The 115,343-nt window shown below is 72.3% G+C and carries 89 protein-coding genes (2 of these 89 running past the window's edge); 41 read left to right on the top strand and 48 right to left on the bottom strand.

Annotated features, from left to right (window positions below):
- From WME96_RS14655 to WME96_RS14625, 7 genes are all read right to left on the bottom strand, one after another.
- Nucleotides 1-6,086, bottom strand: the 5' portion of a protein-coding gene (locus tag WME96_RS14655; protein ID WP_437290733.1) for a tetratricopeptide repeat protein. The gene continues 5,452 nt to the left of window position 1, outside the view; the window shows 6,086 of its 11,538 coding nt (coding positions 1-6,086); it begins with the start codon at nt 6,084-6,086; its stop codon lies beyond the left edge, outside the window.
- A gap of 76 nt (nt 6,087-6,162) precedes the next feature.
- Nucleotides 6,163-7,071 (bottom strand): tetratricopeptide repeat protein, encoded by a 909-nt coding sequence (locus WME96_RS14650; protein WP_433936074.1) that lies wholly within the window; start codon nt 7,069-7,071, stop codon nt 6,163-6,165.
- Nucleotides 7,072-7,620: 549 nt separating this feature from the next.
- Nucleotides 7,621-9,657, bottom strand: a complete 2,037-nt coding sequence (locus WME96_RS14645; RefSeq protein WP_433936073.1) for an AgmX/PglI C-terminal domain-containing protein — start codon at nt 9,655-9,657, stop codon at nt 7,621-7,623.
- Nucleotides 9,658-9,746: 89 nt separating this feature from the next.
- A complete protein-coding gene (locus WME96_RS14640; protein ID WP_433936072.1) occupies nt 9,747-9,989 on the bottom strand; it encodes a hypothetical protein in 243 nt (80 codons plus the stop codon).
- A gap of 406 nt (nt 9,990-10,395) precedes the next feature.
- Nucleotides 10,396-11,865, bottom strand: coding sequence for a tetratricopeptide repeat protein (locus WME96_RS14635; RefSeq protein WP_437290732.1), 1,470 nt, complete (start codon nt 11,863-11,865; stop codon nt 10,396-10,398).
- Between the two features lie 11 nt (nt 11,866-11,876).
- The gene (locus tag WME96_RS14630) at nt 11,877-15,725 is read right to left on the bottom strand and encodes a hypothetical protein (protein ID WP_437290731.1); all 3,849 of its coding nucleotides are present in this window, start codon (nt 15,723-15,725) and stop codon (nt 11,877-11,879) included.
- Between the two features lie 91 nt (nt 15,726-15,816).
- Entirely contained in the window at nt 15,817-17,475 is a 1,659-nt protein-coding gene (locus WME96_RS14625) for a tetratricopeptide repeat protein (RefSeq protein ID WP_437290730.1), read from the bottom strand.
- Between the two features lie 633 nt (nt 17,476-18,108).
- On the opposite strand from WME96_RS14625, the gene WME96_RS14620 reads away from it, so the two are divergent.
- Both WME96_RS14620 and WME96_RS14615 read left to right on the top strand, forming a co-directional pair.
- Complete coding sequence (locus WME96_RS14620) at nt 18,109-18,963, top strand: hypothetical protein (RefSeq protein ID WP_437290729.1); 855 nt, start codon at nt 18,109-18,111, stop codon at nt 18,961-18,963.
- A 193-nt stretch (nt 18,964-19,156) separates the two neighbouring features.
- Nucleotides 19,157-19,480, top strand: coding sequence for a YraN family protein (locus WME96_RS14615; RefSeq protein WP_437290728.1), 324 nt, complete (start codon nt 19,157-19,159; stop codon nt 19,478-19,480).
- 127 nt (nt 19,481-19,607) lie between these two features.
- Here the strand turns inward: WME96_RS14615 and WME96_RS14610 are convergent, their stop codons facing one another.
- The 3 genes from WME96_RS14610 to WME96_RS14600 form a co-directional block, all read right to left on the bottom strand.
- Nucleotides 19,608-20,477: a HAMP domain-containing protein gene (locus WME96_RS14610; RefSeq protein WP_437290727.1), complete on the bottom strand. Its 870-nt coding sequence runs from the start codon at nt 20,475-20,477 to the stop codon at nt 19,608-19,610.
- Between the two features lie 76 nt (nt 20,478-20,553).
- Complete coding sequence (locus WME96_RS14605; protein WP_437290726.1) at nt 20,554-21,384, bottom strand: HEAT repeat domain-containing protein; 831 nt, start codon at nt 21,382-21,384, stop codon at nt 20,554-20,556.
- A gap of 284 nt (nt 21,385-21,668) precedes the next feature.
- Nucleotides 21,669-21,809: a hypothetical protein gene (locus tag WME96_RS14600; RefSeq protein ID WP_437290725.1), complete on the bottom strand. Its 141-nt coding sequence runs from the start codon at nt 21,807-21,809 to the stop codon at nt 21,669-21,671.
- Nucleotides 21,810-21,839: 30 nt separating this feature from the next.
- On the opposite strand from WME96_RS14600, the gene WME96_RS14595 reads away from it, so the two are divergent.
- From WME96_RS14595 to WME96_RS14555, 9 genes are all read left to right on the top strand, one after another.
- Nucleotides 21,840-23,612 carry a carboxypeptidase regulatory-like domain-containing protein gene (locus WME96_RS14595; protein WP_437290724.1) on the top strand — a complete coding sequence of 591 codons (1,773 nt, stop codon included), beginning with the start codon at nt 21,840-21,842 and terminating at the stop codon, nt 23,610-23,612.
- A gap of 137 nt (nt 23,613-23,749) precedes the next feature.
- The gene (gene ftsY, locus WME96_RS14590) at nt 23,750-25,111 is read left to right on the top strand and encodes a signal recognition particle-docking protein FtsY (RefSeq protein ID WP_437290723.1); all 1,362 of its coding nucleotides are present in this window, start codon (nt 23,750-23,752) and stop codon (nt 25,109-25,111) included.
- A gap of 424 nt (nt 25,112-25,535) precedes the next feature.
- A complete protein-coding gene (locus WME96_RS14585) occupies nt 25,536-26,465 on the top strand; it encodes an outer membrane beta-barrel domain-containing protein (protein WP_433936061.1) in 930 nt (309 codons plus the stop codon).
- Between the two features lie 140 nt (nt 26,466-26,605).
- Nucleotides 26,606-27,406 (top strand): hypothetical protein, encoded by an 801-nt coding sequence (locus WME96_RS14580; protein WP_437290722.1) that lies wholly within the window; start codon nt 26,606-26,608, stop codon nt 27,404-27,406.
- Between the two features lie 160 nt (nt 27,407-27,566).
- Entirely contained in the window at nt 27,567-28,328 is a 762-nt protein-coding gene (locus WME96_RS14575) for a HEAT repeat domain-containing protein (protein ID WP_437290721.1), read from the top strand.
- A 303-nt stretch (nt 28,329-28,631) separates the two neighbouring features.
- The gene (locus WME96_RS14570) at nt 28,632-30,230 is read left to right on the top strand and encodes a hypothetical protein (protein WP_437290720.1); all 1,599 of its coding nucleotides are present in this window, start codon (nt 28,632-28,634) and stop codon (nt 30,228-30,230) included.
- Nucleotides 30,227-31,717 carry a cytochrome c3 family protein gene (locus WME96_RS14565; protein WP_437290719.1) on the top strand — a complete coding sequence of 497 codons (1,491 nt, stop codon included), beginning with the start codon at nt 30,227-30,229 and terminating at the stop codon, nt 31,715-31,717. The genes WME96_RS14570 and WME96_RS14565 overlap by 4 nt, the downstream gene beginning before the upstream one ends.
- A 108-nt stretch (nt 31,718-31,825) precedes the next feature.
- Entirely contained in the window at nt 31,826-32,080 is a 255-nt protein-coding gene (locus WME96_RS14560) for a hypothetical protein (RefSeq protein ID WP_020735484.1), read from the top strand.
- 116 nt (nt 32,081-32,196) lie between these two features.
- On the top strand, nt 32,197-33,270 hold the full coding sequence (locus WME96_RS14555) for a hypothetical protein (protein WP_437290718.1): 1,074 nt from the start codon (nt 32,197-32,199) through the stop codon (nt 33,268-33,270).
- A gap of 27 nt (nt 33,271-33,297) precedes the next feature.
- On the opposite strand, the gene WME96_RS14550 is transcribed toward WME96_RS14555, so the two are convergent.
- Nucleotides 33,298-34,194 (bottom strand): diguanylate cyclase, encoded by an 897-nt coding sequence (locus WME96_RS14550; protein WP_061617559.1) that lies wholly within the window; start codon nt 34,192-34,194, stop codon nt 33,298-33,300.
- A 77-nt stretch (nt 34,195-34,271) separates the two neighbouring features.
- On the opposite strand from WME96_RS14550, the gene WME96_RS14545 reads away from it, so the two are divergent.
- Both WME96_RS14545 and WME96_RS14540 read left to right on the top strand, forming a co-directional pair.
- Entirely contained in the window at nt 34,272-35,060 is a 789-nt protein-coding gene (locus WME96_RS14545; protein ID WP_437290717.1) for a DUF3105 domain-containing protein, read from the top strand.
- A 42-nt stretch (nt 35,061-35,102) separates the two neighbouring features.
- Nucleotides 35,103-39,590, top strand: coding sequence for a sigma 54-interacting transcriptional regulator (locus WME96_RS14540; RefSeq protein WP_437290716.1), 4,488 nt, complete (start codon nt 35,103-35,105; stop codon nt 39,588-39,590).
- Between the two features lie 21 nt (nt 39,591-39,611).
- On the opposite strand, the gene WME96_RS14535 is transcribed toward WME96_RS14540, so the two are convergent.
- The 8 genes from WME96_RS14535 to WME96_RS14500 all read right to left on the bottom strand — a co-directional run bounded on the left by WME96_RS14535 (nt 39,612) and on the right by WME96_RS14500 (nt 47,608).
- Complete coding sequence (locus WME96_RS14535; RefSeq protein ID WP_437290715.1) at nt 39,612-40,340, bottom strand: SCO family protein; 729 nt, start codon at nt 40,338-40,340, stop codon at nt 39,612-39,614.
- A gap of 51 nt (nt 40,341-40,391) precedes the next feature.
- Complete coding sequence (cyoE, locus tag WME96_RS14530) at nt 40,392-41,393, bottom strand: heme o synthase (RefSeq protein WP_437290714.1); 1,002 nt, start codon at nt 41,391-41,393, stop codon at nt 40,392-40,394.
- A 2-nt stretch (nt 41,394-41,395) separates the two neighbouring features.
- Nucleotides 41,396-41,533, bottom strand: coding sequence for a hypothetical protein (locus WME96_RS14525; protein WP_437290713.1), 138 nt, complete (start codon nt 41,531-41,533; stop codon nt 41,396-41,398).
- Between the two features lie 248 nt (nt 41,534-41,781).
- The gene (locus WME96_RS14520) at nt 41,782-42,663 is read right to left on the bottom strand and encodes a carboxypeptidase regulatory-like domain-containing protein (RefSeq protein ID WP_437290712.1); all 882 of its coding nucleotides are present in this window, start codon (nt 42,661-42,663) and stop codon (nt 41,782-41,784) included.
- A gap of 182 nt (nt 42,664-42,845) precedes the next feature.
- Nucleotides 42,846-43,922: a hypothetical protein gene (locus WME96_RS14515; protein WP_437290711.1), complete on the bottom strand. Its 1,077-nt coding sequence runs from the start codon at nt 43,920-43,922 to the stop codon at nt 42,846-42,848.
- Between the two features lie 179 nt (nt 43,923-44,101).
- On the bottom strand, nt 44,102-44,608 hold the full coding sequence (locus WME96_RS14510; RefSeq protein ID WP_061618555.1) for a T3SS (YopN, CesT) and YbjN peptide-binding chaperone 1: 507 nt from the start codon (nt 44,606-44,608) through the stop codon (nt 44,102-44,104).
- A gap of 44 nt (nt 44,609-44,652) precedes the next feature.
- Entirely contained in the window at nt 44,653-46,416 is a 1,764-nt protein-coding gene (locus WME96_RS14505) for a hypothetical protein (protein ID WP_437290710.1), read from the bottom strand.
- Between the two features lie 346 nt (nt 46,417-46,762).
- Complete coding sequence (locus WME96_RS14500) at nt 46,763-47,608, bottom strand: SDR family NAD(P)-dependent oxidoreductase (RefSeq protein WP_437290709.1); 846 nt, start codon at nt 47,606-47,608, stop codon at nt 46,763-46,765.
- A 162-nt stretch (nt 47,609-47,770) separates the two neighbouring features.
- On the opposite strand from WME96_RS14500, the gene WME96_RS14495 reads away from it, so the two are divergent.
- Nucleotides 47,771-48,562 (top strand): DnaJ domain-containing protein, encoded by a 792-nt coding sequence (locus tag WME96_RS14495; RefSeq protein ID WP_437290708.1) that lies wholly within the window; start codon nt 47,771-47,773, stop codon nt 48,560-48,562.
- A gap of 3 nt (nt 48,563-48,565) precedes the next feature.
- Here WME96_RS14495 and WME96_RS14490 read toward each other — a convergent pair whose 3' ends face one another.
- The 3 genes from WME96_RS14490 to WME96_RS14480 form a co-directional block, all read right to left on the bottom strand.
- Nucleotides 48,566-49,300: an OAM dimerization domain-containing protein gene (locus tag WME96_RS14490; RefSeq protein ID WP_437290707.1), complete on the bottom strand. Its 735-nt coding sequence runs from the start codon at nt 49,298-49,300 to the stop codon at nt 48,566-48,568.
- A gap of 327 nt (nt 49,301-49,627) precedes the next feature.
- Nucleotides 49,628-50,119, bottom strand: coding sequence for a hypothetical protein (locus tag WME96_RS14485; RefSeq protein WP_437290706.1), 492 nt, complete (start codon nt 50,117-50,119; stop codon nt 49,628-49,630).
- Nucleotides 50,120-50,162: 43 nt separating this feature from the next.
- Nucleotides 50,163-51,707: a lysine 5,6-aminomutase subunit alpha gene (locus WME96_RS14480; protein WP_437290705.1), complete on the bottom strand. Its 1,545-nt coding sequence runs from the start codon at nt 51,705-51,707 to the stop codon at nt 50,163-50,165.
- Nucleotides 51,708-51,915: 208 nt separating this feature from the next.
- Here WME96_RS14480 and WME96_RS14475 point away from each other — a divergent pair, with 208 nt between their 5' ends.
- From WME96_RS14475 to WME96_RS14460, 4 genes are all read left to right on the top strand, one after another.
- Entirely contained in the window at nt 51,916-52,494 is a 579-nt protein-coding gene (locus WME96_RS14475) for an FxsA family protein (RefSeq protein ID WP_437290704.1), read from the top strand.
- A 499-nt stretch (nt 52,495-52,993) separates the two neighbouring features.
- On the top strand, nt 52,994-53,509 hold the full coding sequence (locus WME96_RS14470; protein WP_437290703.1) for an NUDIX hydrolase: 516 nt from the start codon (nt 52,994-52,996) through the stop codon (nt 53,507-53,509).
- Nucleotides 53,510-53,753: 244 nt separating this feature from the next.
- On the top strand, nt 53,754-54,446 hold the full coding sequence (locus WME96_RS14465; protein ID WP_437290702.1) for an oxidoreductase: 693 nt from the start codon (nt 53,754-53,756) through the stop codon (nt 54,444-54,446).
- Nucleotides 54,447-54,589: 143 nt separating this feature from the next.
- A complete protein-coding gene (locus tag WME96_RS14460; protein ID WP_437290701.1) occupies nt 54,590-56,785 on the top strand; it encodes a RecQ family ATP-dependent DNA helicase in 2,196 nt (731 codons plus the stop codon).
- Between the two features lie 139 nt (nt 56,786-56,924).
- Here the strand turns inward: WME96_RS14460 and WME96_RS14455 are convergent, their stop codons facing one another.
- The 5 genes from WME96_RS14455 to WME96_RS14435 all read right to left on the bottom strand — a co-directional run bounded on the left by WME96_RS14455 (nt 56,925) and on the right by WME96_RS14435 (nt 61,678).
- Nucleotides 56,925-57,137: a hypothetical protein gene (locus tag WME96_RS14455; RefSeq protein ID WP_061613018.1), complete on the bottom strand. Its 213-nt coding sequence runs from the start codon at nt 57,135-57,137 to the stop codon at nt 56,925-56,927.
- Nucleotides 57,138-57,520: 383 nt separating this feature from the next.
- Nucleotides 57,521-58,630 (bottom strand): tyrosine/phenylalanine carboxypeptidase domain-containing protein, encoded by a 1,110-nt coding sequence (locus WME96_RS14450; protein ID WP_437290700.1) that lies wholly within the window; start codon nt 58,628-58,630, stop codon nt 57,521-57,523.
- The gene (locus WME96_RS14445) at nt 58,608-58,793 is read right to left on the bottom strand and encodes a hypothetical protein (RefSeq protein WP_437290699.1); all 186 of its coding nucleotides are present in this window, start codon (nt 58,791-58,793) and stop codon (nt 58,608-58,610) included. Before WME96_RS14445 ends, WME96_RS14450 begins: the two co-directional genes overlap by 23 nt.
- A gap of 32 nt (nt 58,794-58,825) precedes the next feature.
- Nucleotides 58,826-60,145 carry a PhoH family protein gene (locus WME96_RS14440; RefSeq protein WP_437290698.1) on the bottom strand — a complete coding sequence of 440 codons (1,320 nt, stop codon included), beginning with the start codon at nt 60,143-60,145 and terminating at the stop codon, nt 58,826-58,828.
- A gap of 171 nt (nt 60,146-60,316) precedes the next feature.
- Nucleotides 60,317-61,678, bottom strand: a complete 1,362-nt coding sequence (locus WME96_RS14435; RefSeq protein WP_433936036.1) for a sigma-54-dependent transcriptional regulator — start codon at nt 61,676-61,678, stop codon at nt 60,317-60,319.
- 388 nt (nt 61,679-62,066) lie between these two features.
- Between WME96_RS14435 and WME96_RS14430 the strand changes: the two genes are divergently transcribed.
- The gene (locus tag WME96_RS14430) at nt 62,067-63,740 is read left to right on the top strand and encodes an aminotransferase class I/II-fold pyridoxal phosphate-dependent enzyme (RefSeq protein WP_437290697.1); all 1,674 of its coding nucleotides are present in this window, start codon (nt 62,067-62,069) and stop codon (nt 63,738-63,740) included.
- A gap of 43 nt (nt 63,741-63,783) precedes the next feature.
- Nucleotides 63,784-64,518, top strand: coding sequence for a glutathione S-transferase family protein (locus WME96_RS14425; protein WP_437290696.1), 735 nt, complete (start codon nt 63,784-63,786; stop codon nt 64,516-64,518).
- Between the two features lie 18 nt (nt 64,519-64,536).
- Here WME96_RS14425 and WME96_RS14420 read toward each other — a convergent pair whose 3' ends face one another.
- A complete protein-coding gene (locus WME96_RS14420) occupies nt 64,537-66,138 on the bottom strand; it encodes an alpha-amylase family glycosyl hydrolase (RefSeq protein WP_437290695.1) in 1,602 nt (533 codons plus the stop codon).
- A 403-nt stretch (nt 66,139-66,541) separates the two neighbouring features.
- On the opposite strand from WME96_RS14420, the gene WME96_RS14415 reads away from it, so the two are divergent.
- The 4 genes from WME96_RS14415 (at nt 66,542) to WME96_RS14400 (ending at nt 71,448) form a co-directional block, all read left to right on the top strand.
- The gene (locus WME96_RS14415) at nt 66,542-67,453 is read left to right on the top strand and encodes a hypothetical protein (protein WP_437290694.1); all 912 of its coding nucleotides are present in this window, start codon (nt 66,542-66,544) and stop codon (nt 67,451-67,453) included.
- 156 nt (nt 67,454-67,609) lie between these two features.
- Entirely contained in the window at nt 67,610-69,070 is a 1,461-nt protein-coding gene (locus WME96_RS14410) for a serpin family protein (protein ID WP_437290693.1), read from the top strand.
- A 58-nt stretch (nt 69,071-69,128) separates the two neighbouring features.
- Nucleotides 69,129-70,298 carry an acyl-CoA dehydrogenase family protein gene (locus tag WME96_RS14405; protein ID WP_437290692.1) on the top strand — a complete coding sequence of 390 codons (1,170 nt, stop codon included), beginning with the start codon at nt 69,129-69,131 and terminating at the stop codon, nt 70,296-70,298.
- 97 nt (nt 70,299-70,395) lie between these two features.
- Nucleotides 70,396-71,448: an LNS2 domain-containing protein gene (locus WME96_RS14400; protein ID WP_437290691.1), complete on the top strand. Its 1,053-nt coding sequence runs from the start codon at nt 70,396-70,398 to the stop codon at nt 71,446-71,448.
- A gap of 81 nt (nt 71,449-71,529) precedes the next feature.
- Here WME96_RS14400 and WME96_RS14395 read toward each other — a convergent pair whose 3' ends face one another.
- Complete coding sequence (locus WME96_RS14395; protein ID WP_437290690.1) at nt 71,530-72,468, bottom strand: vWA domain-containing protein; 939 nt, start codon at nt 72,466-72,468, stop codon at nt 71,530-71,532.
- Between the two features lie 619 nt (nt 72,469-73,087).
- Here WME96_RS14395 and WME96_RS14390 point away from each other — a divergent pair.
- Nucleotides 73,088-73,687 carry an HAD family hydrolase gene (locus WME96_RS14390; RefSeq protein WP_437290689.1) on the top strand — a complete coding sequence of 200 codons (600 nt, stop codon included), beginning with the start codon at nt 73,088-73,090 and terminating at the stop codon, nt 73,685-73,687.
- Between the two features lie 54 nt (nt 73,688-73,741).
- Here the strand turns inward: WME96_RS14390 and WME96_RS14385 are convergent, their stop codons facing one another.
- On the bottom strand, nt 73,742-74,410 hold the full coding sequence (locus WME96_RS14385; RefSeq protein WP_437290688.1) for a DUF2293 domain-containing protein: 669 nt from the start codon (nt 74,408-74,410) through the stop codon (nt 73,742-73,744).
- A gap of 179 nt (nt 74,411-74,589) precedes the next feature.
- Between WME96_RS14385 and WME96_RS14380 the strand changes: the two genes are divergently transcribed.
- Together WME96_RS14380 and WME96_RS14375 are read left to right on the top strand one after the other, a co-directional pair.
- Nucleotides 74,590-75,156, top strand: a complete 567-nt coding sequence (locus tag WME96_RS14380) for a class I SAM-dependent methyltransferase (RefSeq protein WP_437290687.1) — start codon at nt 74,590-74,592, stop codon at nt 75,154-75,156.
- 129 nt (nt 75,157-75,285) lie between these two features.
- Nucleotides 75,286-76,119, top strand: a complete 834-nt coding sequence (locus tag WME96_RS14375) for a fumarylacetoacetate hydrolase family protein (RefSeq protein ID WP_437290686.1) — start codon at nt 75,286-75,288, stop codon at nt 76,117-76,119.
- A gap of 382 nt (nt 76,120-76,501) precedes the next feature.
- Here WME96_RS14375 and WME96_RS14370 read toward each other — a convergent pair whose 3' ends face one another.
- The 3 genes from WME96_RS14370 to WME96_RS14360 form a co-directional block, all read right to left on the bottom strand.
- Nucleotides 76,502-77,962 carry a serine/threonine-protein kinase gene (locus WME96_RS14370; protein WP_437290685.1) on the bottom strand — a complete coding sequence of 487 codons (1,461 nt, stop codon included), beginning with the start codon at nt 77,960-77,962 and terminating at the stop codon, nt 76,502-76,504.
- A gap of 148 nt (nt 77,963-78,110) precedes the next feature.
- On the bottom strand, nt 78,111-78,974 hold the full coding sequence (locus WME96_RS14365) for a hypothetical protein (protein WP_437290684.1): 864 nt from the start codon (nt 78,972-78,974) through the stop codon (nt 78,111-78,113).
- Between the two features lie 9 nt (nt 78,975-78,983).
- On the bottom strand, nt 78,984-80,600 hold the full coding sequence (locus tag WME96_RS14360; RefSeq protein ID WP_437290683.1) for a hypothetical protein: 1,617 nt from the start codon (nt 80,598-80,600) through the stop codon (nt 78,984-78,986).
- A 282-nt stretch (nt 80,601-80,882) separates the two neighbouring features.
- On the opposite strand from WME96_RS14360, the gene argJ reads away from it, so the two are divergent.
- The 6 genes from argJ (at nt 80,883) to WME96_RS14330 (ending at nt 86,256) form a co-directional block, all read left to right on the top strand.
- On the top strand, nt 80,883-82,058 hold the full coding sequence (argJ, locus tag WME96_RS14355; protein ID WP_437290682.1) for a bifunctional glutamate N-acetyltransferase/amino-acid acetyltransferase ArgJ: 1,176 nt from the start codon (nt 80,883-80,885) through the stop codon (nt 82,056-82,058).
- 324 nt (nt 82,059-82,382) lie between these two features.
- A complete protein-coding gene (locus WME96_RS14350; protein WP_437290681.1) occupies nt 82,383-83,252 on the top strand; it encodes a hypothetical protein in 870 nt (289 codons plus the stop codon).
- 165 nt (nt 83,253-83,417) lie between these two features.
- On the top strand, nt 83,418-84,014 hold the full coding sequence (locus WME96_RS14345) for an OmpH family outer membrane protein (RefSeq protein ID WP_437290680.1): 597 nt from the start codon (nt 83,418-83,420) through the stop codon (nt 84,012-84,014).
- A gap of 38 nt (nt 84,015-84,052) precedes the next feature.
- Nucleotides 84,053-84,520 (top strand): 3-hydroxyacyl-ACP dehydratase FabZ, encoded by a 468-nt coding sequence (gene fabZ / locus WME96_RS14340; RefSeq protein ID WP_433936017.1) that lies wholly within the window; start codon nt 84,053-84,055, stop codon nt 84,518-84,520.
- 19 nt (nt 84,521-84,539) lie between these two features.
- A complete protein-coding gene (locus WME96_RS14335) occupies nt 84,540-85,118 on the top strand; it encodes a TlpA family protein disulfide reductase (protein WP_437290679.1) in 579 nt (192 codons plus the stop codon).
- A 28-nt stretch (nt 85,119-85,146) separates the two neighbouring features.
- Nucleotides 85,147-86,256, top strand: coding sequence for a dipeptide epimerase (locus WME96_RS14330; RefSeq protein ID WP_437290678.1), 1,110 nt, complete (start codon nt 85,147-85,149; stop codon nt 86,254-86,256).
- A 21-nt stretch (nt 86,257-86,277) separates the two neighbouring features.
- Here WME96_RS14330 and WME96_RS14325 read toward each other — a convergent pair whose 3' ends face one another.
- The gene (locus WME96_RS14325; RefSeq protein WP_433937763.1) at nt 86,278-86,952 is read right to left on the bottom strand and encodes a pseudouridine synthase; all 675 of its coding nucleotides are present in this window, start codon (nt 86,950-86,952) and stop codon (nt 86,278-86,280) included.
- A gap of 12 nt (nt 86,953-86,964) precedes the next feature.
- The gene (locus WME96_RS14320; RefSeq protein WP_437290677.1) at nt 86,965-88,173 is read right to left on the bottom strand and encodes a protein phosphatase 2C domain-containing protein; all 1,209 of its coding nucleotides are present in this window, start codon (nt 88,171-88,173) and stop codon (nt 86,965-86,967) included.
- 308 nt (nt 88,174-88,481) lie between these two features.
- Here WME96_RS14320 and WME96_RS14315 point away from each other — a divergent pair, with 308 nt between their 5' ends.
- Entirely contained in the window at nt 88,482-88,631 is a 150-nt protein-coding gene (locus WME96_RS14315; RefSeq protein ID WP_155799138.1) for a hypothetical protein, read from the top strand.
- A 277-nt stretch (nt 88,632-88,908) separates the two neighbouring features.
- Nucleotides 88,909-89,874 carry an FHA domain-containing protein gene (locus WME96_RS14310; protein ID WP_433936013.1) on the top strand — a complete coding sequence of 322 codons (966 nt, stop codon included), beginning with the start codon at nt 88,909-88,911 and terminating at the stop codon, nt 89,872-89,874.
- Between the two features lie 129 nt (nt 89,875-90,003).
- Here the strand turns inward: WME96_RS14310 and WME96_RS14305 are convergent, their stop codons facing one another.
- The 7 genes from WME96_RS14305 to WME96_RS14275 form a co-directional block, all read right to left on the bottom strand.
- Complete coding sequence (locus WME96_RS14305) at nt 90,004-91,143, bottom strand: acyl-CoA dehydrogenase family protein (protein ID WP_437290676.1); 1,140 nt, start codon at nt 91,141-91,143, stop codon at nt 90,004-90,006.
- 78 nt (nt 91,144-91,221) lie between these two features.
- Nucleotides 91,222-91,347 (bottom strand): hypothetical protein, encoded by a 126-nt coding sequence (locus tag WME96_RS14300; RefSeq protein WP_437290675.1) that lies wholly within the window; start codon nt 91,345-91,347, stop codon nt 91,222-91,224.
- A gap of 17 nt (nt 91,348-91,364) precedes the next feature.
- Nucleotides 91,365-91,643, bottom strand: a complete 279-nt coding sequence (locus WME96_RS14295; RefSeq protein WP_437290674.1) for a CcmD family protein — start codon at nt 91,641-91,643, stop codon at nt 91,365-91,367.
- A gap of 4 nt (nt 91,644-91,647) precedes the next feature.
- On the bottom strand, nt 91,648-92,391 hold the full coding sequence (gene ccsA, locus WME96_RS14290) for a cytochrome c biogenesis protein CcsA (protein ID WP_433936010.1): 744 nt from the start codon (nt 92,389-92,391) through the stop codon (nt 91,648-91,650).
- Between the two features lie 145 nt (nt 92,392-92,536).
- A complete protein-coding gene (locus WME96_RS14285; RefSeq protein WP_437290673.1) occupies nt 92,537-93,928 on the bottom strand; it encodes a TolC family protein in 1,392 nt (463 codons plus the stop codon).
- Between the two features lie 69 nt (nt 93,929-93,997).
- Nucleotides 93,998-95,539: a sigma-54-dependent transcriptional regulator gene (locus WME96_RS14280; RefSeq protein WP_437290672.1), complete on the bottom strand. Its 1,542-nt coding sequence runs from the start codon at nt 95,537-95,539 to the stop codon at nt 93,998-94,000.
- Between the two features lie 16 nt (nt 95,540-95,555).
- Nucleotides 95,556-96,701 (bottom strand): GGDEF domain-containing protein, encoded by a 1,146-nt coding sequence (locus WME96_RS14275; protein ID WP_437290671.1) that lies wholly within the window; start codon nt 96,699-96,701, stop codon nt 95,556-95,558.
- 119 nt (nt 96,702-96,820) lie between these two features.
- Here WME96_RS14275 and WME96_RS14270 point away from each other — a divergent pair, with 119 nt between their 5' ends.
- The gene (locus WME96_RS14270; RefSeq protein WP_437290670.1) at nt 96,821-97,792 is read left to right on the top strand and encodes a COX15/CtaA family protein; all 972 of its coding nucleotides are present in this window, start codon (nt 96,821-96,823) and stop codon (nt 97,790-97,792) included.
- A gap of 39 nt (nt 97,793-97,831) precedes the next feature.
- On the opposite strand, the gene WME96_RS14265 is transcribed toward WME96_RS14270, so the two are convergent.
- A complete protein-coding gene (locus WME96_RS14265) occupies nt 97,832-98,533 on the bottom strand; it encodes a hypothetical protein (RefSeq protein WP_437290669.1) in 702 nt (233 codons plus the stop codon).
- Nucleotides 98,534-98,593: 60 nt separating this feature from the next.
- On the opposite strand from WME96_RS14265, the gene WME96_RS14260 reads away from it, so the two are divergent.
- Nucleotides 98,594-99,169: a DUF99 family protein gene (locus WME96_RS14260; RefSeq protein WP_437290668.1), complete on the top strand. Its 576-nt coding sequence runs from the start codon at nt 98,594-98,596 to the stop codon at nt 99,167-99,169.
- A 48-nt stretch (nt 99,170-99,217) separates the two neighbouring features.
- Here the strand turns inward: WME96_RS14260 and WME96_RS14255 are convergent, their stop codons facing one another.
- On the bottom strand, nt 99,218-100,639 hold the full coding sequence (locus WME96_RS14255) for a hypothetical protein (RefSeq protein WP_437290667.1): 1,422 nt from the start codon (nt 100,637-100,639) through the stop codon (nt 99,218-99,220).
- A 267-nt stretch (nt 100,640-100,906) separates the two neighbouring features.
- Here WME96_RS14255 and WME96_RS14250 point away from each other — a divergent pair, with 267 nt between their 5' ends.
- The 4 genes from WME96_RS14250 to WME96_RS14235 all read left to right on the top strand — a co-directional run bounded on the left by WME96_RS14250 (nt 100,907) and on the right by WME96_RS14235 (nt 110,116).
- Nucleotides 100,907-101,470 (top strand): bactofilin family protein, encoded by a 564-nt coding sequence (locus WME96_RS14250; RefSeq protein ID WP_437290666.1) that lies wholly within the window; start codon nt 100,907-100,909, stop codon nt 101,468-101,470.
- Between the two features lie 168 nt (nt 101,471-101,638).
- Nucleotides 101,639-102,463: an SRPBCC family protein gene (locus WME96_RS14245; RefSeq protein WP_437290665.1), complete on the top strand. Its 825-nt coding sequence runs from the start codon at nt 101,639-101,641 to the stop codon at nt 102,461-102,463.
- A gap of 475 nt (nt 102,464-102,938) precedes the next feature.
- Nucleotides 102,939-106,091: a PD-(D/E)XK nuclease family protein gene (locus WME96_RS14240; RefSeq protein WP_437290664.1), complete on the top strand. Its 3,153-nt coding sequence runs from the start codon at nt 102,939-102,941 to the stop codon at nt 106,089-106,091.
- The gene (locus tag WME96_RS14235; RefSeq protein WP_437290663.1) at nt 106,088-110,116 is read left to right on the top strand and encodes a UvrD-helicase domain-containing protein; all 4,029 of its coding nucleotides are present in this window, start codon (nt 106,088-106,090) and stop codon (nt 110,114-110,116) included. Before WME96_RS14240 ends, WME96_RS14235 begins: the two co-directional genes overlap by 4 nt.
- Nucleotides 110,117-110,198: 82 nt before the next feature.
- Here WME96_RS14235 and WME96_RS14230 read toward each other — a convergent pair whose 3' ends face one another.
- The 4 genes from WME96_RS14230 to WME96_RS14215 form a co-directional block, all read right to left on the bottom strand.
- A complete protein-coding gene (locus WME96_RS14230; protein ID WP_437290662.1) occupies nt 110,199-110,990 on the bottom strand; it encodes an SDR family oxidoreductase in 792 nt (263 codons plus the stop codon).
- Between the two features lie 13 nt (nt 110,991-111,003).
- The gene (gene lon / locus WME96_RS14225) at nt 111,004-113,418 is read right to left on the bottom strand and encodes an endopeptidase La (protein ID WP_061619833.1); all 2,415 of its coding nucleotides are present in this window, start codon (nt 113,416-113,418) and stop codon (nt 111,004-111,006) included.
- Between the two features lie 52 nt (nt 113,419-113,470).
- Nucleotides 113,471-114,319, bottom strand: a complete 849-nt coding sequence (locus tag WME96_RS14220; protein WP_437290661.1) for a hypothetical protein — start codon at nt 114,317-114,319, stop codon at nt 113,471-113,473.
- Between the two features lie 100 nt (nt 114,320-114,419).
- A protein-coding gene (locus tag WME96_RS14215) for a hypothetical protein (protein WP_437290660.1) crosses the window boundary here: on the bottom strand, nt 114,420-115,343 show its end. The gene runs 1,041 nt beyond the window's last position; 924 of the gene's 1,965 nt are visible here — the last part of the coding sequence; its start codon lies beyond the right edge, outside the window; its stop codon occupies nt 114,420-114,422.

Below are 115,343 nucleotides of genomic sequence, written 5' to 3'. Positions count from 1 at the left end.
GCCGCGAAGAGCCCCTCGAGGGCCTCCAAGGTCGGCGTGTGCTCGGGGGCCGCGGTGAGCACCTCGCGGTACGCCGCGATGGCCGCCGGCAGGTCGTTGAGCCGGGTCTGGTGCACCACGCCGAGCCGGTACTTGAACTCGAGGATCTCGTCCGGCGACTGCGCGATCTCCGCCTCGCGCGAGAGGATCTCCACGAGGTCGCTCCACCGCTCGGTCGCGGTGAAGAGGCGGTCGAGCGACGCGATCGCGGCCTGGTTCTCCGGATCGACCTCGAGCACGCGCCGGTAGCGCGCGACGGCGCTGTCGATGTCGTCGAGCTGCGTCTCGAAGATCTGCGCGAGCCTGAGCCCGAGCTCGACGAAGCGCGACGGCTCCTCGCCGAGCCGGCCGAGCTCCGTGTCGTAGAGCGCGGCGACCTGCGGCCAGCGGTTCACCATCATCGCGAGCCGCTCGAGGTTGGAGAGCGACTCCTCGTTGCCGATGTCGCACGTCACCGCCCGCGCGTACGTCTCGAAGGCGGAGAGGTGATCGCTCAGCATCTCCTCCGAGAGACGGGCGATGCGGTGGAGCAGATCGACCTTCTCGTACGGGTCCTCGGCGACCCGGACCCGGACCTCGAGCACGCTGATCAGCTTCTGCCACTCGCCGGACGCGTCGTAGATCGGCTCGAGCACCAAGGCGGCGCCGAGCGCGTCCCGGCTGCCGTCCTTGATCTGCTCGAGCGCGCGGAGCGTCGGCTCGTGGTCCGGCATCTGCTGCAGGAGGTCACGGTAGAGCTCGATCGCGCGGGGCACGTCGTCGAGGTGCTTCTCGTAGAGCTCCGCGATCCGGTACTGGTAGCTGATGCCCTCGGCCGGGTCCGAGGTGATCTCGGCCTCGTGCTGGAGCACGCTGAGCAGCTCGAGCCAGTTCTGCGCGGTCTGGTAGAGGACGTCGAGCCGACCGAGCGCCTGGAGGTCGTCCGGATCGATCTCGAGCACCCGCTGGTAGGTGTCGATCGCGCTCGCCACGTTGCCGAGCTCGCGCTCGTACACCGCGCCGATCTGGTAGTAGATGCGCTTCTTCTCGCCCGAATCGAGGACGAGATCGGCCTTCTTCGCGTAGACCGAGAGCAGCTCCTGCCAGCGCGAGAGGCTCAGGTAGAGCTTGGTCAGCGCGTCGATCGCCCGCAGGTCCTCGGCGTCGAGCTCGAGCACCTTGCCGTAGACCGCGATGGCCGGGTCGTGCCGCTCGAGCACCTCCTCCTCGATGCTCGCCGCCTGGAACAGCGCGAGCTTCTTCTCGTTCAGGTCGTCGAGGATGTCCGCCTTCTGCTGGAGGATCTGCGACAGCTCGTTGTAGCGCTCCGACGTCCGGAACAGCCGCTCGAGCGACTCGGCCGCGTGCAGGTTGCGCGGATCGATCTCGAGCACGCGCCGGTAGTGCCCGACGGCGCTGTCCATGTCGCCGAGGTCGCTCTCGTAGATGCGCGCGCTCATCGTGTAGAGCGTGCTCGCGAGCTCCGCGTCGGTCTGCTGCGCCGCCAGCGTCTCGAAGACGCGCGCCAGGTCGGCGAAGCGACCGGTCGCGCGCGCGAGCCGATCGAGCCCCTCCTGCGTCGACTCCGAGGCCGGATCCTGGCTCAGCGCCCGGGCGTAGGTGTCGAACGCCGAGCTGAGGTCGCCGCCCGCGTCCTCGTAGAGCACGGCGATCTGGTGGAGCAGCTCGACGCGACGGGTCACGTCGTCGCTGCGGCGCACCTGCACCTCGTGCACCCCGATGAGCTTCGTGTAGTCGCCCGACTGGCGGTACAGGGGCTCGAGGATCTCCGCGATGGCGACCTCGTGCTCGGGGAGCTTGCCGAGGCGCTCGAGGGCCTCGAGCGCCTCGACGTTCGTCGGCTCGCGCTCGAGCACCTGCCGGTAGATGTCGATCGCCGAGTCGACGAGCCGCATGCGCGACTCCCGGAGCGCGGCGAGCCGGAGCATCAGCCGGATCTGCGCCTCCTCCTCGACGGCGATGCTGAGCTGCGCCTCGAGGTTGTCCGCGAGCTCCTCCCACATGCCCTGTCGGCTGAAGAGCCCGTCGAGGGCGGTCAGCGCGACCAGGCTCGTGTCGTCGATGGAGAGGACCTCGCGGTAGGCGGCGATCGCCTCCTCCGGCTGCCCGAGCCGCTGCTCGTAGACCTCGGCCATCTGCGCGTAGAGGCCCTCGCGCTCGGAGGGCTCGTGCACGAGCTCGATGCGGCGCCGGTAGACGCCGATGAGATCGCCCCAGCGCTCGGTGCGCCGGTAGAGCGCGTCCATCGCCTCGAGCGCCTCCGAGTCGGCCGGATCGATCGAGAGCACGCGGAGGTAGCCGTTCGCCGCGTCCTCGACCTTCCCGAGCCGCTCGTGGATGCTCGCGAGCCGCATCCAGTACTCGCGGCTCAGCCGGGCGTCGCTCAGCGAGTCCGCGATCTCGCTGAAGATCACGTCGAGCCGATCCCAGGCGCCCGCCTGCGCGGCGAGCGACTCGAGCTCCGCCCGGGTCTCGGCGTGCGACGGGTCGTCCTTGAGCGCCCGCGACTGCGCGTCGAACGCGCGGCCCAGGTCGTTCAGGCTCTCGGCCGCCGTCCGCGCCACCTTCCGGAGCAGCGAGACGCGCGTCGCCGTGTCGCCCTCGGCCGCCGCGAGGATCTCGAGCGCCTGGATCAGCTTCTCCCAGTCGCCGCGCCCCTCGTAGATCTCCTGCAGGATCGCCGCCGCCTCGGCCCGCAGCGACTCGTTCGAGAGCAGCGCCTCGAGCGCGAGGCGCGCCGCGTCGTTGCCCGGATCGAGGATCAGGATTTCCTTGTAGTTCTCAAGCGCTCCGGCCGCATCGTTCAGGTGCTTCTCGAGGGTGCTCCCGAGCCGGAACTTGAGGTCGATGAGCGCCTGCTCGTCGAGCGGGGAGTCGATGCGCTTGCGAAGCACGTCGACGTACGACTCCCAGTCCTGCTGCTCGCGGTAGAGCTTGTCGAGCGCCGCGAGCGCCTGCGGGTCGGTCGGCTCGTCGTCGAGCACCTGGCGGTACGTCGCGATCGCCCGCGCCGCGTCGCGCAGCTCCCCTTCGTAGAGCTCCGCGATGGCGTAGAGGATCTGCTTTCGCTCCTCGGGCTCGGTGATGATGTCGAGCTTCTTCTCGTAGATGCCGAGCAGATCGCCGAACCGGCCCGTCTCGCGGTAGAGCCGCTCAAGGGCGCTGATCGCGGCCTGGTTCTCGCCGTCCGCCTCGTACACGGCGCGGAACTGCGCGAGCGCCTCGTCGATGCGCTTCACCTCGTCGAGCAGCACGCGCCCGAGCCGGAGCCGGAGGTCGACGCCGAGCGCGATGTCCCCCTCGCCCTCGGCGCGCGAGATCGCCGTCGAGTACGCGTCGATGAGGGCGTCCCACCCCTCGGTGGCGCGCGCCGCCCGCTCGACGTCGTCGATGCACTGCTCGTCCTGCGGGGCGATCTGGAACGCCGAGAGGTAGCGCTCGAACGCGCGCTGCGGCTCCTTGAGCCGCGTCTCGTACAGCGCGGCCACCTGCCGGTAGAGGTCGAGCCGGGAGACGTCGTCCTGGTCGTGCGAGAGCTTCACCTCGATCGCGCCGGCGAGCCCCTTCGGGTTGTTCGCCTGCGTGTAGATCGGGATCAGCGCCTCGGCCGCGGCGAGGTGCGAGCCGTCGATCGAGAGCACCTTCTCGTAGGCGCGCGCCGCGCGATCGGCCTTCTGCTTCTGGTTCATCCAGAGCTCGGCGATCTTGACCAGCAGGCTGATCTTGGCGGCGTCGTCGGTCTCCTTCGCCTCCTGCGACTCGAGGACGCGGATGAACTCGTCCCACTTGCCGCTCTCGGCGTAGAACACCTCGAGGTCGTCCCAGCGCTGGAGCTGGAGGTACGCCTTCTTGAGCGCCTCCTGGGCCTTGCGGTCCTGGGGGTTCAGCGCGATGACTTCTTGCCACGCGCGGACGGCGGCCTCGTCGTCCTTGAGGCGCTCGCCGTAGAGCTGCGCGAGCTTGCTGAGGAGCGCGAGCTTCTGCGTGCTGTCGAAGGTCGTGTCGACCTGCTTCTGCAGCACCCGCGCGAACGCCTGGTAGTCCTTGTTCTTCTCGTAGAGCCCGGCCAGCGCGTTCAGCGCCTCGGGGTTCTCCGGGTCGTTCGCGAGGACCTCGTCCCAGAGCTCGATGCAGAAGTCGACCTTCTTCACGCGCTCGGACGCGAGCTTCGCGATCTCGAGGTACTTCGCGGCGCGCTCGCCGCCCTCCGGGAGCGCCGCGGCCTCGCGGCGGAGCAGCCCGATGAGCTTCTCCCAGTCGCGCCGCTTCTCGTAGCTCTGGCGGAGGAAGTCGATCGCCTGCGCGTGCTCGCCGTCGATCGCGAGGATCGCCTCGTAGCACTTCACCGCCTCGGCCGCGTTCGAGAACTTGCCCGAGTAGAGCTCGGCCGCCTTCGAGTAGTTCTCGATCTTCTCGGCGGGATCCGACACCGCCTCGGCGATCTCGATCAGCGTCTTGACGTACTCGTTGTACCGCTTGGCCTGCTCCTGCTTCTGGGCCTTGGCCTTGAGCTCCTCGACCCGGCCCGCGGCCTCCGCGGCGGGCGGCGGCGGCGCCGTCGGGCGCCGGCCGACCTCGGAGTCGGCGGGCCTGCTCTCGGCGGGCGCGCGCGCCGGCGGCGCCGGCTCTGCCGCGACCACCGACGTCCTCGCGCCGCCGTCGTCGTCCGACGAGGCGTCGGCCGGGACGTCCGCGGGCGTGCTCGCCCTGCCGCTCACGGGCGCAGGCGCGCTCACGGGCGCAGGCGCGCTCACGGGCGCAGGCGCGCTGACCGGCGCCGGCGTGCTCACCGGAGCGCGCACGCTGATCGGCGGCGGCGCGCTCACGGGGATGGGCGTGGCGTCCGCCGCGCGATCGACGGGCGCGGGCGCGGGCGCGGGCGCCGCAGCCACGGGCGCCGCAGGCGCGACGGCCACGGGCGCGGGCGCGGGCGCGGCGGCCGTGAGGCGCTCGCCGATCTGCGCCTCGAACGCGCTCACGCTCGGGTGCGTCGGGGCGACCGCCGCGAGCCGCTCGAACCAGCTCCTCGCGCGGATGAGGTTTCCGAGCTGCCGCCAGGCGACGCCGCCCGCCTGCGCGATCATGTACGGGGAGCTGCCGTTCTGGTTGGCGGCGCTCTCCGCCAGCGCCGCGACGCGCTCCCAGTTGCCTTCCTTCGTCCCCCAGAGCTCGCGCAGGTAGGCGAACGCCGCCTCGTTCGACGGGTCGTACCGGAGCGCTTCTTCCAGGAGCTTCGAGCCGATCTCGACGTTCTGGTGCCGCGTGGCCCAGCGGACGCCGAACTTGAACGCCGCCTCGCCGCGGGCCACGCCGGAGCGCGCGTCGAGGATGCGGCGCTGCGTCTCCACGATGGCCTGCGGCCGCTCCTCCTCGGCGAGCAGCCCCTCGAACATCGCCGCGGCCTGCTTGTCGGAGGGCGACACCTCGTACGCCCGCCGGAGCAGGTCCTCGAGCTGACCGCGATCGAAGCGCTTCGCGAGCCGCGCCGCGCGGAGCAGCAGCCTCTTGCGCTCGCTCGTGGTCGCGGCTGCGTCGGCCGCGTCGACCAGCTCCGTCATGTGCGCCGCCCACGACGACTGATCGACCTGCATGTCGCCGAGGCAGGCGCGCGCCTCCTCGCTCGTGCCGCCGGAGACGCCGAGCGCGCGCGCGTACGTCGCCGTCGCCCGCTCGAAATCGCCCGCGTCGCACAGGACGTCGCCGAGCTCCACGAGGAGCTCGGCGGCCGCGGTCCCCTCCGGGGCGTTCCTCAGCTCGAGCTCCAGGAGCTTCTGGACCATGTTGGTCTTGCCGAGATCCCAGTAGATGGAACGAGCCGACTCCAGCGCCTCGAGCAGCGCTGGATTCAGCTTGTACGCGTCCTGGAAGTGCTTCAGCGCCTTGACGGCCTGAAGGAACTTCTCCTCGAGCAGCCGCCCGAGCTTCAGGTGATATGCCGCCTTCCGGGTCGCGTCCCCTTCGGCCGCAATCCCCTTCTCGAGCTCCTCGACGAGCCCTTGCCAGTCATGAACCGACTCGAGATGATTGAGACGCTGCGCAAGATCCATTGATTATCGACCCTCGGCCCCGACCTTCGAACGGATTGAAACGCTCACGTGTCCCGCGCGGCGCGCGGCATCACGGCTACTGGCCACCGAGCCGCGCGACGAGCGTGTTCGCCGTCTCGCACTCGGTCTTGAAGCTCGCCGCCCTCGATCCCTTGCAGGCGCGCGTTGTGAACCCCTTGAGCATCTGGATGGCCTCCTGCTTGCGAGGCGGATCCAGGGTCGCGTACGTGCTCCCAAGACTCCAGAGGATCTGTACGGACTCGGGACCATCCGCCGGCGCGGCCGCCCGGGCGGCCTCGAGCGCAGCCACCATCTCCGCCGTCGCCCCGCGCTCCTGATAGACCGTCGCGAGCAGGCTGTGGATGCCGAAGAGGTACTTGTCTCCCGGCTTCGCGAACGACTTCGCCTCGTTGAGCACCTGCTCGGCCTCCTTCGTGTAGCCGAGGCGGGTGTAGAGGTCGGCGAGCGCCGCGTAGTAGCGGATCTCGTTCGGGTTGTGCTCGATCGCCTTGGTGAGGTTCTCGAGCGCCTTCTGCTCGTCGTCCGTCCAGAGGTAGACGTTCCCGAGCTGCGAGTAGCAGTCAGCGAAGTTGGGGTCGTTCTCGATACACTTCTGGTAGGGCTCTTTGGCCTCTTCGTAGGAGATCGTCTTCTTCTTCGCCTGCTGCTCCAGCGCCCAGCCCCGCTCGAACCAGTAATTGGCGAACTTCGGAGCGATCTGCGTGGCGCGCGCAAGCGTCGATGCGACCTTGTCCCACTCCTCCTTCTTCTTGTACGCCATGGCGAGCTTGAAGAAGATGCGGTGGTTTGTGGCGTCGAGCTTGGTCGCTTGCTCGTACTTGTTGGCCGCCCCCTCGGGATTGACGGCGACCTCCTTGTCGGCCTGATTCGCCAGGATGACGGCCTCCTGCCGATGCCGGGAGCAGCCCAGCCCCGCCGCGCTCGCCGCGACCAGCCCAACCATCAAGAATGCCCGAAGCTTCATCTCCTCACCTTTCGAATGAAACCGGCGCCGCCGGCTCCCAAGTGATCGTGGGCGTCGCGTCGCCCCTCTCCAGCATCCCGGGAGCGGTTGCGCCGCTCCGTGTCAGCAACCCGGAGCCCGCTGCGCCGCTCCGTGTCAGCAACCCGGAGTCGGCTACGCCGCTCCCTGTCCGCAACCCGGAGTCGGCTACGCCGCTCCGTCCCCGCATCCCGGAGCGAGCTGCGCCGCTCCGTGGTGTGGCACCGTCACAAGCGTCCTGAGGTGGCGCGCGTTCAACCTCGCGCGGCGTCGCGAGAATAGGCGGATGCAACCGCGGAAGTCCAGGGCTTCAGCTCCCGCTCCCGCGACGGTGTGGACGGCGTTCGGGCGCCGCCCGCCCCCTCCCCTGCGGCGCGACGCGCGACGACCTGGGCGCCCCGCCGCCCACAGCCGCGCGACGGCCACGGACGCCGAGCGCGCCCGCGGTGTCGGTCGCGTCCAGCGCTCAAATGGCGAACGCCCCGCACGGTCCGTGCAGGGCGTTCGCGGACGCCACGCTCTCAGGCGAGCTCAGCCGCCGGGGCTGAGCATGATCGGGTAGACGACAGTGACGATACCGCCCTCGGGCTGCGGGAACGACAGGCCGTAGAAGGCCCGCACCACGCAGGAGACCACGCCGTTGTCCGGCAGGTCCGAGCCGCCGTTACCCACGTTCGACACCGCGCCGTCGCGCCCGATGACGAAGCGCACCGCGACGCGGCCCTGCAGGTTCGGGTTGTTCCGGAGGCCGTTTTCGTAGCAGAGCCGGAACCGACCGAAGTTCTGGCGCACGATACGCTGGATGACCTCGGGGGGCAGACGACCGCTGACGCTCGTCGCACCCATGCGCACCTGCGGCGGCTTGGTGCGATGCGACCCGCCGAGGCGGCCGTGGCCGGAGCCGAAGCCCTGACCCGTGCCGGTGCCGGCGCCGTGGCCGATGGTCCCGATCGAGCCGAGGCCGATACCCTCGCCGCGACCGCCGCCGCCCTCGCCGATGCCGGAGAGGCCGAGGCCGCCGGCGCCGAACGAGTCGCCGATCTGGTCACCCCACATGTTGCCGCGGGCGCTCAGCGGATCGTTGCCGAGCGAGTCGTCACGACCCCACGGCGCGGTCGGGGCGTTCGGATCGCCGCCGGCGCCGGCATTGAGGAGACCGATCATGCCGAACTCCGCGGCGTCGCGCAGCGCCGCCTGACGGGCGATGTGCGGATCGGGGTTGTCGGCCGGACCCTGGACGCCGTAGCGGTTGCCGGTGGCCTTGGTGTTCGGGTTACCCATCGAACCCTCTTCACCCTTGGCGCGGGTACCGGTGCCGCCCTCCTTGTTGTCCGCCGCGTTCTCGGCGACCTGCTCGGTCTCCTTCTCCTCCATCTCCTTCTCGGCGGCGGCCGCGAGGTACTGCTGGATGAGGAACTGCTGATCCGCGGAGATCCCGTCCTCGCCCGTGTCGCCGAGCGGCGGCATGAAGAAGGCCATCGCCGCGAGCAGCCCGAGGTGCACCGCCATCGAGAGGCCGGTGTACAGCAGGCTCTGCGTGTCGAGCTGGAAGTGGCCGGCCACGACGCGGCCCGCGTTCACGGCGGACACCTGGAAGACGATGCCGTCGAGCTCGACCTTCGCCTTCGCGCCCGACGGCAGCGCCATCTGGTAGGCGCCCGAGAGCTCGGAGCACGGCTGCGCGCGTCCCTGATCGATCGCCTGCTGCACCGTCATCTTCGGGTGCCCGGGCAGCTCGATCGTCCCGGTCGCGCGGGGCAGGAGCACCACCGAGACCGAGCCGGTGCGGTCGGCGAGGACGATGGGCGCGCGCGTCGTGCCGAGCTTCTCCGACGGGATGAAGTAGTCACACTTGAAGTTCTTGCCCTCCTCCTCACCGACGTAGAAGGAGCGCGGCGGGGTGAGGTGCTCGACGTGGAGCACGGCGGCATCCCACAGGATCATGATCTCGACGGACGCCGCCGGGACCTCGACCTCCTCGCTCGGCACGTCCGGCCCGTTCTTCACGAGCGTGTACGTGTAGGAGCCCTCCGGCGCGTCCGGCGGCACCTCGTCGACGGCGGGCGCCGACTGCGCGAACGGGTTGTTGTAGGCAAACGGGTCTGCCCCCGCGGTCGCGGCGAACGGGTTCGCCGGCGCGGCGGCGGCGAACGGATTCGCCGGCGCTCCAGCGGCGAACGGGTTCGAGGGCGCCGCGGCGAACGGGTTCGCCGGCACCGGCTTCGCGGGGCCCGCCGCGGCGGCGACCGCCACCGGCTCGGCGCGCTCCAGCATGATCTTCGTCCCGCCGATCTGGAGCTGATCGCCTGGGCTGATCTTGCACTTGTTGACGCGCGCCCCGTTCACCATCGTTCCCGGCTCGTTGCCGAGATCGATGAGCGTGATGTCCTGCGGGGAGGCGACCTCGATGACCGCGTGCATGCGCGAGGCAAGCTCGTCATCGACACGCAGATGGCTCTTCGCGTCCTTGCCTACCTTGACGATATCCTGCGTGATCGTCTCCCGACGGACGAGCGCCTCGTTTTGGTAGAGCGCAAATGTGAGAGCGACCCTTTGCTTGCCTTCCATCTCCGCCAGCCTTCCCTATGCGCCCCGCGGCGCACGCCCCCAGCATCTGGGGATAAATCGACAGGGCAGGTTCCAACCTGCCCGGCACATCAGAGGTTCTCGACCGACTTGAGCATCTCCGGGACGAACGAGGTGCGGGGCCGGATCAGCGTCGTCCGGACTGGACCGGGGCGAACGCGGATGGTGGCGTCGTTGGGGCCGAACCCGCCGGCGTTCAGCGGATCGTCGGAGAACTCGTACCCGTAGCCCTCTTCCTTCTTCCCACCGCCGCCGCCCTGAGCCTCCTGCGCGAACGCCGATGAGGCGACCACGCTCATAAGAACGGCAGCCACGACTCCCGCACCCATTCGGGTCAACCCTCTCATTTCAGCCTCCTCAGAATGTTCCGACGCAGTTACAGTGCCATTGTACCGCCTATCGCGGCGGCCGGTCAACCAGCTTCGCAAGTCATCGAGGCGGCAGAGAGCACGACCCACACTCGCCTCGACACCCGATTCAACCCAAGGTTCCCGGAGCGATGCCACGAAAGTGACCAGCCCCCCTCTCCTCCGTGACGGCGAGCATGCAGCGAGCATGCGGCGAGAGAGGGGGGCTGGTCGGGCTGCCTGACGCGCTGCGGTGCGGCCCGACGCACCGGTAGAGCTCGCCCGGAATACTGCCGTATTCCTCGCTCGCTCTGCCGGGCTCGGGCCGCTCACGACGTGCGTCAGACAGGGTTCAGGACAACGCTCCTGCTGCCTACGGGGCCGGCGTGGCCCCTTCTCCGCCCTCGCCCTCGGCTCCGGCAGCGGCCTCCTGCTCGGCCTCCTTCGTCTTCATGTCAGCCTCGGCCGCCTTGCGCTCGGCCTCGGTCTGCTTGTTGAAGGCGATGATCTGGTCGATCTCTTCCATGCGCTCCTTCGACCGCTTCACCGCGTCAGCGAACTCGGCATTGGAGCCCGCCTTCTGGATGAACTGGCCGAAGAGCCCCTTCGCCGACTGGAGGGCGCCCTCGGCGGACTTGCCGCCCGACTTCGCCTTGTACTCCTGGGTGAGGATCGCCTCGTTGTAGTAGGTCTCGGCGCGCTCGGGGGCGAGCTTCTTCGCGGCGTCGAGCTCCGCGCTGGCGGCCGCCACCATGTTGTCGAAGTTCGAGTCGTCGATCTGACCGCGCAGGGCGAGCGCGAGGCCCAGGTGAGCGTCGTAGTCGTTCGGACGCATCTTCAGGGCCGCGCGGTACGCCTCCTCCGCCTGCTGGAACCCGCGGAAGCTCAGGTTCACCGCCGCGTAGTTCATCTGCGCCTCGTAGAAGGTCGGGTCGAGCTTCCTCGCCAGGTTGAACTCCTGAACGGCGCCGTTCAGGTTCGCGAGCTCGACCTGGATCATCCCCGCGGTGTTGTGGATCGGCGCGTAGTTCGGGTTCTTGCGGATGGCCTGGGAGCAGACCAGCGCGGCGAGCTCCAGCGCCTGCGTGTCGACCTTCTTCTGCTTGCTGACGTTGGTCGCGACCGCCTTGCCCGACTTCCGGCCGGCCTTCTGCTTCGCCGTCTCCAGGTAGTAGATGGCGAGCTGATTGAACGCCGGCATGAAGGCGTCGTCGACCGCCAGCGCGCTCTGGATGTACCGCTTCGCGCGCTGGAAGTCGTTCGGGCCATCGCTGTCGGCGACGTTGTTGCCGCGCTTCATGTACAGGAGCGCGAGGTGCACGAGCGCCTCGACGTTCTTGTACTGGGCGTCGACGACGGCGGCCTGCCGCATCTCGCTGATCGCCGCGTCGATGTTCCGCTCGCCCGACTCGGCCAGGTTGTAGAGCGCCACCTGGACCCGCGCGGGGTGGAACTTCGGGTTCTTCTGGAGCGCCTGCTGGAAGTACTTCTTCGCCTCCGAGTCGTTCTTGCAACGCTGGTACGCGAGCCCCGCGTTGTAGATCGCCTCGGCGAACGTCGCGTCCCCCTGCTCGTCCGCCGCGTCGAGGAAGAGCTGGGCCGTCGAGCTGCAAGTCGCCGCGCTCCAATCGCCAGCCTTGTCGTGCTGGACCATGGTGTCCATGGCGGTCTTGAACTTGTTGGCCGCCTCGACCGACACGGCGTTGCCCTTGCTGTCCGTGATCGCCTTGCCGGTCGTGGGATCCTTCGCCGCGCGCGCCGTGCCGCCGGAGCTACCGCCGCCACAACCCGTCGCGGCCAGAAGGAACACCGCGACCGCTGCCAATGAGGTGATGCTTCTCATGTTTCGCTCCATCACTTCTTGCGTCGGGTCGTGGCCCGATCGAGCGCCGAGCCTTCCTTGGAGGCGCCGGAACCCGCGGGTGCTTCGCTCTTCTTCTCGTCGCCCTCTTCCTTGCCAGCAGCCGGCTTGTCGGGGACCGTCAGCGCCTCACGGTACGGGGTCCCGTCGAGGTTCAGCGGCGCGGGACGATCGCTCAGGCCGGAGTTGACCCGCGACGGGGCGCCGCGGAATTCGTCGATGAGGTGGTACTCGGCGCCGTAGTTCTTCGACAGCCACACCTCGCAGGTGCGCGAGTAGTCGTCGAAGTACTGGTACTTCACGGACAGGTCGAGGCAGGTCTTGAACGCGCCCTTCGCCATCTGCTTCTGCGGCTCGCTCGCCTCGTCCAGGCGCGAGTAGTACTCGCCCCGGATCTCGTCGTACGAGACGTCGGTGCCCGGCACCATTCCGCGACCCTTCCACTCCTTCGGGATCGGCGCGGCGCGGAACTCGGCGACGAACTTGCCCCACATCTGACCGACGCGCGCGCCGGCGGCGATGACCCAGCGCGGCGGAGGCGTCGGCTCCAGCTTGAGGATCTTCTGGTACTCCGCGTCGGCCGCCTCGATCGCCGGGCGCTTCTTCTTCACCCAGTCGGCGACCTTGGTGTTGATGTGCTTGAGGACGTCCTCGCGGTTCCCGGCGCCCTTGTACTCGGGGAACTTGATCTTATCGACCTCCTTCCGCTTCTGCTCGGCGAAGTGGAAGTAGGCCTCGCCCACCGCGGTCAGCACCTTGCCGAGCCGGCGCAGCTTCTCCGGCTCCTCGCCGCCGATCGCGTCGAGCTTCTTCAGCGCGGCCGCCGGGTCCTTCCAGTAGCCCCGGACCTTGTTGTACTCGCCGTTCGCCGGGGTCACGCTCTTCGTCTGCAGGAGGACGCGCGCGTACATCGCGTGCGCCTGCACCTGGACGTCGAACGTCGCGTTGCGGTCGATCTGCGGCATCGCCGTCGACAGCCGCCGGCGCGCCTGATCCCAGTCCTCGCGGTCGATGTAGTGCGCGCCGATCGCGAACGCGATCTGCGCCGTCTGCGCCGGCTTCGCCTTGCCGTAGTTCTTGTTGAAGAGGTCGGCGTCCTTGATCGCCTGGTCCTCCTGGCCGAGGCCGAGCCGCAGCACGACCGAGTCCTGGAGCGCCTCCGCGGCCTTCTCCCCCTTCGGGTTCTCGCGGGCGTAACGCTCGTACCAGTTGGCCGCCTCGTCATAGACCGCGATCGCCTGGTAGTTGCCGCCGATCTCGTAGATCGACGTCTTCGCCAGCTCGGTGTTGTGGAGGTTGTACCGCGGGTCGAGCAGGATCTTGCGCGCGGCGATCGACTTGGCGATGAGGCGAGCGGCCTGGAACGCCTTCGCGGCGTTGTAGAGGACCTCCTCGCTCTTCTCGCAGGCGGGCTGCTTGGCCTCGCACGCGGCCTCGCCGTACTTCTTCCACATGTCCATGTAGGCGAGCGCGGCCTTCTCGTAGTTCTTGAGGGCCTCGACGCCGCCGGACGCGTCCGCCGCCTCGACGAGCTTCTGGGCGCGCAGGCGCTCGATGTCGCGCTGGATGCGGATCAGGATCCCGCACTGCTCGGCGTTCTCCTTCTCCTTGCCGCCCTTGCAGTAGAGGTCGATGAACTTGGGCACATCCGCGGCCATGTCGTCGTAACAAGACGGACGCGGCGGGTCCATGTTCGCGCCGAGGACGTTGAGCGACTCGAGGTAGAGCTGCGAGGCGTAGATGCCGACTTCCTTGTCGGCGTGGTTCAGCGCCACGTCGCGGAACGCGAGCGCGGCCTCCTCCCAGTGCTGCGCCTCGAAGTACGTGCGGCCACGCGCGTACTTCACCTCGACGTACTGCTCCTGCGCCTCTTTGTCGTTCGCGGCGGGCTTGATGTAGCAGACGTAGCGGTTGAAGGCGGTGATCATGCCCTTCTGGCTGTCGTTGAACTCCTTGGGCTGGAACTTCGCCTTGTCCGCCTTCTTGTCCTTCTCGCCCTTCTTGCCCGTCCCCGGGTCGGGGAGGTTGCCGGCCCCCTTCTTGTCGGAGCCGTCCTTGTGGGTCTCGGTGTAGATGTTCTGGTAGCAGAGCACCGACGCGTACGCGGCCTCGGCCGCCTGCGGGCCGTTCGGGTCCTCGGCCACGACCGAGTCGAACGCGGGGCCGCACTTGGCCCAGTCCTTCTGGAAGTACAGAAGGTCGGCCATCGCGTACTTGATCTTGAAGATGTTCGGCCAGTCCTCCTTCAGGATGCGGGGGAACTCGAACCTGGCGAACTGCTCCTGCTTGAAGTTGTTGACGACCTTGTCGTAGAGCTGCGCGGCGAGCTGCATCGTCTTCTTGTCGCCGGTGCCGCGCACGCCGCCCGAGCCCACCGCCTCGAGGTGCCAGGCCATCGCCGTCTCGGTCAGCAGGCCGGCGGTGATGTTCGAGCACTTCAGCTTGGCGTCCGCCGGATGCCCCTCGGTCTCGAACTTCTTGTGGACGTCGAGCTGGCGCCCGAGCACCTCCATGATCTGGTCCTTGTTGCCAGACTTCATGGCGAGCGTCGCCTCGGCGATGTGCCCCTGGTACACGCAGTACTTCGGGCCCCGGTCGCGGGTCATCAGGTCGGTGTAGAGCTCGATGCCCTCCTTGTAATGACCGGTGTCGAGGTAGTTCTGCCCGAGGTCGTCCATCATCTTGAACGTCTTCTCGGAGCTGCCGCTCGTGTCGCCGCTGAGCGGCCGGAGGAAGTCGTGGGACTTCCGCGGGTCGCCGGCGAGCGCGTAGACCGGGATGATGTCGCGGCGCGCCGAGACCGCGAGCTGGGCCGCGTTCGGCATCTGCTGGTACTGCTGGCCGTACTCGATCGTCTTCTTGAACTCGCTGATCGCGCGGGCGAAGTCGCCCTTGTTCCAGTAGACGTACCCGAGCTTGTAGTGGGCGTAGCCCCACACCTTGTTCTCGGGCGGCGGGTACTGGGTGACCTTGACGTACGACTGCTCGGCGAGGTCCCACTTGGACGGGTCGCCCTGCGCCTCGTTGAAGAAGAGCTCGCCGAACGCGAGGTACGCGTTCGGGATGTACTTCGAGTTCGGCCAGTTCTTGATGAGCTCGAAGTAAACCTTGCGGGCGTCCTCGAGCTGCTGCGCCTGCTCGTACTCGTAGGCGAGGTAGTAGAGGACCTCGTCCGTGCAGCCCGTGCTCTTCGCGGGGTCGGCCGCGTTGGTGCTCTGGCAGTACTTCGGGTACTGCGTCTTGAGGTTCGTGTAGTACTTGATCGCGCTCTTCCGCGCGGCGACGAGGATCTTGTCGGCCTTGGCGATCTCCGCCCGCAGGCCGGCGACCGCCTTCGGGTTCTTCCGCTTGGCCTCGTCGGCCTTGATCTGCCCCTCGGTCTTGTCGCGGAAGGCCGCCGACTCGAGCTCGACGTAGCCCTCGGCGAGGCGCCGCATCAGCTTCGGCCGATCCGGCGCGTTCTTCGGCGTCGAGGCGTACAGGCCCTCGAGGCCCTGGATCTCCGTGATCAGCAGGCTCCGCACCTTCGGGGCGAGCCGATTCCGCCGCTCGTCGCGCTGCGCCGACGCCTGTGAGGCGGTCGGGTTCGCGGGCTTCGTGAGGTCATCACGCTTCTTCAGGTTGATCCCGGTGGGGGCCGACTTGAAGCTGACCTGCGGCTTCTTGCCGGCCGACACCTGGAGCTTGCCGCCCGGACAGGCGGCGATCGCGTCCTTCGCGGGCTGCGTGATGCATGCGTCGGCCGCGGACGCGGGGCTCGCCGTGACCGCGCACGCCGCGACGGCCAACGTGCCTGCCGCCGCGCGGAGCGCATGCAGTACACTGAACTTCGACTGCTTCATCTCCATCTCCGTCCCTCCGCCACGGACCCCCGTGAGGAAGCGCTGCCTGCCCCGCGGACCAAGGCCGCGGGGCCAACCATGATGAATCGTCTCACTTGCTGCATTTCGACGTCACGACCTGCCGGTAGAAGCCCAGCTCATCGCGCCAGTACTCGCCGTCGAACGGCCAGAGCACGTGCTCGTCGTCGGGCTTGACGACGCCGTACGTGAGCGCGTCCTCCTTCGAGAGCTGCCCGCTGACGACCTGCTGATCGAGCTTGTTCCGCTCGGCCGCGGTGATGTCGATGAGGATCTTCGACGAGTCGCGGAGGTGCTCGTTGAGCTCGTCGAGGTTGCGCTGGTAGCGCTCCCGCCCGAGCGTGCCGGCGTTCCGGATCGCGAGGCTCCGCGCGAACTCGAGGGCGTCGGTCACCTCGCTGCCCACCGGGGAGTTGCGGAAGTTCGCGGGCGCCTGCTTGAACCGCGCCGCCTCCTCATCGAGCACGCGCACGTACTCCATGTTGCGGCGGAGCTGGCGATCCGAGAGCGCGTTCTCGACGATCGGGCGGACCGTCGGGGACAGGTTGGCCTTGCCGGCGCCCACGTCCTTCAGGAACTGGAAGAAGCGCTCCTCGTTCCCCTCGCCCTGGAACCGGTTCAGGATCGCCTCGAGCTCCTTCTTGATCGGCTCGTACTTCTTCTTCATCTTCGCGACGGTGATGGTCGCGTCGCCGTACTGGCAGATCGTGAACGAGACGACGGCCTTCAGGATGTCGGCCTCGGGATAGAACGAGTTCGGGAAGTAGGGCGACTCGATCGTGTGGATGTTGCCGAGGGCCTGCGGGTACAGCCCGGCCATGAAGTACGCCCAGGACTGCTCGAAGAGGCTGTCCAGCCAGTACTCGCTCGCGACGTCGACGCGGTTCCAGTACTTGACCGCCGCCGAGAGCTTCGCGGCGTCGATCGTCGGGACGTTGTTGTCGTCGAGGCGGACAGAGGCGGAGTAGTAGGTCCGCGCCATCGAGAGGAACGCGAGGTCGCGCATGCGCGCCTCGTCCTCGACGCCCTCGACACCGTCGTCGATGGCCTGGACGATCCGCTGGAACGACTTGACCGCCGGCACCGACTTGCGCAGCTGCACGTACGAGATGCCGCTGAAGAACTGGGCCTGGACGTAGTACTTGCTGTTGGGGTCGACCTTGGCGAAGAGGCTGATGGCCTCCTCGTAGTTCCGGTTCCGGTACTTGTAGCGGCCGAGCAGGTAGTTGAGCTGCCAGTAGAGGTCGCGCTGCTGGGGGTTGTTGAACCGCGCGATCTGCTCGGTCTTGTACTTGCCGACGCGCTCGATGATGTCCGCCGGCTCGGGGAGCTGCGTCGCGAGCTTGGACAGCCAGAGCAGCGTCTCGTTGAACTTCAGGTGGTTCGGCTTGTCGGCGATCTGCGAGAAGATCGCGTAGCTCGCCTGGTAGAACTGCAGCCGGTACAGCGCGATCGCGAGGTGGTACTGCGCGATCTGCCGGTTGCCCTCGTCGTCGCCCGTGTCGCCGTCGACGACCCGCTTGAGCTGCAGCGCAGCGTCGCTCCACCGCTCGCTGTCGAACAGCCGCTTGCCCTGCGCCGCCTGCTCGGTCATCTGGCCCGCGGTGACGGGGCCAGCATCCTCGTCGAGGTTGATCTCCTTGTTGGGCTTCGTGCCGCCCTTGGCGTCCGCCTTTTCAGCCGCGACGGGCTTACCCTTGCCCTGCGCATGCCCCATGGCGGGGGTGAGCAACAGGGCAGAAGCTACAAGGCAGATACTCGCCACCCGGTTCCGCATCGTCGTTCCTCGCTTTCGGCGACGTAAAGATCGTGGCCCCTTCGCCCCGTTCGCGGCTCCACACACCGGAAGCGCGCGCCGTAGACCCCCGAGGCGACTCGGTCGAGAACCAAAAAGTTCAATGAGAATCAACGGATACTTGCGTGTGGCCGGGGATGGTAGGATTGTGGCGCGCAGCTTGTCAAGCGATGCCAACGGTCGGCCCGCTCTACATTCCCGCCCTCAGACACCGGGCGCCGCGTCGAGCTTGGGGTGGCGCACTGCGTAGGAGTCGAGGGTGGAATTATAGAACCGATGCGCGCTCGCTTCCTTGAAGGGCTCGGCGCGCCGGCGCGTCACGGCGGGCCGGTGACCGGCCGCTGCCAAGGGAGCGACGGGGCGCGGGGTCGAACGGTCCGCGCGGGCGACGGCCCCCACGTCGGCGGTGGCGCGCCCCATCCGGCTGTTGACGCTCCATGCGCCCTTCGTCTAGGGTCCAACCGCTGACGTTGTGCCTTTGAGCACCTCGACTTGAGCGTTTTCTTGCCTCCCGTCCGCGCGCCTCTGCCGAGGCGATGGCGCGCACCGCCGCCGAAGGAGCACGTTCTGATGACCCGTTCCATTCTGTCCGGCCTGCTCGGCCTGCTCAGCGTCGTCGCTATGGCGAGCCTGCCCTCCGCGTGTGAAAGCGGCGGCGTGGGCGACCCGTGCCTGCCTGAAGACGAGTACGATCCGCAGTTCGCTGGCTTCAAGGTGACGGAAGAGAACATCGAATCGCGGTCCTTCCAGTGCCAGACGCGGATCTGCCTCGTGAACCACTTCCAGGGGCGCGTGAGCTGCCCGCTCGGCCAGGAGGCGCCGCCGACCTGTAACCCCGACCAGCCCGGCACGTGCGGCGATTGCCGACCGTCGGGGACCTACGCGCCCGACTGCGATCCGACGAAGGACGCCGCCGGGCAGTGCCTCAGCGGCGTGTGCGATCCGCAGGGCGCCTTCTGCAAGTGCACCAGCGCCCTGGACTGCCCGAGCGACGAATGGACCTGCGGCGCGAACGGGGTCTGCACGCTGCACATCTGCCACGACAACATCAGCGGCTGCCAGGACCCGACCAAATCCGCGGCGGAGAACCAAGGCAAGGCGTGCTGCGTGCCGGGGACCACGGATCCCGTCGCGTCGCCGGTCTGCGGCCAGTGCGCCACCGACTCGGACCGGAACGCGGAGCAGGCGGTGTACTGCTCCTGCCGGTGCGGCGTGGCCGAAGGCGAGCCGGACGACCCGAACTTCAACTTCTGCGAGTGCCCGCAGGGCTTCGAGTGCGCCGAGATCCGTCCGAACGTCGGCCTCGGGGACCCGAACATCACCGGCAAGTACTGCATCAAGCAGGGCTCGCAGTTCGTGAACGAGCAGGGCTGCGGCCAGGTGCAGGGCCGCTACAACTCGGAACAGTGCGAAGGCACGCCGTAGGCACCGGGTGACGGGCGGCCGCCCCCCGCGCAGCCCCCGACGAGCGCCGGCCGATCAGGCCGGCAGCCCCCTCCCCTCCTCAGGCGACGAATCCGATTTACACGAACGCCGGCGCGCCGCGCGCGCAGCAGCGCCGCGAGCTCCCGAGCTCGACGACGCGCGGAGGGCGCTCGGCGCGCGCGCGGAGGACGCCGTGGTCGCCTACCTCGCGGCGCAGGGGATCGAGGTGGTCGCGCGCAACGCGCGGGTCGGCCGGCTGGAGATCGACGTGATCGCGCGCGACGGCCCCGTCATCGCGATCATCGAGGTGCGGACGCGGGGCGCCGGCTCGTACGTGCGCGCGCTCGACAGCATCGACGCCGGCAAGCGCGCCCGCGTGCGGCGCGCGGGCGAGCAGCTCTGGCGCGCCCGCTTCTCGCGCGTGCGCGGCGTGGAGCGCATGCGCTTCGACGCCGCGTCGGTGACGTTCCTCCCGAACGGCGAGACGAAGATCGAGCACATCAAAGCCGCCTTTTAGCGCCGCGCGGCCGCGCTGTGGCCGTGCGAAAACGACGCGGCCAGCGGTGGCTGCTTTCGTGATTTTCGGGTTGATTTCGGGGCGATTTCGATGCTGCTGCGCGGGCGCGAGGCGCGCGCCATCACGATCAGGCGTCGAGCTGCTCTTGCATCTCGGTGCGGAGGCGCTTGAGCTGCGCGAGGCCCTCGGGATCGATCTCGCGCGAGGCCTTCTCGGCCTGCGCGTCCGCCTCGAGCTTCTCGAGGATCGCATCCATCTTGGCGATCTTGGACTGCTGGCGCGCCCGCAGATCCTCGACCATCTTCTCGAACGCCTCGAAGAAGTGCTGGAGCTCGTCGCCCTTCCGCAGCCGCTCGCGCACGACCAGCTTGCCCTCGCCGACCTGGCGGAGCAGGCGCTTCATCTTGAAGATCGGGCCGGCGATCTTGTGTGTGAAGACGATGCCCGCCACACCGACGCCGAGGACGAGCAACGAGAGGAGCGCGACGATGAGGCGGAGCAGCATCTGCTGGTTCTGCGCGACCTCGGCGGCCTGCTGCCCGAGCGCCTCGGCGCGCTGCTGCAGCATCGCCGCGTCGCGCTCGAGCCGCGCCTGCTCGTCCTTCAGCTTGCCCTCGTCGCGCTGCGCGGCCTCGCCGAAGGTCTTCGCGAGCTCGGGGTCGTCCTTGTACTCCTTCGCGATGTTCATCGCGACGACCTCGCTGACCCGGCGGCTCTGGACGAGCACCTCCTGGCCACGCTTGACGGTCTCCTGACCCTGACGGACGGTCTCTTGCCCCTGCTGCACCGCGCTGCGGCTCTGCTCGATGATCTTCGAGCTGGCGTTCCACAGGAGGACCCCGAGCGCGACGGAGAGCGCAAGGCTGATCCCCACGAGGAACCCCGTGTACTTGAGCTGGAATCTCTGATCGAGCAGGTAGTTCCGCGCGCTCCGCTGGTAGCGCGCTCTGACCTCCGGCGCGGAGGTCTGCGGGGCCGTGCTGGAAGCGTCGCTCATGGGATCCTCGAAGCTGGCTGGAGATGACAGGGGTCGTGACGCACTGAAAAAGCCAATGTCGAGCAGCGATGATGCGTCAGAGCGACGCGACGACCTTCTGGAAGGTCTCGACCGCGTTCTCGACGCACATCTTCATCAGGACGTTCTCGCTCTGGACGTCCTTCTTCGGGGTGCCGCTCTGTGTGAGCTTGGGCGCGAACTCACCCTGGAGCGACTTGGACGGATAGGTCCACATGCTGACGCGGACCACCTGGGTGAGGTTGCCGCCCTGGTACACGGCCGGCTCGACCGTGGCGAGCAGGTAGAAGCCCTTCAGCTTCTTGCCGTTCAGAATCTTCTTGCCTTGAGCCACCGTCTCGCCCTTGGGCGCGACGGCGTAGCCGGGCTTCGCGAGGATCTTCGACTGCATCGCGGCCCGGAGGAGCGGCTCGATCTCGGACTCGGGGCGGCCGCTCTTGTTCGTGATCTCGATCGCCACGTAGTACTTCGTGTCCGCGCCCGGCGGAGGCGGCGCCACCGCGCCGCCCGCGCTGCTCGCGCCGCCCGACGACAGCGTCGCGATCGACTTCTGGATCTGCGACTTGACGGCCGGCGTCTGCTCGCGACCCTCGGCCCGCTGAAGGCACGGGAGCCCCGCCGGCTTGCCGAGCCTGCCGAGCGCCGCGGCCGCCGCGACCTTGACCGACGCGTTGGCGTCCGAGAGCGCGTCGCAGAGCGGCTTCGTCGCCGCGTCGTCCCCCGACGCGCCGAGCGCCAGCGCCGCCTGCGTTCGCACGCGGTAGTCGTCGTTGGCCTTGAGCTGCTCGGCGAGATAGCTCGTGCGCTGTTCCGCGTAGAGCCTCGTGGGGATCAGCGAGAGTACGAGCGCCACAACCAGCAACACGAGCACAGGAGAGGGGCGACGCATTCCACTTCCGACGATACACGAGCGCATCGCCGCCGTGGCGATCGGATGATCGTACCTGCCCTCGAAATTCGGTGCGCACACGCTCGCACTTTTGCCTTGCATTCGCTCGCTCCTCGCTGCCGCCGAACTGAACGGTTTGACGCGCCCTGCGCGCGGGGCTTCAAGGCCATGAGCCATGGTGGAGCAGGGCAAACACGACATCACCATCCACTTATCTACTGGCACCGCCGCGCCGCGCGCGCGCCGCGTCCGCAGCGCCGGCGTCTTCGGCGTGCACCGTCCGCTCACGTCCGCTTACGTCCGCGCTCGCCCTCTCCGCGCACCACCGGGGCGAGCGCGAGGCGGGCGGGCTCGAGCTCAGCGCCGCGGCGGCGCTGCTTCTCCTTGCCCGGGCGCTGCCCGCGTGACGAATAATGCGCGATCATGACGAGGAGCTCGCCGGAGGCTTTCGGGAGATGGGCCGCTTGAGACGATGGTGGCCGGGGGTTGTCCTCGCGACGACCACGCTCGCCGCGGCGCCCCTGGCGCACGCGCAGGCGCGAGGTGCGCCGCTCCGCATCCATGTGCGGGGGAGCGCGCAGATCGACGCGGTCGCGTGGACCGAGCCCGGCGGGTTCGTCGTGCGCGGCAGCGTCGTCGACGACGCGCGGAGCGCGATCGCGCAGGCGCCGCTCTCCATCGAGGCGATCTCGAGCAGCGGCGCGCCGCTGGACCTGCCGCCGGCCGAGGGGTGCGCGGCCGACGGCGCGGCCCGCGCGCGCGAGCACCGCGCGTCGCAGGGCGGGTACGTGATCGCGACCGACGAGCGGGGCGCGTTCTGCCTGCGGGGGAGCGCGACGCTCGCGGACGCGACGCTGCGCGTCCGCTTCGCGGGAGGGAAGCTCCACGAGCCGGCCGAGGCGAAGATCCCGATCGAGGCGCACGCGGCCCCGCTCGCGCCGGTGATCCTCCGGTTCGATCCGCCGGTGGACGCCGTCGACCTCGATCGCCCCACCCTCAACGTCACCGTCGCGCTCCGGATCGAGCGCAGCGGCGCGCTCGCGGTCGGCGCGCCGTTCGAGCGCGAGCGGCTCGCCGTCGTGCTCGAGGACGAGCGCGGCGCGAAGCTCGCCGAGGCCCCGACCGGCGGCGACGGCAGGGCGCGGTTCGAGCTCGCGACGGAGAGCCTCGGCGGCGCCGGGCAGGGCGTGCTGCGCGCGCGCTTCGAGGGGACCGACGCGCTCGCGAAGGCGAGCGTCAGCCAGGGGGTCGTCCGGTACGCGCAGGTCACGCTCGCGCTCTCCCGCCCCGTCGAGCCGGCGCGCGCGGAGGACGGCGTCCCGATCGAGGTCGACGTGCGCTCGTCGCGCGGCCCGGTCGAGGGCGGCGTGGTCGAGGCGCTGCGCGCCGGCGAGCCCGTCGGCGCGGCCGCCGTCACCGCCGGCAAGGCGCGGGTCATCGCCGCGTTCACCGCCGAGCGCGAGGGCACCGAGCCGATCTCGCTCCGCTACGTGCCCGCCGCCCCGTGGTGGATCCCCGGCGCAGAGCTCGCGATCGACGTGCCCGTCACGGGCCCCGGCGTGTGGCGGCAGGTCGCGCTCGGCGCCGCCGTGCTCGCGATCGCGGGCTGGGTGCTCGGCGGCTGGCGGCGCGCCCCGAAGCGCGCGGCGGAGCGCGCCAGCGAGGAGAAGCCCGCCGCGCCGCCCGGCCGCGCGGGGGTGCGGATCATGGGGCCGATCGACGACGCGACCGGCTGGCGCGGCGTCGTCTCCGACGCCCACGACGGCGCGCCGATCGCGCAGGCGGAGCTCACGATCGTGGTGCCCGCGTTCGACGGCAGCGGCGTCGTCGCGCGCGCGGTGACCGACGACAGCGGCGAGTTCTCGATCGAGGCGCCGCACCGGAGCGACGCGAAGCTCGTCGTCCGCGCGTCGACGCACAGCAGCTACGAGCAGGCGCTCCCGCCGCCGAGCAAGCTGGGTATCGCGCTGGTCACGCGGCGCCGCGCCGTGCTCGACCGCCTCGTCCGCTGGGCGCGGCGGCAGGGCGCCCCGTTCGAAGGCCCGCCGGAGCCGACGCCCGGGCACGTGCGCCGCGCGGCGAGCAGGGCCCAGCAGCACGAGGTGGAGCTGTGGGCGACCCGCGTCGAGCACGCCGCCTTCGGCCCCGATCCCGTGGACGAGCGGGTCGAGCAGGACCTCGGCGCGTCGGAGCCGAAGCCGGGCGTCTCGCAGCTCGCTCCTCCGTGAGCCTGGCGACGCGCGGCGGCGGCCCGCCGCCGCGCTGACCTGCAGTTTCGTTGGCCGGATCGGGCGCCCCCCGCGAGCGCACGTTGACGTATGGGGAGCGTCCCATATAGTCGGCTCCCTCGCCGGAGAACGCCAACGTGGAAATCGCCCTAATTATCGTCGGCCTCGTCGTGGTGGCGGCGATCGTCTACTTCGTCACGAAGAAGGCGGCGCCACCCGAGATCGAAGCGCCCCCCGAACCGAAGAAGCTCCCGGAGAAGGCGAAGCAGCCCACCGCCAAGCCGGCTGACAGGCCGGCCGACAAGCCGCGCCCCCCGAAGGCCGCGGCGGAGGAAGAGCCTCGGGCCAAGGCGAAGGAGCCCTCGCCGCGGGAGGAGCCGCCCGTCGCGGCGCCCGTCCCGGTCGAGGTGCCCCTCGTGCCGCCCGCCGTCGAGAAGGCGGCGCCCGAGGCCGCGGCGCCCGTGGTGGACGAGGCTCCCCCCGTGGTCGAGGCGCCGGTCGTCAAGCCGGCCGCGCGGCCCGCGCGGGAGACGACGCCCCCCGGCGCGCGCAAGCGCGACATCGAGGGGCTCCGCAGGGGCCTCACCAAGGTGCGCGAGAGCGAGGGGTTCTTCGGCCGGCTCAAGGCGCTGTTCGCCGGCAAGAAGGAGATCGATCCCAACGTCGTCGAGCAGATCGAAGAGGTGCTGCTGACCTCGGACGTCGGCGTGAAGACGACAGAGCTGCTCCTCGACGAGATCCGCTCGGCGCTCAGCAGGAACGAGCTCGCCGACACGGACAAGGTCTGGGACGCGCTGCGCGAGCACGCGAAGCGGATCCTGCGCGTCGGCGCCGGCGGCGGGCTCTCGCTGAAGACGCAGCCCACCGTCGTCATGGTCGTCGGCGTCAACGGCGTGGGCAAGACGACCACGATCGGCAAGCTCGCGACGCAGCTCAAGGCCGAGGGCAAGACGGTGGTGCTCGCCGCGGGCGACACGTTCCGCGCGGCGGCGGTGCAGCAGCTCAACGTCTGGGGCAAGCGCGTCGGCTGCGAGGTCGTGCGCGGCAAGGACGGAGCGAACCCGGGCGCGGTGATCTTCGACGCGATCCAGAAGGCGAAGGACACGGGCGCCGACGTGGTGCTCGCCGACACCGCGGGCAGGCTGCACACGAAGACGAACCTCATGGAGGAGCTGGCCCGGGTCGCGCGCACGATGAACAAGGCGCTCGAGGGGGCGCCGCACGAGACGCTGCTGGTGCTCGACGCCACGAACGGACAGAACGCCATGCAGCAGGCCGCGCTCTTCAAGGAGGCGCTGCCCATCACCGGCATCGTGCTGACGAAGCTCGACGGCACCGCCAAGGGCGGCGTCATCCTCGGCATCTGCGCCGAGCACGGGCTGCCGGTCCGCTACGTCGGCATCGGCGAGCGCGCGGAGGACCTCCGCGAGTTCGAGCCCGACGAGTTCGTCGAGGCGATGCTCGGCCGCGCGAGCGGCGCCGAGGACGCCGCCGCCTGACGAGCGCGCGCCGCTCCGCGCCGCGCGAGCGATCTCTGCGTCACCTCCCAATCACTTTTCTCGACAGCTGTCCAAGAAGCGGGCGATGGTCCCGGGGGCCTCAGGCCGCCGCGCCCACGCCGCTGACCCGACAGGAGCCGCCATCGTCATGTACCCCGGTCGCACGCACATGGGCGGATCCGAGCCCGCGGTGATGTTGCAGTCCATCCGCTGGTCGGCCCGAGTCGACCGGGCGGTCCGTCTCGCGGCCCGCCACGGTCGTCCGTGGCAAAAGGATTTGGTTGTTGATCCTTTGATTTTCGGCGTGATATAGTCCGTCGGGCTTGGCGGTTGACCGAATTAATTAATAAATTCGAGTAGTTAGGAAGCTGTACTACCTGGGCGATCGATCGCTCGCATCGCACGGACTTCGGAAGGGATGGCGATGAACCAGGCTCGCGTGGGGCTTCTCGTTGCGGCTGCGCTGGTCGCGGTGCCGCTCACGGCGTCGGCTCAGCCAAAAGAGCAACCCAAGGAAATCAACCTCGACGAGCCAGAGACTCCTGCCGAGGGCACGGAGCCGGCGGAGGCGCCCGAGGCCCCGGCCGAGGGGGAAGGCGATGAGGCGGGGCTCGGGGACATCTGCAAGATCGACCCGTCGGCGTGTCCCACGATCGACTTGAACAAGGAAGCCGCGAAGGACCTCAACAACGAGACCTACGCGGTGCAGCAGATCTACGCGCTGCGCTATCATCGCTTCGAGGTGAACCCGTACTTCGGGCTGACGATGAACGACCAGTTCGTCGGTCACAACGGCCCCGGGCTCGCGATCAACTGGTACCTGACCAACGTCCTCGCGATCGGGGTCAACGGCAACTGGTACGGCGGCCTCAACACCCCGTCGGACTTCAACTTCCAGACGAGCAGGGCGGCCCGTATCGGTGAGCCGGTCACCGAGTATCAGTGGAACGCGAATGCGAACTTCACGTACGTCCCCGCGTACGGCAAGTTCGCAGGATTCAGCGACTTCATCTTCCACTACGACTTCTACGTGCTGGGCGGTGTCGGCGCGATCTCGACGCGGCCCATCGCCGTCGTCGATCCGGACAACCGCACGTTCGACTGGAAGCCGAAGCTCGCGTTCCACGTCGGCGGCGGGATCCGCATCTTCTTCAACCGCTGGTTCGCGGCGATGGCCGAGGTCAGCGACTACATCTTCTTCGACGAACTCGAGAACCCCAGCGTCGCTCAGGGTCGCGCCCAGGACAAGAGCACGTGGCTCGCCGAGGGGAACAGCTTCACCAACAACGTGCAGGCACAGGTCGGGTTCTCGGTCTTCCTGCCGTTCTCCTGGGAATACCGGCTGCCAAAGTGAGGCCTTTGGACGTGGGGACGCGCGGACGCCGAGCGCGTGACATGAGGATGATTCAGCCAAAGACGGGGACAGGCATGATGCGTCGATTCGTCCAGAGCCTCTGCACCATGGTGGCAGGGCTTACCGGCTGTGCACTTCTGATGACGGCTGCGCCCGCGGAGGCGCAGGAGATTCAGCTCACGGGCCCCCTGGCCGGTGCGCCCGCCGTGCGGAAGCTCCGGCTCCACCGCGACGGGCGGTTCGAGGTCGCTCCAGGCGCGTCGTTCACGCTGCTGGACGAGTACCGGCGGACGATCATGCCGGGGATGCGCCTCACCTACCATCTCACCGACTGGTTCGGCATCGGCGCCTGGGGCGGCTACGGGTTCCAGTACAACACCGGGCTGACGGACGAGCTCCAGCGCGTGGCGATCGACGCGCGCGACTGCACCAACCGTTCGTTCACGAAGGAGTGCCAGCTGACCCGGGTCAACCTGACGCGGGGCGACCTCACGAAGGATCAGCTCGCTCAGATCCAGTGGGTCGCGGCCCCGCAGCTCACGTTCGTGCCCTTCCGCGGCAAGCTGGCGCTGTTCGCCGAGCTCTTCGTGGACACGGACGTGAACTTCTTCGCGGGCTACGCGGCCGTCGGGGTGAAGGAGCGCAAGCAGTGCAGCGAGAACTGCGCGAACACCTTCGGGCTCGAGAGCCGCCTGGCCTTCGCGCCGACGTTCGGCCTCGGCCTGAACTTCTACCCGTCGGACTTCCTCGGCTTCGGCGCGGAGTGGCGCGCCCTGCCGTTCGCGTGGAATACTTCGGGCTTCGACAACCACGGGCTCGGCACGGACGAGGCGTTCCCCGACAACAAGGTGGACGACAAGGATCGCGAATTCCACTTCACCAGCATGGTGACCGTGAGCTTGAGTATTCAATTCCCCACCGCCATCAAGACGACGGAGTAGACGGCTGCGCCGGCTCGGCGTGACCGGGCCGGCTCGTCCGGCGCAAGCCGGGCGAGGATCGCACCTGCCGGGGCCGTAAAATCGGCCCTCGGCGGTGGATGCCGGCGGCTACGCCGGGTAGACCGGACCGCGGCGGCGGGACAGCCACCAGAGGTCAGCGTTGGGTATTTTCGATTTTCTCCGCAAGAGCAATCCCCCGGCCGGAGGCGTCTCCTCCGACAAGAAGGTGGCCGGTCTGGCCAAGGTCGTCGCGGACAAGCGGGCCCAGACGTACGACCGCCTCGACGCCATCCAGTCGCTCGCCGCGATGAAGAGCGCCGACGCGGCGGCGGCGCTCCTCCGACGCTTCACGTTCTCGATCGATCCCTCGATCACCGATCAGGAAGAGAAGGATCTGGCGTTCCGGGGGATCGTGGACGCCGGCAAGGACGCGGTGCCGGCCGTGGTCGAGTTCTGTCTCAAGGCCGAGGCGCTCACCTGGCCGCTCAAGGTCCTGCGGGAGGTGCTCGATGAGGCGGATTGCCGCGCCGAGCTCGTCCGCCTGCTCGACAGGTTCGACACCGAGTACGCGCGCAACGTCGAGCCGAAGCAGCAGCTCATCGTCGCGCTGGGCGACATCAAGGGCGACGACGTGCGGATCGCGGTGGAGCGGTTCCTCGAGGACGTCAACGAGACGGTCCGGTTCCACGCCGTGCAAACCATCTTCTCCCAGGACAACGAGGCGAGCGTGCCGGCGCTGGTGAAGATGCTGCCCGCCGAGGAGTCGGTGCGGGTGAAGAACAAGGTGGCCGAGGGCCTGATGGGCCGGGGCTGGACGGTCCCGGCCGAGCTGCGGGGCAGCGCGAACCAGGCGCTCCAGGACTCGAACGGCTTCAGCGTCGGCCCGGACGGCAAGCTCCGGAAGGGCGCCGGATACGGCTGACGCGCGCTTTTGTGACAGGGCTGCTCGTCCTGCGATCCGGTTGACAGCATCGCCGCGCGTGGACGAAACTCCGCCTCATGCTTGTTCAGCCCTCGGCGGCTGCTGAGAGCGGAGGCCGCGCACGCCGGCCCGCACCACAGGAAAGCGAGCGCAGAGTCCGTGATTGAGCACCGCTCGTCGATGGCGGAGCTCCCGTCACGACGCCCTGAGCCGCGCCCTCGCTCCGGCGGGGCGCGGCCAGCAACGCCCCCACGAAGCGCGCGGTGCGTCTCGCTGCCGCGCGCGCTGGCCGCTGCCTGCCTGTTGCCCTGCGCGCTCGCGCCGCGCGGCGCGGCCGCAGCCGACTTCGAGGTCGAGTCGACCACGGGCGTCCAGGCCTACGAGGTCGCGAGCCCCTGGGGGAACACGAACATCGAGCGGCGGCGCCTCCTGCAGACGCTGGGGCTCGCCGTCTACAACCTCCAGGGCGACTCTGCTCCAGGCGAGGCCGACTACTCGGCGACCCTGCGGCTCCGGCTCGACGCCGACTTCGGGGTGAACGGTCACCTCGAAGGCCCCTATCAGGGCGGCGAGACCGACTACAGCGTCGCGGGCGGCTCTCGCTTCATCCCGGGGCTCCAGGAGGCGCCGCTCGACCTCATGTACGCGTACTTCGAGGGCCGGAGGGTCGCCAGCGGCTGGCTCGGCTTCCGGGTCGGTCGGCAGTACGTGAGCGACGTGCTCGGCTGGTGGTCGTTCGACGGCGCGCTCTTCCGGGTGACGACGCCCTACTACGTCCAGCTCGAGGCGTACGGCGGTCTCGAGCAGCGCGGCGGACTGCCGCTCTCGACGTCGCGCTACGAGCGCCAGGGGATGTGGCGCGGCAGCCATCGCGGCTTCGGCAGCGACAAGACCCAGCCCGGCAGCGCGGCCGACTACCCGTCGTACCACGAGGCCGGCCTGGCCCCCGCCTTCGGCGTCGCGCTGGAGAGCGCCGGCCCGAGCTTCCTCCACGGCCGGCTCACGTACCGGCGCGTCTACAACCTGGGGACCACGGTCAGCCGGCAGTTCCAGGACCAGAGCGGGGCGGTCCGCACGGTCGAGGGCTCGCGCGTCTCGCAGGATCGGCTCGGGTACGCCGCCGACATCAACAAGCCGGATCTCGGCGGGATCAAGGGCGGGGTCACCTACGACTTCTACAACCAGCTCGTCGGCTCGTTCTACGGCGGCCTCGAGGTGTACGCGGGCAGCCGGGTCACGCTGGGCGCGGACGTCGACTACTTCGTTCCGACGTTCGACGCCGATTCGATCTGGAACTGGTTCACCCACGATCCCATCACCACGATCACGGGGCGGGCGGCGATCGACATCACCCGGGAGGTGGACCTCGCGGCCTGGGGCGGCACGCGGATGTGGATCGCCGAGGGGAACCCGGAGGAGTTCGGCGCCGATCAGTGCGAGCTCAAGGGGCTTCCGCGAGATTGCCTCGGGACGACGGTGCTCGATCCGTCGAGCGACAGCGATCTCGAGGACTACGCGCGCGACGAGAACAACCGCGCCGCGACGATCACGACCGACGTGCTCGCGAACCTCGCGGGCCGCTACCGCACGCGCACGACGTCGGTCGAGCTCCGCGGGATGCTGCAGACCGGGGAGCGCGGGCGGCGGACGGGGGCCGATCTCTCGGGAGAGAAGCGGCTGCACGGGCAGCGCTACGCGCTCGGAGCGCGGGTGTCGCTCTACAACTGGGAGGACCCGCTCAGGCCGGACCGGGGCGCGACGTCGTTCGGGTATGTCCTCGGGGCCGGGTATCGGCCGGGCGAGGCCGCTGACTTCAAGCTCGAGTGGGAGCACGACATGAATCGGCTGGTGGGCCAGCGCTTCCGGGTCGTCGGCCTCGTGAACCTGCGGGTGGCGCCGTGAGCGAGGATCGGATGGACGCAGGACAGGACGGCCAGCGCGTGGACGAAGGGCAGGACGGCCGGCGCGGCGCGCGGCGGAGCGAGGCGAGGTTCGTCCCCGGGTGGGTCGCGATCGTCGCGTGCCTGGGCGCGCTGGCGCTCGCGATCGTGGGCCCCGAGGCGGCCGCCCAGCCGAAGCCGTCGGCGGCGGCGGACGAGAGCGAGGAGGCCGCCGAGGACGCGGACGACGCCGAGGAGGGAACCGAGGGCGAGGCGAGCGCGAAGCCGCCGCCTGGCGGGTATACGTCGGGCCTGCACCCGATGCCCGGCGACGCGGAGGTGCCGCTGGCCTGGATGCCGCCCGGGACGAGCGCGACGCCGATCCCGAGCGACGAGATCTACCCCCCGCAGACCCTGACGATCCGCTTCAACCACAAGAAGCACGTCAAGGGGCTCCGGCAGACGTGCAAGTCGTGCCACGCGGCGGCCTACACGAGCAACGCGGTGTCGGACCGGCTGCTGCCGAGGCCCGGCGAGACCTGCGACAACTGCCACGACGTCGATCACTCCGACCTCACCCAGGTGAAGGCGGGCACGAACGAGAACGGGCAGTGCGCCTACTGCCACATCGGCGAGGACGCGGGCAACGGCGGCAAGGTGGCGCCTCTCGTGCTGCCGCACGCGAACCTCCGTTTCCCGCACCAGAAGCACGTGGACCGCAACATGAAGTGCAGCCAGTGCCACGGCCGGATCGATCGGCTCGAGCTCGCCACCCGGGAGCAACTGCCCCGCATGGCTGGCTGCTTCAGCTGCCACAACATGAGCGGCGCGGCCCAGGGCGACGCGAAGAGCGACTGCGACGTATGCCACCTGACGCGCCCCGACGGGCGGCTCGTGACCGCGTTCGCCACGGGCGATCTGCTTCCGCCCCGGTGGCTCCACAACGCGGGGCACACGCCCGACTGGCTCGAGCGGCACAAGCAGATCGCCGCGAACGACAGCGCCTTCTGCGGGACGTGCCACACGGACAACTACTGCACCGACTGCCACGACGGGAAGGTCCGTCCGCGCAACGTCCACCCGAACGACTTCCTCTCGATGCACGCGCAGGCGGCCCGACAGGACAATCCGCGCTGCGTGAGCTGCCATCAGCAGCAGACGTTCTGTGCAGACTGCCACCGCCGGACGGGCGTGGCGCGCGACGCGCCGAGCGCCACCCGGCCCGCGGGGCGCCGCTTCCATCCGCCGCCGGCGGAGTGGACCAACGCGCCGCGGAGCGCGAAGCACCACGCCTGGGAAGCCGAGCGAAACCTGAATGCGTGCGTTTCCTGCCACACCGAGCGGGACTGCGCGACCTGCCACGCGACCCGCGGAGCGTCAGGCGGGCAGGGGCTGAACCCGCATCCGCTCGGGTTCGAGAGCAAGTGCAAGACGGCGTTCTCGCGGAACCCGCGCCCGTGCCTCGTGTGCCATCAGTCGAGCGACACGTTCCTGCAGCGTTGCCAATGAAAAGTCAAAAACGGTCAGTATATTCCTTGCCCTGGCCTTCCGGCGACGGGTATAGCGAGGTGCGCGCGGCTTCCCTAACGATCGCCGCGAACGCCAAGGAGAACGGGCGTGAAGGAGCTGATCAAGTACCTGATCGACAACCTCTATCTCGATTTCCAAGGGGAAATCACGCTGGAGACAGTGCGGGGCTTCCTCCGCGAGGACGACGGACGGGAGGCGCGCCAACTTTTGTCGAAGCTCATCGAGGAGAAGGGGGTGGACGACATGCTGATCACGCTGGCCGACTGTCTCAAGGAGCACATCCAGAGCGGGGTGAACGAGAAGGTCGTGCGCGAGCAGCTCTCGCTCTACGCCGAAAGCTGAGCAGGCCCGCCCGCGCGGCGCGCCTCGCTCCCCTCCCCTTCTGCCTGCTCGCGGCCCTCCCGACGGCGGGCTGCGACGTCGGCGAGGCCTCGTACCAGCCGGTCGACGCCCCCCCTGTGCAGTTGATCGAGGCGCGGGCCACGACCAGCCTCGACCAGAACTACCAGCCCGTCCGTACCGCGCTCGACCCGACCGGCGCGACCCAGGTGCTGTCGACCGCGAGCATCGTGCTCAAGTTCGATCGCTTCCTGCTGCCGCGCTCCGTGGGCGGCGCGGCGCTCGCGGACTTCGTGTGCCTCTCGGGCGACCTGGCCGCGCAGGTCACGACGCAGGCGGACTGCCTCAACCCGATCCCGCTCGCGGCGACGTACAACCCCGTGCAGCGTGAGGTCATCCTCCGCCAGGTCGAGGGCATGCAGGGCCTCGTTCCGGGGAGCCGGTACGCGCTCACGGTCCTCAAGCCCGTCGACGACGATGCGCCGTCCGGTGTCCGCGCGTTCGACGGCGCGCCGCTCCGCGACAACGTGCGCGTCGAGTTCACCGTCGCGGCGACGAACCCGCCCCAGGCGATGCCGGAGTTCAGGATGCCGGGCGGCGACTTCTACTGCCAGCGGGACCTGGAGTGCGTGGCGGCCATGTGCCCCGACGATCCGCTGTGCGGCACCTGCGTGAAGGGGGCGGCGTATCTCCTCGCCACGTGCATAGGCTGCCACATCGAGGGGAACGCCTCGGCGGGGCTGAGCCTGAACGTGGGGGCGCCGCTGTTCAACAACGCCGCGGCGCTCCTCGAGACGGCGATCGGGCACGCCGCGCACCAGACCCAGATCGGCGAGCACGCGTACGTGGCCGAGAAGACGCCGGAGCGCTTCGGCAGGGCCATGCCGCTCATCGACCCGAACAACCCGGGGAACAGCTACCTGCTCTACAAGATCATCGTCGGGGAGAGCGCGATCGACCCCTCGTTGACCGGCGAGGCGGCCGAGCAGCTCCGCGAGGAGACCGAGCGGCTGCGCGCCGCGTTCGTCATGGGCATGCCGATGCCGCCCCCGGAGACGGGCCCCGTGTTCAGGTTCTTCCCCGAGCAGCCGGGCGATCCGACCCTCACGCCGTACGTGGACGGGATGGACATCCTCTCGGCGTGGATCCTCGCCGGCGCCGTGCCGCGCGACTGCTCCACGCCGGCCCCGTGACGGCCCCGCGACGGCGCCCGCGCGCCGTCACATCACGCGATTCCGTCCGCCCTTCTTCGCGTGGTAGAGCCGCTCGTCGGCGCGGCGGTAGAGCTCCATCGGCGAGACCGGCGCGTCCGGCGTGACGGCGGCGACGCCGAAGCTCGCGGTGACGGCGATCTCGCCCTCCTCGAAGCGGAACGGCGTGCGCTCCACGATGGCGCGCAGCTTCTCGGCGACGACGCGCGCGCTGTCGAGCGGGATCTCCGGGACCAGCAGCGCGAACTCCTCCCCGCCGACGCGCGCGAGGACGTCGTCGCGGCGGACGTTCGCGGCGGCGAGCGCGGCCATCTGGCGGAGCACCGCGTCGCCCGTGAGGTGGCCGCGCGTGTCGTTGATGCTCTTGAAGTGATCGATGTCGAACATGATGAGCGAGAGATGGCGGTGGTAGCGGCACGCCCGCGACACCTCCCGCTCGAGCGCGACCTCGAAGGAGCGCTTGTTGTGGACCTGCGTCAGCCCGTCGAAGGTCATCAGACGGTAGATCTCTTCGTGGTACGAGAGCTCGACGTTCCCACCCTGGATGAACTTGAAGATCGTCCGGCCGATCTTGACCTGGTCACCGTCCTTGAGCACGCGCTCGTCGACGGAGATGTCGTTCACGTACGTGCCGTTGGTCGAGCCGAGATCGCGGACAACGTAGCTCATCCCCGTCCACGAGATGCGCGCGTGGCGCCGGCTCACCGCCTCGTCGTCGAGCGGGATATCGGTCTGTATCGAGCGCCCGCACTCGATCGCTCCGGTGCCGAGCGCGATGCGGCGCCCGAGCTCCGTGCCGTAGATCACCACCAGGCACGCGGTGCCGGGCTCCACCGGGATCGCGGGCGGCGCGATCGAGGTACAGGTGACGAGCGTCTGCCGATGATCGTTCTCTTGCTTCGCCACGCTGGAGGACCCAAGTACACCAGAGCCGGCCTCGCAGGGCAACGCGCGTCGCGCGTCGGACATGGTAGCCTGCGGCCATGAAACGCAGCGGTTTCGCGAGGATGTATGGCGCTGTCGCGGCGGCGGCCGCCGCGGTCGCCGCCCCGTTGTCCGGGTGCGGCGAGAGCGCGCCCCCGGTCGCCCACCACGAGAGCGACGCGTCGACGCCGTCGGAGCCCGTCACCCTCTTCCCGGACGCCCCGCCGCTCCCGGGAGAGACCGAGTGCAAGGTGGTGATCCAGACGGGGATCCCCGTGCCCTCGGCGCAACACCTGCCGACGTGCACGCCCGTCCAGTACGCGACCAACCCGCCGAGCGGCGGAGATCACTGGGGCTCGTGGGCCGCGTACAAGCGGTACGAGGCAGAGGTCCCGCGCGAGCTCTACGTACACAACCTCGAGCACGGCGCGATCGTCCTCGCCTACCGGTGCCCCGCGTCCGGCTGCGCGGAGGTGACGGCGATGCTCGAGGAGGTGCGGACCGAGGCCGCTTCCGATCCGAGGTGCCTCACGCTGTCCGGAGGGCCGGAGGCGCGCCTCGTCATGACGCCCGACGGCGCGCTGGACACGCCGATCGCCGCCGCGGCCTGGGGCGCCACGTACACGGCGACGTGCCTCGACAAGGCGTCGCTGTCGCGCTTCGTGGCGGACAACTACGCCAAGGGCCCGGAAGACACGTGCGGTGAGGCGGCGGCGGTCGACGTGGATCGGCCGGACGGCGGCGCGCCGCGCTGCGACGGCGCGCTGCCGGACGCGGGCGCGCCCGACGCCTCGCCCGAGGAGACCCCCGGCGGCGATGCGGCCGGCGGCGGCGCGCCGGGACCGTAACCAGGGTTGACAGGTGACCCGCGCGCCCGGAGCATCCGTGGGATGCTCGATCCGTCAACCCTGTCACCTCGGTTGGCAGAGCGCTTCCGTTTGCTGGAGCTCGCGGGATCCGGCGGATCGGCCGAGGTCTGGAGGGCCGTCGATCAGGAGCGCGGCGGCGCGGTGGCGCTCAAGATCGAGCGGCGCGACCGCGGCGCGCCCCGGGAGCAGCGCGCGGCCGCGCGGCAGGCGCTCGCCCGCGAGGCGATGTACGCCGCGCTGGCGCTCTCGCCCCGGCTGCCGGAGCTCGTCGACGTCGGCTGGCTCGCGGCGCGGGCCGGCGTCGCGCGCGTCGAGGGCGCCCCCGGCGAGGACGGGCGCGCGTTCGTGGCGATGCGCTGGATGGAGGGGCACTCCGTGGCCGGCGCGGCGCGCGGCCTGCCTGCGGGCGAGCGCGCGGCGTTCGCGCTGGCCGTCGCGCGCGACGCGGGCGAGGCGCTCGGCGACCTGCACGGGATCGGCCTCGCCCACGGAGACCTCAAGCCGGAGAACCTGATCCTGACGCCGGAGGGGCGGATCGGGATGATCGACCTGGGGCTCGCGTGCTCTCTCCACCAGACCGCCGTGGAGGGGGCGACGCTCAGGTACATCGCGCGGGACGACGCGGAGCTCGGGGACGCGCGGGCGAGGGATCTGCTCGCGCTGGGGACGCTGCTCGCGGAGGTCGCCTTCCCCGGCGTGGCGGCCGCGCCGGACCCCATCGGGGCGGCGCGCGCCGCGGTGGCCAGGGAGAGCGCGGCGGGGGCGCCGCTCGACGCGATCTGCAGGGCCCTGCTGTCGCCGAGCCCCGCGGCGCGCCCGTCGGCCGCGTGGGTCACCGAGTCGGCGCGCGCAGCGCTCGCCGGCGCGCAGCAGGCGCGCGGCCCGTCCGCCGGGCGGCCCGCGGGGCGCGCCGGCCGCGATCCCGGGGCGGCGAGCGAGGAGCGCGACCGGCAGGACCGCGACGCGCGCCGGGTGCGCGCCGCGTACCTGCGCCTGCGCCGGCACGAGCTCGAGACGGCGCTCGGGGTGCGCGACGACGTCGCCGCCTGGCTCGCGGACGCGTTCGTGATGGTGCAGCGAGCGCGCGCGCTCGCCGGCGCCGAGGGCGACGGCCCGGCGCGCGCGGGCTCACCCGAGGGCGAGGCGCAGTGGCTCGGGCGGCTCGGCCCGGACCGCGTCGCGCGGTGGCTCACGGCGCTCGTGGGGACGAGCGCCGCGGCGTGGCCGATGGGGGCCGTCGCGTCCGTCCCGGAGCGCGCGCTCGCGGAGGCGCTCGTGGCCCTGTCCCGGCAGATCCCGCCGCGGGCATGGACGCTCGCGGACGTCGAGGCGGCCGCGCTCGGGAACGGGGCGCGGCGGCGACGGAGCGCGGCGGCGACGGAGCGCGGCGGCGACGGGGCAGCAGCGGCGGAGCGCATCGGCGCCGCGGAGGCGGCGGAGCTCGCGCTGGCGATCGCGCGGGTGCCGCCGGACCCGCTCGCGATCGAGGCGATCGAGCAGCGCGACGACGCGCCCGCCAACCTGGTCGTCGCCGCGGCCAACGCGCTCCGGCTGCACGGCGACCTCGGGCGCGCGCGGAGCCTCGTGCTGCGCGCGTGCGTGCGGGACGCCAGGGAGGCCGCGCCGCTCGCCGCGGAGGTGCTGCGGCGCGCCGGGGACCGCGCCCTCGCGGAGGAGCGCGCCCGCGCCGCGATCGACGCCGACGCGGACCCCGAGGGGCGCGCGCGCGCGGCGCTCGCGCGCGTCGCGATCGACGCGGGTGCGCTGGGTACGGCCGAGGCGCTCGCCGGAGGCGAGCTCACCGCGCCGCTCTGCGAGGCGCGGGCGCTGATCGCCGTGCTGCGCGGCGACGCCACGCGGGCGCTCGCCGAGGTGGCGCGCGGCGAGGCGCTCGCGAGCTCCGTCGAGGAGCTCGCGCGGATGGCCGCCGTGCGCGGCTACGCGTGGCACGCGAGCGATCCGGAGCGCGCGCACGCGTCGTTCAGCGCCGCGGTGGACTACGCCGTACGCGCCGGCGCCGTGGTCGAGGAGGCGACCTACCGGACCGGCGAGGCGGCGGCCGCGGTGGACCTCGGCGACCTCGGCGGCGCGATCGCGACCTCGACGCGCGCGGCGCTGCTCTGGGAGCACCTCGGCCGGCCGGCGCAGGCGGCGCGCGCGCTGCTCGCGTGCGCGGCGGCCTACGCCACCGCGGGCCTCGCGCACGAGACATGTCGGATCGCCGAGGACGCGATCGCGCGGGCCCGCGACGCCGGGGACACGAAGGCGGAGGCCTACGCGCTCTGGGCGATCGCGGACGTGGCCGCCGCGCGCGGCGACGGCGCCGCGGGCTCGGAGCTCGGGTCGCGCCTCGGCGCGCGCGCGGCGGCGGCGCGGGCCGCGGCGCTGCTCGCCGGCGGCCCCGCGGACGACGCGCTCCGGGCGGCGGCGCGGCTCCTGCGCCACGGCGTGGGCGAGCTCGACGGCGCGCGCGTCGCGGAGCTCGACGAGCTCGCGAGCAGCCCGGACCTCGCCGCGGCGTCGCGGCTCGACTGGTGGGGCGCGCGCGCGGCGCGCGCGCTCGCCGGGGAGGACGGCGCCGCACCGACCGCCGCGGACGACATCGGCGCGACGTCCGCGGCGGACGATGCGCCGGGCGCCGCGCGATCGCCAGGAGAGGGCGGCCTCCCCGACCGCGCCCTCGCGGCGCTCGCCGCGCTCGCGGGCGCCCGCGCGCCGATCGCGTCGCGCGGCCCGGCGCTCGCCGCAGCGCACGCGCTCGCGGTCCGGACCGGGCAGACGGACGTCGCGCACCGCGTGCTCGCCGCGCTCGCCGAGGCCGCGCGCGAGCTCTGCAGGCGCAACGCCGACGCGGGCTCGGCGGCGGCCTCCGCCGCCTCGCCCGTCGCGCCAGAGATCGCCGCCGCGGTCCGGTCGCTGCCGTGGGTCGCCCGCGCGCGGGCGCTGCCGGAGAGCGGGCTCCGGCCCGAACAGGCGCGCGATCTGGAGGCGCTCGTCGGCGCGCTCGGCGAGCGCGAGCGGCTCGCGCCGCTGCTCGAGCGGGTCGTCGACGCGCTCGTGCTCTGGACGGGCGTCGAGCGGGGGCTCCTGCTCCTGCGCGCCCCGAACGGGCGGCTCGTCCCGCGGGCCGCGCGCAACCTGGCGCGCTCCCGCCTCGGCGCCGAGCAGCTCGAGCTGTCGCAGACGCTCGCGCGCCGCGCCCTGGAGGCGCGTGAGCCGGTGATCGCCGTCGACGCGGCGGGGGAGCTCCCGAGCGTGCACCGCAGCGTGCACGCGCTGAAGCTCCGGAGCGTGCTGGCGGTGCCGCTCATCGCGCGCGGCGAGGCGCTCGGGGTCGTCTACCTGGACGATCGCGTGCGCCGCGGCGCTTTCGGGGCGCAGGAGCTGCGGTGGGCGCGCACCATCGCCTCGGTCGCGGCGCTCGCGATCGCGGACGCGCGCGCGCAGGTGGAGCTGCGCCGCGCCGCTCGCCGCGCGGAGCGCGCCTCGTCGCGGCTCGCCGAGGAGCTCGCGCGGCGCGAGGCGGAGCTCGACGCGGCGGCGCTGGAGCTGGCCAGAGCGCGCGGCGGCCGGGACACGCGCTACCGGTACGACGCGATCGTCGGCGAGAGCGAGCCCGTACGCGCGATGCTGCGCCTCGTCGATCGCGTGACCGCCTCGGACGTGCCGGTGCTCGTCTCCGGCGAGTCCGGCAGCGGCAAGGAGCTCGTGGCGCGCGCCATCCACCAGAACGGGCCGCGCGCGGCGCATCCGTTCGTGACGGAGAACTGCGGCGCGATCCCGGAGGGGCTGCTCGAGTCGGCGCTCTTCGGCCACGTGCGCGGCGCGTTCACGGGCGCGGAGCGGCCGCGCGCCGGGCTCTTCGAGGTGGCGGATCGGGGCACGCTGTTCCTCGACGAGATCGGGGAGATGAGCCTCGGCATGCAGACGAAGCTGCTGCGCGTCCTCGAGGACGGCCTCGTGCGGCCCCTCGGCTCGGAGCGGGCGCGCAAGGTGGACGTGCGCGTCATCGCCGCGACGCACCGCGATCTGGAGGCGCTCGTCCGCGCGCGCGCCTTCCGCGAGGATCTGCTCTACAGGCTGAACATCATCACGATCCGGGTGCCGCCGCTGCGCGAACGCGCGACGGACGTGCCGCTCATCGTCCAGCACCTCATCGCCAAGCACTGCCGCGGCCCGGTCCGGGTCACGCGCGCGGCGATGGATCGGCTCTCGGCCCACGGGTGGCCCGGCAACGTGCGCCAGCTGGAGAACGAGATCCGGCGGGCGCTCGTGCTCTGCGACGGGACCATCGACCGGGAGCACCTGTCGCCGGAGATCGCGCACGGCGGCGCGGCGCCGCGCGAGCTCGGCCTCAACGTGCGTGCGCGCATCGACGCGCTGGAGACGGAGCTCGTGCGCGACGCGCTCGAGCGCACGCGCGGGAACCAGACACAGGCCGCCAAGCTGCTGGGGCTGTCGCGGTTCGGCCTGCAGAAGATGATCAAGCGGCTCGCGATCGCGGTGTGAGGCGATCCCGGTCGATCGCCGCTACTTCACGAGGGCGCGGGCGTCGCGCAGGATCGCAGGGATCCCCTCGTCGTTCGCCTCGTAGTAGCCGCGGATCACGCCCTCCTGGTCGACCAGCACCAGGCGCTCGCCGTGGAAGATGCTGAAGATGCCGGGGCTCGACTCCTTCTTGCCCATCGCGATCTTGAAGCCCTCGAGGATCGTCGACTCTATCTGATCGAGAGGGCCTGTCAGCAGCGTCCACCGATCGAGCGGGAGCCCCTGCGACGCAGCATATTGCGCGAGCACCTCCGGCGTGTCGTTCTCCGGGTCGACGGTGAAGGTGACGAGGTGCAGCGCGCCGCCGAGATCGCGGCTTCGTTGCTCGATCTCCTTCATGCGCTGCGTGAGCTTGGGGCAGACGGTCGGGCAGGTCGTGAAGATGAAGTCCGCGATCGACACGCGGCCCCGGAGCTGCTCCAGGCCGAACCGCTGACCCCGCTGGTCCGTCAGCTCGAAGGCCGGAAGTGGGATGCGGATCGCGGGCGGCTCCGCGGCGTGGCTCCGGACCGCGCGGCTGACGAAGAAGAGCGCGACGAGCCCGGCGAGCGAGGTGAGCGCGATCCAGAGGAGCGGCCTGCCGCCGAGCGCACCGCGCCGGCGCCGCTGTGCGTGACCGCGCTCCGACGGAAGCGGCTGGCTCGCCGGTTGCCCGGGCTCCGCGAGAGGAGGAGCGCCGTTGGCCTGGCGCGTCGGCTCCATGGACGCCATCCGGCGACGCTTAGGAGCCGCTACCCGGCGCGTCAAGCCGGCGGGCTCCGCTCAGGCGCCGATCATCATCGCGGCGAAGAGGAGCACCAGATAGACCATCGAGGAGACGAAGACCCCGCGGGCCCAGCGGTTGCCGGTGCCGGCGCGGAGGCCATAGGCGCCGACGCCGAAGAAGGCGCCGCCGAGGACGATCGCGGCGCCCAGATAGACAGGACCTCCGACGCCGAGCGGCACGAGGAGCACCGAGGCGACGACGAGCAACGCTAGATAGCCCACCATGTGGAGCCGCGTTGTCCGATCTCCCTTCTCGACCGGCAGCACCTTGAGCCCCGCGCGCCGGTACTCGTCACGACGGAACGTCGCGATGGCCAGGAAATGCGGGATCTGCCAGAGGAACATGACGGCAAAGAGCAGGAAGCCGGGCACGTCGATACGCCCGGTGACGCTCGTCCACCCGAGCAGCGGAGGGATGGCGCCCGGGATCGCGCCGATCGGCAGCGCGAGCGTCGTCCGGCGCTTGAGCGGGGTGTAGACGAGCACGTAGCTGAGCAGCGCCAGCGCGGCGAGCGCGGCCGTGGTCGCGTTCACCCACACGAACAGCAGCGGAATCGACGCGGCGGACAGCGCGATCCCGAACCAGAGCGCCACCTCGGGCGCGAGCCGCCGCGCCGGCAGCGGGCGGTTCCGCGTCCGCTCCATCAGCACGTCGGTGTCGCGCTCGATGTACATGTTGAGCACGTTGGCGCCCGACACGACGAGGACCGTCCCGAGCAACGCCAGCAAGAGCTGTGTCGTCGGTACCGACGCGCGCTCGATCGCGGCCTCTCCGGCAAGCCCGGAGCGCAGATAGCGGCTCGCGACCCACATGCCGCCGAGCATCGTGGCCACCACCATCCGCGTGATTCGCGGCTTGGTGAGGCTCACCAGATCGGCCGCTACCTTGAGCAGCGGGCGCGCGCTCGTGCGGAGCGCCCCGTCGTCATCGCCCGCGGAAGGCTCCGCCTGCCGGACGTAAGGCACCGGCGCCCGCTCCGTGACCTGCTCGGCGCTCATGGTCACGCGGACACCTCGCTGTCGTGCCCGGCGCCCGCGCCCGGCGGCAGCGCGACACCTCCGAGGATCCCTCGCTGAGGGATGGCCAGGCCGGAAAACCACTTCATCGCCGGAGCGAGGGTGACGGGGAAGAACAGCATCTGGGCCGGGAGACTAGCGCGCGCAACGCGCCTCGGGGAGTCGAGATCGTCAGTTGATCGCGCTCGACTCCGATAGGGAACGAACCGGCGTTCGGCAACGGTCGCGGCGCGCCGCAGCGGCTCCGTCGCGCCCAACACCGGTCTGCAGTCCCGCAGTTCCAGGCAGGGCCGAACATCAGCCCCGCTCGCGCCGCGCTCGGTCAGCCGGGCGACCTCGGGCGCCGTCCGCGCCCCTCGCGCCGGGAGGCTCACCAGAGGCCCTTGAGCTCGTCCTTGTTCTCCGCCGGCTCGGGCTCGGTGCCCGCGTACGTGAACGTGACCTGGGCGGGCTTGTCGTCGGCAACGGAGACATCGGCCGTCTTGAGGCCGTAGCGGGGGTGCCACGCCTCGAGCTTGTACTTGCCGGCAGGGACCTTCTCGATCGTGAAGGCGCCGTCATCGCCGCTCACGGCGAAGAACGGGTGATCCGTCACCACCACGAAGCCGCGCATCCACGGGTGGATGTCGCAGGTGAGCTTGATGATGCCGTCCTTCCACGTCTTCGTGAGCGGATCGGCGCCCCTCGGCTGCGCCTGGTTGAACAGCGTCTCAGCGCCCTTGTAGGTGTGCACGTTGTGCAGCGTCCGGTCGCTGTTCTTGATGTCGACCTGCTGATCGGAGACCACGCCCTGGATGCGCGGCTCATACATGCAGTCCTTCTGGTCGACCACCGCGTGCGCGTCGGGCGCCTTCCAGCTCCCCGGCACGCCCCCGACCGCGATGCGGACGAAGGTGTCCTTGAGCTTGCCGTCGTTGACGACGACCGCGTTGTACACGACCTCCTTGTCCTGACAGACAGGGGCGTCCTTGCGCGCGGTCGGGATCTTCATCTCGACCGGCTTGCCGGTGAATTTGACGACGCCCTTGATCGTCCCCTTGCCCTCGGGCGCGGCCGGCGCCGCCGCCTGTGCGGTGGCTTGCGGCGCCTGAGACGCCGCGGGCGCCGCGGTCGGTGCCGTCGGCGCTGCCGCCGTCGCGGTGGTCGCGGCCACCCCACCGGTGGGTCTCGAAGGCTCGTCGGGGCACCCGACGCCGAGCGTCAACGCGGCGAGCGAGAGAGCGGAGAGCGAGACGAGTTCGCGACGGTTCATGAGACTCTCCCGGGCCCTGGCGCGCTACCGCGAGCCTGGATCGCGCCCCTCCGGGCCCGCGCGACGCGAGGCCGGCGGGACCGCACGGCTCTGAGGTCATCCCGGTGGCGAGCAGCAGGTGGAACGCCGCGCGCTGATCCTCCGCGCAGCGAGGGCGTCCTTAACGAGTGTCGTCGCTCGCGTCAACCTGAGGCGCCGCCGGTAGGGTCCGGTTTCCCGGCGCCCGGGAGGGCGCTCGGGGCGCGCTCGCGCTCGGTCGCGAGCACGGCCGCCCAGAACCCGCGCTCGTCGCGCGAGGCGAGGGCGACGCAGAGCGCGGCGATCACGAGCGACAGCGCGCCGAGCGGCACCTCGGGGGCGCTGCGCGCGACGAGCAGCAGCGCGAGCGCGCCGCCCAGCGCCGGCAGCCGCGGCGGGGCGATCAGCGCGAGCGCGATGACCACCACCGAGAGCGCGGCGGCGAAGAGCTGCATCGAGAGCGGAACGACCGGCGCGGGGCGCGTGAGCAGCCGGTCGAGCGCGCGGCGGAAGAGCGTCTCGACCATCGACGCGTCCTCCGCGGCGCCCCCGAGCGCCGCGCGCGTGGCGAGCAGCGCCGAGGCGAGCGCCGCGAGCGAGAGCGGGCTCACGAGGCGCGGCCCCGGCCCGGGCTGCTCGGCGTCGCGCGACCGCGCGTCGCGGCGGGCGCCGAGCGCGACGGTCGCGGTGAGGACGGCCAGCGCGTCGAGCGCGAACGCGGCGGTCGCGACGGAGCTCGTCGCGCCTGCGAGCGCCTTCGAGCCGCGCTCGTTCGCCCAGACCGCCAGGAGCACGCCGGTGAGCCGCACGAGCGCGGAGGCGCCGACGAGCCCGAGCGCGGCCGCGACCGGTCGCATGAACGGGACGCGGAGCGCCTCCCAGGCGCTGCCGAGCGCGAGGATCGCCGCGCTCACGCCGATGAGCGCAGCCGAGAGATCGGGCACGCGCTGCACCGTCGCGTGCAGGACGACGAGGATCACGAAGCTGCCCGCGACGATCGCCGCGATCCGCAGCGCGTAGGGGACGCGGCTCCGGACGACCGCGCTGATCAGCGCCATCGCCATCACGATGGCGCCGATCGCGAAGAGCTGCGAGGCGCCAGCGCCGGCGAGCTCGACCGCGTGCGCGGTGCGCTCGATGCCCACCGCCAGGCCGACCATCGCGGGCGCGAGCATGCGGCCGAGGACCATCGCGAGCAGGGCGAGCACGGCGAGCGGCCGGATCAGCGCGAGCACGGGCATGCCGGCGAGCGGAGGCCGCGAGGCGGCCGAGGACCGTGGTTCGGCGGGCTCGGCGGGCCGAGCGTCGCCGCCCTCCTCGCGGCGCGGTGCGGCGGCGGGATCCGGCGCGGCGGAAGGAGGGGGGGGGTCGGGGGGAAGATCGATGTTGAGGAGCATGAATGAAGGGGGGCGCCCGTCGCTCAGCCCTTGTCCCAGGCGCGGGGGGCGGCGTCGAGATCGGTGAAGACCGCGGCGGTCGCGGAGGCGTCGATGAGGTCCTGCATCCGCTGGCCGCCGGCCTCCTCGACGATGCGGTCGTCGTACTCGTCCGCGAGCACCGACAGGTCCCGGAGGGCGACCAGGATCTCGTCGGCGTCGAGCGTCTCGCCGCCGAGGAGCGTGTGGACGATGACGACACACGAGCCCTGCGCGACGTAACCGAACGCGCCGAAGCGGATGCGCGCGTTCAGGCGGAGCAGCTTCATCGCGAGATCCGGCGTCATCTCGACGCCGCGGGCGAGCTGAGCGACGAGCCGCACGAGCGCGCGATCCGGCGCCCACGGCAGCACATGCAGGTAAACGTATGCGGTCCCCTGGCGGACCACGTAGAACTGCGGCTCGACCCGGGTGAACGCCGGGGAATCCGCGAGCGCCGCCTCGATGCGCGCGTTGGTCACTTGAACGGCCGCGTCGGAATCCTTCGGCATGACGCCGAGGATACATCGCCGCGGTCCCGATGCAGAGCCGGGACCTATCGCCGGAGCGGAAGCAGCGGCCCGGAGGACGGCATCCTCTTCTCGTCGCCCGGGACGGGCCGCGGCGGCCTGCGCACCGGCGGCGGTTCGACCGGGGTGGCCTCGGACGGCGCCTTCAGCAGGAAGGGCTTGGCGTTGCGCGTGGAGCACGCGTCGTACGGATCGCGGTGGAACTCCCAGTGCAAGTACACGTTGCCGTCCGGCGACACGATCGCGTCCGGCGCCTTGCCGAACGGCGACGCCCGGTGCACCGAGCTCAGCGCGACGATGTCGAACGCGGTCATCCCGCTCGGCCGCGTGACGCCGAGGCGCACGACGCTGCCGCTGTCCTTGTTCAGCACGATCTCCAGGTGCGTCACCCGGTTCTGGTTGAACGCGTGCCCGGAGGGCAGGCTCTCGAGCGACGCGAGGAACTCCTCCGCGAAGATCGGGTGGAGCCGGTTGTGGATCATGTTGATGTACGTCGCGAACGGCACCCGCGCGGCGTTGAGGGACGTCTGGTTGCCGGGCTTGACCGAGGGGTCGTAGTTCTCGATCGCGGCGCGCCACTTCTTCCACTTGTCCGTCGTCTCCCACGAGCCCCGGTGCGCGCTCTTGCGGGAGGCGCCGTCCGCGGCCCGCTCCGCCTTGAGCTTCTCGTTGCCCACGGCCGCCTGCACGCCGGCCATGTTCAGGTTGAGGTTGGGCCCGCCGGGGAGCCCGGGCGCGCCGAGGCCGATCGAGCCGACGCGGACCGGGCTCTGGTAGGGCTGCGGCGTCGCCTTCTTGCCGGCGACGCGGCTCTTGCCGTCGCCGCCCGGGTTCGCCGGGTTGAGGGAGTAGCCCTCGCGCGGGCTGTCGACGACCTCGGGCGACGCCGGCCCCGCGCCGCCCGCAGCGCCCTTGTCCGGCGGCGGCACGGCGGCGGGCGGCGCCTGCGCGACGCGACCGCCGCCGCTCGCCCCCGGCACGCTCGGCGGCGGCGCCACCCGGGCGGCCTGGGCTGCCTGCGCCGGGGACGCCGGGCTGTGGTGCTCCGCGCTCTCGCTCTCGGGGCTCCTCTCGCCGGGCGCGTGCTTCTCGTTGCCAGCTCGCTCCTCGCTGTGGCCGCTGTGATCGTGATCGCTGTCGCCGACCTTGTCCTTCGGCCCCATCGGGCCCGACGGCGTCCCGGGCGTCGGCGTGGGATCGTCCTGATCCTTCGAGCGGATCTGCGCCATGGTCTCCTCGGCGACCTTGTTGGCGTCGTCCGCGATCCGGCTCGCCTCGGGGTTGTCCTCCTGGTCCTTCTCGACGTGCTGGCGGACGGCGATCCGCCGATCTGCCGGCGGCATGGGCGGCGGGGGCACGGGCTTGACCGGCACCACCTTGACCACCTCTTCCTTCGGCGGCTCCGGCTCGGGCGGCGGGGGCGGCGGCGCCTTCTCGCGCGGCGGCTCCGGCCTGGGCGGCGGGGTCTGCGCCACCTTGGCCGGATCGGGCTTCTGCTGCGGATCGGGGGGCGTGTCCTTGTCCGGCTCGCCCTCCGCCGGGGCGTCCGACGGTCGCTCCGGCGGCGCGAGCGGGGCGGGAGGCGGCGTGGCGGCCAGGCCGTCGGTCAGCACCTCGAACGTCATGTCGCCCGGCCGGAGGCCCTGCCGCACCGCGTGGACCATCTGGCGGAGCTGGGCCCGGTCCTCGATGACCTGCGCCACCTCGACCGCGCCGCTGCCGCCCGCCATGTGCGCCACGATCGCCGCGCAGATCCACAGGGCGAGCGGGATGTGAGCGTCGCGCGACATGGAGCTCAGCGCCTCCGCGCTGCAGAGACGGCGCCGCGCGGTGAGGCGCAGCCGTAACAGCAGCGAACGACGGTCACCGGTGGCACCTCCAGACTCCGCGTGAACGACCTGCTCGAACAGTACGCCGATGCGCCAATCGCACCCAGGAAGCGGTTCGAACCTAGCATCCGAGGATCAGCACAGCAACGGTCGGCGCGCCCTCGCGTCTGCCGCGCCCGCTGCCCGCGCCTCGCCGCGCGCCGTCCTGCTCGCGCCCCGGAGTCCGCGGCGACGGCAGCCCTGGGCGGGCGCGCTCGCCCCGCGCGCCGGCCGGCACCTCGGCGGGCCTCCTGCGCCGGCATGGCCATCAGAGCTTGTTGATGGCGTCCCAGTGATCGGCGATCTCCTGCGCCGTCCAGATACCGCCCTCGTCCTTGAACTTCCCGGGGCTCTGGACGACCTTGTAAATGTACATCTGCGCGCCGGCGACCGCGAGGACGTTGCCGGTGCGGTCGGCGCACAGGTCGGACGCGAGGAACAGCGCCGCGGGCGCGACGTGCGCCGGCGTGAGCGTGTCGCCGGCCGACTGGAACATGGGCAGATCCTCCGTCATGCGCGTCTTGGCGATGGGCGCGACCGCGTTGACCGTGATCCGCTGCTTCTGCAGCTCGATCGCGGCGGTGCGGGTGAGCCCGTAGATGCCGGCCTTGGCAGCGGCGTAGTTGGCCTGTCCGAAGTTGCCGAGCATCCCCGAGACGCTCGTGGTGTTGACGACGCGCCCTCCCCCGCCCTGCGCGATCATCTGCTTCGCGGCGGCCTGCGTGCACAGGAAGGTCCCCTTCAGGTGAACGGCGATGACGGCGTCCCACATCCTCTCATCCATCTTGAGGAGCGTCTTGTCGCGGAGGATTCCCGCGTTGTTGACCAGGATGTCGACCCTGCCGAACGCGTCGACGGCCGTCTTCACGATCCTCTCGGCCCCCTCGGGGGTCGTCACGCTGTCGAAGCTCGGGGCGGCCTCCCCGCCCGCGGCCCGGATCTCCTCCGCGACCTGGGACGCCATCGCGTCGCTCGAGCCCGACCCGTCGCGCGCGCCGCCGAGATCGTTGACGACGACCTTCGCGCCCTCCCTGGCGAAGAGCAGCGCCTCCTCGCGGCCGATCCCGCCGCCGGCGCCCGTGATGATCGCGACCTTTCCGTCGAGCAAGCCCATCGCAGATTCCTCCTGATCCGCGCGCCGGCGCGGTGCGCCGGGCCGTTTTCGCGCGGAGCTTCGCACACCGGGCCTCGACCCGGGCGCACATTCGTGCGCGCGCACGCGCCCGCCCGCCGCTTCTTTGCCCGATCGCGGGCGGCGATGGTAACGCCGCGTTCGATGCAACTGCCCAGCCGCCTCTCCACGTCGACCCTGGGAGACCTGCTCGGCGCGCTGTACCGTGAGAAGACGACCGGGCTCCTCGAGCTCTGCGAGCTCCGGACGCCGAGCGGCTCCACGGTGCCCGGCCGGCAGCACCGGATCCAGCTCTTCTCCGGCCTCGTGACGGCCGTCGAGACGCCCCTGCGGGTGCCCCGCCTCGGCGAGATCCTCGCGCAGGACGGCTCCGCGCCCGGGCCGTCGATCCAGCGGCTCGCCTCGCTCGTCGCGGCGCACCGGGGGCGCCGGACCGGCGAGGTGCTCGTGGCCGCGGGGCTCATCCCGGAGAGCGCGGTCGAGCGCGCGCTCCGCATCCAGCTCCGCGCGCGCCTCGAGGCGCTCTTCGCGATCGAGGAGGCGACCATCTGCTTCCACACCGCGCGGCCGCTCGCCGGGGCGCTCCGGCAGACCGGCCCGCTCGCCCCGAGCGACTTCCTGCACGGCCGCCCGCGCGCGCGGGACCGCCACCGCCGCGTCGCGAGCGCTGGCGCCGCGCGCAACGCCTCGTCGAGCGCGCCGCGCGGCGCCTCGTCGAGCGCGCCGCGCGCCGCCCGCGTGGACGAGCCGCGCCGCCGGGCGCTCGAGGTGCTCGGCCTGCGCGAGGGCGCGAGCGAGGTCGAGATCCGCCGCGCGTTCCGCCGCCTCGCCGCGGTGCTGCACCCCGACCTCGGCGCCTCGCAGCCCACCGAGCACGCCCGGCGCACCGCGCGGTTCGCCGAGCTCTCGGCCGCCTACCACCTGCTCGTCGCCTGACCGCTACGCCCTGCCCGCGAGGCGCTCGACAAGGAACGACGCCACCGTGATCGGCTTCGTCCCCGGGCCGAAGCCGGCGTCGAAGCCGAGCTCGACGGCGAGGTTGTGATCGATGCGCGGGCCGCCGAGCAGCAGGATCACCTTGTCCCGGAAGCCCTGGCGCGTCGCCATCTCGACGAGCGCCGCCGCGTTCTCCTTGTGGCAGTTCCGCTGCGTGATCACCTGCGAGACCAGGATGGCGTCGGCGCCGAGCGCCTTCGCCTTCTCGCAGAGCTCGGCGTTCTCGACCTGCGCGCCGAGGTTGTGGGCGTCGAAGCACTTGAAGCTCTCGAGGCCCTTCTCCCCGGCGAAGCCCTTGTAGTTCAGGATCGCGTCGATGCCCACGGTGTGCGCGTCGCTGCCGGTGCAGGCGCCCACGACCACGATCTTGCGGCCGAGCTTCTTCGCCTGCGCCTCGATCTCGTCGCGCGTGAGCGGCTGGGCGGCGAGCTCCTGAACCTCGATGTCCGAGATGTCGACCCCGTGCTGGGAGTGGCCGTAAACGACGAAATACGTGTGTTCCCGGCTGGCCTGCTCCATGGCCGTGACCAGGGGCTCGCGCAGCCCGTGCGCCTCGGCGAAGCGCTTCGCCGCCTCACGCGCGCGGTCGCCCGGCAGGACGCGGAGCGTGAACGACAGCTGGACCATCCCGTCGCCCTCGCGATCGCCATACGCACGCAGGATGTTCCGCTGTGTCATGCTCACCTCCGTCTGCAGGGGCGGACTGCGCCGATCCCTTGTTGAGAGTAGCGCCAGGCGGCCTCGCGCGGCCAGGGCGATCGCGCGGCCGGGAGCGAGCAAAACGGGCGCGCCAGGTCAGGAAGCATGTCTTTTGAAGACTCGAGTGACATGGCTCTCAAGAGCGGTTCCCACCCGGCGCCTGGCATGGGCGCCGCTCTGGCGCGGCGCCAGGACGAGGAGGGATTGAGGCGCCAGGACGACAGAGACGCCAGGAAGAGAGATCCTGGTTTTCCGGGCGTCCCTGGCGCCCTGGAGGCTCCTTTTCCGTTCCCCTCGATCGGCCCGTCAGCGCTGGAAGCGGAGGGGCTCATGGCAGCGCGGGCATCGGCCCGACCAGTACCGCCCGTGGTGGCTCGGCTCGCTGGGGTCTGGCCGTCGGATCCGGCGCCCGCAGCGGGCGCAGTGGACCCGATCGACGAGCTCCTCGATGGAGGCGTGCGACGGGTGGGCGTCGGCCAGCTTGCGCAGCTCGGCGAACACCTCGGAGGAGGGAAGGTGCTCCGCGCGGCGCAGGAGATCCTCGGCCGCGCAGCGGACGTCGTCTCTCCCGGGCTGCTTCCCCTTCGCTGGGGGCGCCGGCGCCGGGAGATGGGCGACCTGAGCGCGGACGCGCGCGAGCTCTTCCCTGAGCTCGTCGAGCGCGCGCTGCTGCCTGTCGAGCGCCTGTCGCTGCTCCTCGACCCGGTCCTCCAGGACCTCGAGCCGCACCGCGTCGGTCGCGCCGCCCCGGTAAGGTGAACCGCCCCGTCGTGTCCCCTCAGGTGCCTTCCCGCTCACGCGCCCATGTTCGCAGATCCCGGCCCGGTCAGGGCAGGGAGCGCTACGAGCGCTCCAGGACCTCGAGGATCGGATTGAGGTACTCCGGGTGCCGCGCCACGACCCCCGCGTACCCCTTTCCGCCGGTGCGCGTGCGCTTGACGTCGCCGAAGGCGCCGCGCCCGATCGCGTCCCAGAGGGTGTCCCGCTCGACCTCGCGCAGCAGCGCGTGCGCCTTGTCGAGGACCTCGCGGGCGCGCGACTCGACGACGCCGCCCGGCTTCCACTGGATCTCGTCGCCGAGGTGCCGCGCCGCCGTGAAGATGTAGCGGGCGCTCTTCAGCGAGAGATACCGGTCCATGAGGAGCGGCGTGTGGACGGCCTCGCTGAACATCCCGAGCAGCTCGATCGACTGGCCGGTCGTGATGCCGACCAGGTTGAACATCGCGTCGTGGACGTGGCTGTGGAAGATGTCGCCTGTCTTGAACTTGGTGGGCGGCATCCACTTGATCGGGTGCCGGTCGAAGATCTGCCGGACCAGCTGGGCCTGCGCGAGCTCGAGGAGGAGGCTGTCCTCGAGCCAGGGGTTGATCTCGAAGGCGTGGCCGAGGCCCATCTGCTCCTCGGGGAGGCCCGCGCGCAGGGCGAACGCCTCGTTGATGAACTGCGACGCGAGCACCGTGTGGGCCTTCTCGACCGCGTCCGCCGTCGTGAGGTAGTTGTCCTCTCCCGTGTTGATGACGATCCCGCTCCTCGCGATGATCCGGCGGGAGAAGTACTGATCGATGAACGTCCGCTGCATGTTGATGTCGCGGAACAGGATCCCGTACATCGCGTCGTTGAGCAGCATGTCGAGCCGCTCGACCGCCGCCATCCAGGCGATCTCGCTCATGCACAGGCCGGACGAGTAGTTCGTCTGCGCGAGGTAGGTGCCGGTGTCGCGGGTCGCCTCGTCGGTGGCGCGGCGGATGATCCTGAAGTTCTCCTGCGTCGCGTACGTGCCGCCGTATCCCTCGGTGGTCGGCCCCTCCGGCACGTAGTCGAGGAGCGACTGCGCGGTCGCGCGGATCACGGCGACGATATCGGCCCCGGCGAAGCCGGCGGCCTTGGCCTGGACGGCATCGTCGTAGATGTTGCCGGTCGCGACGATGACGTACTTGAGCGGCGCGGCGCCGACGCGGTGAGCGGCCTTGTTGGCCTCGCGCTCGTCGCGCGCCCGGTCGATCCGGGCGATCGCCTCCCGCGTCGCCGCCTCGAGCGCGCCGCGCGCCTCGGCCGCCGACGGGCCCTGGCCAAAGTCGGCCGCCTCGCTGAACGCCAGCATCTCCGCCGCCTCCTGCACCGAGGCGGCGCCCTCGCAGAGCGCCCGGCCGAGGTGGTACGCGACGCCGCGGCCGGCCTGCCCCGCCTTGTGGATGCGGTCGACGAGCGCGTTCACGAGCGGCGTCCCCTCGGCGTCGGCGCCGACCACGCCGTAGGCGCGGGCCACGGTGCGCTCGACGCCGACCGTCGTGTGGCGGTCGATGAAGCGCTGGACCTCGTCGGCGATGTCGGCCGCAAATGCGCGGCACGCCTCCACCTTTTCCTGCTCCACGGGGACAGTCGTCATGGATTTCTCCGGGGCAGGCGGTCTTAGCGCACTCTCACCGCGGCCGGTACTCCGGCGCGGGATCCGCGGCGGAGCGGCCGACCGCGAGAGGCCCGGCGGCGCGCGCGGCTCGCCGACAAACGCGGCCCCGGGCGCGCGGTTCGCCTCGGCGAGCGGGCTTGCTCCACGCCGCGTGCGCCGCGCGGCGGGCAGCGCTAGACGGGTGGTCATGGGCAAGCTCATCCTGCTCTTCACGGTGGTCCCGATCGTGGAGCTCTGGCTGCTTCTCTCGATCGGGGACGTCATCGGCTTCTGGCCCACCGTCGCGCTCGCGCTCGGAACGGCGGTCCTCGGCGCGGCGCTCGGCAAGCGCGAGGGGCTCAAGGTGCTCGCCGCCTGGCGGGGCGCGATGACCGAGGGCCGCATCCCCGACGAGGGGCTCACGGGAGGTCTGCTCGTGCTCCTCGGCGCGGCGCTGCTCGTCACGCCGGGCGTGCTGACCGACGTGGCGGGGATCCTGCTCCTGCTCCCGCCCACGCGCCGCCGGATCGCGGCGCTGGTGCGCGAGCGGCTCGAGCGGCGGGTGGCGGCGAGCGCCGCTGGCTTCGGTGGAGCCGGCCCGGGCGCCGGCGCGTTCTTCAGCATGAGGGTCATCGACTTCGGCGGCGGCGGGCCGTTCGGCGAGCACCCCGACGGGCCGCGACGGCAGCCGGCGCCTGGGCAGGTCATCGACGTCGAGGCGGAGGTGACCGACGACGACGCGCGCGGCGAGCCGGCACAGCAGAGCCCGCGACGACTGCCCCGCTGACACGCGGCGACGCCGACGCCCTGGCGAGCCCATGCGCGCTCGCCGGACCTCGGGCATCAACGCTCCTCGCACACCTCGTTAGCACACCGCGCCTGGACACCCGCGTCCGGAGCTCGCGAAACACGCAAGCAACAGCGCCATCAACAACGCAAGTTGATGATTCACGCGCGGGCTGCACGAATGAAACGACAAAGAAACAATGCCTGTTGTAGGCTCCTCAACGTCGTCGGAGCGGTCCGACAAGTCAGGAGAAGCGACATGAAGATCTGAGGCTGTTCCACGTGACGCGACAACGCACAACGAACCCAACGCAACACCCTATGCTAGATCCAACTCGAACCGAGATCCCATCGACCCAGCCGCGCCGCTCGGGGAGCCGCACGATGAACGGCTCTGGCACGACGTCCAGCACCGAGCAGCACCGACGCGCTCGCCTGGACGCGCGTCCCGCGGCGACGAGCCGGCGGTCCCACCTCACGCCGTCGAGGGGGGTGACCCGATGAGGCTCTTCAAGTCCATGACCGACTGGCTGCTCGGGCACGTCGATCCCAGGGAACCGATCGGCAGCTCGCTCATCAACGCCATCTCGCGGCTCCCCATCCACCTCGCCGCGGACGCGGTGTGCCTCCGGAAGAACGCCGACTCGGGCGCCCTGGAGGTGCTCCTGACCCAGCGTGGAGCGTCGGAGTCGGAGCCGGGCGCGTGGGGCTGCCCCGGGAGCGTCCTCTCGCCGGGCGAGCAGCCCGAGCACGTGCTCGATCGGGTCGGGGTCGCGATCTCCGACTTCACGTTCATCGGCGACTACTTCTCGGCCGCCGCGCGCGGCTGGATGCTGTCCCGGGTCCATCAGGCGAAGCTCGCCGAGGTCCCGGCCACGGGCACCTGGTGGCCCGTGGAGCAGCTCCCGAACAACATGGTACCCAAGCACCGGGAGCAGGTCATCCCGATGGCCGTCAGGGCGTTCCACGCCCAGCGGACGAAGTTCTCGCAGAAGGCCAGCCCCACCCCCGCGTGAGCTGCGCGCCGCGGCCCCGCCCGGCGACCGGGGGACTGTAGAGCCCGCACACACGAGGGAAGCAAGCGTGGGAGTCCCGCCCAGGCCGGCCGCCCGCGCCGCGCAAGGTCGGCCGCTGTCGGCCCAGCCCGGCCGCCAGCGACGCGGGCGGCCGCTATCGATCCAGCGCTGCTTCGGTTACGCTGCTCGGTACGGCTGTGGATCCCCGCGGCGGCGCTCTCTCCGCAGGCGATTCTGCAGGGACATGGAGCTCATGACGGTCGACAAGACAGCCCTCATCGTGGGAGGAACAGGCCTCGTCGGCGGCCATTGCTTGCGCCTCCTCGTGCAGCAGCCCGCGTACGCGCGGGTCATCGCCCTGCTGCGCCGCCCCGCCCCGATCGAGGATCCGCGGCTCTCCCAGCGCATCGTCGACTTCGATCGGCTGGACGGCGCCGAGTTCGCCGGCGTCACCGACGTGTTCTGCGCGCTCGGGACCACGATCGCCAAGGCCGGCTCCGAAGAGGCCTTCTATCAGATCGACTATCGTTACCCGATCTCCGTCGCCAGGCTCGCCGAGAAGGCGGGGGTGAAGCAGCTCGTCCTCGTCTCCTCCGTCGGCGCCGATCCGCGCTCGACGAGCTTCTACCTGCGCGTGAAGGGAGAGCTCGAGCAGGAGCTCTCCGCCGCGAGCTTCGCGTCGGTGCACGTCATGCGCCCGAGCCTGCTGCTCGGGGAGCGGGGCGAGGTCAGGAAGGGCGAGGCCATCGGCGTCGCGGCGGCGCAGACGCTCCGGTTCACGATGAAGGGAGGCCTGCGCAGGTACCGCCCGATCGACGCGAGGACCGTCGCCGGCGCCATGGTCGCCGCCGCGCTCCGGGGGAACCCCGGCCGCCACATCTATCACTTCGACGACATGGAAGCGCTCGCCAAGGGCATCGGCGTCGTCCAGGCCTGATCGCCGCTCCCCTACCTCCCCTGCCCGCGCTCGCGCGCGGGACGATCCCGGGGCCGCCATGGCGCCGCCACCCCTGCCGCGACGCAAGCGAGCGGAAATGCTAGGGCTCGCGGCGGGCACGGCGCTCGCTGGAGGCCGCCGCCATGGTCTTCGCAGAGCCCCCCTTGTCCATCCTGACCGAGCGCCTCGCCCCCTCCCTGCTGCGCCCTCCCGAGGGCCCGCCACCGTCGATCGACGCCGTGCTCGCGGAGCGGTTCGGCATCGCCTCGTTCCGGCCGTGGCAGCGCGAGGCGATCGACGCCCTGCTCGGGGGCGCGGGCCGCGTCCTCGTTGTCGCGCCGACGGGCGGCGGCAAGTCGCTCTGCTACCAGCTCCCGGCCGTCGCCCTGCCCGGCACGACGCTCGTCCTGAGCCCCCTCATCTCCCTGATGGAAGATCAGGTGCGCGCGCTCGATGCGCGGGGCATCCCCGCCACGTTCGTCGCGTCCAGCCTCTCGCGCGAGGAGAACGGCCGCCGCCTCGGCGCGCTCCGTCGGGGCGAGTACAAGCTCGTCTACGCGGCGCCCGAGCGCCTCGCGCTCGATGGCTTCCTCGAGGCGCTCACCGCGAGCCGGCTCTCGCTCGTCGCGATCGACGAGGCGCACTGCATCGTCCAGTGGGGGCACGACTTCCGGCCCGACTACCTGCGCATCGGCGCCGCGCTCGCGCGGCTCCGACCGCCCCGGGTGCTCGCCTGCACCGCGACCGCGACCCCCGATGCGCGCGACGAGATCATCCGCCGGCTCGGCTGGCCGCTGCGCTCCTCCGACGAGGACGGCGAGGCGGAGGACGGGCGCGGGTCGCGCGGATCGCGCGCGTCCGAAGAGCCGCCGCCCAAGGTGATCCTGCGCGGGTTCGCCCGGCCCAACCTCCACCTGCAGGTCTCCGCGGTCGACGGCCCGCGCGAGGCGGGGCGCCGCACGGCGCGGGCGCTGTCCGACGCCCTCGGCGACCCCGGGCGGCCCCGCGGCGCGGGCATCGTCTACGCCGCGACCCGCAAGGGCGCGGAGCGGCTCGCCGAGGCGCTCCGCGACGCCGGCTGGAACGCGGAAGCGTACCACGCCGGCCTCGCCCCCGAGTCGCGCGCGCGCCTCTCGGCCGGCTTCGCCGACCGCACGCTCTCCGTGGTGGTGGCCACGAACGCCTTCGGGATGGGCATCGACCGCCCCGACGTCCGCCTGGTCGTGCACGCCCAGCCGCCGTCGTCGATCGAGGCCTACTACCAGGAGGTCGGGCGCGCCGGGCGCGACGGCGATCCGGCGCGCGGCCTCCTGCTCTTCGCGCCCGCGGACATCGCGCTGCGCCGGCGGCTGTGCCAGCTCGGCGAGGGGGGCGTGGAGGCGAACGCGGACGACGCCGCGCGCGCCTGGGGGCTCTTCCGCGAGCTGCTCCGCTACGTCGACGCCGCGACCTGCCGGCACGACTTCATCCTTCGCTACTTCGGCGACGAGGCCGAGTCGCTCGGCGGCTGCGGCCACTGCGACGTCTGCCTCGAGGTCGACGCCCTGGAGGCGAGCGACCCGGCCGCGCTCGCCCGCGACAACGACCTCGTGCGCCGCGCGCTCGCCGGCGTCGCGCGGGTGAAGGGCGGCGCCGGGATGCAGGCGATCGCGTCGATGCTCGTCGGCGAGTCGAACGAGCGCGTCCGCCGCATGGGGCTCGACCGGCTCTCCACGTTCGGCGTCCTCGAAGGGAAGAGCCACGACGAGGCGATGTCGATCCTGCGCGTCCTGCTCGCCAACGCCTGGATCGATCTCACCACCGGAGAGTTCCCCGTCCCGCTCGTCACGCCGGCGGGCTGGCGCGTGATGCGCGGCGAGGTGCCCGCCCGGGTGCGGCTCCCGCTCCCCGCGGCGCGCCGCAGGCCGCTGCGCCGCGCGGCGCCGGGCCCCTCGCCCGCCGCGCGGGCGCCGGCGGCGACGGCCACGGCGTCCGCGCCGGCGCGCGCGCGGCCGGCCGCGCCCCCGTCATCGGCGGAGGCGGCCCACGCCGGCGCGGCGCCCTCCGAGGCGGCCGCTGCCGTCGCTGCCTCGCGCGCGGCGGGCGACGGGCCCGGCGTCGAGCTCGAGGAGCAGGATGTCCCGCTGTTCGAGGCGCTCCGCGCCCACAGGGCGGCGCTCGCGAAGGAGAAGGCGCTGCCCGCGTACATCATCGCGCACGACCGGACGCTCCGCGAGATCGCCCGGATCCGGCCCGCGTCGCTCGACGACCTCGCGCTCGCGCGCGGGATGGGGCAGGCGAAGATCTCGAGCTACGGGGAGGGCATCCTGCGCGTGGTGCGGGAGTTCTCGGGACCGTGATCGCCGGAGGGGCGCCCCGGCGCGGTGAGCGGCGGGGGCGGCGCGGCGACAGGCCCAAGAGAGGCGTGAGGGCGGGGTGAACGCTCGGGTCGTTCGCCCCGTCTCCAGGCCTCTCTGTTCGAAGCGGCGTCGCCTCCGTTCAGGCGTGACCTGCGACGCGGAGCTCGGCGATGAGCTGGCCGTCCAGGCTGACGAACGTCGTGAGCCGGCCCTCGACGTTGATGAACACGTCGAGCATCACGCCGGCGCCGAGATCGACGACATGAAGGTCGTCCTTGAGGACCACCGTCGGCGCCTCGATTCCCCTGGGCGCCCGTCTGGAGCCTCGCTCCATGGTCTTCTTCGAGTTCATGTCCCCCTCCGCCCGTTGGCCCCTCCGCGCCCCGCCCTCCCGGATGCGGCTCCGCGCGGCGCGCTGTCGACCGGGTCGAGACCTCGCGCGCGGGACACCCTGCTTTCCGGTGGACACGACAAGCGCGTTCCATGCCGTGCTCGCACGGCTGGAGTGATCCTTCCCTTCACGCAGCCCCCATTCGCTCCGCTCGCCGCCCCGCGGTCCTCCATTTCACCGGATGGGCTTCGCGGGAAGGCATGAAGTTCAGGGGATGTCCGGAATTTCTTCCCGGGTTCCCAACCTCCGGCTCGAACCCGGCAACCACGGCCGCCAGCTCACCGCTCACCTCAACCTCGGTCGGCTCACCCCAACCTCGGTCGGTTCACCTCAACCTCGGTCCGTCAGCTCCCCTGCGCCCAGGACGCAAGCGCCGCTGCCGCGCTCACCGACACCCTGCCCGAGGCGAGCACCTGGCCGAGCGCCGGGTGCGCCAGGAGCAGCGCCTCGACCCGCAGCAGCGCCGGCAGGTAGACGACCTCCCGCGCCAGCCCGCCGCCCCGGTGGACGCGCGCCGCGATGCGCAGGGCGTCCGCCGTGGAGCGCGCCCCGCGCGCCTCGAGCAGCCGCGCGGTCTCGACGAACCCCGCCCCGCGCTCGACGCTGCGCGCAGCCAGGTGGCGCAGCCCGAGCTCGCTCCGCCGCGCGCCCACCAGGTAGCCCGCCGCGCGCTCGCGCGCGAGCGCCCAGCCCTCCTGATCGTCGCCGCCGTTCGCCGTCCCGATCGCGAAGATCCCGAGCGGGAGCGCCGCGGCGCGCACGCCGGGCGCCGCGTGCCCCTCGATCTCGTGGAGCACCGTGCGCTCCACGTCGTCGCGCGTGAGCATGCGCCCGCGCGCCACCTGGATCACCCCGTCGCCCGTCGCGGCGAGCGGCGCGATGTCCGCGATCACCACCCGCAGCGGCAACCGCCGCGCCCCGATCTCGCGCCGCATCCGCGACACGAGCGACCCCGGCGCGCGCGCGTCGTCGCTCCGCACCCGCGCCTCCTCGCGCGCCGCCGCCCCCGCCTCCTCCTCGGCCCAGGTCGCGGCGAGCGCGTCCGCCTGCTCGTCGAACGCGTCGCGCGCCGCGTAGCGCAGGCGCGCCGCCGCCCAGCACCCCGCCCCGCCCGCGGCCTCGCAGATCGCGGCCTCCGCGGCGAGCTCGCGGGCGCGGCCGGCGTACACGGCGCCGAGCTCCCCCTGCTCCGCCAGCCGCTCGGCCGCCGTCTCCATCGCCCTCCGGACGTCGCCGTGGTCCTGCGCCGGCGCGTACGTGAAGCGCGGGACCTCGGCGCCGCTCCGCCCCCACGCCGCGGCGAGCCGCGCGAGCTCCTCCACCAGGTTCACCGGCGTGCTCGCGCCGACGACGCGGATCCGCCGCGCCGCCGCGCCGAGGAGCCGGTCCGCGTCCGGCACCCAGGCCGGCGGCGCGGGGGGCTCCGCCGCTCTAGCCCGAGGACGCCGCGCCACGCCCCTCCGCTCCTTTCACGCTCGCCACGCTCGCCACGCTCGCCACGCTCGCCACGCTCGCCACGCTCGCCACGCTCGCCACGCTCGCCACGCTCGCCACGCTCGCCACGCTCGCCACGCTCGCCACGCTCGCCACGCTCGCCACGCTCGCCACGCTCGCCACGCGATCGCGCCGCGCGCCCGGTGCTGCCTGCCTCAGAGCAGGTTCGCCGCGAGCTCCGCGAGCTCGCTGCGCTCGCCCTTGGCGAGCACAACGTGCCCCGCGATGCGCTCGCGCTTGAACCGCTCCGCCACCACGAGCAGGCCGTTCGACGCGTGGTCCACGTACGGGTTGTCGATCTGCTGCGGATCGCCGGTCAGCACGATCTTCGTCCCCTCGCCGCAGCGCGTGATGATCGTCTTCACCTCGTGCGGGGTGAGGTTCTGGGCCTCGTCCACGATGAGGTACTGGTGCGGCAGGCTGCGCCCGCGGATGTACGTCAGCGGCTCGACCTGGATCTGCCCGCTCTCGAGCAGCTCCACGAAGCCGCGCGCGTCGCGCCCCGGCTTCGTGCCGCCGTTCGAGAACAGGAACTCGAGGTTGTCGAAGATCGGCTGCATCCACGGGTTCAGCTTCTCGTCCACGTCGCCCGGAAGGAAGCCCAGATCGCGCCCGAGCGGCATGATCGGCCGGCTCACGAGCAACCGGCTGTAGGCGTTGTCCTCCGTCGTGCGCTTGAGCGCCGCCGCGAGCGCCAGCAGCGTCTTGCCCGTCCCCGCCTTGCCGACGAGCGTGAGCAGCCGGACGGAATCGTCGAGGAGCAGGTCGAGCGCGAACGCCTGCTCCTTGTTGCGCGGCCGCACCCCCATCACCCCTTCCCGGCCGACGCGCAGCGCGACGATCTGCCCGCGCGCCGCGTCGAAGCGGCCGAGCGCCGTGTGGCTCGGCGCCCCCGCGTCGCGGAGGAGCACCGCCGCATTCGGCAACAGATCCGCGAGGTTGGCGCCCGCGAGGAAGCCGTTCTGGAAGAACGCGTCGACCTCGGCGCCGGGCACCTCGAGCTCGACCACCGACTGCTCGATCGACGGGTCGTGCACCCGCTGGTTCTCGTACGTCTCCGCCGGGATCCCGAGCGCGTCGGCGCGGATCCGGAGGTTCGTGTCCATCGTCACGAAGATGGTCGGCCGGTCCTTGTGCCGGTCGCGGATGTCGATCGCCGTCTGCAGGATGGCGTTGTCCTGCGAGCCCGACTCCAGCCCCACGAGCAGCTCCGGCCGCCGCTCCGGGATCGCGATCCGCAGCGTCCCGCCGTTCTCGAGGAGCACGCCGGTCGCGAGCGTCCCGGCGCCGCGGACCTCGTCGAGCAGCCGCGCGATGGTCCTCGCGTTGCGCCCGCGCTCGGAGCCCTCCCGCTTGAACTGGTCGATCTCCTCGATCGCGTAGATCGGGATGATGACGTCGTTGTCCTCGAACTTGAAGATCGCGTGGGGGTCGTGGAGCAGGACGTTCGCGTCGAGAACGTAATTCTTCTTCATGGGTCGGGCGCGACGACGTACCCCCCTGGAGGGACGGGCGCAAGGGAGCTGTTGTGTCGCCCGCCCGGAGATGTCGTCACCCGTCCATCGGCAGGAGCCCCTCCCGGACATCCGGGGAAATAACGCCGTTCGACTCGGCCGGATCGCCACGTTCCGGGCGTCCGGTGGTGGTCAGAGATCGATCCGGTAGTCCTTGATCTTGTAGAGCAGCGCCCGGTGGCTGATCTCGAGCACCTCGGCCGCCTTGGTCCGGTTGCCCTTGGTCTTCTGGAGCGCCCGCCGGATGAGGATCTCCTCGATCACGCGCGACGTCTTCTTGATCGACAGCTCCCCGCTCGTGAGCTGCATCTGGATCGGGTCGCGCGCCTCGCGGATCCGGTCGGGCAGGTCGGCCTCGCCGATGCGCTCGCCCTCGCAGAGCACCATCGCGCGCTCGACGGTGTTCTCCAGCTCCCGGACGTTCCCCGGCCACCGGTACTCCAGGAGTAGCCGGCGCGCCTCCGGCTCGAAGCCGCGGATGTTCATGCCGAACCGCGCGTTGTTCCGCGCGAGGAAGTGATCGAGCAGGATCGGGATGTCCTCGCGCCGCTCCCTGAGCGGCGGGATCGCGATCGGGAGCACGTTGATCCGGTAGAACAGGTCCTCGCGGAACCGGCCCGCCTGCGTCTCGGCCGCGAGATCGCGGTGCGTCGCCGCCAGGATGCGGACATCGACCTTGATGTCCCGGTTGTCCCCCAGGCGGCGGATCGTCTCCTCCTGGAGCACCCGGAGCAGCTTCACCTGCAGCGAGAGCGGCAGCTCGCCGATCTCGTCGAGCAGCAGCGTGCCGTGGTTCGCCTGCTCGAACAGCCCCGCCCTGTCGTTCATCGCGTCGGTAAACGCCCCCCGCTTGTACCCGAAGAGCTCGCTCTCCAGCAGGTTCTCCGGGATCGCCCCGCAGTTGACCGCCACGAACGGCCCGCCGCGCCGGCTCGACCGCCGGTGGATCGCCCGGGCCACGAGCTCCTTGCCCACGCCGCTCTCGCCCGTGATGAGCGCCGTGGTCTTGTACTCGGCCACCTTCGCGATCGTCTTGAAGATCGCCTGCATCGGCGGGCTCTTCGCGAGGATCTCCTCGAAGAAGTTCTCCCGCCGGATCTCCTGGCGAAGGGCGCGGTTCTCGCGGCGGAGCGCCTCCCGCTCCTCGGCCTTGCGGAGCGTGAGCAGCACCTCCTCGGCCTTGAACGGCTTCTGGATGTAATCGTAGGCGCCCGCCTTCATCGCCTCGATCGCGAGGTCGATGTTGCCATACGCGCTCATCACGATGACCGTGGCCTCGTTGCCCTTGGCCTTGAGCGTCGCCAGCAGATCGAGCCCGCCCATCCGGGGCATCCGGACGTCGGTGAGGATCACGTCGGGCCCGAACGTCTCGACCATCGCGAGGGCCTCCTCGCCGCTCGAGACCGCCTCGACCTCATAGCCGTCCCGCTTGAGGAACGTGCGCACCACGAGGCGCAGGTTTTCTTCGTCGTCGACAACCAGGACACGGCGCATAGACCCTGAAAACTTTTCCTACACCGGCGCCCACCACTCCGCAACGAGTTGCACCTCGGCCCATGCCGCGGTGCGCCCATCCGCGGGGAGTTGCGCTCGGGTGCGGGGTCCGCCGCGCGGCGAGGCGGGCGGCCTCTGCGAAGGCCGCGGCGCACCGCGCGAAGCCCGCTGCGCGACGCGGAATGCGCCTGCGCGGCGTCCGCGCCGCGGGCGCCGGGCGACGGCGGGGCGGCGCGGTGGTGCCCAGTTGACGCACGTCGCGCAGGCTGCTTTAGCGGCGACGCGCACCGGGATCGAGCAGGGCCGCGCGCGGCCCCACGCGACACGCCGGCGCGGCTTTTGCGGGAAGGACCGCGTCTCTTAATTCGATCGCGTGAGGAGCCAGGGCATGAGCATGAAGGATCGTCTGGTCGACCAAGCAAAGAAGCTCGCCTCGTCGGGCAGGGTCGTCCGAGTCGTCAGCAACGATCGCGTGATGCGGCTCGCCACCGGGGTCATGGATGCGAAGAACCGCCTGCGCGCCGCCGGGGAGCGGGCCGCGGAGGCGTGGGACATCCTGCTGAACGGCCACGCGCTCCCGAACATCGATCCGGCGCTCGACGACGAGGCTGGCGTCCACGGGGCGACCCCGGCCCGCGCGGCGTCCGCCCGGCCGGCGGCCGGCGGCGCGGGGCTGTCGACCGTGGAGGAGACGGTGAGCGCCAGGCCGCCGGCCGCCGGCCGCTCGCACGTGAACGGCGTGGGCGCGAACGGCGCGGGCGCGAACGGCGCCGCCAACGGCGCGGGCACCTACGTCGCCGCGGCGGCCGAGCAGCAGCTCGCGACCCAGATGGCGGCGCGGACGTCGCTGTCGCGGATCGGCGGGCGCGACGTGTTCGAGAAGGCCTACAAGTTCATGACCGCGGACAACGCCCGCGCCATGGGCGTCTACCCCTTCTTCCGGCCGCTCGACTTCAACAACGGCCCCGAGGCGCAGCTCGAGGGGCGGACCGTGACCATGCTCGGCTCGAACAACTACCTCGGGCTGACGACCCACCCGAAGGTGCGAGAGGCCGCGAAGAAGGCGATCGACAAGTACGGCACGAGCATGACCGGCTCGCGGCTCGTGAACGGGTCGATGCGCCTCCACAACGAGCTGGAGGAGAAGCTCGCCGCCTACCACGGCAAGGAGGCGGGGCTCGTGTTCACGACGGGCTATCAGGTCAACATCGCCACCATCTCCGCGCTCCTCGCCAACAAGCGGAGCGTCGCCATGATCGACAAGGACGATCACGCGTCGATCTACGACGGCGTGCGGCTCGCGCAGGCGTCCGGCGCCCGGATGGTGCGGTACAAGCACAGCGACCCGGCGGCGCTCGACAGCGCGCTCTCCGAGATCGCCGACACCGAGGGGGCGCTCGTGATCACCGACGGCGTCTTCAGCGCCCAGGGCGAGATCGCGAGCCTGCCCGGGATCGTCGAGGTGGTGAAGAAGCACAAGGCGCGGCTCCTGGTCGACGACGCGCACGCCCTCGGCGTCATCGGCCCCGGCGGCCGCGGCACCGCGGCGCACTTCGGCCTCGGCAAGGACGTCGACCTCATCGGCGGCACCTTCTCGAAGTCGCTCGCCTCGATCGGCGGCTGGCTCGTGGGAGAGCGCAAGGTGCTCGATTACATTCAACATTTCGCCTACAGCTTCCTCTTCGCGGCGAGCGCGGCGCCCCCCTGCGTCGCCGCCGCCATGGCAGCGCTCGAGGTCATGCAGGAGGAGCCCTGGCGCCAGGAGAAGCTCCGCGAGAACTTCACCTACATGCGCACGGAGCTGCAGCGGCTCGGCTTCGAGCTCGGCAAGACCGAGACGGCCGTGATCCCCATCTACATCCGCGACGACCTCAAGACCGTGATGATGTGGAAGTCGCTCCTCGACGACTACGCGCTCTACGTGAACCCGTTCATCACCCCCGGGGTCCCGCCCAAGCAGCAGGTCCTCCGCACGAGCTACATGGCGACCCACGAGCGCAAGCACCTCGATCACGCGCTCGAGGCGTTCGAGAAGGTCGGGAAGAAGTTCGGCGTCATCTAGGCGGCGCCGGTACAGCGGCGCCCGCCCGTGGTATCGACGAGCGATGACGATCGTCCTCCATCGCTTTCCGATCAGCCACTTCTCCGAGAAGGCGCGGGCGACGCTCGACTTCAAGGGGCTCGAGTACCGGATCGTGGAGCACCAGCCCGGTCCCGAGCAGATCGCCATCTACCGCCTCTCCGGCCAGCGCAAGCTCCCCGTGCTCGAGCACGACGGCACGGTCGTCGCTGACTCCACCGAGATCGCCCTCTACCTCGAGCGCACCTTCCCCGATCGGCGGCGCCTGTTGCCGGACGACCCCAGCGCGCGGCTCGAGGTGCTCGCCCTGGAGGCGCAGCTCGACGACACGCTCGGCAGGAGCGGGCCGCTCGTCTGGGTGCGCCACGCCGTCCGCGACGAGCGGTACCTCGAGGCGCTGGGCGCCGCGACCACGCCGCTCGTCAGCGCCGGGCTCCGCGCCATGGCCGCCGTCGTCCCGATCGCCGAGGCGCGGCTCGGGGCGGTCCACCGGCGGTTCGACGAGGCGGAAGGCATCCTGCGCGCCACCCTCGCCGACCTCTGCGCCCGGCTCGAGACGTCGAGATACCTCGTCGGCGACGAGCCGTCGCTCGCCGACATCGCCGCCGTGAGCCTCGTGCACCCCTTGAAATTTCCGCCGTCGCGACACCTCTTCCGGCCGGCGCTCGCGGGCGCGTCCGTGCACAGCATCGCCGAGCACCCCGATCTCGCCCCCTTCTTCGACTTCCGGGACCGCTTCTACCGCGACCACCTCCAGTGAGCGACGGCGCAGGGGCCCTCAGCCCTGCGCGCCCGCCTCGGCGATCAGGCCCTCGTCCGGGCCGAGCTCCGCGATCGGCTCCAGCCGCTCCCCTGCCCGGTCGAGGCCCGTGGACAGCAGGATGCGCCCGCCCGCGGCGCCGCCCGGGAGCTCCAGCCGGCGCGGCTGCGACGACAGGTTGAGCGCGACGACGAGGCGCCGGCCGTCGTGCGCTCGCTCGTAGGCGAGCAGATCGTCGCCCGCGGCGAGCGGGGCGTAGCCGCCGACGGCGAGCGCCGGCTCGGCCCGCCGGAGGGCGATGAGCGCGCGGTAGAGCGACAGGATCGACCGCGGATCGGCGCGCAGCGCCGCGACGTTGGTGCGATCCGCGTCCGCCGCGAGCGGCAGCCACGGCGCGCCGGTCGTGAAGCCGCTGTTGGGGCTGCCGTCCCACTGCATAGGCGTGCGCTCGGGATCGCGCCCGACGCCGAGGCCGGGCACGTTCTTCTCGAACGGGTCCTGCACCTGCCCGGGCGCGATCGGGACGTCGCTCATCCCGATCTCGTCGCCGTAATAGAGCGTCGGGGTGCCCCGGAGCGTGAGGAGCAGCATCGCCGCGACGCGCGCCTGGGCGGCGCCGATGCGGCTCCTGATGCGGGGCTTGTCGTGGTTCCCGAGCACCCAGTTCGGCCACGCGCCCGGCGGCAGCGCCGCCTCGTACTCCCGGACGATCTCCGCGATCGCCCGCGCGCTCCAGGGCGCGCCGATCAGGTGGAAATTGAAGGGCAGGTGCATGCCGGACAGGTCCTGTCCGTAGTAGGCCATCAGCCGATCGAACGGCAGATACGCCTCGCCGATCAGCACCCGATCGTCGTATGCGTCGAGCACGCGGCGCATGGCGGCGACGGCCTCGTGCACCTCCGGGCGGTCGGTCGTGTACAGCCGGAGCAGCTTCCGGTGCGGCGGCATGCCGGGCTTCCAGTGAGGGTTCGGCGGGTTGTCCCGGAGCTCGCTGTCCTTGATGAGATGGTGAATGGTGTCGACGCGGAAACCATCGACGCCGCGGTCCAGCCAGAAGCGCAGCACATCGAGCATCGCGTCGCGCACGTCGGGGTTGCGCCAGTCGAGGTCCGGCTGCTCCTTCAGGTACGCGTGGTAGTAATACTGGCCCGTGGCGGCGTCCCACTCCCACGCAGATCCCCCGAACTCGCTGAGCCAGTTGCTGGGCGGGCCGCCGTCCGGCGCCGGATCGCGCCAGATGTACCAGCCCCGCTTCGCGCTGGCGCGCGAGGCGCGGGACTCGAGGAACCAGGGGTGCCTATCGGAGGTGTGGTTCGGCACGTAGTCGAGGATGACCTTGAGACCGGCGGCGTGCGCGTCGCGCACGAGCGCGTCGAACTCCTCCAGCGTGCCGAAGCGGGGATCGATGCCGCGGTAGTCCGACACGTCGTAACCGAAGTCGGCCATCGGCGATGTGTAGATGGGGGAGATCCAGATCGCGTCGACGCCGAGCCACGCGAGATGGTCGAGGCGGGACCGGATCCCGCGGAGATCGCCGATGCCGTCGCCGTTCGAGTCCATGAACGAGCGAGGGTAGATCTGATAGACGATTCCCCGCTGCCACCAGCGTGCATCGAGCATGTCGCGCGCTCCCTCTGAACCTGTCGCGGCGCGACCTTAGCACGCGGCGCCGGCGCCACCGGGCGCGCCGCGCTGCAGCGCCCGCGAGCGGCGAGCTCGACAAGGGGGCGCCTTGGCGCGCGCGTCCGGCGGCGCCCTCATGGGGCTGTGGGCGGCGGACGGCGCGCCCGGGTGCAGGCGCGCCCGCGGGCAGGCGCGCCGCCTCGACCGGCGCGCCGGTGGGCAAGCGCGCCACGCCGCCTCGATCACGGCGCGGGCGCGGCGTTGATCTCTCGCGCCCATGCACATGGGCTTTGCGTAGTGGCTCATCACTACGTTACTGTCTGCCCGCTGCCGTTACGTTGCATGTTGCTTTCACGTTTCATGTTGCTTTCACGCCATGTTGCGCAGAGGAGGCAGTTCAATGATCGAGAACGGTAAGGGGAAATATTGCTCGGCGCTCGCTTGCGTCGTGGGGTTGCTCGCGTCCCCGGCCGCCTGGGCCCAGGATCCCACGCCGCCCCCCGCTGACCCGGGCGCCGCAGCGCCCCCGGCGGCGCCGACCGCGCCCGCGCCGACGGCGGAGCCGACCGCGGTCGCGCCCGCGCCCACCCCCGCGGGCGATGCGGCAGCGGCGGGCGCCACGGCGCCCGTCCCGCCGGCGCCCGGCACCGCCGAGCCGGTCGGCGAGCCGAAGGAGGAGGCGAGCCCGATCGCGAGCTGGTTCCGGTTCGATGCAGACAATCTCGGCCTCCAGCTCTGGGCCGGCGCCTCGCACAAGGTCGGCCCCATCGACATCGCCAGCGACATCTACCTCACGACGACCGGGTACGCGGAGTTCGACATCGGCCCTTCCTTCGCGCTGGGCCCGGTCATCATCAGTCCGATGGTGGGTATCGGGTTCGACTTCATCAACCACCTGACGGCCACGCTGGTCGCGCCTCAGCTCTATCTCTACGTCGACGCGCAGCCCGTCTATTTCGAGTCGTGGAACATGCTGCAGTTCAACAGCGTCTTCAACGAGGGCTATCAGAACTTCTACTACTCGCGGCACTTTCTCCTCTTCTACCCGGTCGAGGACTTCGGCCTCGGCCCGCACCTCGAGCTCAACGTCGACCTCAACGAGGTCCCGGGCGCCGTGGGCGCGACGGAGCCCGACGGCACCGGCCCCTCCAGCCTGCAGGTCGGCGGCATCGTCGGCCTGAACTACGGCACGGGGAACAAGCTCTTGCTGTATCTCGGCTACGAGACGCAGCAGGAGGGCCGCTCCAACATCTTCACCGGAACGGACGCGGGCAAGCTCGCTGGCCGGTTCACGTTCGTCCGCAACTTCTGAGGCCGCGCCGGGTCGCGCGGCGAGCCCGTCGCGTCCCAGCCTCGCCCACGCCGGCTCCGCTCAGGGCGGAGGCGCTCGACCGGAGCCATCATGGGCGTGCCGCCCGCGGGCTCGCGACGGCTTCCCAGCGCGCTTGCGCGCTGGTACCGAGGCGGCATGGCCCAAAGGTTCCTGTTCGCCACCGCGCTGTGCAGCCTCCTCGGACTCGGGTGCCAGGCCCGGAGCCACGTCCCGCCGCCCGCGCCGGACACAGGCGCCGCCGCGTGCCAGCCTGCCGACTGCGGCCCGCTCGCGAAGATCGCCCGCATCTGCGACGACGGCTCCACCGCGTCCACGCAGTGCGCGCGCGCCGAGGGCGGCGCGTGCCGCTGGGAGCACGTCTGCCCGGGCGCCGCGCCGGCCGCCGGGACGGCGGCGCCCGCGCCGGGCCAGCCCGCCGCGCCGAACCCGCAGCCGCAGGGCGCCCAGCAGCCGGCGCCGGTCGCCTTTGCCGACGCGAACGCGGCGTTCGCGCAGCGGCTCTACGGCAAGCTCGCCGCCACGACGGGCAAGCTCTTCTTCTCGCCGGCGAGCGTCTCGACCGCGCTGGCCATGACCTACGCGGGCGCACGGGGCGAGACGGCGGCGCAGATGGCGAAGACGCTCGAGTTCACCCTGCCGCCCGAGGCGCTGCACCCCGCGTTCGGCGGGCTCGTCAAGGAGCTCACGCAGGCGACAGGCCCCAAGGCGCCCGAGCTGCGGATCGCCAACCGCCTCTGGGGCCAGGCCGGGCTGCCGATCGAGCCCGCGTTCCAGAGCACCACCGAGCAGCACTACGGCGCGGGGATCGAGCTCGTCGACTTCAAGCGCGCGCACGAGCAGGCGCGCGCGCGCATCAATCAATGGGTCGAGCAGCAGACGAACGCGAAGATCAAGGACCTGATGCCGCCGAACAGCGTCACCGCGCTCACCCGGCTCGTCCTCACAAACGCCATCTACTTCAAGGGCAAGTGGGCGACCCCCTTCGACAAGAAGACCACGAAGAACGAGCCGTTCACGGTCAAGCCCGGCGCCGCGCCGGCGGTGCCGATGATGCGCAAGACGCTCCAGGCGAAGCTCGGGAAGACCGCCGACGCCGCGGTGCTGGAGCTCGCGTACGAGGCGCAGAACCCCGAGCGCCCCCTCGCGATGGTCGTCATCCTGCCCACGCAGGTGGACGGGCTGCCGCACGTCGAGCAGCGCCTGTCGGCCGGGCAGCTCAAGGGATATGTCGACGCGCTCGAGCCGGCGCGGGTCGACGTGGCGCTCCCCCGCTTCAAGATGACCGCGGAGTTCGAGCTCTCGAAGGCCCTGATCGAGCTGGGAATGCCGCTCGCGTTCGACGACGTGAAGGCCGATTTCTCCGGGATCACCCGGGCGGAGCCGCTCTTCATCTCCCAGGTGCGACACAAGGCGTTCGTGGAGGTCAACGAGGAGGGGACCGAGGCCGCCGCGGCCACCGGCGTCGCCATGGCCACGCGGGCGGCCCCGGCGCCGCCGGAGGTGTTCCGCGCCGATCACCCGTTCGCATTCCTGATCCGCGACGTGGCGACCGGCGCCGTGCTGTTCATGGGCCGCGTGACCGATCCACGGGGATGAGCCGGCTTGCCGGCCTCGACACGTCCCGATACTCCTCGGTGTCGAGGAGCGAACGACGATGACGAACGAACACGCAGCGAAGGTGCTGCAAGCCGCCCGTGACCTGGCGCCCACCATCTCCTCCCGGAGCGCGGAGATCGAGGGGGCGCGGCGCCTCCCGGCGGACCTGCTCGATCAGCTCAAGGCCGCGGGTTGCTTCCGCATGTTCCTGCCGAGGAGCCATGGCGGCTTCGAGGTCGACCTGCGCACGGGGATGGACGTCCTGGAGACGCTCGCCCGGGCGGACGGGGCCACCGGCTGGACGGTGATGATCGGCTCGGAGAGCCCACCCCTGTTCGCGCTCCTGCCGCGCGAGCGCTTCGACGCCGTCTACGCAGCCGGGCCGGACGTGATCATCGGCGGCGGCTTCAATGCGCAGGGCGAGGCCCACGCGACCGAGGGCGGCTACCGCGTCACCGGGCGCTGGAGCTTCGCGAGCGGCTGCGAGCACGCCGACTGGCTGTTCGGGAACTGCGTGCTCATGGACGGCGGCCGCCCGCGGATGGGGGCGGCGGGTGACGTACCCGAACTGCGGGGCATGCTGTTCCCCGCGCGCGAGGTGCGCGTCCTCGACACCTGGTCCGTGCTCGGCCTTCGCGGCACGGGCAGCCACGACATCGCGGTCGAGGGGGCGTTCTGCCCGGCGGAGCACAGCTTCGATATCTTCCAGGGCCAGCCGTCGGTGGCCTGTCCGGGCTTCGTCGCGCCCGTCCTGCACTTCGTGCTTCACATGGGCGCCGTCGCCGTCGGCATCGCCCAGGGCGCGCTCGACGAGACCGTGATGCTCGCGCGATCGGGCAAGAAGCGGCTGTACGCGCGCGCCGGGCTCGCGGACTCGCCCGTCTTTCAGGTGCACCTCGGCCGCGCCGAGACGAGCGTGCGCGCCGCCCGCGCCCTGCTCCGCGACACGGGGGACGAGCTGTGGGACGCATGCGTCAACAACCCCGCTGCCGCCGCGGCCATGGCGCCCCGGATCTCGGCCGCCCTGGCCTGGGTGACCGAGGTCGCGGCCCGCGCCGTCGACGCCTGCTACCAGGCCGGCGGCGGCGGCGTCGCCCGGAATGCGTCGCCCGTGCAGCGGCGGTTCCGGGACATCCACACGTTCTCTCAGCACGCCGCCGCCGCGGAGGGGTGGTTCGGCCAGGCCGGCGGCGCGCTGCTCGGGCACCCCACCGGCTTCTGGACCTGACCCGGCGCGCGGCGCCACGGCGCGAGCGGCCCGGGCGCGCGCGGTGACGCGCCCCGGTCGCGCGCCCGCGCGCCGCCGCGGTATACGTCGTCTCGCCTTGCGCTCCGCTCCGCCCGCCACGCTCGCCCTCGCCGCCCTGTCGCTCGTCGCTTGCGCCGGAGCCCCGCGCGGGGTCGCCACGCCCGCGCCGCCGGCCCGCGCGGGCGCCTGCCCTGCCCGCCCTGCCTGCGACGCGCCGCCGCCGCTCGCCCTGCCGCGCGGGTTCCGGCACACGCGCTCGCGCCTCGTCGCGAGCGGGTGGCCGCGCCACCGCGGGCGCGACCTCTTCGTGCGCGCCGACGGGCCGCAGTGGGCCATCGCCAAGTTCGCCTACGGACCGCTCGACGACGATCTCGAGGACGAGGACGTCGAGGCCTATCTACTCCGCGGCTGCAGCGGCGACTGGGAGCGGCTCGGCGCCTTCCGGACGAGCGACGACGACCACCTGCACCCGACCATCGAGGGGATCCGGGACACCGGCGGGCGCGTCTACCTCGATCTCACCGCGGGGAGGCGCCTCGAGGTCGGCCGGCACCGCGTCCACCTCGTCGTGGCCGGCGACGGCACGAGCGCGGATCTGTTCGTCGAGGTCCTCCCGCCGGACGCGCGGGTGGCGGTCACGGACATCGACGGGACGCTCACCTCGAGCGAGGCGGCGATGGTCGGCGAGCTCGTCGGCGGCGGCCCGCCGGCCGCGCACCCCGGCGCCCCCGAGGCAATGCACGCCCTCGCGGCCAGCGGGGTCTACCTCTTCTACGTGACAGCGCGCCCCGAGTGGCTCGTGGCCAGCACGCGCGTCTGGCTGAGAGAGCGGGGCTTCCCGCCGGGCATCCTCCACACGACCGTGGGCGTCACGGGCGCCGCCGGCCGCGCGGCGGCCGCTTACAAGACCGTCGAGCTCGGGTGGCTCAAGGCGCGCACGGGCATCGTGCCCGCCTTCGGGTTCGGCAACATGCCGAGCGACGTGGCGGCCTACACGACCGCCGGCATCGCCCCCTCGCGGTCCTATTATCACAAGCTCGGCGGCGATCTCCGCGGCGGCGTCGGCCACGACGACTACCGGCGCCTCGTCCCGGCGCTCTTCACCCCGCCCGCCGCGTGCGCTCCTTGAGCCAGGGGCGCAGCGGCGGGCGCCTCGCCGGCGCGCCGGCGCGGCCCGGTCGAGGGCGCGCCGGCGGGTGAACGCCTCCGCTCAGAGCGGGACCTCGATCACGTCCTCGCAGGTGAAGTCGACGCCCAGGGACACCTCGAACTGGGCCTGCACCGCGGCGCACGTGTCGTTGCAGAGCACGATGGCGGTCGGGTTCAACGGCTCGTCGTAGCGCCACGCGCTCTCGGTCGCGCAGCTCTGGTCATAGTCGAGGGTCGTCGGGGTGCTGGTCGCGGCGCTCGTGTACGACACGACGACCTTCTGCTTGTCGAACGTCCTCCCGTCGGGGGCCGGCGGGATCGGGATCGTGCACGAGACCGCGGCGCCGCGGATCGCCTCGATCGCCTCCGTGAACGCGGCCGACGTCGCAGCGGCGTTGCCGGTGTCGAGCATGAACGCCTCCCCCGTGCCGCCCGCCGCCGCGATCTGGTGCAGGTTGGTGAGGCTCGGCGGCGAGCCCTCCCCCGGCGGGCTGTCGACCCCGATCACGAACGTCGAGATGTCGCTGGCGAGCGCCGCGCCGACGCGCTCCACGACGGCATCGATCGAGTCCGTGTCGTCGCGGCACTCCTGCGGATAGCCGTCGGTCACGAGCACGATCGCGTATTTCCCGGGGTTCTGCTGCCGCTCCGCCTGGATGAACTCGAGGATGCCATCCATCGCGTAGGCCGTCGGCGTGCCGATGCGCCAGCTACGGTCGTCCGGGGGCGTGACGACATCGATCGCCTCGCCGAAGGCCGGAGAGGGGAGCAGCGTCATCGGGACAGCCGGGGTCGTGTACGCGTCGCTCGAGCACATCTCTCGCCGCCCCCCCGGGCCCGGGAAGAACGTGAGCGACGCCTTGAACCCCTCGGACGCGGGATCCAGGAAGAACTGCTTCGTCGCGGCGACGACGGGATCCCACTTGAGCGCCTTGCTGCGCCATTCCACGTCGTTCGCGCCCATGCTGGCCGACACGTCGAAGGCGAAGGCGAGATACACCTGCTGGAATCCGGCCTCGGACGTCTTCGTCGCGCACGCGTCACCGGCGCCCGTCGAGCCGCCGGCGCCCGCGCCGCTCGCAGCGGGATTACCGCCCGGATTCAGATTACCCCCCTGACCAAAACCATTGTCGGAAGACCCGCTTCCGCTGCCACTTCCACTTCCGCTGCCACTACCGCTTCCGTTCCCACTTCCGCTTCCGACCCCGCTCCCAGTGGTGCTCTGAGAGGCGTCGGCGCCGTCCTCGGCGCCTGAGTTCACGCTGCACGCCGCGCCGATCGCGGCGACCAGCGACAGAGCGATGGCCATCGTGGGCAATCTCATGTCCTGACTCCTCTCCAAGCGCGTACCAGCGCCCTGCGCTGGTTACGAAAGCAACGCGACGCGTGAGGCTCCCGGGGGTCGGCCCCAAGCCGGCGCGTGGCGCCGGGATCCTCATGACCAGACCAGGGCGGAGTATAGGCGAGAATGCAGCCCAATGATCCACATTGTCGCTGCAAGCAACACGTTATCTCAGGCGCTCACAGCGCAACTCACCCGTATGGACGAAATACCCACTGTGCGCACATGTGACCCACACCCTTACATCGGGCGGCGCTGGTGCTAGGCTCCGCCGCACATGGTCCGCGCTGTCTGTTTCGATCTGATGGATACCGTCCTCTACGACCCCTATCGCGAGGCGCTCGCCGCGGCGATCCGGGCGGTCACGCCGGCCGAGATCGCCAGGCATCGCGACCCGACGTGCTGGCCCGCGTTCGAGATCGGCGAGATCGACGAGGCCGAGTTCGTCCGCCGGTTCTTCCGGGAGGGCGCCGAGGGCGTCTCGTTCGACATCGAGGCGTTCAACCGGGTGCGCCGCGCGGGATACCGCTTCTTGCCCGGCGTGCGGGAGATCGTGGAGGCGCTCGAGGGCCGCGCGCTGCGGTTCGTGGCGAGCAATTACCCCGTGTGGGTCGAGGAGCTGCGCGAGACGTTCGCGCTCGACGTCCTCTTCGAGGGTGTCTATTCGAGCCATCACCTGCGCGTGCGCAAGCCGGCGCGCGAGTTCTTCGACAGGCTCGTGGGCCGCATCGGCGTCGCCGCGGGCGAGTGCCTGTTCGTCGACGATCGCGCGGAGAACTGCGACGCGGCCGCCGCGGTGGGGATGCGCGCGCACCGCTTCGACGGCGCCGCGGCGCTGCGCGAGCGGCTCGTCAGCGAGGGGCTGCTCGGCCGCTGAGGCGCCCGGTCGAGCCGCGCCCGGGCGCGCGGGCCGCCGTCGGCGCGCTGCGCGTCAGAGCGCCGCGCAGAGCGGGCACGACGCGCGCGTGTGGGGCGCGTCGCCGCGGTGCAGATCGAGGATGGCCCGCGAGATCTGCGCGAGCTCGCGCCGCACCTCGCGGCGCATGCCCTTCACGCGCGGGATGCTCATCGTGTCGTACGCCGTGGTCTGGTGCCGCATCCAGGCGATCACGGCCGACTCGGCGCGCCGCGCGACCGGGATCCGCTCCGTGCGGGCCACGGTGCCGCTGCCCACGGGGGTCGCGTGCTGCGTCACCTTCACCGCGAGCGCCTGCGCGAGCGCCGCGTAGCGCGGCGAGAACCGGAGGAACGCGGCGACCTCGGCCTCGAACTCGCGCACGTACTCCGCCTGATCGCGCTCCCGGCGCCGCGCGTCCGCCTCCCGCTTCTTCGCGTAGGCGGGCGTGCTCCGCTCGGCGTCGAGCGCCGCGCGGGCGGCGTCGATCGTGGCGGACGGCGCCCAGAGGCCGCGGGAGAACGTCTTGTTCCCGCGCTTCTCGACCACCATCCAGGACGGGCCCGCGAGCTTCACCCGCCGCGTGAGCCCGGCGTCGCCCGGCGGCAGGCACGCCCACCCTTCGGGCGGCGAGAGCAACGCGCCGTCGGGCGCGCGGAAACGGCGGGGATCCGGGGTGGGGGCCAGGGTCAGGCACTCGGGCATGGCAGGCGGCCGGCTTGGTAGGCCAGGTCGTTCTGCGTGTCCAGCGGACGGCGCCGGGCGCTCCGCTGCCGATGCTCGGCGCGGGGGCTACGCTCGGCGCGCGTCCTCTGCCATCTTGGCCCTCATCGCCGGGTGTCGGGTGAGGCGCCGCGCGCCGCCCGGGCGAGCAGGAGGCCAGTGTGTCGGACGACGATCGCATCAAGTGGGACGCTCGTTACCGCGAGGGGGGCGCCGATCCGGGCGCGCCCTCGGCGGTGCTCACGGCGCTCGACCCGCTGCTCCCCCGGCGCGGGCGCGCGCTCGATCTGGCCGGCGGCGCGGGGCGGCACGCCCTCTGGCTGGCGCGGCGCGGGCTCGACGTGACCCTGGCCGACATCTCCGAGGTCGGGCTCGGCGTCGCGCGGAGCGCCGCGGCCAGGGAGGGGCTCGCGCTGCGCACGATCGCGCTCGACGTGGAGCGCGATCCGCTGCCGGCGGGGCCCTGGGACCTGATCGTGATCTTCTACTTCCTCGAGCGCCGGCTCGCGGCCTGCGCCGCAGAGCTCGCCCCGGGCGGACACCTGGTCGTGGTGCATCCGACGCGGTCGAACCTGCAGCGGCACCCTCACCCGAGCGCGCGCTGGTTGCTCGAGGACGGCGAGCTCCCCGGCCTGCTCGGCGAGGCGCTCGAGGTGGTCCGCTACGACGAGGGGTGGCTCGAGGAAGGCCGCCACGAGGCCCGCGTCGTCGCGCGACGGCCGGGGTGACGGCGCCCGCGGCCCTGACGTCGTCCACGACGTGACGGCGTCCGCAGCGCCACCGACGTCGCCCGCGGCGCGGCGGCGCGCGCGGGACCGAGGCTTGCCGCGACGCGGAGATCGCGCTTTGCTCGCGCCATGCGCTTCGCCCGTATCGTGCCCCCGGAACAGGATCGCCCGGCCTTCTTCGCCCGCCTCGAGGGCGCGGCCGCGCTCGTCTACGACGAGCCCCCCTGGCTCGGCGGCAAGACCACGGGAGAGGCCGTGGCGTGGACGGATGTCGACCTCGTCTGCCCCGTGCTCCCCACGAAGATCGTCTGCGTCGGGCGCAACTACGCGGCGCACGCGCAGGAGCTCGGGAACGACGTCCCGGTCGAGCCGATGCTCTTCCTCAAGCCGCCCTCGGCGCTCATCGGCCCCGGCGAGTCGATCGTGCTCCCGCCGGAGAGCAACCGGGTCGAGCACGAGGCCGAGCTCGGCGTGATCATCGGCCGCCGCTGCAAGGCCGTTCGACCGGAGGAGGCGCTCGATCACGTGTTCGGTTACACGTGCCTCGGCGACATCACCGCGCGGGATCTGCAGCGGAAGGACGTGCAGTTCACGCGGGGCAAGGGGTTCGACACGTTCTGCCCGGTGGGGCCGTGGATCGAGACGGATCTCGACCCGGCGGCGCTCCGCGTGCGGGCGCTCGTGAACACGCAGGTGCGGCAGGACGGGATGACGGCGCAGATGCTCTGGGGCGTGCCCGCGCTGGTCGCCTACATCAGCCGGGTGATGACCCTCGAGCCCGGCGACCTCATCGCGACGGGGACGCCCCAGGGCGTGGGGCCGCTCGTGCCCGGCGACGAGCTCGTCATCGACATCGGCGGCGCCACGGCCGCGGCGCCGGGCATCGGCGCGCTGCGCGTCTCCGTCGCGGCGCCCGCGCCGGCGTCGGCGTCGGCGCAGGGCAACGGCCGCAGCGCAGCCTGAGGCGCCGCGCGCGCCGGAACCGGCGTTCTCCGGTGAGGCCCGATCGCCTCACCCGCCCCCCCGCGCCTGCGGCGTCCTGACATCGCGCCGGCGCCGTCCCGCCGCCTTCCACGGCCCGATCCGTCGCTCCAGCGAGCCGGCGCGCCCGCTGCCCGGCGTGGCAGGCCCTGTGCACTGCTCCGCGGGCGAACGCATTCCCATCCCCCACCCATCGTTGCGGCGCCGCGGCGACCCGTCGCGGGGCGCGGCGCGCGCCGCAGCAGAGTTCGAGGTCACGATGACGTCTTCCGTGAGCTACCGTCGATGGCACCCCATGGCCCTGCTCGCCTTCGGCGCGGGCGTCGGCGCGACGGGGCGCGGCGCCGCCGCGCGGGACGCGAGCTCAGAGCGACGGCCCGTCCCGGAGCACGATGGTCACGTGCGACAGCCCGGTCCCGGCGAGGAGCATCGCCTTGACGAGGAACTCGACCATGGTGTCGAGGCACTCGGCGGGTGAGAAGCCCGCCCTCCCCGCCCCGAGCAGGGGCAGCGCCATGCTCCGGAGCTTCATCGTGTCCGCGTGGTAGAAGCACCCTTCGAGCAGCCGCAGGATGAGATCGCGCGTCGGGCGGTAGGTCGCCACGTGGTCCCAGTCGAGCGTGATCGCGTGGAACACGAACCGCGCGCTCAGCCGGCCGGCGGACGTGACCACCACCCCGCCGTGCCGCACGGGCACGTATTTGCGCGTCTCCATGTGGCAGACGCCGCCGCTCCCGTGGTTCAGGGCCAGCGCCACGCCGGCCGACATGGTGAGCTGCCCGTCGTCCGCGCTCACGAGCGCGTCGGCCGACATGCCCGCGATGTTCGCGCGCACGATCGACAGCGTCCGGTCTCCGTGGAACTGGAACGCGGTCACCGGCCCGGGAGGGCCGCCCGCGAGGAGGACGGGGCGAACGCGCTGGTACTGCTCCAGGTAGGTGTGCAGCGTCAGATCGTGCGGATCCCCCCAGCGCGTGCTCTGCGCGCCCACGAGCGCGGCCTCGATCTCCTCGAACGACTGGAACCTGTCCTTCGGGTCCTTGGCCAGGCAGCGCTCCAGCACGGCCTGCACGTCCTCGTCGAGCTCGGGCCGCAGCGCCCGCGGCCGGGCCGGGATGTCCTGACGGTGCGCGAGCAGCAACGGGAGCAGCTCCTGCTCCTCGAACGGCCGCTGCCCGGTGGCTGCGTGGTAGAAAGAAGCGCCGTAGCTGTAAATGTCCGCCCGCGTGTCGCTCTCCTGCGGGCTCCAGGCCTGCTCGGGAGCCATGTAGTACGGCGTGCCGAGCACGGTCCCCATGGCCGTGAGGGGCTGCTCGCGGAGGGCCGAAGGGCCCGTCGTGGCCGTCAGGCGCGCGAGGCCGAAGTCCGCGACCTTCAGCTCCCCGGACGGCGCGATCAGCATGTTGGACGGCTTGAGGTCGCGGTGCATCACCCCGAGCTCCGTCGCGGCGGCCATCCCGCGCGCCGCGTGGAGCATGTAGCGCCGCAGATCGTCGAGCGGCAGCGGCCCGCTCTGGAGCCGCGCGGAGAGCGACGGGCCGCCCACGTACTCCATGACCATGAACGGCGACCGGCTCGAGAGGAAGCCGAAGTCGTAGCAGCTCACCACGTGCGGCGACTTGATGAGCGCCGAGATGCGCGCCTCGCGCAGCATCCGCTCCCCCGCGTTGGGGTCCGCGTGCCCGGTGAGCACCTTGATCGCCACCACCCGCGCGAGCGCGAGGTGGCGCGCGCGGAAGACGGCGCCCATCGAGCCCACGCCGAGCAGCCCCTCCACGCTGTACCGGCCAGCGAGCTCCCTGCCCAGCGTCGGCACGTCGATCATGAACGAACCTTCATGTCCACCATCGAGGATGTTCGGAACCCCGCGGGCCGCGGTCAAGGGGCACGGCGCGCCGCGCCCTAGAAGAGCGCGGCCGTGGTGGTTCCCGGCGTCCTCGAGCGCCGCCGATCGCGCCTCGTCCGCCGTCCGTTCATCCCCCGCCGCGCGTCCTCGCCCGGCACGCCCGGACGAAGCCAAGCTCGCTCTGCCCCGCCTCGATGCGGTCGATCCACCAGGCGAGCCCCGGGTACCTCGTCCGGATGAGCTCCGCCTGCTCCGCGAAGCGCGCCGCGTCTCCCCGCGCGGCGTGGAGCTCGGCGCGGAGCGCGTGCGCCTCCGGCGCGTAGACGCCATCGAGGACGTCGAGCAGGGCCGGATCCACGTCGCAGAGCGAATCCGGCCCGTACATGAGGTAGCGCAGGATCCGGTTGAAGCGCAGCGGATCGCCCGGCTCGACGCGGTCCGCGACCGGCGCGCCGCCGTCCGGAGGGAGGCTCGTCCAGCGGCCCCATGAGCCGAAGCGGGCGATCTCGGGCGCGAGCCGCCGCAGCTCCTTCTGCTCTTCGGGGCTCGGCGCCGCGAGCTCGATCGGCACCCGCGGGCTCTCCACGCGATCCGGCGGCGCCGCGTAGACGATCGCCAGCGCGTAGCTCCCGGGCTCGATCCCCGCGGGCAGGTACGACGACACGTCGATGAGCATGCGCCGGCACGCGCCCGGATCGAGGAGGAACACCGGCGTGCCGAGCTCGCGAATCACGATCGGCGAGGGCTCGACCCTGACGACCTCCTCGCCGGTGCCCGCCCGCGCGAGGCGGACGCCGATCGCGCCGGCGTTGCCCGCCCAGCTCGCGCGCGGCAGCCGCCGGATGCAGGCCCCGGGTCGATCGGCGCACACGGTGATGGCCACGTGCAGCGGAAAGCCGAGCACGTAGCGGCGATCGTGATCGATCGAGCGCAGCGCCAGGCCGGGCGGGCCGGCCGGCGTCGTCTCGTCCCGCGCGTGGTCATCCGACATGACAGCCCTTCACCTCCACCGGAGTCCCCTGTTGTTCTCCAGGCGCACGCGTCGGGTCTCCTTCACGTGGCGCCCGCACAGGTCGTTGCCGACCCGATCGGCGGTCCCCGGGATGAGCTGCTGATCGGCGTCGATCATCCAGTGGGTTCGATAGTTCATGCAGCACGTGGTCTGGCGCGGCGTCCGGTAATCGAAGTAGCCGCACTTGTGCGGCATCCCGAACGCGTGCGTGAGCTCGTGAACGATGGTGTGAAGCGTGCGCTGCTCGAAGCCGGGTCGGGGCTCCGCGAGCCCCGGGTCCCACCACGCCCGGTGATGGGTGAAGACGATGGTCCTGCCGGCGAAGTACCTCGCCGGACCGACGTCGATCGTGGGGCTCATCCCGGCGACGTAGGCGGCGCCCGGGCCCCGCACGTCGGCCTGGACGCGCGCGGGGATGCCGTAGCCCGGGGGCTCCCACGCCGCGCCCCTGCGGCGGGCGCGAGGGAAGAAGAAGATGCGGTTCCTGTACGCGTGCGCCACGGACCCGTCGCCCGCGGTGAACTGGCTCTGGATGTCGTGCGGCTCGAGCCAGAGCCGGGTCCGCGGCGGGTCCGCGAGGACGGTCGCGCTCGCGACCGAGAAGCCAATCTGCTCGCCGTCCCAGCGGAACGTGACGAAGCTCGCGTCCTGGTGCTCTCCCGGGATCTCCACGTACTCCCTGCGCCGCTCTCCCTCGCCGCCGGCCCGGATCGTGACCATCCCGGTGAACAGCAGCGCGCCCCTGGCCTGGGGCACGGGGTGCGGTTCGAGCGCGGCGATCAAGCAGAACCAGCCCGGATCCCCGGCGTGGGAGAACACCTCGCTCACGAACCGGGAGGCCGTCTCGCCGAGCGTGCCCGCGTCGAGCGCGAGCTGCTGTCGATCCTGGATCACCCGCTCTTCGGTGAAGTCGAGCTGCGTGAAGACCGGCTCGAAGTGCGCCGGCACCTGCTCCACGGCGAGCGGGGTCGCGCTCTCCATCCGGATGTACTCGACGTCGATCCTGCGCCAGAGCGTCATGATCCCTGTCTCGTCTCCGGCCGACCCGACGAGGCCCTCGGCCTCGAGCTCGGCGCGGACGATCAGGTTGTCTCCGGCGATATCGGTCATGTGGCGCCGGATCTTGCTCCTCCTTCCCTCGATCGCCGTGCTCGCGCTGGTCTCCGTCGCGTCGAGCAGCGCATAGCCCTCCGCCTCTTCCCAGCCAGGGCTCCTGTCCAGCGTCCCCTCGTTGTCGTCCTTGGCCGGTCCCACGTAGCTCTCCGCGGCGTCATAGTCGTTCTCATCGATCGCGGGAGCCCAGTCCGGGTGCACCTCCGGCCGTTCGTTGAACGGGTCGTCCGGATCGCGCGCGCTCCAGCGGATCCGCGCGCCTTCCGGGAGCTCGCCTTCGGAGCTCGTCACCTCGACGGTGATCTCGATGAGCTGCGTATTCCTTGCCCACTGCCCGTCGAGAGCTCGGTTGATGTAGACGCGCCCCTGGTCATCGAGGCTCGTGTAGCCGCGGTTGTATCCAGCGGCCCGCGTCGCCCCCGGCGGCGCCGAGCTGTCCGGAAAGCCCGGTTGATACAGGCCCTTGATGTCGATGATCCGGACGGCGCTCATCGGAGCGAGGCATTGCAAATGCCACGCTCAGCCCGGCCGTCTCCGGACGCCACATCCGCCGCGGCGAGACCTGGAATGAGCAGCGGAGTGATCCCTGGAAGCGCCGGAGTCGCGCGCCAGGGCGTCGATCCGGGCGTCGAGCGCTCGCGCGCGTGGCGGGCTGTCGTCTCGCGCTCGACGCCGCGCGGCGCGCGGACGCACCGCCCACGCGTCGCCACGCGTCGCCCACACACCATTGCCGCTTTCTCCCCGCGCCCGTTCGTGCATAGACTCCGCGCCCTCATGAGCTTTGAGCCAGTTGCAGGGTTTCGATTCGGCGCCGTCAGCGCGGGGATCCGGAAAGACGGGCGCATCGACGTCGCGCTCGCGGTCGCCGATCAGCCGGCCGTGGTGGCCGGCATGTTCACGAGGAACCTGGTGCGCGCCGCGCCCGTGGACATCGCCATGCAGCGCGTCCGGTCCGGGCGCGCCCGCGCCGTCGTCGCCAACAGCGGATGCGCCAACGCCTGCACGGGCGAGGCCGGCTGGAAGGCGGCGCTCGACACCACGCGCGCGATCGCCCAGGCCATCGGCGCCTCGGAAGACGAGGTCCTCCCCGCCTCGACCGGCGTGATCGGCGCCGTCCTGCCGGCGCACCGGATCGTCGAGCGGGTCCCCGAGCTCTCGGCGAGGCTGTCGCCCGAGGGCTACCTCGATTTCGCCCAGGCGATCTGCACGACCGACCGCTGGCCGAAGCTCTCGCAGCGCAAGCTCGGCGCGGGCGCCACGCTGCTCGGCATCGGCAAGGGCGCGGGCATGATCCACCCCGACGTGGGGCCTCCGCACGCGACGATGCTCGTCTTCCTGTTCACCGACGCCGTGATCGATCCCGGCGAGGCCAGCCTGGCGCTGTCCGCCTCGTGCGATGTGACGTTCAACGCGTGCAGCGTCGACGGGGACACCAGCACCAACGACACGGTGCTCCTCCTGTCCTCCGGCGCGTCCCAGCGCCGCGCCTCGCGCGACGAGCTCTCGGCGGCCCTCACCGAGGTCTGCGGCGAGCTCGCGCGCTCGATGGTGGCCGACGGCGAGGGGAGCACGCACGTCGCCGAGATCCGCGTCCGCGGGCTCTCGACGCGCGAGGCGGCGCGCGACGTGGCGCGCACGGTGGCCACGTCGATGCTCGTGAAGACCGCGCTGTTCGGCAAGGACGCGAACTGGGGCAGGCTGCTCGCCGCCGCGGGGCGCGCCGGCGTCCCGTTCGACCCCTCCCAGGCCCAGATCCTCGTCGGCGGCATCCCGATCGTGCGGAACGGCGGGCCCATCGGGGCGGACGCAGAGCGCCAGGCGAACGAGGTGCTCGCGCGTGACACCTACGTCATCGAGCTCGTGCTCGGCAGCGGCCCCGGCGACTTCTCCTATCTCACGAGCGATCTCGGGCACGGCTACGTCGACGTGAACGCCGGGTACCGCTCGTGATCCCCGCGCTGCGGCCGGCCGGGCCGCTCGCAGCGAGCGCACACGCGCCTTCGCCCTGACCGGAAGCGCCTGCTGCGCCCGGCACCTGTGCCGGGCGCCTGCCGGGACGGAGCGCCGGTGGTCTTTCTCCTCACGCTGCGCTTCCCCGCAGACCAGTGAACCTCACGCGACGAGCGCAGGTGAACGCAGGTTCACAGCGCGAACGGCCGGTCCTGCTTCCCGGCCCTCCTCTCCCGCCGGCCCGTGGCACGCTGCGTGTTAGCGCGCGGCATGGTAGTCGTGCGGGAGGGCCGCGCCGGTGCCGGCCGCCGCTGGAGGACTTCGATGCTTCTTCATTCCCCCCTTGCGAAGATCCTGGGTCGAGGCGCGCTGTTCCTGAGTATCGCCGCGACCGCGGCGGGCTGCGGCGGCTGCGGTGACGCATCGCTCCAGTGCGACAGCGACGGTGAGAACTGCTTTCTGTGCGACGGCTACGGCTGTCGCCCTGCGGTGCCCGACGTCACCGGCGGCGCGGGCGAGGGCGGCGCGGGCCAGGCCCCCACCGGCCAGGGCGGCGCGGGCCAGGGCGGCGCGGGCGGCGACGAGGCCGCCTGCGACGCGGAGCTCACCACGTGCCCCTGCGACGGCGACGAGGCGTGCGACGACGGCACGCGCTGCGTCGACGGGCTCTGCATCGCGGCGTGCGAGTTCAGCTATCAGTGCGGCGCCGGCCGGGTGTGCGTGAACGGCGAGTGCGCGGAGGGCTGCTCCGACAGCGTCCCCTGCGCCGAGCCCGGGACGCGCTGCGACCGCGGGGTCTGCGTGCCCGACCCCGAGAACCCCGAGTGCGGCGACGCGGCGCCGTGCGAGGGCGGCGCGATCTGCGTGGACGGCGCCTGCACCACCGGCTGCGCGACGCACGCGGACTGCGCGGACGGCGAGGTCTGCAATGCGGTGACCGGCGCGTGCATGCCCGACCCCTCGCCGCAGCCCGGCTGCGGCGGCACGGCCTGCGCGGCCCAGGGCCAGGAGTGCATGGAGGACGGCTACTGTCATTACCCGTGCGCCAGCGAACAGGCATGCCGGCTCATCGACAGCCGCTTCATCCGCTGCGAGGACGGCGTCTGCAAGACGCGGGAGGAGGTCGCGCCGGAGTGCACGCTCGACGCGCCCTGCCCCGACGGCAAAGACTGCATCTCCGGCGAGTGCCTCTGATCCACGGCTGCTGACGGAGGCCGCTCGCGCTGCTCGCCCGCCGCGACGGTCGCCGCAGGAGGTGAGAGGGGCCGTCCTCGACGCCCCCTCCTCACCACCTTCCGCTTCCGTGGTCCTTGTCCCGCACACCTTGACCGTCCGTCTCGCGGCGGGTAATCGCCTCGGATGGTCGCCCGCTCCCCTGTGCATCGGCCCGCGCTGCTCCTCGCCCGGATCGCCCGCGCCGCCGTCGTGTCGCTCGCCCTCGCCGCGCCGGGCGTCGCCGCCGCCGAGACCCGGATCGCCGTGGTCGACGTGCAGCACGCCGTGATGCAGACCGAGGACGGCATCCGCGCGCAGGCCACCCTGAAGAAGCTCTTCGACCGGCGCCAGCAGGAGCTCGACGCGAAGCAGACGGAGCTCCAGCGGGCGCGCGAGGACATCGAGAAGCAGTCGCGCGTGCTCTCGCGCGAGTCGCTGCAGAAGCGGATGGAGGACTGGCAGCGCCAGATGGTCGAGCTCCAGACCGTGTTCGTCGACTACAACAAGGAGCTGCAGAAGAAGCAGGGCGAGCTCACCGGGCCCATCATCAAGAAGATGATGATCATCGTCGCCCGGATCGCGAAGAAGACGGGCTACGAGGTCATCCTCGACAAGCAGGCGGCCCCCTACGTCCGCGCCGACCTCGACCTCACCGAGCAGATCATCCAGCTCTACAACACCGGCGGGGGCGAGGACGAAGCGGGCGGCGACAAGGCCGAGAACAAGGACGCCCCGAAGTAGCGCGCCGCGCGCGCTCGACGCCGTGAAAGGAGTCGGCCTTGCCTGACCGAACCCAAGAGCCCGTCACGCTCGACATCCATCAGATCCTGTCGATCTTGCCGCACCGTTACCCGCTCGTGATGGTCGACCGGGTGACGCAGGTCACCGCCAACAAGAGCATCCGCGGCTACAAGTGCGTCGCCTACAACGAGCCCTGGTTCCAGGGGCACTTCCCCCAGCGGCCGATCATGCCCGGGGTGCTGATCCTGGAGTCGCTCACGCAGCTCGGCGGCATCCTCGCCTATGCGTCCGACCCGTTCGACGCGACGTCGAACCTCATGTTCTTCCTCGGCATCGACAAGGCGAAGTTCCGCCACACCGTGACGCCCGGCGACCGGCTCGACCTCTACGTCGAGGTGCTGCACCACCGCTCGAACGTCTGGAAGCTGCGCGGGGAGGCGAGCGTCGACGGGACGCTCTGCGCCGAGGGGGAGATGCTCGCGTCCATCGTCGATCGGGAGCCCTGACAGAGAGGAAGATCTCGCCATGAGCCGGAGCCCGTCACCGCCGTTCGCCCGCGCCGCCGCCGTCCTTTGCGCCGCGCTCGCCCTCGCGCCAGCGGCCGGGTGCGGGGGCGCCCCGCCTGCCGCCCCGGCGCCGGTCGTCGGCGGCGGCCTGATCGGCGCCGCGGCGCCCGAGCTCGCCGCCGAGATCGTGAGCGGCGAAGGGCCCGCCACGCTCGGCGAGGCGCGCGGCAAGGTGGTGATCGTCGATTTCTGGGCGACCTACTGCCACCCCTGCCGGAAGTCGTTCCCCGCCTACCAGAAGATCGTCGATCGCTTCGGCGCCGACGTCGCCGTGATCGCCGTCGCGCTCGACGCCCCCGAGGACGTCGCGAAGGAGCAGCTCGTGGCGTTCGCGAACGAGGCCGAGGTCAGGTTCAGGATCCTCTGGGACAAGGACCAGAGCGCGGTGAAAAAGTACAACCCGCCGAGAATGCCGACCGCTTACATCGTCGATCGGAGCGGCGTCGTACGGCACGTCCACGCGGGCTACGAGGACGGCGAGGAGGAGACGATCTCCCGCGAAATCGAGGCGCTGCTCGGCCCGGCCTCCTCTCCTTGAGCCAGGTGCGAAGGCGGCGGTTGTCCTCATGTCCCCTACCCTGATCCGACGCGTCTCGGTCGAGACGCTCGACATCCCGCTGCACGAGCCGTTCGGCATCGCCGGCGGCGCGCAGGAGCGCGCGGAGAACCTCCTCGTCACCGTGGAGCTCGCCGACGGCACGCTCGGCTTCGGCGAGGCGGCGCCGCTGCCGGCCTTCAACGGCGAGACGCAGGAGGCGTCGCGCGCCGCCGCCCTCTCGCTGCGCGGCGCCGCGGTGGGCGCGGACGCGCGCGCGTGGCGCGCGATCGCGGGCGCGCTCCGGGCGGCCGCCCTTACGATGCGCGGCGGCGCGGGCGCGGCGCGCTGCGCGATCGAGACGGCGGTCCTCGACGCGCTCGCGAGGCGCGCGGGCATGCCGCTCTGGGCCTTCTTCGGCGGCGCCGGGACGGCGCTCACGACCGACATCACGATCACCACGGGCTCGCCGGAGCGCGCGGAGGAGGCCGCCCGGCGCGCGTCGGCGATGGGCTTCAGCATCCTCAAGGTGAAGGTCGGCGGCCGCCTCGCCGCGTCGGACCCGGCGCGCATCGAGGCGATCCACGGGGCGGCGCCGCGCGCGTCGCTGATCCTCGACGGCAACGGCGGGCTCACGGCGGGCGAGGCGGTCGCGCTCATCGCGCACGCGCGCGGGCTCGGCGCGGACGTCGCGCTCCTGGAGCAGCCGGTGCCGCGGGACGACTGGGAGGGCATGAAGGAGGTCACGCGGCGCGCCGGGGTCGACGTGGCCGCCGACGAGAGCGCCACGTGCGCGGAGGACGTCCTCCGCATCGCGGCGGAGCGCGCGGCGACCGTCGTCAACATCAAGCTGATGAAGGGCGGCATCGCGGAGGCGCTCGACATCGCGGCGGTCGCCCGCGCAGCGGGGCTGCGGCTCATGATCGGCGGGATGGTCGAGTCGGTGCTCGCGATGACGATGTCGGCGTGCTTCGCCGCCGGCCTGGGCGGGTTCTCGTTCGTCGATCTCGACACGCCGATGTTCCTCGCCGAGAACCCCTTCGACGGCGGCTTCACCCAGGCGGGGCCGGCGCTCTCGCTCGACGCGATCGGCGCGGGGCACGGCGTCGCCCCGAAGCGGCGCGCGCCCGAGGCCGGTTAGCGCGCCGATCCTGGGGCGCCCTCAGGCCGCCGGCGCCGCGCCGATCCACGCCGGCACGCCGAGCTGGTCGAACGGGCCGCGCAGGTCGTCGGGCAGCGGCGCGGCGAGGCGCAGCGGGGCGCCCGTCTCGGGGTGGGCGACGGCGAGCTCGGCCGCGTGGAGCGCGAGGCGGTGCAGCGCGTAGCGCTCGCGGAAGAGGCGGTTGTGCTCGCCCTTGCCGTAGTTCACATCGCCGATGATCGGGTGGCTGATGTGCTTGAGGTGCCTGCGCACCTGGTGCAGGCGGCCCGTGCGCGGCCGCGCCTCGACGACGGCGTAGCGCTCGAGCGCGTGGAGCCGCTCGAACTCGGTGACGGCCGGCACGCGCGGGCCGCCCTCGCGCCGCGGGATCGGATGATCGATGCACCCGCGCTCCGGGGGCACGCCGCGGACGAGCGCCAGGTAGCGCTTCCGCGCGAGGCCCTGCTCGAACTGCGCGCCGAGCAGCGCGGCGGCGGCGGCGTCGAGCGCGACGAGCAGCACGCCGCTCGTCGCCCGATCGAGGCGGTGCACCGGGAAGACCTTCCGGCCGAGCGCGCGCTCGGCGAGATCGACGAAGACGACCGGCGCGTCGCCCCAGCCGCGGTGCACGAGCAGCCCGGACGGCTTCGCGAAGGCCGCGACGCGGTCGTCGAGGTGGAGCAGGGGGAGCTGCATCGCGGACCGCGCTCAGCCGGTCCCGAGCGCGAGGTAGCGCGCGAGCCGCTGGTACAGGGCGGCCGCGAGCTCGGCGTCGTGCTCGCAGACCTCGGCGAAGTCGTCCTTGCGGATCCGGATGAGCCGCGTCCGGCCCGCCGCGACGGGCAGCTCGCCCTTGCGCCGCGCGCCCACGAGCGACTCGGGGAAGAGCAGCCCGGACGAGCCGATCCGCCGCCCGTCCGGCAGGTCCACGGCCCCGTCGAGCACCAGGTAAGCGACCAGATCGCTCGCGACGTCGCGCGGGATCCGATCGCCCGCGCTGAGCTCCACCTCGACGCCCGCCGCGAGCGCGCCCAGCACCGCGGCGGGGCTCATGCCGGAGAGCAGCGGGCACGCGGAGAGCACCGAGAGCTCGCGCGACGACGGCCCGGCGTCGTCCGCGCGCTTGACGAAGCGCTCCTTGATGTCGATGACGATCGCGCTCGCGTTGTCGAGCCCTCCCCGCTCGCGCGCGTGCTTGAGGAGGCCGGCCGCGACGTCGTCGGGGCCGCCCTTCGCGCAGAAGCGCGAGAGCGACGCCTCGCTGTCGATCGCGTTGTGGACGCCGTCGGTGCAGAGGAGGATGCGGTCGCCGCGGGAGAGATCCACGAACAGCGTGTCGACGGAGACGGTGCCCGCGAGCCCGATCGCGTTCACGAGCGGGTTCCGTTGCGGCTTCCTGGCCGGGGTCGCGTTGCCGGCCGCGCGGAGCGTATCGTAGAGGGCGTGGTCCTGGGTGAGCTGGACGGTGGTCGTCGGGCGAACCAGGTAGGCGCGGCTGTCGCCGGCGTGGGCGAAGAACGCCCGGCTGTGCGCGAGCACCACGAAGTCGAGCGTGGTGCCCATCCCCTGGTAGCTCGGCTCCTTGCGGCGCGCCTCGAGGATGGCGGCGTGCGCGGCCTCGGCGACGCGGCGGAGCAGCGCGAACACCTCGCGGCGCGCCTCGATGTTCGGGTCGGCCACGTAGGCGTCGAGGATCGCGGCCGCGGGCGGGCGGAGCACCTCGTCGCGCACCGTGTCGATCGCGATCTGGGCGGCGACCTCGCCGGCGGCGTGGCCCCCCATCCCGTCCGCGATGGCGAAGAGGGCGAGCTCCGGGCAGCAGAGGAGCCGGTCCTCGTTGCTCGGGCGGACGAGGCCGACATCGGTCGATGCGGCGAACTCGATGCGGTAGTCGAAGCGCGGAAGGATCCGGGACACCGCGACCAGGATAGACACCGCGCGGGCGGCGTCAAAATGGCTTGGCTTCTGACGACCGCGCGGCCGCGCCACGCTCGCTCACCTCCGCGCTCGCCCGCCCGCGGCCGCCTCGCGCTCGCCCCTCCGGCGTGCGCTCCCTGCCGCCCGGAGCGCGGCGGTGCGCGCCGCGCGGCGTTGCCGGGCGCACGCCGGCGCGAGCCCGGCGCGCCCTGCTGCCGGGCGCGGGCGCGGCCGTGCCCCCGGCGGACACACCAGCGTCCAACGCGCACGGATCCACGGTTGGCCCGAGTCTCGCGTGTTCGGGGGGCATGCAACTCATCGAGGTGGACGCCGGGCGCTTTCGGCTCGAATTCGGCGGTGGGCTCGGGCTGGAGGTCATCCTCCTGTTCAGCCGCTCGGTCGCCTTCTGGCGCTGGGGCGGCGAGCTCGTCGCGGAGGTCAGCGTCGGCGTGAGCTGAGCCGGACAACCGTCGTCTCGACCCGCGCCCAGCGACGCAGCAGATTCGAGGCGTCTGCGAAAGAGCCCCAGACGAAAAATTCCGGTAGGATTCGGCTCGACCGCATGAGGCCTTGCTGCTGTCTGCACTCCACCACGCTCCTCCCTGCCGCGGACTCACCGCAGGCTCGCACAGCGATTCCGCCGTTCACGCCCGAGCTCGGCGGGCAGACGCGGCCGGCGCGATCGGCGCAGCGAGCGCTCTCGGGCGCGACGTCGCGCAGAACGTGGAGCGCGCGATGAGCGTGCAACCGCGCATCGACGTCGCGACGATGCGGCGCGCCCTGTCGACCGCCGAGGCGGTGATGGCGCTGAACCCTCCCGAGTCGCCGATGGTCGAGGGGTACCGCCTGTTCCGCGTCTCGGGCGGCGACGTCGCGTGGCTCGATCTGCCGGCGAACAGCGGCGCGTACGCCGTCTTCGGCTCGCACCCGCGCTGCGACGTGAAGTTCGCCTCGGGCGACGACGTGTGCGTGCGCCACCTGGTCGCCACCTGCTGCAACCTCGGCGACGGCGGCTTCGGGCTGCGGCTCATGGATCTACAGACCTCGATCCCGTTCTTCGTCGACGACGACGTGCCGCGGCGATCGATCGTGGTCAGCGGCCCGCTGCTCGTGCGCATCGGCAAGCACGTGGTCGGCGGCATCCCGGTGGGGCCGCGGGCCTCGTCGCGGGTGCTGCAGGTGAGCTCGTGCGGGATGAGCGAGCCGCCGCGCGGCCTCGAGAGCGTCTCCGAGAAGCCCGCGGTCGAGGGCGCCGCGCCCCAGGCGCCGACCGAGGGCATCACGACCAGCCACCGCTTCGCGCGCGGCGAGATCTCGCACATCACGTCGGTGCGCCCCGTCTCGCACATCGAGGAGATGGTGGCCCCGCGAGCGAAGACCGGGTACGTGCGGCTCACGCTGCAGTCGAGCGACCGCAGCGCCGCGGTCGAGCTGCCCGAGCAGGCGCTCGACGACGGCGTGCTGCTCGGGCGCGCCGACAACTGCCTGGATCGCGGGCTGCGCGCCGTGCTGAGCACGCACATCTCGCGGACGCACCTGCTGCTCCTGCGGGACGGCACCGAGATCATGGCGCTCGATCTCTGCTCGACGAACGGGACGAGGTACGCGGGCCAGAAGGTCCGCCGCGTGATGATCCCCGCCGAGGGCCTGGCCCTCACGCTGGGCCCCGAGCTGACGCTGATCTGGCACCCCCAGCCCTGAAGCCGGACGCGAGACCGCCGCCCGGGTGAGGCGCCGAGCGAGGAGGCCTGAGGCGCCGAGCGAGGAGGCCTGAGGCGCCGAGCGAGGAGGCCCCGCTCGGCGTCGCTGCGCGCCAGGGCGATCGGCGCCCTACGACAGGAGCTGGCGCGCGATGACGATGCGCTGGATCTGGCTCGTGCCTTCGTAGATCTGGAGGACCTTGGCGTCGCGCATCATCTTCTCGACGGGGTACTCCTTCACGTAGCCGTTGCCGCCGAACACCTGGACGGCGTCGACGGCGGTCTGCATCGCGCTGTCGGCGCCGTAGGCCTTCGCGAAGCTCGAGACGATCGGGTCGCGCACCCCGTGATCGAGGTTCCACGCGGCCTTCTGGTAGAGCAGGCGCGTCCCCTCGACGCGGATCGCCATCTCCGCGAGCATCCACTGGATGAGCTGGTGGTTGCCGATCGGCTGGCCGAACGTCTTGCGCTCCTTGGCGTAGGCGACGCACTCGTCGACGCAGCGCCGCATCAGGCCGGTCGCGGCCGCGCCGATGTCGGGGCGGGTCTGGTTGAAGGTCTCCATCGCGAGCTTGAAGCCTTGCCCCTCCGTTGCGAGGAGGTTCTGCTTCGGCACCTTCACGTCCTCGAGGAACACCTGGGCCGTGTCGCTCGCGCGCTGGCCGAGCTTGTCCTCCTTCTTGCCGACGCGGAGGCCGGGCGTGTCGCGATCGACGATGAACGCCGCGATGCCCTTGTGCCGGAGCTCCGGGTTCGAGGTCGCGAAGATCACGTAGAAGCGCGCGAAGCTCGCGTTCGTGATCCAGCACTTCTGCCCGTTCAGCACGTAGTCGTCCCCGTGCTTCGTGAAGCGGGTCTTGAGGCCGGCGACGTCGCTGCCGGCGTCCGGCTCGCTCGTGCAGTAGCTCGCCATGATCGGCTCGGCGGTGAGCATGCCGAGGTACTTCTTCTTCTGCTCCTCGCTGCCCGCGAGCTTGATGGGCGTGAGCGCGAGCCCGTTGGCGAGGAAGCTCGTCTGGATCCCGGTACACCCGTAGGAGAGCTCCTCGGCGAGCAGCGCGTTCTCGAGCTCGCCCATCCCCGGGCCGCCGTACTCGGCCGGGCACGTCGGGTTGACGAGGCCGATGTTCCAGCCCTCCAGGAAGACGTCCATCGGGAAGTACGATTTCTGATCGCACTCGGCCGCGATCGGGGTGATGCGCTCCTTCGTGAAGCGGCGCGCCGTATCGATGAGAGCCTTGTGCTCTTCGCTCACAGAGAAATCGACCACCTGGGACCTCCGGCTAGTGGGGCAGGCGCGGCGCTCGCCGCGCCGGCCGGCAACGCGGGACGAGGGCTCGCGCCCCCGTCACTCCTTCATTCTGCGCCTACGTCGCTCGAGCTCGGCGCGCACGGCGCGGCTGCCCAAGATGTAGCCGATGATGAGCCCCAGCATCAGCACCACGGGGATGTAGAGCGCGTGCTGCGGGGTCATCTCCCCGAGGTTAGGCATCAGCTCGTCCCCTGGCCCGAGCTGGCCCGCGCCCGCTGCAAGGCGGCCTCGAGCGCGTCGATGCGGCGATCGATCTGCTTCTGCCGGCGCCAGGAGAGGAAGACCATCGCAAAGACGATGAGCCAGATCGCGGCGTAGGCCTCGACGAGCAGCTTCTCCCCGCTCTGGAGCTCGTTCCCCCCCTCTACGGGGCGGAACGCCTGCGCTCGGTCGTCCGTGGTGGTGCCCGTCGGTTGCTGAAGGGCCGCGTGAGCGAACAAGGAATGAAGGGAATTCACGTTCTCAGTCCTCTCCGATGCCGACTTCGAGGGCCTCTTGCTCGAGCTCCGCGAGCCGCGCGGACGCGAGATCGACGCGGAGGCGCGCCCACAGGAGCGCGAGGGAGAGCAGCGTGAACGCGAGGAAGCCGAAGCCGAGCGCCAACTTCATGTCAGGGTGCCCGAGGCCGCCGCCTTTGCCCGTGATGACCGTGGGATGGTTACCGCCCCACATCTTTACCGAATAATGGATGATCGGCAGGTTGGCCGCGCCGAGGACGCCGAGGGCCGCGGCGAACTTGCGTTCGGCGTGGCTATCGCCGGTGAAGGCGCGGAGCACGACATAGGCGATGTAGATAAGGACGCTGAGCAGCGAGGTGGTCAGGCGTGGATCCCACGTCCAGTACACGCCCCACGCCTTGGCCGCCCACAGCGGGCCGGTGATGAGGACGATCAGGCCCATCGCCACGGCGACCTGCGCGCCGGATTTCGCCAGCGAGTCCCACCACTGGGTGCCGCGCGCGAGGTAGCCGGCGGAGCCGATGAAGCAGGCGGTCGCGCCGAGGTACATCGCGTACCCGGCGGGGGCGTGGAAGTAGAAGATCTTCTGCACGACCCCCATCGAGGCCTCCGTCGGCACGACGTAGGCGACGAAATGAAGAGTGCCGATGATGGCCGCCGCCGCCGCGGCGAGCAGGACCGAAAACGCGATGCTGGAGCCGCCCGAGGCGCCGCGGCGCGCCGCGTCCCCGCTCGCTGCCACGGCCATTCTGTGCGGCGCCCGCCTGTCGTCAGCTCCCATGCTGGGGCGCACGGTAGTGCCAAGGACGGCCGCGTTCAAGCCGCGGTGCGCGCGGAGGCCGGCCCGACGGAGCGACGGCGGCTCCCTGGCTCAGCGCGTCCGGTCTCATGGCTCAGGTGCCGTCTGGCGCGATCGCGTCCCAGCCGGTCGCCTTCGCGAGGCGCGACATCGCCATGTCGAGATCCATCGTCGCGTTGAGCTGATTGAAGCGGTTCGTCGCGTACGCCTTGGCCGGATCGATGAGGTCCTTCTCGGCCATCGTCCCGACGTCGATCCCTTGTTGCACCATCACGAGCCAGCGCTTGCCGTACCTCGCCGCCTTGGCGTAGGCATCGAGGCGCCGCTGGGCCTCCACGACCTCGGCGTAGGCGGTCTCGACCTCGGTCGCGACGCCGCCCATGGCGAACCGCTGCGTCGCGGCCATCTCCTCGAGCTGCGCCTCGGCGAAGCGGACGCGGGCCGACTGCGGGAGCAGGTCGAGCTTCCACTGCAGCACGAGCGCGGCGCCGTAGTGGAAGTAATTGCCGGGGTCGCTGGTGAACGGGTTGAGCTGATCGGCGACCTCGGGCGCGGCGCTCACGCCGACCTGGAGGCCGAGGCCGATGTCGGGGAAGAGCTGCGCGCGCGCGAGCCGCACCTGCGCGGTCCGCGCGTCGAGGCCCGCGCGCGCTTGCGCGAGCTCCGGCCGGTACAGGCGCGCCGCGGTGAGGTAGCGGCTGACGTGCCCGAGCCGGTGCTTCGGCGGGCGGATCGGGACGTCGGGGATGTCGAGATCCGGGACGCCCGTGTAGAAGCGCAGCCCGGCCAGCGCGACCGCGATGTACTTGTCGACCTCCGCCCCGCGCGCCTCGAGCTCGGCGCCGAAGGTCTGCAGCTTGAGGAGCTCGATGGGATCGCCCTCCTCGCGCTCGACCTGCTCCTCCAGGCGCTGGAGCGCCTTGTCCATCTCGCGCCGCACGTCCGTGAGCAGGCTCCGCGAGTCGCGCGCGAGCTGGAGGCCGAAGTAGGCCTTGCGGACGTCGAGCCGGACCGCGTCACGCTCCTTCTCCACGTTCGCCTGGTTCACGCGGACGTTCGCCTCGGCGGCGTCCCAGAGGCTCGTGATCTTGCCGAAGGTCCAGAGCGGCACGACGCCGTCGATGTTCCCGCGCCAGGCGACGCCGAGGCTCGAGGTGAGCGAGACGTCGGTGTTCGGGCTGAAGACGTTGTTGCCGCGGACGGTCGGCGCGAGCGCGACGCCCCCGGTCAGCTTGAACTGCGAGAACGGGGCGTAGTGGGCCTCGTCGAGCTGCGCGCGGACCTGGTTGAGCCGCGCGCGGGCGGCGGCGACGTTCGGGTGATTGCGGTCGGCGAGCGCGAGGACGCGGGGGAGATCGTGGACCATCGCCGCTTGCCGCCGGGGCGCCTCGCCGGCGTCGGCGGCGGCGGCAGGGGACGGGGTGAGCCGGACCGCGAGGGAGACGGCGGCGGCGACAAGGGCACCTCGTGCAGCGCGTCGGGCCATTTTCGGCGCAACGTAGCACGAGCCGGCCGCGCGCTTGCGCGGCGTGGGGCGTGGCGCCGGTGGAGCGCGTCAGCCCGCGTCGTCCCCGTCGGGCCCCGCCTCCGCGTCCGCGTCCGCCGCCGGCGTTCCCGGCTGCCTGTCCGCCTGCGCGTCTCGCGCCTCCAGCGCTTCTTGCGCCTCCTGCGCTTCTTGCGTCGATTCCTCGTCTCCCCTCGCCGCGATCTTCTTCTTGAGTCTCCGGAAATTCGAGCGATCCATGCCCGCCTGCCGCGCCGCCTCGCTCAGGTTGTTGCCCGTGCGCTGCAGCAGGCGCCGGACGTAGATCTGATCGAACGCGTCGACGGCGCGCTCCTTGGCCTCCGCATACGGGAGCTCGCAGAGCTGCGCGGGCAGGACGAGCGCGTCCCGGGGGGGACGGCGCTCCGGCCCCACGCGCCCCGACACCGACGGCGGGAGATCCGCGGGCAGGATCGCCTCGCCGCGCGCGGAGATCACGGCGTGCTCGATCGCGCTCTCGAGCTCGCGGGCGTTGCCCGGCCAGGCGTGCTCGCGCAGGAGCCGCGCCGCCTCGGGGCCGATCCGCCGGACGTCGCGGTCATGGGCGCGCGCGTACCGGTTCAGGTAGTGGCTCGCGAGCAGCGCGATGTCCTCCCGGCGCCGCCGGAGCGGCGGCAGCTCGACGAGGATGACGCCGAGGCGGTAGAGGAGGTCCTCGCGAAACTGGCCGGCAGCGGCGCGCTCCCTCAGGTCCGCGCACGTCGACGCGATGACCCGCACATCGACGCGCCGCGGCTCGCCCCCTGCCCTCGCGATCTCGCCGTGCGTGAGGACCCGGAGCAGCCTGGCCTGAGCCGCGGGCGACAGCGCCGAGACCTCGTCGAGGAAGAGCGTGCCGTTGTCCGCCGCTTCGACCAGGCCCGCGCTGGCGTGCCCGTCCGGCGCGGCGTCGCGATCTCCCTCGAAGAGCTCCTCCTCGGCGCGCGGCCCGGGGAGCGCGCTGCAGTCGACCGCGACGAAGCGCGCCCCAGCGCGTGGACCGCGCCGGTGGACGGCGCGCGCGACGAGCTCCCTGCCCGTCCCGCGCTCGCCGATCAGCAGGATGGGCGCCGTCAGGGCCGCGACGCCGAGCGCCTTCCGGTGCGCCTCCTGCATCGCGGCGGAGCTCGTGATCACCTCGCCGAGCTGCTCGTGCTCGCCGACCCGCTCCTCGAGCGCCCTGGCGCGGGCGACGAGCCGCCGGCGCTCGATCGCGCGCTCGACGGCGATGGAGGCCGCCGCCTCCGGATCGACGGGCTTCATCACGAACGCGTACGCGCCGGCGCGCACGGCCGCGACCGCCGCCTCGACCTCGCTGTGGCCGGCCATCACCACGACCTCGACGTCGGGGAACCTCGCCTTGATCTGCTCGAGCACCTCGGCGCCGCCCATGCGCGGCATGGCGAGGTCGAGCAGCACGGCCTCGACGCGGGTGGTCGCGAGCAGCCCGAGCGCGGCGGGGCCGTCCTCCGCGGTGAGGACGTCGAAGTCGCGCACGAGCGCGCGCGCCAGGCCGCGGCGCTGGGCCGGCTCGTCGTCGACCAGGAGGATGCGGGCGCGAGCGGCGGCGTTCACGACGTGAAGCGGCGGACTAGAGCGGCTTGCGCGGGAGGGGCGGGAGGTCCGTGCCCCGGCGCGTCTGCGGCTCCCTCGCGTCGTCCTGGGCCGCGACGAAGGCGGGATCGCTCGATCGCCGGAGCTTGGCCGGGGGCGGCGGCGCCGGCTGCTCGGCGCTCCCGGTCGGCGTGTAGATCTGGCCGTGCTGCTGGAAGACGCAGATCCGGTTGCCGCCCTCGCGCTTCGCCTGGTGAAGGGCGCTCTCCGCGGCGCGGATCAGCGCGTCCTTGGAGCGGACGTCGCGCGAGGGGTAGAGCGAGACGCCGATCGACACGCTGCAGGGCCGCGTCGCGCCGCCGAACTCGACCGGGTTGCCGGAGGCCTCGCGCCAGATCCGCTCGGCCACGGTCAGCGACCCGGCGAAGTGCGTGCTCGGCAGCACGATGAGGAACTCCTCGCCGCCGTAGCGCGCGACAACGTCCACCTCGCGGACCGAGCGGCGGATCCCGTCGGCCACGCGCCGGATCACGGCGTCACCGAGCGTGCGCCCCCCGATCTCGTTCATCGCCTTGAGGCGATCGATGTCGACGAGCACGCAGGCGAACGGCTCGTGGTAGCGCTCCGCGCGCTTGAACTCCTCGTTGAGCCGCGTGAAGAGGTAACGGTAGTTGTAGAGCCCCGTCATCTCGTCGTGGATGGAGAGCTGCTCCAGGTAGGCGCGCTGCGCCGCCACCTGGTCGTGCAGCCGCTTGATCCGCAGCATCGCCCCGACGCGGGCGAGGAGCTCCTCCTCCTCGAACGGCTTGCAGACGTAGTCGTCGGCGCCGATCTTGAGCCCCTCGACCCGGCTCGCCGTGTCGCTCTTCACCGTGACGAGCACCACGGGGAGGAACGTCTCGGAGGTCATGCTCTTGAGCAGCCTGCACGCCTCGAGGCCCGTGAGGCGGGGCATCACGATGTCGAGGAGCGCGAGGTCGACCCCACCGCGGCCGATGAGCTCGATCGCCTCCTGGCCGTCGTCGACCGCCTCGACCTGGAAGCCGGCCTTGTGGAGGATGCTCACGAGCATCTGGCGCGCGAGGCGGTCGTCGTCCGCGACCACGATCCTGGGCGGACGGCTGCTCAGGAGCTCGGCCGGCGGAGAGGGCGGAGCGCCCCGGATGTCCTCGCTGATCGGCACGGGCACATCCTCCCTTCGGCCGGGTCCGGGCGCAACGAGATCGCACGACGGCGCGGGCCGGCCGCGCAGGCCGGCCGCGCGGGCTGCCGTCGCGCTGGTTTCGCGGTAAGGACCCCCTCATGACTCAGGCGCGGTTCTGGAAGCTCGCGGCGCTCGCGCTGGCCTTCACGCTCGGCGTGATCCTGTGGGGCGCGTTCGTGCGCGCGACCGGCTCGGGGGCCGGCTGCGGCAGCCACTGGCCGACGTGCAACGGCGACGTCATCCCACGTTCCCCGAGCGCGGCGACCTTCATCGAGTTCACGCACCGCGCCACCTCGGGCATCGCGTTCCTGCTCGTCGCGCTGCAGCTCGTCTGGGCGTTCGTCGCCTACCCGGCGGGCCACCCGGTGCGGGGCGGCGCGTCCGCGTCGATGCTGTTCATGATCACCGAGGCGGCGGTCGGCGCCGGGATCGTCCTGCTCGAGTACGTCGCCCACGACGCGTCCGCGGCCCGCGCGCTCTGGATGGCCGTGCACCTCATCAACACGTTCCTGCTCGTCGGCGCCATGACCTGCACACTCTACTGGGCGCGCGGGGGCCGGCGCGTGCGCTGGCGCGGCCAGGGCGCGACGGGCGCGATGCTCGCCGTCGCGCTCGCGGGGGTCCTCGCGGTCGGCGTGACCGGGGCCATCGCCGCGCTCGGCGACACGCTCTTCGCCGCGAGCTCGCTCCGCGAGGGCATCGCGCAGGATTTCTCGCCCACGGCCCACTTCCTGCTGCCGCTGCGCACGTTGCATCCCGCCGTGGCGGTGGTCGTGAGCGCCTACCTGCTCTTCGCCCGCGGCGCCATCGCGGCCCGGCGCCCGTCGCCGCTGGTCGAGCGGCTGTCGATGGCGACCGGGGGGCTCGTGCTGCTGCAGATCGGCGCGGGGCTCCTCAACCTCCTGCTGCTCGCGCCGGTGTGGATGCAGCTCGTGCACCTCCTGCTCGCCGATCTCCTGTGGATGGTCCTCGTCACCCTCGCCGCGGCCGCGCTGGGCGAGCCGGCCCCAGCGGCCGACCCGGGCGCGCGCGGGGAGGACAAGGCGCGCTCCGACGCGGTCGCCGCCTGAAGGCCGATCACGGCGCCGGCAGGCTCTCGGGCGGGGCCGCTAGAACTCGGGCGAGCCCTCGTCGCTGCTCCCGGGCTCCTGCGGGATCGTGCGGCGGACCGCGCGCTTCCGCGCTCCCTCGGCCTGCGGCGCGGCGCGCTGGTCGGGGACGGACGGGGGAAAGTCGACCTGGAGCACGACCCCCTGCTCGGTCTCGATCACGCGGTAGGTCGCGTCGGTCTGCGCGCGCAGGTCGATCACCATGTCGAGATCGTTGCCCTGGTCGACGAGCTGCACCTGGCTGACCGGGGTCGCGAAGAAGGCGGTCACGAGCGGGAAGCGGTTCGTCTGGATCGCCCCCGCGCCCTTCATCCGGTAGACGAGGCGCCCGGCGGCCTTCGACTCGGCGACGTCGACCTTGCCGCCGTGGATCTGCACGAACACGCGCGAGCCCCCGGTCGGGAGCATGCGGAAGCCCGGGAACGTGGCGACCGGCCGCCCGTCGAGGGCCGCGGCCTTCTGCTTCGGCTTGCGCGCGCGGGCGGCGCGCTGCCGGGTCGCCTGCGGCGCGCCGGCGGCACCCGCGCGCGGGGCGTCGGCCGCCGGTTTCCCCGCCGGGGCGGCCTTCGCGGGTGCCGGGGCGGCCTTCGCGGACGTCGGGGCGGCGTTCGGGGCCGCCGGGGCGCTCTGCGCGAGGGCGAGCGACGGGGCGAGGCCGAACGCCAGCGAGAAGATCACGGAGAGGTACCGGGGAGGTCGCACAGTAGCAGTACAGCACGACCGCCCGGCCCGGAGAAGCCGGCAGCGCGATAAGCTCCGCGCGTGCCGCCTCGCGCCCCCCGCCTGTCGCACGTCGTCGGCGTCGACGACGCCCCGTTCGCCCGCGAGCACCGCGGCGACGTGCCGGTCGTCGGGACGGTCTTCGCGGGCCTGCGCCTCGAGGGGGTGCTCTCCACCCGCGTCCGGCGCGACGGGCGGAACGCGGCGCCGGCGATCGCCGCGATGATCGCCGGCTCCCGCTTCTATCCCCAGGTGCAGGTGGTCCTGCTGCAGGGCATCGCCGTGGCGGGCTTCAACGTGGTCGACATCGCGGCGCTGCGCGACGCCCTCGCCCTGCCCGTCGTGGTGGTCGCGCGGCGTCTCCCGAACCTCGACGCGATCCGCGACGCGCTGCTCTCGCGCGTCCGCGGAGGGCGCCGCAAGTGGGCGCTCATCGAGCGCGCCGGCAAGATGGAGCCCGTCGGGGGCGTGTACGTGCAGCGGGCCGGGATCTCGCTCGAGGACACGAGCGCGCTGATCGCGCGGCTCTCGGTGCACGGCCACCTCCCCGAGCCCCTGCGCGCCGCGCACCTCATCGCCGGCGGGCTGACCACGGGCGAGAGCCGGGGGCGCGCGTGACCGCACGTGATCGTGCGCAACCGAGCGCCCGCCCCCGGGTCGCGCTCGCTAGAGCTCGCGCCGGCCCGCAGCGCTGGCCGTGGCCGGCTTCTCGGGCTTCTCGCCGCGGCCGGTCACCTTCGAGTAGATGACGTCGAGGTTCGCGGTGATGTCGAGATAGAACTGCGCCTCGGGGCTGTAGAAGAAGTTCCTGCGGCGGCCGTCGGCCCCGATCTGGCGGTTGGTGTTGTTGTACCCGAGCGTGAGATCGACGACCTCGTAAACCGGGTAGCTCAGGCTGACGTTGAACGCGGTCTGGGGGACGTAGGTCGTCCCCCCGGAGCCGTCGTACGGGGCGCAGCCGCCGAGGATCTCGACGCATCCCCCCTCGAACTCGTGCTTGAAGTCGCTGAGCAACCCGAAGCTCGTCGCCATGGAGAGGTCCTTGTAGAGCGGCAGGTTGAGCTCGAGGCTCGTGGTCAGCCGATCCATGGCGAAGGACCACCCGGTGAGCTGCTCGTCGAGCGACACCTCACCGCTCGGGGCCTGACGCGGTCGCCGGAGGGCGTCGTTCACCGGCGTGTACGACTCCGCGAACAGGTGGGCGTAGGTGACGCCGAGCGTCGCCGTCACATGGTTGAGGCCGTCGGCCTTGGACCCGAGCAGCTTGACCTTCTGGACGAGCTGCGGGCCGAGCCCGACCGTGAAGTACTTGCCGGAGTTCCAGCTCGCCGGCGAGGTCGGCAGGGTCACGCGCAGGCGCATGGCGGCGTCCGTCTTGTACTCGCCGCGGTTCGCGCCGCCGCTCTCCCAGAGCTCGCGGCTGTACCGGGCGTTGAGGGCCACGTCCTTGAGCTGCGGCTCCCGGTAATCGGTTGTGATGTCGCTGTTCGTGAGCTCGACGACCCAGCCGATGTCGGCGGAGACCGAGACCTTGTCCTTGGGACGGTCGAGCACGTAGTAGTTCGGCCGCAGCGTGAAGTCCCAGCCGTAGACCTGGATGGCAGGGGTGTACTCGCCGCCGACGCCGAGGAGCGTCGTGCTCCCCCCCTGGTTCCAGGTGAACGTCGTCCCGCGCCAGCGCAGGGTCGTCTCCTCTTCCTCCTCCAGCAGGTCGTCGGCCGCGGTGGCCTGGCTCCAGCGCACCGCCGGTGTGGTGACCGGCCCCACGTCGGGGCCCGGGGCCTTCGTGGGGGGCGGCGCGGCCTGGGGCGCCGGCTCCGGCGGCGGCGGCGCCGGCTCCGCGGGCTGGGCCCCAACGGTCCCAGCGGGAACGGTCGGGCCAACGGCGGCGGCGGGAGCAGCGGGTGCGCCGGGAGCGGCAGCGGGGGCGCCGGCGGGGGCCGCCGCCGGGTCGGCCGGAGGAGCTTGCTCGGCGGGCGGCGCGGGATCGGCCGGCGGAGCCTTCGGCGGCTCGGGCGGCGTCTGCGCGGACGCCACCGAGATGCTGCCCAGGACACCGGCAGCCACAAGCAACGATCGGAACGTCATCTCCACTCCCTCTCCTGGTCCCTTCGGACCCTCACCGCTCCACCGCGCGCTCGGCCAGACGTCCGCCCGCCTCGCCCGCCACCCGGCGCGCCAACGCGCCGGCAGATCTGCTCGGCCCGCCTCCTTTGCAGAAATCGTACCCTGCCAAAAAATCATTACAAGCTTCGGGATTCATTGATAAAAATCTGCCGCGTCAGCGGGCGCGTTACAGCGCTGACGCGCGGCCCCGTTGCGAATGTGACGACGCCTGAAGTAATCCAACGGGCCATGGAGCCGACGTCCTTCCAGGGCGACAGAGACTCGCCCCTCTCGCCGCGATCCTCCGGAGGCCCTCGCGGCGACGACGCGGGCGGCCACCGGCCCACCGAGATCAACGCCCTCCTCGGCCGCGGGACGCACTTCGAAGGCAAGCTCTTCTTCGAGGGGCGGGTGCGCATCGACGGCAGCTTCCGCGGGGAGATCCGCGGCGAGGATGTGCTCGTGATCGGCGAGGGAGCGCTCGTGATCGGCGAGATCCACGTGGTGACGTGCATCGTCACGGGCGGCGAGGTGCAGGCGAGCATCCGCGCGCGCGACGCCATCGAGCTCTACGCGCCCTCCAAGGTGACCGGCGCCCTGCACGCGCCCGCGATCTTCATCGATCGCGGCGTGCAGTTCGACGGTTCATGCAAGATGGCTCCCCTGGAGGATGAGCCCGGCGAGCGGTCGGTGCGGCCGCCCGCCGCGTCCGTCGAGCCGGACGCCGATACCGCCGGACAGGGCGCGAGGGCCGCCGAGGACAGCGGCGGCGCCGCGCAGCGCGGCGCAAAGCGCTCCGACGCCGAGCGCTGAATTCCAGCCGCCTCCGACGAAGGCGCACTTTCTGTAGTGCGCAGGGGTGCGGCTGCCCGTTCAGCGAGTTACATGTACTGGGAGGCTTCGCTCTCGCCGCCCGAGGCGCACGCCCGCGACGTGGTTGGCAACCACACGACGACGGACGCTGCTCGCACAGGAGAGTCCATGAAGAAGTGGTGGTCCCTGTCCCTGTTTGCCTTCTCCATCGCCGTCCTTGCCCTCTCGCTTTCCCCACGCGCGGCCCGCGCCGCCGACGCCGAATCGGAGAAGCTCGCGTCGATCGGGAGAGCGCTGCGGTACACGCTGAAGACCACCGGACCGGCCTCCGCGATCGACACCGGAGGCGCGGCGATCCTCGTGAAAGCGCCGCTGCCGACCGTCCGGAAGCTCGTCACCTCCTACGGGAGCTACAAGACGTTCATCAGCTCCTTTGACCAGAGCCGCGTGCTCGCGAAGCGCAAAGGCACGAGCGAGGTGTATCTCCAGGTGCCGATCCTGAACGGCGCCGCGCACATCTGGACCGTCGCCGACATGTCGCCGCCCACGAAGGACGGCACCGACGAGGTGATCTCGTCGCGCTTCAAGCGCGGCAACGTCGCCGACTTTCGCGCTCGCTGGCGGCTCCGCGCCGTCGATGAGCACCACACGATCCTGAAGCTCGAGATCTTCGTCGCCCCGAAGCTCCCGTTCCCGCCCTCGGTGGTGACGACGCAGCTCGTCAGGGCGGCTGACAGGGCGGTGACCGCGGTGCGCGATCGCGCCGAGGGCAAGCCGCCCGTCAGCGCGCAGGCGACCGCCGCGCCCGGCGCACCGTCGCAGGCAGCCGCGAGCACCTCCGCCACCGCACAGACCGGCTCTGCCCCGGCTGGACAGGCCGCCGAGCAGAACAGCGGCGCGGCAGCCCCTGCCCCGTCGCCCACGACCGTGCCCGACCTCCCGCCGGCCGATGACACCAGCGTGCACCGCTCCAAGGACGTGGCGCGCCGTTGATTTGCCGTCCTCCACTGGGCGCCTCCGGACAGAGCGCCTGACCGCCCCCTTCCCCACATCTGCTGTAGAGCTCGGCCAGGACTCGTGTCGTGAGGCCTGGTCGCCGCCCAGCGGCCCTCCGAGGCTGCTGCGCCTGTTGAGCACTCCGAAGCGCCCCAGACGTGCCCGGGCTCGCTCCGCTGCTCGAAGTTCCGCGGGCTTACGAAGGATCGTTGCCCCGGCCGCCCGTGGTTCGCTCAGGGACCTTCAACATGCCTTCCGAGCTTCCCACAGGAATTCCCACCTTCTGCGGGAGTTAATCAACACCCCTCGCGCCTGACGGAGGTTGCGAGGGGACGGATGCATGAAGTAAAGCCTGTGCGGTGAGGTTCCCCTTGCCGGATGAGCAGTCAGGCGCACCGGCCCCCTCGCAGCATCCTCCTGCAGTGTGGGCCGACCGCGCTTCCCAGGAGCGGCGCCCGGCCGTCCGGCAGCGGTGATCAGGACCTCGCTCCTCCTCGTCCCGACCGAGCGGCACGTCGAGCGCGAGCTCGCTGCGCTTGATGGACGCGATGAGCGCGAGGCGCACGCCGCGGGCCTGGAAGTGCGCTCACGGTGGAGCTTCGTCTCCGAGGCGCTCGCCCTGCTCGCGCCGGACGTCGCCATCGCGAGCCCGCAGGCGACCCGCCTGGCCACGCGGATCGCGCTCGACGCGCTGCCGCCGGAGCGGCTGCGGCAGCCGGCCGAGCCCGCCGCGCGCGTCGCGCTCGCGCACGCCCTGGACCGCGCCCTCGGGAGCTTCCGACGCGCCGGCACCACCCCGGCGGACCTGCGGGCGCTCGGTACGCCGTACGCTATGGCCATCGGCGAGGTGCTCGAGCGGGCGGACGCTGCCCTGCGGGCGGCGCGCCTCGTGGACCCGCGCAGCGCGGGCTCCCTGCTCGCGCGGGCGCTCCGCGCCGGGGGTGCGTCCGGCGCGCTCCCGCTGCCGCGCAAGGTCACCCTCCGCGGCGCGGTCTCCTGGGAGCCCGACGATCTCGCCTGGGTCGAGGCGCTCCACGCCGCCGTCCGCGCCCGCGACGGCACGGGGGTCACGGTCGAGCTGCCTGCCCTCCACGGCGACGGCGCGGCGCCCGTCGCCGATGCCCTCGAGCGGCGCTGGGCCTCGCTCGAGGACGCGCCGGAGATCGCGTGGGTGCCCGACGCGGGCGCGGAGCCGCTCGCCGCGATCAGCGCGAAGACCGCGGAAGGCGAGGCGCGCGCCGCCGCCGCCGAGGTGGCCGCGGCGCTCGGCCGCGGGACCCCTCCCGAGCGGATCGCCGTCGTCGTGCCCACGCTCGACGACGCGGCGCTGGAGCCGCTCCGGGCCGCGCTGGCCGACGCGGGCGTCCGCTTCTGGGAGCCGCGCGGCCGGGCCGCCGCGAGCTGCCCCGACGGGCGCGTGGCGCTCGCGCTGCTCCGCCTCGCCGTGGGCCCGGTCCGGCGCGAGCAGGCGATCGAGATCCTCCGCGCGCCCGGGGTCCACGCGGGCGCCTGGATGGACCGCGCGTCCGCCGCCGAGGCCGAGAGGCGCTCGGCCGACCTCGCCCACCGGCTGCGCGACGTGCCGGTCGAGGTGGATCGCACGGGCCGGCTGCTCATCGAGAGCCTCATCTCCGTCGTGGCGGCGCGCCGCGCGGACCGCCGCGCCGGGCCGACGCGAGCCGCCGGCCGCGCGGCGCGGCTCGATGAGGCGGAGCTCGACCTGGGCGCGGAGGTGCTGCGCCGCGCGGGCGACGCGTACGGCGACACGCACGGCGACGACGAGGAGGCGTGGATGCCCCACGCGCTCGAGCGGCTGCTCGCCAGCGCCCGCTGGGTCGGCGAGGCGACGACGCGGCCCGAGATCGTGCGGCGGTTCCTGTCGCTCCTCGACAAGCTGGGCTTCGGCGAGCCCGGGGTCGAGGAGCTCCGCGCCGCGCTGCGCGGGGAGCGGCGGGGCGGCGGGGGGATCGCGCTCGAGGCGATGGGCCAGGGCGCTCGGGCCGCGCGCGCGATCCGCGAGCAGGCCGAGGCGCTCGCGCGGGCCGCGCGCGACCTCGGTTGCGAGGAGCGCAGCGCCACCGTGGCCGAGGTCTACGCGGAGCTCGAGCGGGCCGCGGCCGAGCAGGGCGCGGGGCCACGCGGGGACGCGGGCCGCGCCGGCGCCGTGCGCGTCGACGTCGCCGCCGGGTTCACGGCGCTCGAGCACGACGTCGTGGTGGTGACCGGGCTCGACGCGCGCGCCTACGGCGGGAGCCCCGGCGCGGACGAGACCCTGCTCGGCGAGCCGCTCCGCGCCCGGCTGCCCGCGCCGAGCCGCCCCGCGGCGGGGCGCGAGCGCCAGGCGGCCCAGCGCGCGGAGCTCGGCTGGGCGCTCGCCGGCGCGAGGAGCGTCGCCGTCTGCTTCACGCGCGGGGACGACAGCGAGCCGAACGAGCCGCACCCGCTCTTCGAGGCGGCCGTCGCGGGCGGCGCTCGCCAGCGGACGGAGCCCGCCTCGCGCGTCGCGCCGGACGCGGCGACGCTCGGGCCGCGCGACGCGGAGCTCGTCGCCCTCGCGGGCGGCGGGCGGCCGGCCGCGGACATCGCGGAGCGCGCCCGGATCGAGCGCGCGCGCGCGGACTTCTTCCTCGATCCGCGGGCGCCGATCGACCTCCACACGGGGCGCGTCCGCCTCGACGAGGATCCCGCGCTGGTCGCGCAGCTCAGGGCGGCGATCGGCGGGGCGCACCCGGACAGGCCGATCGCGGTCACCCACATCGAGCGCGCCGTGGGCTGCGCCTTCGCGGGGTTCGCCCGCCGCGTGCTGAACGTGCGCCGCGCCGAGGATCTCGCCGAGTCGGCCGACGCGCGCGAGCGCGGCACGCTGATCCACCGCGCCTTGCAGGCCGCGTTCGAGGCGCTGCGCGAGCTCGGCCCGGACCGCGATCCGGCCGAGCAGCTCGCGGCCGCGCGCGCGGCGGCCGAGGCGGCGCTCGGCGTCTCGGCGCCCATGGCCCCGCTCCGCCGCGAGGCGGTCGAGAAGGCGATCGCGGACGTGCTGGAGGTCGTGGTCCGCGCCATCGACGGGGAGGAGTCGTCGCCGGAGCTCCGCTTCTTCCTGGCCGAGCGGCGCTTCGGCGCGGGAGAGGCGCCCCCGTGGCAGCCGCTCGAGCTGCCCCCGTCGGACGAGGACGAGGAGGGCGCGGCCGGCGCGCCGAGCCTGTGGGTCGACGGCCAGATCGACCGCATCGATCGCTCGACCGACCGGCGCGTCGTGCGGGTCGTCGACTACAAGACCGGCAAGCTCCCCGACGCCAAGGAGCGGCGGCGCGCGCTCCAGCTCCCGCTCTACAGCGCCATCGCGGCGCGCGCGCTGGGCGCGGAGGAGGTGCGCGCCGTCTACATCGGCGTGCGCCAGCGCGGGATGATCGAGCTGTGGCCGCGCACGGCCGAGGACCAGCGCGCGCTCGCCGAGGGCTGGGGCGAGGCCGCTCGGACGGCGCGTGCGGCGGTCGTCGCGCTCTGGCACGGCCGGGCCGCGCCGCGGCCGGCGCTGCCGACGCTGTGCGCGCGCTGCGACGCGCGCGACGTGTGCCGGCGCCCCGCGGTCGTGCCGACCGACGAGGCCGCGGAGGACGTCGCGTGAGCGCCGCGCCGCGCGGGGCGGAGCTCGCCGAGGGCGACGCGCTCATCTACGCCTTCCGCCGCAACGTCGTGGTCGCCGCGAGCGCCGGCACCGGCAAGACGCACCGCCTCACGGCGCTCTACGTGCTGCTCACGCTCGGCCTCACCTCGCTCGGCCGGCCCGACGCCGCGTCCGCCGCGCCGCCGGTGCCGCCGGACCGCATCGTCGCGACGACGTTCTCGCGCGCCGCGGCGCGCGAGATCGCCCACCGCATCGAGCGCTCGCTGCGGGAGATCGCGCGCTGGGACGGCGAGGCGACCATCCCCTTCGCCGACATCCTCCGCGCGCGGCAGGCGGCCGTCGGCGCGGGCGGCGAGGCGCTGTCCGTGGGCGAGCTGCGCAAGCGCGCGGAGGAGGCGCTCGCCCGCCTCCCCGCCGCGCGCATCGACACGCTCCACGGCGTGGCCAAGCAGATCGTGGACCGGCACGCGATCGCCATGGGGCTCTCGCCCGCCGCGCGCATCCTCGACGAGGAGGAGGCGCAGGCGCTCAGCGATCTCGCGGTCGACGAGGCGCTGAGCCGCGCGCTCGCGGAGGGGGGCGAGCGCGCCGAGGCCGCGCGCGCGCTCGTCGCCGCGACCGGCAGCGTGGAGGGCGCGCGGAGCGAGGTGACGCGCCTGCTCGACCGGCTCGACGAGGACGGCCTCACGCCGCGGCGGCTCGCCCTGTCCGACCACGCCGCCGAGGCCGGCGCGCTCGCGCGGGAGCTCTACCGGCTCGCCGCCGAGAGCGCCGCGCTCGGCAGCGCCGCGTTCCGCGAGCCGGCGGCGGCGCTCGCCGCGGCGCTCGGCCGCGAGGGCGGCGGCGGGCCGTTCCCGGCGGGCGCGGCGAGCGCCGCGCTCGTCGAGCTGCTCACGCAGCGCAGGCCGCACAAGAGCAAGTGCACGCCGGCCGACGAGGCGCTCCTCGCCTTCCGCGAGGCGCTCCCGGGCGAGACCCACCGCGACAAGGCGCAGCAGCTCCTCGGCTTCCTCCGCGAGGCGCCCGCGCTGGCGCGCCGCGAGGCGCGGATCATCGACCTGCTGGAGGAGATCCGCGAGCGGCTCGCCGCCATCCGCCGCACCGAGGGCGGCCTCGGCTTCGGGGATCTGCTGCGCGCGGCCCGGGACGGGCTGCGCGACGACCCGGCGATCGGCGCGGCGGTGCGCGGGTCGGTCGACGTGCTGCTCGTCGACGAGTTCCAGGACACGAGCGCGGTGCAGCGCGATCTCGTGTACCTCCTGCGCGAGCGCGACGACGCCGCGCTGGCGCGCCCGGCCGGCGTCGCCCCGACGGCGGCCGGCCTGTGGGGGCACGGGCTGTTCCTGGTCGGCGATCGGAAGCAGTCGATCTACGGGTTCCGCGGCGCCGACGTCGCGATCTTCTGCCGCGTCTGCGCGGAGCTCGCGGGCGCCGCCGCGGGCCGCGCGCTCGAGCTCTCGCTCTCGCTCTGGTCGCCCGAGCCGAGCGCTGATTTCGTCGCCCTCCGGGAGAGCCGCCGGTCGACGCCCGAGCTGCTCGCGTTCATCAACGCGTTCTCGGCGCGCGATTTCTCCCAGGACCGCGCGCGCGAGGGCGGCGCGGGCGCGCCGCGCGAGTTCGAGATCGCCTACAGCGCGGCGGAGCACCTCGTCGCGGCGCCGGGCGGGGCCTCGCAGGGCCCGACGGAGGTCGCGCTCGTCCACGACGACGGCAGCGCCCCGGACGGGGTCGACGCGCTCGTCCGGGACGCGCGGGGGCAGCTCCGCGAGGCGCTGATCGCGGCCGCGTACATCGCGCGGCGCGTCCGCGGCGCGAGGGAGCCCGCGGGCGGCGACGGCACCGCGTGCGAGGGCGCGGGCGGCGATCTGCGCTTCCGCGACGTCGCCGTGCTCGCGCGGCGCCGGAGCACGATCCCGCTCGTCGAGCTCGCCCTCGCGCGCCTCGAGATCCCGTACGTGGTCGCGGGCCGCGCGCTCTTCGACGCGGCGGAGGTCCGCGACGTGGCCGCGATCCTCCGCCTGCTGCTCGATCCGCAGGATCGCCTTGCCCTCGCGACCGTCCTGCGCGGCCCGATGGTGGCGCTCTCGGACACGGCGCTCGCGATCCTCGCGCCGCCCGGCCGAGGCCTCACCGTCCCGCTGCACGGCCGCTGGCCGAGCGCCGCCGCGGCGCAGGGGGGCCGGGCTCCCTCGCTGGACGACGCGGATCCCGGGGACGCGCGTCCCCTCCCCTCGCTCGCGCGGCTGCCCGCGGCGGATCGCGAGCGGCTCGAGGCGTTCCGCGCCCGCTTCTCCGGGCTGCGCCGCGCGGCGCTCCGCTCGACGCCCGGCGAGGCGATCCGCGCCGCGGTCTCCGCGTTCGATCTCGACCGCGTCCTCGCGGCGCTCCCCCGCGCGCAGGCGCGGATCGGCAACGTCGACCGCCTGATCTCCATCGCCCGCCGCCGGGGGGGCTCGCTCGCGAGCTTCGTCCGCTGGCTCGACCGCCGCATCCGCGACGAGGCGGACGAGCCGGAGGCCGCCGTCTTCTCGCCCGACGACGACGCCGTGCGGCTCACGACGATCCACGCCAGCAAGGGGCTCGATTTCCCGGCCGTGGTGCTCCTGGATCTGAACGCGGAGCCCCGCGCGGACCAGCCCGGCCTGAGCTACATCCCCGCTGCCGCGGATCGCCCCGCCGCGCTGCTCGTGCGCCATCACGCGCGGCGCGTCGACAGGCCGTCGCGGGCCGGCTCGCTCCACGACGCCGAGGCGTCGGCGCACGGGCCGTCGTGGCCCATCAGCACGCCGGCGCTCCAGGCGGCGCGCGCCGAGGTGCGGGCGCGGGAGCGCGCCGAGCGGCAGCGGCTGACCTACGTCGCGATCACCCGCGCCCGCCGCGAGCTCGTCCTCGTCGGCGCCGCGGCCAAGCCGCGGAGCGGCTCGGCGTGGCTCACGTTGACGGCGAACGCCGAGCCCCGCCCCGCGTCGGCCGACGGCGGCACCGAGCCCCGCCCCGCGTCGGCCCCCGCCATCGATCCCCAGGTGCCCGCGCCGCTCGCCGGCACGATCGGCGCCGCGCTCGAGGCCCGCGCGCTGCTCGCCGAGGCGAAGCCGCCCGCCCCTGGCACCGACGCGTACGCGCGCGCCGCGCCGGTCCCCCCTGCGCCGGCGGCCACGGAGCCCGCGCGCGCGCAGACGGTGCGGATCGCGACGGCATCGCTCGCGACGTTCCAGGAGTGCCCTCGCCGCTTCCGGCTGAGGCACCTCCTCGGCATCGGCGAGCCCGCCGGCGAGGGCCAGCTCGGCCTGTTCGACGTCGAGGGCCCGCCCGAGCTGCCCGGCGAGGAGCGCGTCGAGCTCGAGGACGGCGCGGACCCTCGCCCCCCCGGACGCGCCGCGCACCGGGTGCTCCAGCGCTGGCCGCGCGCGCGGTGGGGCGAGCCGACGGACGCCGCGGAGGTCGTCGCGCGGCTCACCTTCGAGGGGCTCACGCCGCACGGCCCCGACGCGCTGCGCACCGCCGAGGGAATCGCCCGCTTCCTGGGAGGGCCTTACGCGCGGCAGGTGCGGGACGAAGAGGCAGCGCTCCTCCGGGAAGAGGCGTTCGTGCTCGACGTGGAGCCCCAGAGCGCCGGGGAGCGGCGCGGGGCCAGGCTCGCGCTGGCGCTCGCGATCGATCTCGCCGTGCTGCATCCGAGCGGGCTCGTCGATGTCATCGAATACAAGCGCGCGCGCCCCCGGGCAGATCTCGCGCCGTACGAGCTTCGCCTGCGGGCGAGCGCGCTCGCTCTGAGGAAGCGCCATCCGGATCGACCGATCCGCGCCGGCGTGCTCTTCCTCGGCGCCGCGGCGGAGCCCGCGTGGCTCAGGGCTTCGGGGACGATGGGGACGATCGCGGACGACGAACATGCGCGGTTCGAGCGTGAGCTCGCCCGGCTCGCCGAGCGCTTCTCCGAGGCGAGGGGCGACGGCCGCTTCGACGCGGTGCCCGTCGAGACGTGCCGCCGGCTGAACTGCGGGTTCGTGCGGGCGTGCCACGGCTAGGCCGCGCGTACGCTGCTCCAGAGCGCCCTCACCAGCGCGCGGCGGGCGTCGCGCCGCGCCGGCGCGCGGCGACCTGCGCTGGTCACCAGCTCGCGGGGGCCTTGTCGCGGAACACGCCGCCCTGCGGGCCGCCGCTCGGCAGCAGCGCGAGCCACACCGGCGTCTCGGCCCCCTCCTCCACGGATCGCGGCGCGTGCGCGCCGCCCATGTCCGTGCGGACCCAGCCCGGGCAGGCCGCGTTGCAGAGGATCCCACGCCCGTCCCCCGCGAGCTCCCTCGCGAGGACGCCCGTGAGCGCGTTGAGCCCGATCTTCGAGACCGCGTAGGCCGACGACGGCCATCCCTCCGCGGCATGTCGCCCCGCGCTCACGTCGCCGACGAACTTGCGCATCAGCCCGATGAGCTCGTCGCGCGTCAGGTCGGCCTTCCCGAGCTGCGCCTGAAGCGACGCGGAGACGCTGCGCCGGTCGCCGAGCCCGCTCGTCACCATGACGACCCTCCCGTCTCGCCGCATCAGCGGGAGCAGCGCGCCCGTCAGCCGGAGCGGACCGAAGAAGTTGACGTCGATGGTGGCGCGCGCGACCTCCGCGTCGAACCCCTTCATCGCGATGCCCGCGTTGTTGACGACGATGTCGACGCCGCCGCGCTCCGCCTCGAGCGCGCGCGCGAGCTCCTCGACGCTCGCCTCGTCGGACACGTCGAGGCGCCGGGGCTCGACCGAGAGGCCCTGCTCCGCGAGCGCGGCCGCGGCGGCGCGCCCGCGCTCCTCGTCCCGGCTCCCCAGCACGACGTGGATCGCGCGGCGCGCCAGCTGGCGGCAGATCTCGAGCCCGATCCCCCGGTTGCCGCCCGAGACCACCGCCAACCGAGTCATCGCGCGAGGCCCCTCACGCCCCCGCTTGCTCCTCGACCTCGTCCGCCGACGCGCTCTGTGACGACGAGCGGCGCGGGGGCTCGAGGACGATCGGCAGGATCTCCTCCATCGACGAGACCATCGTGATCTTGACCTGATCCTTCACGTCCTGCGGCACATCCTCGAGATCACGCCGGTTCTTCGCGGGGATGAGCACGTGCCGGATGCCGGCGCGGTGCGCCGCCAGGAGCTTCTCCTTCACGCCGCCGACCGGCATCACCCGCCCGCGCAGCGAGATCTCCCCCGTCATCGCGACGTCGCTCCGCACCGGCGCGCCGAGGAGCAGCGACGCCACCGCGGCGAACATCGTCACCCCGGCGCTCGGCCCGTCCTTCGGCGTGCCGTGCTGCGGGATGTGCACGTGCAGATCGATCTCCTTGAGCCACTCCGGATCGAGGTGCAGCCGGTCGGCCTTGCTGCGCACGAAGCTCACCGCCGTGCTCGCCGACTCCTGCATCACGTTGCGCATGTTGCCGGTGAGCACCACGTTGCCCTTGCCCGGCATCTTCGTCGCCTCGATGAAGAGGATCTCGCCGCCCGCCGGCGTCCACGCGAGGCCGGTCGCGACCCCGGGCTGGAGCGTCCGCTCGGCCAGCTCCGGCCGGTGCTTGTGCGGCCCGAGCACCTGCTCGACGTGCTCGGGCGTCGCCACCTCGCGCACGTCGTTGCCCTCGGCGACCTTCACCGCCGTCGCGCGGCACACCGCCGCGATCTGCCGCTCGAGGCCGCGCACGCCCGCCTCGCGCGTGTAGTGGTCGACGATCGCCGCGACGCCCGGCTCCGTGAACTCCAGGCGCTCGTCCGTGAGCCCGTGCGCCGAGAGCTGCTTGGGCACCAGGAACTCCCGCGCGATCCCGAGCTTGTCGGTCCGCGTGTAGCCGGGGACCTCGATGACCTCCATGCGGTCGACGAGCGGCCCCGGGATGCCGTCCCAGTTGTTGGCCGTGGCGAGGAACATCACCTGCGACAGGTCGAACGGCAGATCGAGGTAGTGATCCTGGAACGTCGAGTTCTGCTCGGGATCGAGCACCTCGAGCAGCGCCGCCGCCGGGTCGCCGCGCAGATCGACGCCCATCTTGTCGACCTCGTCGAGCACGAGCACCGGGTTGCGCGTCCCCGCCTTCTTGAGCGCCTGAAGGATGCGCCCGGGCAGCGCGCCCACGTACGTGCGCCGGTGACCGCGGATCTCCGCCTCGTCGCGCACGCCGCCGAGCGCGATGCGCTCGTAGCGCCGCCCCATGCTGCGCGCGATCGACTTGCCGAGCGACGTCTTGCCGACGCCGGGCGGCCCGATGAAGAGCAGGATCGGCCCCTTCTTGTCCGTGCGGAGCTGCCGGATCGCCGAGTATTCGACGATCCGCTTCTTCACCTTCTCGAGCCCGAGGTGATCCTCGTCGAGGCAGCGCCGCACGCTCTCCACGCTGAGCTTGTCCACGGTCGTCTTGGACCACGGCAGATCCGCGATCCACTCGAGGTAGGTCTTCGTGACGTTGAACTCGGCCGACTGCTGCGCCATCGAGCGCAGCCGGCTGAGCTGCTTGCGCACGACCTTGTCGACCTCCGCCGGCACCTTCGCGCGCCGGATGCGCTCGCGGAGCTCCTCGATCTCATCGTCGTCGCCGCCCTCGCCGAGCTCCTCCTTGATCGACTTCATCTGCTGCCGGAGGATGTACTCGCGCTGCGACTTGCCCATCTCCTCCTGCACCATGGAGGAGATCTCCTTCTTGACCCGCAGCACCTCGAGCTGCCGGCCGACCATCGCGAGCACGAGGCGGACGCGGGCCTTCACGTCGAACGCCTCGAGGATCTCCTGCTTGTCGCCGACCGACGCCTGAGCCTGCGGGAAGTTCGAGGCGATGAGATCGGCGAGCGCGCCGGGCTCGCGCACGTTGTCGAGGATGCCCGCGGTGTCGCGCGGCAGGTTCGGCATGAGGCCGAGCACCTCGCGCGTCGCCTCGCGCAGGCCGGCGCCGAGCGCCTCGAGCTCCACGTCGCGAACGAGCGACTCCGGGATGCGCTCGATCCGCGCGCGCATGTACGGCTCCAGCGAGAACGCTGCCTTCACCCGGAAGCGGCCGAGCCCGTTCAACACGACCGAGTAGTTGTTCGGCCCGAGCCGGATGACCTTCACGACGCGCGCGACGGTCCCGACGGAGTAGAGCTCCTTGAACGTCGGCTCGTCGACGTCCGGCGACCGCTGGCTGATCACCCCGACGAGCGCGCGCTCGCGGCCGAGGAGATCCTCGACGAGGCGGACGCTCCGTGGCCGTCCGACGTTGATCGGCACGACCGACATCGGGAACAGCACCGAGTTGCGGAGCGGGAGGATCGGGACGCTGTCGGCGTCGGGCGAGGGGGGCGTTCGCGAAGAAGGATCGCCTGTCGGCATACAGACAACCCTAGTACAGCGCTCTTCTCGAAGCCATGTCGCGGGCGCGCCGCTAGAAGTCCTTGATCTTCCAGACCCCGTGCTCGCGGGTGAAAGCGACCGTGCCGCCAGCGCCGTAGGCCATCGACGCGCTGTCCCCGGTCTCCTCGATGGTCGCGGTCGGCAGCGCGGCCTTGATCGCCTGGACGACCCGGTTGATCTGCTCCCGCTGAGGCCCCTCCCAGGCGGCCTTCAGCTTCTCGGGCGTGAGCTGCGCCGCCCCCGCGGCGGCCCTGGCCGTCCCGGTCCGACCGGCAGGCTTCTGCGACGCGTCAGCGCCCGCGCTGCCCGCCGCGCCCGCGGGCCCAGCAGGCTGCGCCGCGCCCTCTCCGACGGCAGCGCTCGCTTCACCCGCGGCGGCGCCCGCCTCGCCGGGCGCGCCGCCCGCGGGCTCGCCGAGCCCTTCCTTCTCGGCGTCTGGAACGTAGCGCATGATGACGTCGTAGCGCCTGCGCTCGAAGGCGCGCAGGAACCCCACCAGCGCCTGCCGCGGCGTCGCCTGGCCGTACAGGTCGACCGCCGCCGCGTCGAGCCGCCAGCGGCCCCCCTCGAAGACGAGCAGGAGCTCCTCGCCGTTCGGCATGGTGACCGTCGCCGTCACCACGGGATCGGCCGCGGGCCGAGCGATGGCGCGGGCGATCTCGAGCGCGTCGTCGGGGTTGTCCCGGACCGCGCGCCGGAACGCCTCGAGCGACATCGACCTCTTGGCCTCGTCCGAGAGCAGTCGGTAGGCCGCGTCGACGCGCCCCTCCTGGAGCGCCTGCGCGTAGGCCCGGAGCGTGTCGCTCGGGCCCTGCTGGGCGTAGCTCGATCCGCACGCGGGGAGCGCCAGCAGGAACAGGAGAAGGGCCGTTCGCTTCACAGGTCCGGCCATAGCACACGCGGCGCCGAGCGCGCAGGCGGCGCGCGGCGGGGGCGCGCGCGGCGCCTCACCGGCGCGCCCTGGCTGGCCGCCGCGCGCGTCACTTCGGGAGCTTCAGGATGGCACCGTCCTTCACCGGCGCGCCGTCGTCCTGATCCGGAGAGCCTTCGTTGATCCAGTAGACGGCCGCCTCATCGACCGCGACGTCGCCCGGCCGCCGCTGCTGCGAGGCCAGCACCTCGGGCGCGTCGCCGTCCTTCGGCATGCGCACGACCGCGCCCTCATCGCGCCGCGTCCAGTAGACGTATGCCTCGTCGAGCGCGAGCCCGTTGAGCTGGCCCTGGCCCGACGCGACCTCGCTGGCCTGGCCGATCGCGTCCTCGCCCAGCGCCGCACGGAAGATGCTGCCGCCCTCGAAGCTCGCCCAGTACACCGCCGCCGCGTTCCCCTGGCCGTCCACGTCGAGCGCGATCTCCCGCGGGGTGAGCTGCTCGGAAGCGACCAGCTGCGTGGCCCCTCCCCTGCTGCACGCCACCGCGCCGTCGGTCCTGCCCAGCGTGCCCTGGTAGGTCCAGCACACGGTGTCCCCCGCGCTGGCCACGCGATAAGGCGACGCGACCACCGCGTCGGGCGGCGCGAGCTCCTCGGGCGCGCCGAGCTCGACGTCCGCGCCGGCGCCGCTCAGCGTCGCCCGGAAGACGCCGCCGCCCCAGAGCTCGGTCCAGGTGAGCGCGCCGCCCGAGAGCGAGAGGCCCTCGGGCTGCTTGAGATCCTCGAGCAGCGCGCGCGGCTCGCCGCCCCCGAGCGGGGCCGCCATCAGCGTCCCGGCCTCCGCGTTCGTCCAGAAGACGACCTGCCGCTCCTCGTCGATCGCGAGATCCCGCGGCGACGCCTGCGCGGCGCCGAGGATCAGCGGCTCGCCGCCGTCGCGCGGCGCGACCTTCACCTCGCCGTCCTGCCTGGCCATCCCGGCCTCGTCGAAGGTCGTGCCGGAGATCCAGGCCACGCCGCCCGCGGTCACGCG

The organism is Sorangium sp. So ce406 (assembly GCF_051474675.1).
GTDB lineage: Bacteria > Myxococcota_A > Polyangia > Polyangiales > Polyangiaceae > Sorangium > Sorangium cellulosum_G.
The sequence above is the reverse complement of the archived record's forward strand: the minus strand, read 5'-3'. Positions and strand labels throughout refer to the sequence as shown.

Coding starts and splice junctions, on each gene's coding strand:
- WME96_RS14650 (WP_433936074.1), bottom strand. CDS start 7,071: ATGAAGCTTCGGGCATTCTTGATGGTTGGGCTGGTCGCGGCGAGCGCG.
- WME96_RS14645 (WP_433936073.1), bottom strand. CDS start 9,657: ATGGAAGGCAAGCAAAGGGTCGCTCTCACATTTGCGCTCTACCAAAAC.
- WME96_RS14635 (WP_437290732.1), bottom strand. CDS start 11,865: ATGAGAAGCATCACCTCATTGGCAGCGGTCGCGGTGTTCCTTCTGGCC.
- WME96_RS14630 (WP_437290731.1), bottom strand. CDS start 15,725: ATGAAGCAGTCGAAGTTCAGTGTACTGCATGCGCTCCGCGCGGCGGCA.
- WME96_RS14620 (WP_437290729.1), top strand. CDS start 18,109: ATGACCCGTTCCATTCTGTCCGGCCTGCTCGGCCTGCTCAGCGTCGTC.
- WME96_RS14610 (WP_437290727.1), bottom strand. CDS start 20,477: ATGAGCGACGCTTCCAGCACGGCCCCGCAGACCTCCGCGCCGGAGGTC.
- WME96_RS14605 (WP_437290726.1), bottom strand. CDS start 21,384: ATGCGTCGCCCCTCTCCTGTGCTCGTGTTGCTGGTTGTGGCGCTCGTA.
- WME96_RS14600 (WP_437290725.1), bottom strand. CDS start 21,809: ATGATCGCGCATTATTCGTCACGCGGGCAGCGCCCGGGCAAGGAGAAG.
- WME96_RS14595 (WP_437290724.1), top strand. CDS start 21,840: ATGGGCCGCTTGAGACGATGGTGGCCGGGGGTTGTCCTCGCGACGACC.
- WME96_RS14585 (WP_433936061.1), top strand. CDS start 25,536: ATGAACCAGGCTCGCGTGGGGCTTCTCGTTGCGGCTGCGCTGGTCGCG.
- WME96_RS14580 (WP_437290722.1), top strand. CDS start 26,606: ATGACGGCTGCGCCCGCGGAGGCGCAGGAGATTCAGCTCACGGGCCCC.
- WME96_RS14545 (WP_437290717.1), top strand. CDS start 34,272: ATGAAACGCAGCGGTTTCGCGAGGATGTATGGCGCTGTCGCGGCGGCG.
- WME96_RS14540 (WP_437290716.1), top strand. CDS start 35,103: ATGCTCGATCCGTCAACCCTGTCACCTCGGTTGGCAGAGCGCTTCCGT.
- WME96_RS14535 (WP_437290715.1), bottom strand. CDS start 40,340: ATGGCGTCCATGGAGCCGACGCGCCAGGCCAACGGCGCTCCTCCTCTC.
- cyoE (WP_437290714.1), bottom strand. CDS start 41,393: ATGAGCGCCGAGCAGGTCACGGAGCGGGCGCCGGTGCCTTACGTCCGG.
- WME96_RS14525 (WP_437290713.1), bottom strand. CDS start 41,533: ATGCTGTTCTTCCCCGTCACCCTCGCTCCGGCGATGAAGTGGTTTTCC.
- WME96_RS14520 (WP_437290712.1), bottom strand. CDS start 42,663: ATGAACCGTCGCGAACTCGTCTCGCTCTCCGCTCTCTCGCTCGCCGCG.
- WME96_RS14515 (WP_437290711.1), bottom strand. CDS start 43,922: ATGCCCGTGCTCGCGCTGATCCGGCCGCTCGCCGTGCTCGCCCTGCTC.
- WME96_RS14510 (WP_061618555.1), bottom strand. CDS start 44,608: ATGCCGAAGGATTCCGACGCGGCCGTTCAAGTGACCAACGCGCGCATC.
- WME96_RS14505 (WP_437290710.1), bottom strand. CDS start 46,416: ATGTCGCGCGACGCTCACATCCCGCTCGCCCTGTGGATCTGCGCGGCG.
- WME96_RS14500 (WP_437290709.1), bottom strand. CDS start 47,608: ATGGGCTTGCTCGACGGAAAGGTCGCGATCATCACGGGCGCCGGCGGC.
- WME96_RS14495 (WP_437290708.1), top strand. CDS start 47,771: ATGCAACTGCCCAGCCGCCTCTCCACGTCGACCCTGGGAGACCTGCTC.
- WME96_RS14490 (WP_437290707.1), bottom strand. CDS start 49,300: ATGACACAGCGGAACATCCTGCGTGCGTATGGCGATCGCGAGGGCGAC.
- WME96_RS14480 (WP_437290705.1), bottom strand. CDS start 51,707: ATGACGACTGTCCCCGTGGAGCAGGAAAAGGTGGAGGCGTGCCGCGCA.
- WME96_RS14475 (WP_437290704.1), top strand. CDS start 51,916: ATGGGCAAGCTCATCCTGCTCTTCACGGTGGTCCCGATCGTGGAGCTC.
- WME96_RS14470 (WP_437290703.1), top strand. CDS start 52,994: ATGAGGCTCTTCAAGTCCATGACCGACTGGCTGCTCGGGCACGTCGAT.
- WME96_RS14465 (WP_437290702.1), top strand. CDS start 53,754: ATGGAGCTCATGACGGTCGACAAGACAGCCCTCATCGTGGGAGGAACA.
- WME96_RS14460 (WP_437290701.1), top strand. CDS start 54,590: ATGGTCTTCGCAGAGCCCCCCTTGTCCATCCTGACCGAGCGCCTCGCC.
- WME96_RS14455 (WP_061613018.1), bottom strand. CDS start 57,137: ATGAACTCGAAGAAGACCATGGAGCGAGGCTCCAGACGGGCGCCCAGG.
- WME96_RS14440 (WP_437290698.1), bottom strand. CDS start 60,145: ATGAAGAAGAATTACGTTCTCGACGCGAACGTCCTGCTCCACGACCCC.
- WME96_RS14435 (WP_433936036.1), bottom strand. CDS start 61,678: ATGCGCCGTGTCCTGGTTGTCGACGACGAAGAAAACCTGCGCCTCGTG.
- WME96_RS14430 (WP_437290697.1), top strand. CDS start 62,067: ATGAGCATGAAGGATCGTCTGGTCGACCAAGCAAAGAAGCTCGCCTCG.
- WME96_RS14425 (WP_437290696.1), top strand. CDS start 63,784: ATGACGATCGTCCTCCATCGCTTTCCGATCAGCCACTTCTCCGAGAAG.
- WME96_RS14420 (WP_437290695.1), bottom strand. CDS start 66,138: ATGCTCGATGCACGCTGGTGGCAGCGGGGAATCGTCTATCAGATCTAC.
- WME96_RS14415 (WP_437290694.1), top strand. CDS start 66,542: ATGATCGAGAACGGTAAGGGGAAATATTGCTCGGCGCTCGCTTGCGTC.
- WME96_RS14410 (WP_437290693.1), top strand. CDS start 67,610: ATGGCCCAAAGGTTCCTGTTCGCCACCGCGCTGTGCAGCCTCCTCGGA.
- WME96_RS14405 (WP_437290692.1), top strand. CDS start 69,129: ATGACGAACGAACACGCAGCGAAGGTGCTGCAAGCCGCCCGTGACCTG.
- WME96_RS14390 (WP_437290689.1), top strand. CDS start 73,088: ATGGTCCGCGCTGTCTGTTTCGATCTGATGGATACCGTCCTCTACGAC.
- WME96_RS14385 (WP_437290688.1), bottom strand. CDS start 74,410: ATGCCCGAGTGCCTGACCCTGGCCCCCACCCCGGATCCCCGCCGTTTC.
- WME96_RS14375 (WP_437290686.1), top strand. CDS start 75,286: ATGCGCTTCGCCCGTATCGTGCCCCCGGAACAGGATCGCCCGGCCTTC.
- WME96_RS14370 (WP_437290685.1), bottom strand. CDS start 77,962: ATGATCGACGTGCCGACGCTGGGCAGGGAGCTCGCTGGCCGGTACAGC.
- WME96_RS14365 (WP_437290684.1), bottom strand. CDS start 78,974: ATGTCGGATGACCACGCGCGGGACGAGACGACGCCGGCCGGCCCGCCC.
- WME96_RS14360 (WP_437290683.1), bottom strand. CDS start 80,600: ATGAGCGCCGTCCGGATCATCGACATCAAGGGCCTGTATCAACCGGGC.
- argJ (WP_437290682.1), top strand. CDS start 80,883: ATGAGCTTTGAGCCAGTTGCAGGGTTTCGATTCGGCGCCGTCAGCGCG.
- WME96_RS14350 (WP_437290681.1), top strand. CDS start 82,383: ATGCTTCTTCATTCCCCCCTTGCGAAGATCCTGGGTCGAGGCGCGCTG.
- WME96_RS14345 (WP_437290680.1), top strand. CDS start 83,418: ATGGTCGCCCGCTCCCCTGTGCATCGGCCCGCGCTGCTCCTCGCCCGG.
- WME96_RS14335 (WP_437290679.1), top strand. CDS start 84,540: ATGAGCCGGAGCCCGTCACCGCCGTTCGCCCGCGCCGCCGCCGTCCTT.
- WME96_RS14330 (WP_437290678.1), top strand. CDS start 85,147: ATGTCCCCTACCCTGATCCGACGCGTCTCGGTCGAGACGCTCGACATC.
- WME96_RS14325 (WP_433937763.1), bottom strand. CDS start 86,952: ATGCAGCTCCCCCTGCTCCACCTCGACGACCGCGTCGCGGCCTTCGCG.
- WME96_RS14315 (WP_155799138.1), top strand. CDS start 88,482: ATGCAACTCATCGAGGTGGACGCCGGGCGCTTTCGGCTCGAATTCGGC.
- WME96_RS14310 (WP_433936013.1), top strand. CDS start 88,909: ATGAGCGTGCAACCGCGCATCGACGTCGCGACGATGCGGCGCGCCCTG.
- WME96_RS14300 (WP_437290675.1), bottom strand. CDS start 91,347: ATGACCCCGCAGCACGCGCTCTACATCCCCGTGGTGCTGATGCTGGGG.
- ccsA (WP_433936010.1), bottom strand. CDS start 92,391: ATGGCCGTGGCAGCGAGCGGGGACGCGGCGCGCCGCGGCGCCTCGGGC.
- WME96_RS14285 (WP_437290673.1), bottom strand. CDS start 93,928: ATGGCCCGACGCGCTGCACGAGGTGCCCTTGTCGCCGCCGCCGTCTCC.
- WME96_RS14270 (WP_437290670.1), top strand. CDS start 96,821: ATGACTCAGGCGCGGTTCTGGAAGCTCGCGGCGCTCGCGCTGGCCTTC.
- WME96_RS14255 (WP_437290667.1), bottom strand. CDS start 100,639: ATGACGTTCCGATCGTTGCTTGTGGCTGCCGGTGTCCTGGGCAGCATC.
- WME96_RS14250 (WP_437290666.1), top strand. CDS start 100,907: ATGGAGCCGACGTCCTTCCAGGGCGACAGAGACTCGCCCCTCTCGCCG.
- WME96_RS14245 (WP_437290665.1), top strand. CDS start 101,639: ATGAAGAAGTGGTGGTCCCTGTCCCTGTTTGCCTTCTCCATCGCCGTC.
- WME96_RS14230 (WP_437290662.1), bottom strand. CDS start 110,990: ATGACTCGGTTGGCGGTGGTCTCGGGCGGCAACCGGGGGATCGGGCTC.
- lon (WP_061619833.1), bottom strand. CDS start 113,418: ATGCCGACAGGCGATCCTTCTTCGCGAACGCCCCCCTCGCCCGACGCC.